General features: G+C 54.5%; 115 protein-coding genes, 1 other RNA gene and 3 pseudogenes. 96 read left to right on the forward strand and 23 right to left on the reverse strand.

Going from position 1 to position 109,016, the window contains the following annotated elements; translation table 11 throughout:
* Positions 1-136: 136 nt before the first annotated feature.
* Positions 137-1,105, reverse strand: a complete 969-nt coding sequence (locus ACVBDQ_RS05750; RefSeq protein WP_446663080.1) for an ABC transporter substrate-binding protein — start codon at positions 1,103-1,105, stop codon at positions 137-139.
* Positions 1,106-1,305: 200 nt separating this feature from the next.
* On the opposite strand from ACVBDQ_RS05750, the gene ACVBDQ_RS05755 reads away from it, so the two are divergent.
* The 9 genes from ACVBDQ_RS05755 (at position 1,306) to ACVBDQ_RS05795 (ending at position 8,728) form a co-directional block, all read left to right on the forward strand.
* Complete coding sequence (locus ACVBDQ_RS05755; protein ID WP_014195635.1) at positions 1,306-2,307, forward strand: FecCD family ABC transporter permease; 1,002 nt, start codon at positions 1,306-1,308, stop codon at positions 2,305-2,307.
* Positions 2,304-3,356 carry a FecCD family ABC transporter permease gene (locus ACVBDQ_RS05760; RefSeq protein ID WP_446663081.1) on the forward strand — a complete coding sequence of 351 codons (1,053 nt, stop codon included), beginning with the start codon at positions 2,304-2,306 and terminating at the stop codon, positions 3,354-3,356. The genes ACVBDQ_RS05755 and ACVBDQ_RS05760 overlap by 4 nt, the downstream gene beginning before the upstream one ends.
* Positions 3,357-3,368: 12 nt before the next feature.
* The gene (locus ACVBDQ_RS05765) at positions 3,369-4,181 is read left to right on the forward strand and encodes an ABC transporter ATP-binding protein (protein WP_446663082.1); all 813 of its coding nucleotides are present in this window, start codon (positions 3,369-3,371) and stop codon (positions 4,179-4,181) included.
* A complete protein-coding gene (locus ACVBDQ_RS05770; RefSeq protein ID WP_014195638.1) occupies positions 4,181-4,918 on the forward strand; it encodes an IucA/IucC family C-terminal-domain containing protein in 738 nt (245 codons plus the stop codon). The genes ACVBDQ_RS05765 and ACVBDQ_RS05770 overlap by 1 nt, the downstream gene beginning before the upstream one ends.
* 134 nt (positions 4,919-5,052) lie before the next feature.
* Entirely contained in the window at positions 5,053-7,032 is a 1,980-nt protein-coding gene (locus ACVBDQ_RS05775; RefSeq protein WP_446663083.1) for a putative bifunctional diguanylate cyclase/phosphodiesterase, read from the forward strand.
* Positions 7,033-7,109: 77 nt separating this feature from the next.
* Positions 7,110-7,412: a DUF5634 family protein gene (locus ACVBDQ_RS05780; RefSeq protein WP_013145569.1), complete on the forward strand. Its 303-nt coding sequence runs from the start codon at positions 7,110-7,112 to the stop codon at positions 7,410-7,412.
* 48 nt (positions 7,413-7,460) lie between these two features.
* Positions 7,461-7,916, forward strand: coding sequence for a GNAT family N-acetyltransferase (locus ACVBDQ_RS05785; RefSeq protein ID WP_011230961.1), 456 nt, complete (start codon positions 7,461-7,463; stop codon positions 7,914-7,916).
* Positions 7,913-8,065, forward strand: a complete 153-nt coding sequence (locus ACVBDQ_RS05790) for a peptidase U61 (protein ID WP_013145567.1) — start codon at positions 7,913-7,915, stop codon at positions 8,063-8,065. The genes ACVBDQ_RS05785 and ACVBDQ_RS05790 overlap by 4 nt, the downstream gene beginning before the upstream one ends.
* 36 nt (positions 8,066-8,101) lie before the next feature.
* Entirely contained in the window at positions 8,102-8,728 is a 627-nt protein-coding gene (locus ACVBDQ_RS05795; RefSeq protein WP_025039197.1) for a histidine phosphatase family protein, read from the forward strand.
* Between the two features lie 249 nt (positions 8,729-8,977).
* On the opposite strand, the gene ACVBDQ_RS05800 is transcribed toward ACVBDQ_RS05795, so the two are convergent.
* From ACVBDQ_RS05800 to ACVBDQ_RS05810, 3 genes are read right to left on the reverse strand one after another with little or no spacing between them, the layout of a single operon-like run.
* Positions 8,978-10,372, reverse strand: a complete 1,395-nt coding sequence (locus ACVBDQ_RS05800) for a nucleoside recognition domain-containing protein (RefSeq protein WP_446663084.1) — start codon at positions 10,370-10,372, stop codon at positions 8,978-8,980.
* Complete coding sequence (locus ACVBDQ_RS05805) at positions 10,341-11,075, reverse strand: FeoB small GTPase domain-containing protein (RefSeq protein ID WP_446663085.1); 735 nt, start codon at positions 11,073-11,075, stop codon at positions 10,341-10,343. The genes ACVBDQ_RS05800 and ACVBDQ_RS05805 overlap by 32 nt, the downstream gene beginning before the upstream one ends.
* Positions 11,068-11,322 (reverse strand): FeoA family protein, encoded by a 255-nt coding sequence (locus tag ACVBDQ_RS05810; protein WP_446663086.1) that lies wholly within the window; start codon positions 11,320-11,322, stop codon positions 11,068-11,070. The genes ACVBDQ_RS05805 and ACVBDQ_RS05810 overlap by 8 nt, the downstream gene beginning before the upstream one ends.
* Before the next feature lie 237 nt (positions 11,323-11,559).
* Between ACVBDQ_RS05810 and ACVBDQ_RS05815 the strand changes: the two genes are divergently transcribed.
* Positions 11,560-13,548, forward strand: a complete 1,989-nt coding sequence (locus tag ACVBDQ_RS05815; RefSeq protein ID WP_446663098.1) for an acetoacetate--CoA ligase — start codon at positions 11,560-11,562, stop codon at positions 13,546-13,548.
* Between the two features lie 376 nt (positions 13,549-13,924).
* On the opposite strand, the gene ACVBDQ_RS05820 is transcribed toward ACVBDQ_RS05815, so the two are convergent.
* Positions 13,925-14,353: a hypothetical protein gene (locus ACVBDQ_RS05820; RefSeq protein ID WP_011230982.1), complete on the reverse strand. Its 429-nt coding sequence runs from the start codon at positions 14,351-14,353 to the stop codon at positions 13,925-13,927.
* A 161-nt stretch (positions 14,354-14,514) separates the two neighbouring features.
* Here ACVBDQ_RS05820 and ACVBDQ_RS05825 point away from each other — a divergent pair, with 161 nt between their 5' ends.
* The 24 genes from ACVBDQ_RS05825 to thiE all read left to right on the forward strand — a co-directional run bounded on the left by ACVBDQ_RS05825 (position 14,515) and on the right by thiE (position 38,949).
* Positions 14,515-15,486, forward strand: coding sequence for an ABC transporter ATP-binding protein (locus tag ACVBDQ_RS05825; RefSeq protein WP_011230983.1), 972 nt, complete (start codon positions 14,515-14,517; stop codon positions 15,484-15,486).
* Positions 15,483-16,256, forward strand: coding sequence for an ABC transporter permease (locus ACVBDQ_RS05830; protein ID WP_023634112.1), 774 nt, complete (start codon positions 15,483-15,485; stop codon positions 16,254-16,256). Before ACVBDQ_RS05825 ends, ACVBDQ_RS05830 begins: the two co-directional genes overlap by 4 nt.
* 2 nt (positions 16,257-16,258) lie before the next feature.
* Positions 16,259-17,047 carry an ABC transporter permease gene (locus ACVBDQ_RS05835; protein ID WP_025039200.1) on the forward strand — a complete coding sequence of 263 codons (789 nt, stop codon included), beginning with the start codon at positions 16,259-16,261 and terminating at the stop codon, positions 17,045-17,047.
* A gap of 364 nt (positions 17,048-17,411) precedes the next feature.
* A complete protein-coding gene (locus ACVBDQ_RS05840) occupies positions 17,412-17,801 on the forward strand; it encodes a MerR family transcriptional regulator (protein WP_011230986.1) in 390 nt (129 codons plus the stop codon).
* Positions 17,798-19,333, forward strand: coding sequence for a class I adenylate-forming enzyme family protein (locus tag ACVBDQ_RS05845; RefSeq protein WP_446663087.1), 1,536 nt, complete (start codon positions 17,798-17,800; stop codon positions 19,331-19,333). Before ACVBDQ_RS05840 ends, ACVBDQ_RS05845 begins: the two co-directional genes overlap by 4 nt.
* A gap of 23 nt (positions 19,334-19,356) precedes the next feature.
* Positions 19,357-21,039: an acyl-CoA dehydrogenase family protein gene (locus ACVBDQ_RS05850; RefSeq protein WP_446663088.1), complete on the forward strand. Its 1,683-nt coding sequence runs from the start codon at positions 19,357-19,359 to the stop codon at positions 21,037-21,039.
* A gap of 126 nt (positions 21,040-21,165) precedes the next feature.
* Entirely contained in the window at positions 21,166-22,107 is a 942-nt protein-coding gene (locus ACVBDQ_RS05855) for an alpha/beta hydrolase (RefSeq protein ID WP_446663089.1), read from the forward strand.
* A 95-nt stretch (positions 22,108-22,202) separates the two neighbouring features.
* Entirely contained in the window at positions 22,203-22,886 is a 684-nt protein-coding gene (locus tag ACVBDQ_RS05860; RefSeq protein ID WP_011230990.1) for an SOS response-associated peptidase, read from the forward strand.
* Positions 22,886-23,290, forward strand: a complete 405-nt coding sequence (locus tag ACVBDQ_RS05865) for a thiol-disulfide oxidoreductase DCC family protein (protein ID WP_446663090.1) — start codon at positions 22,886-22,888, stop codon at positions 23,288-23,290. The genes ACVBDQ_RS05860 and ACVBDQ_RS05865 overlap by 1 nt, the downstream gene beginning before the upstream one ends.
* Before the next feature lie 63 nt (positions 23,291-23,353).
* The gene (locus ACVBDQ_RS05870; RefSeq protein WP_446663091.1) at positions 23,354-23,752 is read left to right on the forward strand and encodes a hypothetical protein; all 399 of its coding nucleotides are present in this window, start codon (positions 23,354-23,356) and stop codon (positions 23,750-23,752) included.
* 340 nt (positions 23,753-24,092) lie between these two features.
* The gene (locus ACVBDQ_RS05875) at positions 24,093-25,613 is read left to right on the forward strand and encodes a bifunctional ADP-dependent NAD(P)H-hydrate dehydratase/NAD(P)H-hydrate epimerase (RefSeq protein WP_011230993.1); all 1,521 of its coding nucleotides are present in this window, start codon (positions 24,093-24,095) and stop codon (positions 25,611-25,613) included.
* Between the two features lie 333 nt (positions 25,614-25,946).
* Positions 25,947-26,381, forward strand: coding sequence for a GNAT family N-acetyltransferase (locus tag ACVBDQ_RS05880; protein WP_021322570.1), 435 nt, complete (start codon positions 25,947-25,949; stop codon positions 26,379-26,381).
* 131 nt (positions 26,382-26,512) lie between these two features.
* Positions 26,513-27,262: an IclR family transcriptional regulator gene (locus ACVBDQ_RS05885; RefSeq protein WP_013145506.1), complete on the forward strand. Its 750-nt coding sequence runs from the start codon at positions 26,513-26,515 to the stop codon at positions 27,260-27,262.
* Positions 27,259-27,951 carry a 5-oxoprolinase subunit PxpB gene (pxpB, locus tag ACVBDQ_RS05890; RefSeq protein WP_013145505.1) on the forward strand — a complete coding sequence of 231 codons (693 nt, stop codon included), beginning with the start codon at positions 27,259-27,261 and terminating at the stop codon, positions 27,949-27,951. The genes ACVBDQ_RS05885 and pxpB overlap by 4 nt, the downstream gene beginning before the upstream one ends.
* A complete protein-coding gene (locus ACVBDQ_RS05895) occupies positions 27,944-28,915 on the forward strand; it encodes a 5-oxoprolinase subunit C family protein (protein ID WP_446663092.1) in 972 nt (323 codons plus the stop codon). The genes pxpB and ACVBDQ_RS05895 overlap by 8 nt, the downstream gene beginning before the upstream one ends.
* The gene (locus ACVBDQ_RS05900) at positions 28,912-29,682 is read left to right on the forward strand and encodes a 5-oxoprolinase subunit PxpA (protein ID WP_131873639.1); all 771 of its coding nucleotides are present in this window, start codon (positions 28,912-28,914) and stop codon (positions 29,680-29,682) included. Before ACVBDQ_RS05895 ends, ACVBDQ_RS05900 begins: the two co-directional genes overlap by 4 nt.
* The gene (locus ACVBDQ_RS05905; RefSeq protein WP_015374692.1) at positions 29,679-30,422 is read left to right on the forward strand and encodes a DUF523 domain-containing protein; all 744 of its coding nucleotides are present in this window, start codon (positions 29,679-29,681) and stop codon (positions 30,420-30,422) included. The genes ACVBDQ_RS05900 and ACVBDQ_RS05905 overlap by 4 nt, the downstream gene beginning before the upstream one ends.
* A 303-nt stretch (positions 30,423-30,725) precedes the next feature.
* Entirely contained in the window at positions 30,726-32,408 is a 1,683-nt protein-coding gene (locus ACVBDQ_RS05910) for a long-chain fatty acid--CoA ligase (RefSeq protein WP_011231001.1), read from the forward strand.
* Positions 32,408-33,388: a phosphotriesterase family protein gene (locus ACVBDQ_RS05915; protein ID WP_021322572.1), complete on the forward strand. Its 981-nt coding sequence runs from the start codon at positions 32,408-32,410 to the stop codon at positions 33,386-33,388. Before ACVBDQ_RS05910 ends, ACVBDQ_RS05915 begins: the two co-directional genes overlap by 1 nt.
* Before the next feature lie 385 nt (positions 33,389-33,773).
* Complete coding sequence (locus ACVBDQ_RS05920; protein WP_011231003.1) at positions 33,774-35,453, forward strand: DUF6044 family protein; 1,680 nt, start codon at positions 33,774-33,776, stop codon at positions 35,451-35,453.
* A gap of 1 nt (position 35,454) precedes the next feature.
* Positions 35,455-36,477 carry a glycosyltransferase family 2 protein gene (locus ACVBDQ_RS05925; protein WP_023634543.1) on the forward strand — a complete coding sequence of 341 codons (1,023 nt, stop codon included), beginning with the start codon at positions 35,455-35,457 and terminating at the stop codon, positions 36,475-36,477.
* Between the two features lie 172 nt (positions 36,478-36,649).
* Complete coding sequence (gene thiM, locus ACVBDQ_RS05930; RefSeq protein ID WP_068896432.1) at positions 36,650-37,459, forward strand: hydroxyethylthiazole kinase; 810 nt, start codon at positions 36,650-36,652, stop codon at positions 37,457-37,459.
* An 18-nt stretch (positions 37,460-37,477) separates the two neighbouring features.
* Positions 37,478-38,278 (forward strand): bifunctional hydroxymethylpyrimidine kinase/phosphomethylpyrimidine kinase, encoded by an 801-nt coding sequence (gene thiD / locus ACVBDQ_RS05935; RefSeq protein ID WP_068896431.1) that lies wholly within the window; start codon positions 37,478-37,480, stop codon positions 38,276-38,278.
* Between the two features lie 5 nt (positions 38,279-38,283).
* Entirely contained in the window at positions 38,284-38,949 is a 666-nt protein-coding gene (gene thiE, locus ACVBDQ_RS05940; protein WP_011231007.1) for a thiamine phosphate synthase, read from the forward strand.
* A gap of 90 nt (positions 38,950-39,039) precedes the next feature.
* Here the strand turns inward: thiE and ACVBDQ_RS05945 are convergent, their stop codons facing one another.
* Positions 39,040-40,035, reverse strand: a complete 996-nt coding sequence (locus ACVBDQ_RS05945; RefSeq protein WP_011231008.1) for an acyltransferase family protein — start codon at positions 40,033-40,035, stop codon at positions 39,040-39,042.
* A gap of 125 nt (positions 40,036-40,160) precedes the next feature.
* On the opposite strand from ACVBDQ_RS05945, the gene ACVBDQ_RS05950 reads away from it, so the two are divergent.
* From ACVBDQ_RS05950 to ACVBDQ_RS05965, 4 genes are all read left to right on the forward strand, one after another.
* Positions 40,161-40,322 (forward strand): hypothetical protein, encoded by a 162-nt coding sequence (locus tag ACVBDQ_RS05950; protein WP_011231009.1) that lies wholly within the window; start codon positions 40,161-40,163, stop codon positions 40,320-40,322.
* Positions 40,323-40,502, forward strand: a complete 180-nt coding sequence (locus ACVBDQ_RS05955) for an H-type small acid-soluble spore protein (RefSeq protein WP_011231010.1) — start codon at positions 40,323-40,325, stop codon at positions 40,500-40,502.
* A gap of 108 nt (positions 40,503-40,610) precedes the next feature.
* Positions 40,611-40,781, forward strand: coding sequence for a twin-arginine translocase TatA/TatE family subunit (locus ACVBDQ_RS05960; RefSeq protein WP_011231011.1), 171 nt, complete (start codon positions 40,611-40,613; stop codon positions 40,779-40,781).
* 167 nt (positions 40,782-40,948) lie between these two features.
* Positions 40,949-41,524: a YitT family protein gene (locus ACVBDQ_RS05965; RefSeq protein WP_033025253.1), complete on the forward strand. Its 576-nt coding sequence runs from the start codon at positions 40,949-40,951 to the stop codon at positions 41,522-41,524.
* 149 nt (positions 41,525-41,673) lie between these two features.
* Here the strand turns inward: ACVBDQ_RS05965 and ACVBDQ_RS05970 are convergent, their stop codons facing one another.
* Together ACVBDQ_RS05970 and ACVBDQ_RS05975 are read right to left on the reverse strand one after the other, a co-directional pair.
* Complete coding sequence (locus tag ACVBDQ_RS05970; protein ID WP_014196823.1) at positions 41,674-43,005, reverse strand: IS4 family transposase; 1,332 nt, start codon at positions 43,003-43,005, stop codon at positions 41,674-41,676.
* Between the two features lie 300 nt (positions 43,006-43,305).
* On the reverse strand, positions 43,306-44,667 hold the full coding sequence (locus tag ACVBDQ_RS05975; protein WP_446663093.1) for a S8 family peptidase: 1,362 nt from the start codon (positions 44,665-44,667) through the stop codon (positions 43,306-43,308).
* Between the two features lie 476 nt (positions 44,668-45,143).
* Between ACVBDQ_RS05975 and ACVBDQ_RS05980 the strand changes: the two are divergent.
* Positions 45,144-45,869, forward strand: a pseudogene (locus ACVBDQ_RS05980) (electron transport protein); the annotation flags it as partial.
* A gap of 102 nt (positions 45,870-45,971) precedes the next feature.
* Complete coding sequence (locus ACVBDQ_RS05985) at positions 45,972-46,112, forward strand: hypothetical protein (RefSeq protein WP_164977981.1); 141 nt, start codon at positions 45,972-45,974, stop codon at positions 46,110-46,112.
* A gap of 74 nt (positions 46,113-46,186) precedes the next feature.
* Here ACVBDQ_RS05985 and ACVBDQ_RS05990 read toward each other — a convergent pair whose 3' ends face one another.
* Both ACVBDQ_RS05990 and ACVBDQ_RS05995 read right to left on the reverse strand, forming a co-directional pair.
* A complete protein-coding gene (locus tag ACVBDQ_RS05990; protein WP_033025256.1) occupies positions 46,187-46,543 on the reverse strand; it encodes a hypothetical protein in 357 nt (118 codons plus the stop codon).
* Positions 46,544-46,587: 44 nt separating this feature from the next.
* A complete protein-coding gene (locus ACVBDQ_RS05995) occupies positions 46,588-47,691 on the reverse strand; it encodes a sensor histidine kinase (protein ID WP_014195670.1) in 1,104 nt (367 codons plus the stop codon).
* A 222-nt stretch (positions 47,692-47,913) separates the two neighbouring features.
* On the opposite strand from ACVBDQ_RS05995, the gene cysK reads away from it, so the two are divergent.
* From cysK to ACVBDQ_RS06070, 15 genes are all read left to right on the forward strand, one after another.
* A complete protein-coding gene (gene cysK, locus ACVBDQ_RS06000) occupies positions 47,914-48,837 on the forward strand; it encodes a cysteine synthase A (protein WP_446663094.1) in 924 nt (307 codons plus the stop codon).
* A gap of 556 nt (positions 48,838-49,393) precedes the next feature.
* Positions 49,394-50,515 (forward strand): AbrB family transcriptional regulator, encoded by a 1,122-nt coding sequence (locus ACVBDQ_RS06005; protein ID WP_446663099.1) that lies wholly within the window; start codon positions 49,394-49,396, stop codon positions 50,513-50,515.
* 48 nt (positions 50,516-50,563) lie between these two features.
* Positions 50,564-51,202: a Bax inhibitor-1/YccA family protein gene (locus tag ACVBDQ_RS06010; protein ID WP_011231023.1), complete on the forward strand. Its 639-nt coding sequence runs from the start codon at positions 50,564-50,566 to the stop codon at positions 51,200-51,202.
* 183 nt (positions 51,203-51,385) lie between these two features.
* Positions 51,386-52,183, forward strand: coding sequence for a hydroxypyruvate isomerase (hyi, locus tag ACVBDQ_RS06015; protein WP_011231024.1), 798 nt, complete (start codon positions 51,386-51,388; stop codon positions 52,181-52,183).
* Positions 52,180-53,076 (forward strand): NAD(P)-dependent oxidoreductase, encoded by an 897-nt coding sequence (locus ACVBDQ_RS06020; protein WP_011231025.1) that lies wholly within the window; start codon positions 52,180-52,182, stop codon positions 53,074-53,076. Before hyi ends, ACVBDQ_RS06020 begins: the two co-directional genes overlap by 4 nt.
* Positions 53,077-53,328: 252 nt before the next feature.
* A complete protein-coding gene (locus ACVBDQ_RS06025) occupies positions 53,329-54,651 on the forward strand; it encodes an FAD-binding oxidoreductase (RefSeq protein WP_033012479.1) in 1,323 nt (440 codons plus the stop codon).
* Positions 54,651-56,012, forward strand: coding sequence for a (Fe-S)-binding protein (locus ACVBDQ_RS06030; protein WP_014195676.1), 1,362 nt, complete (start codon positions 54,651-54,653; stop codon positions 56,010-56,012). The genes ACVBDQ_RS06025 and ACVBDQ_RS06030 overlap by 1 nt, the downstream gene beginning before the upstream one ends.
* Complete coding sequence (locus ACVBDQ_RS06035; RefSeq protein WP_014195677.1) at positions 56,009-57,454, forward strand: FAD-linked oxidase C-terminal domain-containing protein; 1,446 nt, start codon at positions 56,009-56,011, stop codon at positions 57,452-57,454. Before ACVBDQ_RS06030 ends, ACVBDQ_RS06035 begins: the two co-directional genes overlap by 4 nt.
* Positions 57,455-57,561: 107 nt before the next feature.
* On the forward strand, positions 57,562-59,745 hold the full coding sequence (locus ACVBDQ_RS06040) for a malate synthase G (protein WP_011231029.1): 2,184 nt from the start codon (positions 57,562-57,564) through the stop codon (positions 59,743-59,745).
* 188 nt (positions 59,746-59,933) lie between these two features.
* Positions 59,934-61,151 carry an NAD(P)-dependent malic enzyme gene (locus ACVBDQ_RS06045; protein WP_011231030.1) on the forward strand — a complete coding sequence of 406 codons (1,218 nt, stop codon included), beginning with the start codon at positions 59,934-59,936 and terminating at the stop codon, positions 61,149-61,151.
* A gap of 6 nt (positions 61,152-61,157) precedes the next feature.
* A complete protein-coding gene (locus ACVBDQ_RS06050) occupies positions 61,158-61,946 on the forward strand; it encodes a fumarylacetoacetate hydrolase family protein (protein ID WP_023634476.1) in 789 nt (262 codons plus the stop codon).
* A gap of 175 nt (positions 61,947-62,121) precedes the next feature.
* A complete protein-coding gene (locus ACVBDQ_RS06055; protein ID WP_031213154.1) occupies positions 62,122-62,907 on the forward strand; it encodes an IclR family transcriptional regulator in 786 nt (261 codons plus the stop codon).
* 245 nt (positions 62,908-63,152) lie between these two features.
* Positions 63,153-65,429 carry a DEAD/DEAH box helicase gene (locus ACVBDQ_RS06060; protein WP_011231033.1) on the forward strand — a complete coding sequence of 759 codons (2,277 nt, stop codon included), beginning with the start codon at positions 63,153-63,155 and terminating at the stop codon, positions 65,427-65,429.
* A gap of 83 nt (positions 65,430-65,512) precedes the next feature.
* Positions 65,513-66,778: a ribonuclease H-like domain-containing protein gene (locus ACVBDQ_RS06065; protein ID WP_011231034.1), complete on the forward strand. Its 1,266-nt coding sequence runs from the start codon at positions 65,513-65,515 to the stop codon at positions 66,776-66,778.
* Positions 66,779-67,216: 438 nt separating this feature from the next.
* Entirely contained in the window at positions 67,217-67,462 is a 246-nt protein-coding gene (locus ACVBDQ_RS06070; RefSeq protein WP_014195684.1) for a CotD family spore coat protein, read from the forward strand.
* A gap of 42 nt (positions 67,463-67,504) precedes the next feature.
* Here ACVBDQ_RS06070 and ACVBDQ_RS06075 read toward each other — a convergent pair whose 3' ends face one another.
* The gene (locus ACVBDQ_RS06075; RefSeq protein WP_014195685.1) at positions 67,505-67,699 is read right to left on the reverse strand and encodes a hypothetical protein; all 195 of its coding nucleotides are present in this window, start codon (positions 67,697-67,699) and stop codon (positions 67,505-67,507) included.
* On the opposite strand from ACVBDQ_RS06075, the gene gpsB reads away from it, so the two are divergent.
* The 5 genes from gpsB to ACVBDQ_RS06100 all read left to right on the forward strand — a co-directional run bounded on the left by gpsB (position 67,698) and on the right by ACVBDQ_RS06100 (position 73,461).
* Positions 67,698-67,994: a cell division regulator GpsB gene (gpsB, locus tag ACVBDQ_RS06080; protein ID WP_011231037.1), complete on the forward strand. Its 297-nt coding sequence runs from the start codon at positions 67,698-67,700 to the stop codon at positions 67,992-67,994. The genes ACVBDQ_RS06075 and gpsB overlap by 2 nt on opposite strands.
* Positions 67,995-68,093: 99 nt before the next feature.
* An RNA gene (rnpB, locus tag ACVBDQ_RS06085) (RNase P RNA component class B) lies at positions 68,094-68,490 on the forward strand.
* Between the two features lie 147 nt (positions 68,491-68,637).
* Complete coding sequence (locus tag ACVBDQ_RS06090; RefSeq protein ID WP_014195686.1) at positions 68,638-69,780, forward strand: THUMP domain-containing class I SAM-dependent RNA methyltransferase; 1,143 nt, start codon at positions 68,638-68,640, stop codon at positions 69,778-69,780.
* A 122-nt stretch (positions 69,781-69,902) separates the two neighbouring features.
* A complete protein-coding gene (locus ACVBDQ_RS06095; RefSeq protein ID WP_015374720.1) occupies positions 69,903-71,840 on the forward strand; it encodes an ATP-dependent DNA helicase in 1,938 nt (645 codons plus the stop codon).
* 118 nt (positions 71,841-71,958) lie between these two features.
* On the forward strand, positions 71,959-73,461 hold the full coding sequence (locus tag ACVBDQ_RS06100; RefSeq protein WP_014195688.1) for a carboxypeptidase M32: 1,503 nt from the start codon (positions 71,959-71,961) through the stop codon (positions 73,459-73,461).
* A gap of 133 nt (positions 73,462-73,594) precedes the next feature.
* Here the strand turns inward: ACVBDQ_RS06100 and ACVBDQ_RS06105 are convergent, their stop codons facing one another.
* The 3 genes from ACVBDQ_RS06105 to ACVBDQ_RS06115 are packed head-to-tail and all read right to left on the reverse strand — an operon-like array spanning position 73,595 to position 75,884.
* Complete coding sequence (locus ACVBDQ_RS06105) at positions 73,595-75,244, reverse strand: b(o/a)3-type cytochrome-c oxidase subunit 1 (protein ID WP_011231042.1); 1,650 nt, start codon at positions 75,242-75,244, stop codon at positions 73,595-73,597.
* A gap of 1 nt (position 75,245) precedes the next feature.
* Positions 75,246-75,716 carry a cytochrome c oxidase subunit II gene (locus ACVBDQ_RS06110; RefSeq protein ID WP_011231043.1) on the reverse strand — a complete coding sequence of 157 codons (471 nt, stop codon included), beginning with the start codon at positions 75,714-75,716 and terminating at the stop codon, positions 75,246-75,248.
* A gap of 21 nt (positions 75,717-75,737) precedes the next feature.
* Positions 75,738-75,884, reverse strand: a complete 147-nt coding sequence (locus ACVBDQ_RS06115) for a cytochrome c oxidase subunit 2A (RefSeq protein ID WP_011231044.1) — start codon at positions 75,882-75,884, stop codon at positions 75,738-75,740.
* Between the two features lie 294 nt (positions 75,885-76,178).
* Between ACVBDQ_RS06115 and ACVBDQ_RS06120 the strand changes: the two are divergent.
* The 17 genes and pseudogenes from ACVBDQ_RS06120 to ACVBDQ_RS06200 all read left to right on the forward strand — a co-directional run.
* A pseudogene (locus ACVBDQ_RS06120) lies at positions 76,179-76,403 on the forward strand (xanthine phosphoribosyltransferase); the annotation flags it as partial.
* Positions 76,404-76,483: 80 nt separating this feature from the next.
* A pseudogene (locus ACVBDQ_RS06125) lies at positions 76,484-76,786 on the forward strand (solute carrier family 23 protein); the annotation flags it as partial.
* A gap of 157 nt (positions 76,787-76,943) precedes the next feature.
* The gene (locus tag ACVBDQ_RS06130) at positions 76,944-77,717 is read left to right on the forward strand and encodes a hypothetical protein (protein WP_446663095.1); all 774 of its coding nucleotides are present in this window, start codon (positions 76,944-76,946) and stop codon (positions 77,715-77,717) included.
* 240 nt (positions 77,718-77,957) lie between these two features.
* Complete coding sequence (locus tag ACVBDQ_RS06135; protein ID WP_446663096.1) at positions 77,958-79,076, forward strand: type III polyketide synthase; 1,119 nt, start codon at positions 77,958-77,960, stop codon at positions 79,074-79,076.
* Complete coding sequence (locus ACVBDQ_RS06140) at positions 79,021-79,644, forward strand: isoprenylcysteine carboxyl methyltransferase family protein (protein WP_025039382.1); 624 nt, start codon at positions 79,021-79,023, stop codon at positions 79,642-79,644. Before ACVBDQ_RS06135 ends, ACVBDQ_RS06140 begins: the two co-directional genes overlap by 56 nt.
* 178 nt (positions 79,645-79,822) lie before the next feature.
* Positions 79,823-83,572, forward strand: coding sequence for a dynamin family protein (locus tag ACVBDQ_RS06145; protein ID WP_025039383.1), 3,750 nt, complete (start codon positions 79,823-79,825; stop codon positions 83,570-83,572).
* The gene (locus tag ACVBDQ_RS06150) at positions 83,572-83,760 is read left to right on the forward strand and encodes a hypothetical protein (protein WP_013145453.1); all 189 of its coding nucleotides are present in this window, start codon (positions 83,572-83,574) and stop codon (positions 83,758-83,760) included. Before ACVBDQ_RS06145 ends, ACVBDQ_RS06150 begins: the two co-directional genes overlap by 1 nt.
* The gene (locus ACVBDQ_RS06155) at positions 83,757-84,032 is read left to right on the forward strand and encodes a YpbS family protein (protein WP_020279120.1); all 276 of its coding nucleotides are present in this window, start codon (positions 83,757-83,759) and stop codon (positions 84,030-84,032) included. Before ACVBDQ_RS06150 ends, ACVBDQ_RS06155 begins: the two co-directional genes overlap by 4 nt.
* Positions 84,033-84,152: 120 nt before the next feature.
* Positions 84,153-85,001 carry a sulfurtransferase gene (locus tag ACVBDQ_RS06160; RefSeq protein ID WP_023634567.1) on the forward strand — a complete coding sequence of 283 codons (849 nt, stop codon included), beginning with the start codon at positions 84,153-84,155 and terminating at the stop codon, positions 84,999-85,001.
* A gap of 249 nt (positions 85,002-85,250) precedes the next feature.
* The gene (locus tag ACVBDQ_RS06165) at positions 85,251-85,403 is read left to right on the forward strand and encodes a hypothetical protein (protein ID WP_011231053.1); all 153 of its coding nucleotides are present in this window, start codon (positions 85,251-85,253) and stop codon (positions 85,401-85,403) included.
* Between the two features lie 112 nt (positions 85,404-85,515).
* Positions 85,516-86,037: a TlpA family protein disulfide reductase gene (locus ACVBDQ_RS06170; protein WP_033025271.1), complete on the forward strand. Its 522-nt coding sequence runs from the start codon at positions 85,516-85,518 to the stop codon at positions 86,035-86,037.
* A 121-nt stretch (positions 86,038-86,158) separates the two neighbouring features.
* On the forward strand, positions 86,159-86,290 hold the full coding sequence (locus ACVBDQ_RS06175) for an FbpB family small basic protein (RefSeq protein ID WP_011231055.1): 132 nt from the start codon (positions 86,159-86,161) through the stop codon (positions 86,288-86,290).
* 55 nt (positions 86,291-86,345) lie between these two features.
* On the forward strand, positions 86,346-86,489 hold the full coding sequence (locus ACVBDQ_RS06180; protein WP_011231056.1) for an acid-soluble spore protein N: 144 nt from the start codon (positions 86,346-86,348) through the stop codon (positions 86,487-86,489).
* A gap of 30 nt (positions 86,490-86,519) precedes the next feature.
* Positions 86,520-86,747 (forward strand): small acid-soluble spore protein Tlp, encoded by a 228-nt coding sequence (gene tlp, locus ACVBDQ_RS06185; protein ID WP_014195696.1) that lies wholly within the window; start codon positions 86,520-86,522, stop codon positions 86,745-86,747.
* Between the two features lie 116 nt (positions 86,748-86,863).
* Complete coding sequence (locus ACVBDQ_RS06190) at positions 86,864-87,280, forward strand: acyl-CoA thioesterase (protein ID WP_011231058.1); 417 nt, start codon at positions 86,864-86,866, stop codon at positions 87,278-87,280.
* 14 nt (positions 87,281-87,294) lie between these two features.
* Positions 87,295-87,609, forward strand: coding sequence for a hypothetical protein (locus tag ACVBDQ_RS06195; RefSeq protein WP_011231059.1), 315 nt, complete (start codon positions 87,295-87,297; stop codon positions 87,607-87,609).
* Positions 87,609-88,028 carry a PaaI family thioesterase gene (locus ACVBDQ_RS06200; RefSeq protein ID WP_020279119.1) on the forward strand — a complete coding sequence of 140 codons (420 nt, stop codon included), beginning with the start codon at positions 87,609-87,611 and terminating at the stop codon, positions 88,026-88,028. Before ACVBDQ_RS06195 ends, ACVBDQ_RS06200 begins: the two co-directional genes overlap by 1 nt.
* A gap of 23 nt (positions 88,029-88,051) precedes the next feature.
* Here the strand turns inward: ACVBDQ_RS06200 and ACVBDQ_RS06205 are convergent, their stop codons facing one another.
* Positions 88,052-88,342 (reverse strand): HesB/YadR/YfhF family protein, encoded by a 291-nt coding sequence (locus tag ACVBDQ_RS06205; protein WP_011231061.1) that lies wholly within the window; start codon positions 88,340-88,342, stop codon positions 88,052-88,054.
* 181 nt (positions 88,343-88,523) lie between these two features.
* Between ACVBDQ_RS06205 and ACVBDQ_RS06210 the strand changes: the two genes are divergently transcribed.
* The gene (locus tag ACVBDQ_RS06210; RefSeq protein ID WP_011231062.1) at positions 88,524-88,670 is read left to right on the forward strand and encodes a hypothetical protein; all 147 of its coding nucleotides are present in this window, start codon (positions 88,524-88,526) and stop codon (positions 88,668-88,670) included.
* A 315-nt stretch (positions 88,671-88,985) separates the two neighbouring features.
* Entirely contained in the window at positions 88,986-89,924 is a 939-nt protein-coding gene (locus ACVBDQ_RS06215) for a magnesium transporter CorA family protein (protein ID WP_014195699.1), read from the forward strand.
* A 42-nt stretch (positions 89,925-89,966) separates the two neighbouring features.
* On the opposite strand, the gene ACVBDQ_RS06220 is transcribed toward ACVBDQ_RS06215, so the two are convergent.
* A complete protein-coding gene (locus ACVBDQ_RS06220) occupies positions 89,967-90,560 on the reverse strand; it encodes a DUF502 domain-containing protein (protein WP_011231064.1) in 594 nt (197 codons plus the stop codon).
* 179 nt (positions 90,561-90,739) lie between these two features.
* Between ACVBDQ_RS06220 and ACVBDQ_RS06225 the strand changes: the two genes are divergently transcribed.
* The 4 genes from ACVBDQ_RS06225 to ACVBDQ_RS06240 all read left to right on the forward strand — a co-directional run bounded on the left by ACVBDQ_RS06225 (position 90,740) and on the right by ACVBDQ_RS06240 (position 94,679).
* The gene (locus ACVBDQ_RS06225) at positions 90,740-92,179 is read left to right on the forward strand and encodes an NAD(P)/FAD-dependent oxidoreductase (protein ID WP_041467849.1); all 1,440 of its coding nucleotides are present in this window, start codon (positions 90,740-90,742) and stop codon (positions 92,177-92,179) included.
* A 157-nt stretch (positions 92,180-92,336) separates the two neighbouring features.
* A complete protein-coding gene (gene bioB / locus ACVBDQ_RS06230) occupies positions 92,337-93,338 on the forward strand; it encodes a biotin synthase BioB (RefSeq protein ID WP_011231066.1) in 1,002 nt (333 codons plus the stop codon).
* A 346-nt stretch (positions 93,339-93,684) separates the two neighbouring features.
* Positions 93,685-93,903 (forward strand): YozE family protein, encoded by a 219-nt coding sequence (locus ACVBDQ_RS06235; RefSeq protein WP_011231067.1) that lies wholly within the window; start codon positions 93,685-93,687, stop codon positions 93,901-93,903.
* 131 nt (positions 93,904-94,034) lie between these two features.
* Complete coding sequence (locus ACVBDQ_RS06240; protein WP_011231068.1) at positions 94,035-94,679, forward strand: hypothetical protein; 645 nt, start codon at positions 94,035-94,037, stop codon at positions 94,677-94,679.
* Here ACVBDQ_RS06240 and ACVBDQ_RS06245 read toward each other — a convergent pair.
* Positions 94,661-94,783, reverse strand: coding sequence for a hypothetical protein (locus tag ACVBDQ_RS06245; protein WP_013145441.1), 123 nt, complete (start codon positions 94,781-94,783; stop codon positions 94,661-94,663). The genes ACVBDQ_RS06240 and ACVBDQ_RS06245 overlap by 19 nt on opposite strands.
* Before the next feature lie 130 nt (positions 94,784-94,913).
* Here ACVBDQ_RS06245 and ACVBDQ_RS06250 point away from each other — a divergent pair, with 130 nt between their 5' ends.
* Entirely contained in the window at positions 94,914-95,093 is a 180-nt protein-coding gene (locus tag ACVBDQ_RS06250) for a YozD family protein (protein ID WP_011231069.1), read from the forward strand.
* An 11-nt stretch (positions 95,094-95,104) separates the two neighbouring features.
* Here the strand turns inward: ACVBDQ_RS06250 and ACVBDQ_RS06255 are convergent, their stop codons facing one another.
* On the reverse strand, positions 95,105-96,226 hold the full coding sequence (locus ACVBDQ_RS06255) for a DUF2515 domain-containing protein (RefSeq protein WP_446663097.1): 1,122 nt from the start codon (positions 96,224-96,226) through the stop codon (positions 95,105-95,107).
* A 222-nt stretch (positions 96,227-96,448) separates the two neighbouring features.
* Between ACVBDQ_RS06255 and ACVBDQ_RS06260 the strand changes: the two genes are divergently transcribed.
* Together ACVBDQ_RS06260 and ACVBDQ_RS06265 are read left to right on the forward strand one after the other, a co-directional pair.
* Entirely contained in the window at positions 96,449-96,766 is a 318-nt protein-coding gene (locus tag ACVBDQ_RS06260; RefSeq protein ID WP_013145439.1) for a hypothetical protein, read from the forward strand.
* Between the two features lie 105 nt (positions 96,767-96,871).
* The gene (locus ACVBDQ_RS06265; protein WP_011231072.1) at positions 96,872-97,036 is read left to right on the forward strand and encodes a hypothetical protein; all 165 of its coding nucleotides are present in this window, start codon (positions 96,872-96,874) and stop codon (positions 97,034-97,036) included.
* A 35-nt stretch (positions 97,037-97,071) separates the two neighbouring features.
* Here ACVBDQ_RS06265 and ACVBDQ_RS06270 read toward each other — a convergent pair whose 3' ends face one another.
* Positions 97,072-97,230, reverse strand: a complete 159-nt coding sequence (locus tag ACVBDQ_RS06270) for a hypothetical protein (protein ID WP_008879283.1) — start codon at positions 97,228-97,230, stop codon at positions 97,072-97,074.
* Between the two features lie 126 nt (positions 97,231-97,356).
* On the opposite strand from ACVBDQ_RS06270, the gene ACVBDQ_RS06275 reads away from it, so the two are divergent.
* From ACVBDQ_RS06275 to ACVBDQ_RS06285, 3 genes are all read left to right on the forward strand, one after another.
* Positions 97,357-97,764: a hypothetical protein gene (locus tag ACVBDQ_RS06275; RefSeq protein WP_011231073.1), complete on the forward strand. Its 408-nt coding sequence runs from the start codon at positions 97,357-97,359 to the stop codon at positions 97,762-97,764.
* 515 nt (positions 97,765-98,279) lie between these two features.
* Positions 98,280-98,990, forward strand: coding sequence for a purine-nucleoside phosphorylase (deoD, locus tag ACVBDQ_RS06280; RefSeq protein WP_014195705.1), 711 nt, complete (start codon positions 98,280-98,282; stop codon positions 98,988-98,990).
* Positions 98,991-99,039: 49 nt separating this feature from the next.
* Complete coding sequence (locus ACVBDQ_RS06285) at positions 99,040-99,858, forward strand: M15 family metallopeptidase (protein WP_011231076.1); 819 nt, start codon at positions 99,040-99,042, stop codon at positions 99,856-99,858.
* Positions 99,859-99,896: 38 nt separating this feature from the next.
* Here ACVBDQ_RS06285 and ACVBDQ_RS06290 read toward each other — a convergent pair whose 3' ends face one another.
* Positions 99,897-100,595 (reverse strand): class I SAM-dependent methyltransferase, encoded by a 699-nt coding sequence (locus ACVBDQ_RS06290; RefSeq protein ID WP_011231077.1) that lies wholly within the window; start codon positions 100,593-100,595, stop codon positions 99,897-99,899.
* A 168-nt stretch (positions 100,596-100,763) separates the two neighbouring features.
* On the opposite strand from ACVBDQ_RS06290, the gene ACVBDQ_RS06295 reads away from it, so the two are divergent.
* From ACVBDQ_RS06295 to ACVBDQ_RS06325, 7 genes are all read left to right on the forward strand, one after another.
* Positions 100,764-101,651 (forward strand): cation diffusion facilitator family transporter, encoded by an 888-nt coding sequence (locus tag ACVBDQ_RS06295; RefSeq protein WP_031213137.1) that lies wholly within the window; start codon positions 100,764-100,766, stop codon positions 101,649-101,651.
* 237 nt (positions 101,652-101,888) lie between these two features.
* Positions 101,889-102,845: a magnesium/cobalt transporter CorA gene (gene corA / locus ACVBDQ_RS06300; protein ID WP_023634444.1), complete on the forward strand. Its 957-nt coding sequence runs from the start codon at positions 101,889-101,891 to the stop codon at positions 102,843-102,845.
* 197 nt (positions 102,846-103,042) lie between these two features.
* The gene (locus ACVBDQ_RS06305) at positions 103,043-103,147 is read left to right on the forward strand and encodes a YjcZ family sporulation protein (protein WP_013145431.1); all 105 of its coding nucleotides are present in this window, start codon (positions 103,043-103,045) and stop codon (positions 103,145-103,147) included.
* Positions 103,148-103,332: 185 nt separating this feature from the next.
* Entirely contained in the window at positions 103,333-104,262 is a 930-nt protein-coding gene (gene rarD, locus ACVBDQ_RS06310) for an EamA family transporter RarD (RefSeq protein ID WP_011231080.1), read from the forward strand.
* A 125-nt stretch (positions 104,263-104,387) separates the two neighbouring features.
* Positions 104,388-104,486: a YjcZ family sporulation protein gene (locus ACVBDQ_RS06315; RefSeq protein WP_011231081.1), complete on the forward strand. Its 99-nt coding sequence runs from the start codon at positions 104,388-104,390 to the stop codon at positions 104,484-104,486.
* Positions 104,487-104,519: 33 nt separating this feature from the next.
* A complete protein-coding gene (locus ACVBDQ_RS06320; protein WP_011231082.1) occupies positions 104,520-104,660 on the forward strand; it encodes a YjcZ family sporulation protein in 141 nt (46 codons plus the stop codon).
* A 139-nt stretch (positions 104,661-104,799) separates the two neighbouring features.
* Positions 104,800-105,693 carry a DUF1028 domain-containing protein gene (locus ACVBDQ_RS06325; RefSeq protein ID WP_011231083.1) on the forward strand — a complete coding sequence of 298 codons (894 nt, stop codon included), beginning with the start codon at positions 104,800-104,802 and terminating at the stop codon, positions 105,691-105,693.
* A 98-nt stretch (positions 105,694-105,791) separates the two neighbouring features.
* Here the strand turns inward: ACVBDQ_RS06325 and ACVBDQ_RS06330 are convergent, their stop codons facing one another.
* The 3 genes from ACVBDQ_RS06330 to ACVBDQ_RS06340 all read right to left on the reverse strand — a co-directional run bounded on the left by ACVBDQ_RS06330 (position 105,792) and on the right by ACVBDQ_RS06340 (position 108,688).
* Complete coding sequence (locus ACVBDQ_RS06330) at positions 105,792-107,159, reverse strand: MATE family efflux transporter (protein WP_011231084.1); 1,368 nt, start codon at positions 107,157-107,159, stop codon at positions 105,792-105,794.
* A gap of 96 nt (positions 107,160-107,255) precedes the next feature.
* A complete protein-coding gene (locus ACVBDQ_RS06335) occupies positions 107,256-108,518 on the reverse strand; it encodes a two-component system sensor histidine kinase NtrB (RefSeq protein ID WP_011231085.1) in 1,263 nt (420 codons plus the stop codon).
* A 38-nt stretch (positions 108,519-108,556) separates the two neighbouring features.
* Complete coding sequence (locus ACVBDQ_RS06340) at positions 108,557-108,688, reverse strand: hypothetical protein (protein WP_014195711.1); 132 nt, start codon at positions 108,686-108,688, stop codon at positions 108,557-108,559.
* Between the last annotated feature and the right edge of the window lie 328 nt (positions 108,689-109,016).

A 109,016-nucleotide genomic window follows, 5' to 3' on the forward strand; every position in this document is an offset into this window, starting at 1 on the left:
CCAAGGGCTGAAGAGTCTTTATCAACGATATGAATCTCTGCGTCAGACTTAATGGAACCGCCGTATACCGAACGGTACGTACGGTGGTGTGAGAGGACGAGGGTTAGTCACCCTCTCCTACTCGATTAGCGGGCGATTATTGCCTTTGCAAGAAATATTTCTCAATATCATCCAACATCAAATGAGCCGCGAGCACACCGCCAGCCGTGTTCCAAATCGTGTCGCTCACTTTGTATACTTTTCCTTGTTTAGCGACATTTAAGTTTTGAAAGAGCGGGTCGTTGATCCATTCTTTTTCAAGTTCGCTCGCTTTGCCGTCCCCCGTCTCATATGTAAAGTAGAACAGGATGTCGCCATCCATTGCTGGAATGCGTTCTCTCGTCACGCCGGTTTCCGCAAAGTCGTTTACGTTTTGCGATTCCGGGCGGGCGAAGCCAAGTTGATCCAAAATGACGCCGGAGAACGAGTCTTTATGGTAAATGCGCACGTCGCCGGCCATAAAGCGGACGATGGATACTTTCATCTTCAGCTTGTCACCGAGTTTTGCTTTTAAGTCTTCAATGCGTTTGTCATATTCTGCAATGACTTGTTTCCCTTTTGCCTCTTGGTTTACGGCTTTCGCATAGAGCATAAAGTTGTCTTTCCAGTTGCCGCGCAGCGTTTCAGAGAAAACGGTTGAAGCGATTTGTTTCAACTGTTCATAAATTTTTTCATGACGCAGTTTGTTGCCGATAATCAAATCTGGTTTCAAGGCGGCGATCGCTTCAACGTTCGGCTCTGATTCCAAACCGAGCTCTTTGACGCCGTCCATTTTGTCTTTAATATGGTCGTACCACGGATCGCCCGTCCACGATTTGACGGCGCCGACCGGCTTTATGCCTAGCGCCAGCAACGCTTCTGTTCCTTCGTTTGTCAATACAACAACCCGTTTGGGCGTGCCTTTGATTTCGGCCGTGCCCATGGCGTGTTCGACTGCGTAGCTTGCTTCTTTCGATTGATTGCTGTCCTTCGGTTTGGCCGTTTCTTCCTGTTTTCCGCCGCAGCCGGCAAGAAGCAGGAGGGAAAGGATGAAGGCGGAAAGAAGGGTGAGATGTCGTGATTTCACTAGCCAATCCCCCTTTGTATTTGATAATGAATTTCATTTCCGTGTTATATAGTAATAAAAGTGAGAATCATTGTCAACTATAAAATGAAAAAATGATAAAAAAATCATAAGAAAACGTGAAAAAACATTGACGATGAGAGTCATTATCAAATAGACTTGACGATAGAGATATAGAAAATGAAGCAAGGGAGATCTCAGAGATGCTGGTGACAAACCGTCAAAAAATGGTTGGCCTCATCGGTTTGCTGATTGTGCTGCTTGCCGCCATGTGGATGAGCATCGTTTGCGGATATACCGATACGAGTTGGCGGCAGGCGGTGGCGGCTCTCATCGACAATGATGGATCGAATGCCCATTTAGTCGTGGCGACGGTTCGGCTGCCGCGAGCGTTGATTGCGGCTGCCGTTGGCGCCAGCTTGGCGATGGCCGGAGCGCTCATGCAAGCGCTGACGCGAAACCCGCTCGCTTCGCCAGGCATTTTCGGCATTAACGCCGGGGCCGGTTTTTTGATTGTTGTGATGGTCACCTTTTTTTCCATTTCTTCATTGCAAATGTTGTCTTGGGTCGCATTTATGGGGGCGGCGATGGCGGCGTTGATCGTGTTTGTGATCAGCGCCGCGGGGAAGGACGGGCTGACCCCGCTCAAAATGACGCTCGCCGGCACGGCGGTCGCGGCTTTATTTGCCTCGCTGACGCAAGGGATGCTGGCGATGAATGAAAAAGCGCTTGAAGAAGTGCTCTTTTGGCTGGCCGGGTCGGTCGCCGGCCGGAAGCTCGAGCTGTTGGCAGCCGTCTTTCCGTATTTGGCCGCCGCCTGGCTTGGGTCCATGCTGCTGGCGCGCCATGTCAACATCTTAATGATGGGAGACGATGTAGCGAAAGGGCTCGGGCAGCGGACAACCTTCATTAAAGCGGCCGCCGCTCTCTTAGTTGTCCTGCTCGCCGGCGGTTCGGTCGCTGTTGCCGGTCCGATCGGCTTTATCGGCATCATGGTGCCGCATATGGCGCGGGCGCTGGCCGGCGTCGACCACCGCTGGCTGCTTCCATACTGCGCCTTGCTTGGCGGGATTTTGCTTCTTATGGCCGATATTGGGGCGCGCTACGTTCTGATGCCGCGCGAAGTGCCGGTCGGCATCGTCACCGCCTTGCTCGGCGTTCCATTTTTCATCTACATTGCCCGCAGGGGGATCGCCGCAAAATGAAAAAATACATCACGGTCCGAATGGGAAAACACATCTCGTTTTTCTATGACAAAAAAGCTGTTGCGGTGCTCGCCGCGCTCATAGCAGCGGCCGTCTTACTTTTCCTGATCAGCATTGGCAGCGGCGAAATGCGCATGTCCCCGCTTGAGGCCGCTGCCGCGCTGTTCGGATACGGAGAGGAAATGCATCAGACGGTGATTGTGACGTTCCGCCTGCCGCGTGTGCTTGTCGCTTGGTTGGCCGGAATGGCGCTGGCTGCCGCGGGTGCCATTTTGCAAGGAATGGTGCGCAATCCGCTCGCTTCGCCGGATGTGCTCGGCATCACCGGCGGAGCGGCGGCCGCGGTCGTTGGCTTTTTGGCGCTGTTTAGCGATGAAAACAACTCCCTCACCGTCAGCATCCACTGGCTGCCGCTTGCCGCCTTTCTCGGCGCAGCGGCCGCTGCTTGGCTCGTGTATATGCTGGCGTGGAAAAACGGCCTCGCCCCGCTTCGGCTCGTGCTTGTCGGCACCGGCGTTTCTGCGCTCATGCAGGCGTTGACGACACTGTTGATGATCACAGGACCCATCTATCGGGCGAGCCAGGCAAACGTGTGGATTACGGGCAGTGTGTATGGAGCTTCTTGGCAGCACGTTTCGCTCATGGCGCCATGGGTCATCGGACTGCTCCTTGTGGCGATATTGGCCGCGCGGCATGTCAATGTGCAGGAGCTGGGCGATGAGCTGGCGATTGGGCTTGGCGGCGCGGTCGAACGGCAACGGCTAGGCCTTGTTTTGCTTAGCACCGCGCTCACCGGCGGCGCGGTCGCTTTCGCCGGCGGCATCGGCTTTGTCGGGCTGATGGCGCCGCATATGGCGCGCCGCCTTGTCGGTTCGGCGTTTGGCGCTCTTCTTCCGACCGCTGCGCTGTTAGGCGGTGTGTTCGTCATGGGGGCGGATTTGGCTGGGCGGCTGCTTTTGGCGCCGACGGAAATTCCGGCTGGGGTGTTTACCGCGGCGATTGGAGCACCGTATTTCATTTATTTATTGTACCGAAGTCGGAAATTATAAGGAGGGATGCGCATGCATGGGTTGCAGGCGAAAGAGTTGACGCTATCCTATGGCGAGGCGATCGTTATTGACCGTTTAGACTTGACGATTCCAAAAGGAAAAATCACGGTGTTCATCGGCGCGAACGGCTGCGGCAAGTCGACGTTGCTGCGCGCCTTGGCCCGGCTGCTAAAACCAACAAGCGGCGCTGTGCTGCTGGATGGAAAAGAAATCGCCAAACAGCCGACAAAAGAAATCGCCCGCCGGCTCGCCATTTTGCCGCAGTCGCCTATGGCTCCGGAAGGACTGACCGTGTTGCAACTTGTGAAGCAAGGGCGCTACCCGTATCAAACGTGGTTCAAGCAATGGAGTGACGAAGATGAGCGGGCGGTTGTGCGGGCCCTAGAGGCAACTGGACTCGCCGAATTCGCCGAGCGGCCGGTCGATTCGCTTTCCGGCGGACAGCGCCAACGCGCATGGATCGCCATGACATTAGCGCAAGAAACGGACATCATTTTGCTTGACGAGCCGACGACGTATTTGGATCTCGCGCATCAAATTGACATTTTAGATTTATTGTTTGAGCTGAATGAAAAAGAACGGCGGACGATCGTCATGGTGCTTCACGATTTGGATTTAGCGTGCCGTTACGCCCATCATCTCGTCGCCATTCGCGATAAAACGGTGTATGCCGAAGGAAAGCCGGAAGACGTCATTTCCCGCCAGCTCGTGAAAGATGTGTTCCAAATGGATTGCCAAATCACGTACGATCCGATCTTTGGCACCCCGCTTTGCATTCCGTATGGGAAAGGACGGCGAATTTTACAGAAAGAAGGCGTATCGTGATGAGACTGCGTGAAGACGAAATGAAAACGTTGGAAACGTACCGTTTTTCAAGCGGGGCGGCTGATGTCTCGTCGTCGATGTTGTTTGCTTGGCTGCTTCATGACGACGGGCAGCTCGCGAAGTATGTCGCGCACGTCCGCACCGAGATGGGAGCGGCAAATGACGCCGTTGCGGCGTCGATGCTCGTCAAACGATTAAGCTTTTTGGCACCGATGGCGCTATACGCCATGTCGGTATGGAACAAGCGGCTTGTGCTCGATCCTGGACGAATTTGGCTTGACACGGACGGCGAAGGGGAGATGTGGATGCCGCGGTTTCGCTTTGAGCCGCCGGAAGCGGAGGCGTGCGGCATTGAGCGCAGCCGCTGGCGCGAGCAAGTCGTTCGCGACGTGTTCGCCGGCTTGTTCGCTCCGCTCATCGCTCGGTTGCGGCGCCTGACGCGCATATCGCCGCTCGTCTTATGGGAAAATGTCGCGATTTACGTGTATTGGGTATATGAACGTTGGCTTGAGGATGAGTCGCTTGCCCCGGTCGCCGACCGGCTGCGCGATGATTTCCGCTTCCTTATTCATGAAGCCGACGGCCGCCTGTTTGGACAAAAAGACAACCCACTTCGCCGCTTTTTTAAAGGAGCAAGCGGCATGCAGCGGACGACGTGCTGCCTGTACGTGCACACAAAAGGAGGGACGTGCTGCCAAACGTGTCCCACTCGCGCCCGCCAGCGGCAAACCGGGTGACCGGAAGGCCGCCGGTGGGCAGTTCCATATTTTTGACAAAATGTTTGCGAAATTTGTTGATTTTTGCCGTGATTTTCGTGAAAATGGAAGTGTGGACATCGCTTATTTTGGTGAAACGGCGAGGTAGCAATTGCATGGACAAATATACGGCCTTTTTCCATCACTTCACAGAAGCAGTGGTCATCTTGAATTTGCAAGGCGTGATCATTTACAACAATCCGGCTTTTGCCGGCTTGGCGCTGAGTGAAGAAGAACAGAGGACGCTGTCCGTCGAAGGACGGGCGTTGGTTGAACGGGTGAAACAGCGCCCGGCTGCCTTTCGCTGGGAGTTGCTTGACGGCTTATTGGTTGCAGGCGTGTCGCCGATCATCGGTGAAAACGGACAGACGGCCGCCGTCTTATGCGTTCTTCGCCGCCAAGCGGAGGAGAGCGGCCTGCAAGCGCGGCTTGCCGAAGCGGAACGGCGTCTGCAGCTGATTGTTGAGCATTCGAACGATTACGTGTTGATTTTTTCTCCCAATCGTGAGTTGTCATACATTCCGCCGTCATGGAAGCGAAAAACAAACAAGCGCCTTCCAGTGTCATACGAAGAGGTGCTGACATTTGTCCACCCTGATGACGCCCCGGTCGTGGCACAAAAATTGGCTGAGCTGTACGATACATACGAGACGCAATCCGCCGAATTTCGCAAGCAAGGCGAGAAAGGCGAATGGGTTTGGATGGAGGCGCAAGGGAAGGCGATCATCGATGAAGCGGGGACGCTCGATTGCGTCATTGTAACCGTGAAAAACATCAGCGAGCGGAAACGGTATGAAGAGAAGCTCTGTCAGCTTGCCTACTTCGATTCGCTTACCGGCATCGCCAACCGCAGCTATTTCGAGCGGCATATTCATGAGCTGATCGCGAGTCAGACGCCGTTTGCCCTTTGCTATTTGGATTTTGACAAATTCAAATGGATCAACGATCATTTTTCCCATCAAGCCGGCGATTACTTTTTGCGCGAGGCGGTCAAGCGCGTCGAGCGGGCGTTGCGTCCCGGCGACTTTTTTGCCCGCATCGGCGGCGATGAGTTTGTTCTCTTGTTGCCAAACATCACGAAAACGGAGATGACCGCCTTGGCCGAGCGGCTTGTCAGCTCGTTTCATGAGCCGTTTTATTACGAAAAACAGCTGATTCAATCAACATTGTCGATCGGCATCGCTTTTTTCCCGAAAGACAGCGATCGGATCGAGCAAGTGATGAAATATGCCGATCAAGCGTTGTACGAAGTGAAAGAGCGGGGGCGGAACGGCTATGCCTTTTACCGGCCGACCGAGCATCGGCAGGCGGTGATTGAGCAAGATTTGCCGTTTGCTATTATGCGCGGGCAGTTGTATTTATGCTATCAGCCGAAAGTGAGGCTTGCCAAAGGCCGGGCAATGGGCGTTGAGGCGCTGTTGCGCTGGCGCCACCCGGCGCTCGGTGAAATTCCGCCGCTCGATTTCATTCCGTTGGCGGAGGAAAGCGGGTTTATTTTTGAAATTACATTATGGGTGTTGGAACAGGCGTCCCGTCAAGTGAAAGAGTGGGAAAGAAAATTTCCGGGCCTCAAGCTCGCAGTCAACTTGTCGCCGTTTTTGCTCAATCGTCCGGAGCTCATCGAGCATGTGAAGCGCATTTTGCGGGAGACGGGGCTAGCGCCTGATCGGCTCATTTTGGAAGTGACCGAAAGCGGACTGATGGAAAACATCGAAACAGGGCAGCACATTTTAACCGAATTGCAACGTCTCGGTGTGCAGGCGGCGATCGATGACTTTGGAACCGGTTTTTCATCGTTGGCTTACATCCGCAATTTGCCGGTGTCGCTGTTGAAAATCGACCGCAGTTTTATTCAAGGCATTGCGGAAAATTCGAAAGATGCAACGATCGTTGATACGATCATTCATTTAGCAAAAAGCCTGGATATTGAAGTATTGGCCGAAGGAGTGGAGACCGAATCGCAGGTGGCGCTTCTTTCGCAAATGCATTGCGACTACGCGCAAGGATTTTATTTCAGCCGTTCGCTTGAAGCGGAAAAGTTGCAGCAATGGCTTGAGGAGTACAACCGCACGGCTTGCAATGGGCCTTCGTCATAAGTCGGTCATTTCCACTCATGAGTTTCCTCGGCTTGCCGCAAACTACACTTGATGACTAGGCAAGAGGAGGAAAAACCATGGAATTTGCGCCAAGAAGCGTTGTGATCGAGGAGTTCATCGACACGCTCGAGCCGATGATGGAAGCCTATGGACTCGACCAAGTCGGCATTTTTGAAGAGCATGGTGAAGGCAATCGCTATTATGTCGGCTATACGATCAACAAAGACGATGAGATGATCACCATTCACATGCCGTTTGTAAAAAACGAACGCGGTGAACTGGCGCTTGAGAAGCAGGAATGGACCGTTCGAAAAGACGGTCGGGAGAAAAAAGGCTTTCATTCGCTGCAAGAGGCGATGGAGGAAGTGATTCATTCATGATAAGCGGCCGGGCTCGGCCGCTTTTTCGCCATCGAAAGGGAGAGGAGCATGATTGCGGAACTTCACATAGCAGACGACGAAACGGCCGTTAAGGTGCTGCACCTACAGCGGCGCGCGTATACGATCGAGGCGCAGATCATCGGCAGCACGGCGCTCCCGCCGCTTCACGATACGATCGCTTCTCTGCAACGATGCGGCGAGCGCTTTTTCGGCTATTTTCAAGGGGAACGACTCGTTGGGGCGATCGCTTGCAAGCGGAATGGGAAGACGCTTCGCCTTTGCCGGCTGATGGTCGATCCGGATTGTTTCCGCCAAGGGATCGCCAGCGCGTTGCTCGACTTTGTCATCAAGCAAGAGCCGTCGATAAGCGAGATCGTCGTGACGACCGGAAGCGGCAACGCGCCGGCCATTCGCTTTTACGAACGCCATGGGTTTCGTGCCATCGAGCGCATCGAAACGCCGGAAAGAATCGAGTTAACGAAACTCGTGAAACGAAGCGGATGACACGCGGGTACGAGTTTCCGGTTGTGTATGATGCCGATTTTGGCCATACAGATCCAATGGCAGTGTTGCCAAAAGGCATTCAAGCAGAGATGAAAACGGACAAAAGCGGATCTGTTGCGTTTCGCTTGCCTGAGCGGGCGGTTGAATGAGAGGTAGATTAATAGAGAGGAGACATGAGGGAAGACATGGCGACAACCTTGTATTTGACCAGACATGGGGAAACGAAGTGGAACGTCGAAAGGCGGATGCAAGGCTGGCAAGATTCGCCGCTCACGGAAAAAGGGCGGCAAGACGCCATGCGGCTTGGAAAGCGGCTTGAAGCGGTGGAATTGGCCGCGATTTACACAAGCACAAGCGGCCGGGCGCTTGAGACGGCGGAGATTGTCCGCGGCGGGCGGCTCATTCCGATCTATCAAGACGAGCGGCTGCGCGAGATTCATCTTGGCGATTGGGAAGGAAAGACGCATGACGAGATTCGGCAAATGGATCCGATCGCGTTCGACCATTTTTGGAACGCGCCCCATCTGTACGCTCCACAGCGAGGCGAGCGGTTTTGTGACGTGCAGCAGCGGGCGCTTGAAGCGGTGCAGAGCATCGTTGATCGGCACGAGGGAGAAACGGTGTTAATCGTCACTCACGGCGTCGTGCTGAAAACGCTCATGGCGGCGTTCAAAGACACGCCGCTTGACCACCTGTGGTCGCCGCCGTATATGTACGGCACGAGCGTGACGATTGTGGAGGTGAATGCGGACGTGTTTCACCTGGTTGTGGAAGGCGATGTTTCCCATCTAGAAGAAGTCAAGGAAGTATAGATAGGGAAGAAGGATGGAGAATTGGAGGCGGCGCTGTTTCTTCGGTTCATCGCCATAATATGCGCTTGGCCAATCGGATCGGTTTCTTGCGCCATCATGCAACCTCATTCATGATTCAAGAAATGGATGAAAGCTATGAGTGGGCGCCTTCCAGTACAACGTTTGGTGAAGAACTGCTTTTTCTTATCAAGTCTAGTTGTCCAAAAAAACAGCCCCGTTTTCCTCGATCGGGAAGCGGGGCTGCGCCGTTTATACGAGCCCGAGCCATCTCGCCAGCTGTGCGGTCGTAAAGGTGACCGCAATGGCAATCGCTGTCGGCAAGGCAAAGGCGACGAACGTCCATTTTGCGCTTTTCGTTTCTTTGTAAATGTTGACGAGCGTCGTGCCGCATGGGTAGTGAAGCAAGGAAAACAGCATCATATTGAGGGCGGTGAGCCACGTCCAGCCGTGGTCGAGCAAAAGTTGTTTAAGAGAATGCAGACCATCGGCTTCGATGAGCGCCCCCGCGGATAAATAGCCCATCAGCAAAATCGGCACGACAATTTCATTGGCTGGCAAGCCTAAAATGAACGCCATCAAAATGTAGCCATCCAATCCCAATGCTTTGGCAAATGGGTCAAGCCAGTCGGCTAAATACGCCAGCACGGTCGTATCTCCCACGTGAACGTTGCCGAGCACCCATGTCAGAATGCCGGCCGGCGCCGCAACCGTTACCGCCCGTTTCAGCACATAGAGTGATTTGTCGAGGGTGGCCCGGATGATCGTCTCCATGATTTTCGGGCGTCGGTACGGCGGCAGCTCCAGCGTGTAATGGGTCGGAATGCCGCGCAAGGCCGTCTTGGATAAGACCCATGAAACGGTCAACGTGACGACGATGCCAAACAACACCATGGCGACGACCACACCCGCCGTAACGAACGTTTTCCATCCGCCTGTATAGCCGGCTGCCATAAATAAGGAGGAAAGCAGGATCAGCGTTGGCCAACGTCCATTGCAGGGGACGAAGTTGTTGGTCAAAATGGCCAGCATTCGTTCGCGCGGTGATTCGATAATGCGCGTCGACATGATGGCCGCCGCGTTGCAGCCGAAGCCCATGGCCATCGTCAGTGATTGTTTGCCATGCGCCCCCGCTTTTTTAAACAAGCGATCCATGTTAAAGGCGACACGCGGCAAGTAGCCATAATTTTCGAGCAAAGCGAATACGGGAAAGAAAATCGCCATCGGCGGCAGCATCACACTGACGACCCAAGCCGTGCCGCGGTATAGGCCAAGTACAATGAGGCCGTGCAACCAGTCGGGGGCGTGAATCGCTTGAAAGGCCATGGTGAGATACGTTTCGATCGTTCCGAACAAGCGGGCGAGCGAATCGGAAAATACGTTGGCGCCGGCGATCGTCATGTAAAGGACAGCGGCGAGAAGCGCCAGCATAATTGGAAATCCCCACCGCTTCGACGTGACGATCCGGTCAATCTGTTCCGTTCGATCACGTTTCACGCTCTTCGTATGATTGACACATTCTCGATAAAGCTCGGCCGATGTTTGAAAGATGGCGGCAACGATTTGCTCGCGCACATTGTCCGGCGCCAATGATTTCGCTTCTGTCATTAAGCGGTCAAATCGATTTGATGGATCCGCAACAGGCATACGCGTTCCCCTCCTTGATCAATGGTTGCGGCGGTTGTTTCAGCGCTTGAAGCAGCGATGTATCGCCGTCAAGGAGACGAAGAGCGATCCAGCGAGCAGGATGCGTGTCACCCATCAGTTCCTTGACAAGGGGCAAGAGCTTGGCAATGCCTCGTTCGATTTCCGGGCTGTACCGGATGGAAAGCGGGGTGGTGTGAATGCGGCCATGCGCCATGGCATCCACCGCATCAAGCAGTGCATCGATTCCTTCCCGGTTGCGGGCCGAGATCGGCACGACCGGCACGCCGAGTTTGACGGCTAATTTTTTTGTATTGATATGAATGCCTTTCTTTTTCGCTTCATCCATCAAATTGATAGCGATAATGACGCGGTCGGTCATTTCCAATACTTGAAGCGCTAGATTCAAGTTGCGTTCTAATGCCGTAGCGTCGACCACAACGACCGTGACGTCAGGACGTTGAAACAGGAGAAAATCGCGCGCCACCTCTTCATCGGCTGAATTGGAATAGAGCGAATACGTTCCCGGCAAGTCGACGATCCGGTACAACGTGCCGCGGTGGCGGCATTCTCCTTCCGCATGAGTGACCGTTTTCCCGGGCCAGTTGCCGGTATGTTGGCGCAGGCCCGTTAAGACGTTGAACAACGTGCTTTTGCCGGTGTTCGGATTTCCCATTAAGGCAATCGTATACGTCCTATCAGTCATGGCTGATCTTCTCCCCGTAAATATAGTCGCTTTCTTCTTTCCTTAATGCGATCGTCGTTCCACAAACGCGATAGGCGGTCGGGTCGCCAAGCGGGCTTCTTTGTCCAACCTTCACTTCCCCGCCGGGTACAAATCCCAAATCAAGCAATCGTCGTTTTAACACAGGATCAGGAACATCAACCTTTTCGATGCGAAAGCGATCACCCGGTTTCGTATCGGAGAGGCGGCAGTGTTTTGCTTTTGCCATAAAAGTTTCCCTCCGGTTAATATTTTTTGTTAAGGACATTTTTTTGGATTAGACCAACTTTTGAATTTATCATATTCCAGTTGCCTCGCTGTTGTCAACCCATTTGCTTCTTCTTTTTCTGACAGAGTTGTCGAACCGACAACTATTCAAAACAGTAGGAAATCATGTTATCATATGAATAGTCTGAACAAACTATCGGCAGAAAGGCGGTGACGGCGTCCATTGACGCACGATGAAATGAAAACGATTACGGAAGGGACGATTCTTTGGCAGCCGACGGAGGAGCAAATTCGGCAATCGAACATTCGACGGTATATGGACTGGCTGAAAGAGAAAAAGGAGTTGTCATTTAACTCGTACCGCGAACTATGGACATGGTCAGTTGAGCATCTTGAAGAATTTTGGGAAACGGTTTGGGAATATTGTGGTGTTCAGGCGGCAACGCCGTATGAGTGTGTGCTGCGGGAGCGGAAGATGCCAGGGGCGGAGTGGTTTCCAGGCGCTGCGCTCAACTATGCGAAACATATTTTCCGGCATGCGCGCGCCGACCGCCCGGCCATCATTTTCCGCTCGGAACGCGTGCCGTACCGGGAAGTGTCATGGCAGGAGCTCGGCGAAAAAACGGCGGCGATCGCCAAAGCATTGCGAGCGATGGGAGTGAAGCGCGGCGACCGCGTCGTCGCGTATATGCCGAATATCCCCGAGACGGTGATGGCGTTTTTGGCGTGCGCCTCGATCGGCGCCATTTGGTCAAGCTGCTCGCCGGATTTTGGCGCTGGCAGCGTCATTGACCGGTTCGCGCAAATCGAGCCGACTGTCTTGTTTGCCGTCGACGGCTGCCAATACAACGGCAAAGAATTTGACAAAATGCCGGTCGTATCCGAATTGCGCGCCAAATTGCCGTCATTGAAAAAGACGGTGCTGCTTCCGTATTGGCGCGGGCAGATGGAAGCACCGGATGAGGGCGTCGTGCTGTGGGATGATGTCGTGGCGGACAAGGCGGAGCTCGTCTATGAAGACGTTCCGTTTGACCATCCGCTTTGGATTTTGTATTCTTCGGGAACGACCGGTTTGCCGAAGCCGATCGTCCAAGGGCATGGCGGCATTTTGCTTGAACATTTGAAAGCATTGACTATTTCAGAAAACTTGACGAAAGACAGCACGTTTTTCTGGTTTACGACGACTGGATGGATGATGTGGAACTTTCTCGTCGGCGGACTGCTGGCCGGGTCGACCATCGTGCTCTATGACGGCAGCCCGACGTATCCGGATGGCAACGTTTTATGGGAGCTCGCCGAGAAGGCAGGCATCACCCATTTCGGCACAAGCGCGGCGTTTATCAACATCTGCATGAAGCTCGGCCTGAAGCCAAAAGAGCAATATGACTTGTCAAAGCTCGAGGCCGTGCTCTCGACCGGTTCGCCGCTGACGGTCGAAGGGTTCGCCTGGGTGTATGAAAACGTCAAGGATGACATTTGCCTGGCATCATGCAGCGGCGGAACGGATGTGTGCACCGCGTTTGTCGTCGGTTCGCCGATTTTGCCGGTGCGCGCCGGCATCCTCTCGTGCCGCGCGTTGGGCGCGGATGTGCAGGCGTTTGACGAAAACGGCCAGCCGCTTGTGAATGAAGTCGGTGAACTTGTGATTACAAAACCAATGCCGTCGATGCCGCTCTTTTTCTGGAACGATCCAGACGGCGAACGGTATCGGAACAGCTATTTTGACACGTACCCGGGCGTCTGGAAGCACGGCGACTGGATTAAAATTGACGAACAAGGGGGATGCGTCATTTACGGACGCTCCGACTCGACGATCAACCGCGCCGGCGTCCGCATGGGCACGAGCGAAATTTACCGTGCGGTCGAAGCGGTCGACGGGGTGTTCGAAAGCCTCATTGTCGATTTGGAAATGATGGGCAAGCAATCGTTTATGCCGCTGTTTGTCGTCCTCAAGCCGGGCGCAGTGCTCGATGACGAGCTGAAAGAACGCATCCGCCAATCGATTCGGCAACACGTCTCGCCGCGCTTTGTTCCAGATGAAATTTACGAGGTGAAGCAAATTCCGAAAACGCTAAATGGAAAGAAAATGGAGATTCCGATCCGGAAACTGCTCTTAGGCTTCCCGCTCGAAAAGGCAGTCAACCCGGGCTCAATGGCCAATCCAGAGGCGCTCGACTTTTTCCTCGAGCTGGCGAAGACGCTGGCGGCGAAGACGCAGACAAGCTGAAATGCGAAAGGTTGTTATTAAGTGACGATGCTTAATAACAACCTTTCTATGTATTAGTGAATTATAAATAGAGGAGTCGGGGGCATGGAAGAAAACAAGCGGACTAGGCCAGTTTGGAAATCCATCGGTGATTGAGGAGCGGACGACGGTGAAAGAGATGTTGGGGCGATGAGACGAGACGGTGTCCGTTTTCATGATGAGAAAGTCCGGAAGATCTGTTTAGGAGAACCTTCCGGGCTTCATTTGCGGCGACGATGATTCGGAGTTTTAGTATGACGTAAGCAGGGGGATGTTGTTTGATGATGGCTATGTTCACACAGGATATGGAACAAGCTTTAAACGTCGAAGAGATCAACGAAATGGAGCGGACTGACGTCTAGTACATATTGAGCGCCGTCTTGACCCGCTTGATCTCCTTTTTGTTTTCGAACAGCTCTTCAACTAAAATGTTTTGGCCGTTGGCGACATCGGTGATCCGTTTGTCCATGTCGGCCACTTGCTGGCTTAATTGGTTGAGTTGTTCATTCGTTTGCTGCACTTGTTTGGCGAGCTGGTCGACTTGCTCATGAGTTTGCTGTACTTGGTGGTTCAGCTGCTGCACTTGGCTGTTAAGGTGTTGGACTTGTTGGCCCAGTTGCTGTACTTGCTCATTTGTTTGTTGCACCTGTTGGCCCAGTTGCTGCACTTGCTCGTTTGTTTGTTGCACCTGTTGGCCCAGTTGCTGCACTTGTCCGTTCGTTTGTTGCAGCTGCTCGGCAAGTTCTTTAATGGCTTGCCAAATCATTTCATTTGAGATCGCTCCCATTCGACAATCCCCTTTCTGGTTCGATTCTCCTTCTATTATACATGACGAAAGAAAGAGATGATAGAAGAAAGATGACGAAACGTTTTTCTTTGCGGCGCGTCCTTCGAATGTGATATAACAAAAGAATGTCAGTAGTATGCACATACTGGAGGATGAACATGGTGATCCGTGTCAGCCATTTGCATAAATCGTTCCGCGTCCATCGCCGCGAAGCGGGATGGCTTGAGGCGGCGCGCAGTTTATGGCGGCGCGACTACCGCGTCATTGAGGCGGTGAAGGACGTTTCGTTTACGATTGAAAAAGGGGAGATTGTCGGCTTTTTAGGTCCAAACGGGGCGGGGAAAACGACGACGATGAAAATGCTTGCTGGCCTCTTGCATCCGACATCAGGAGAGATCACGGTCGGCGGGTTTGTGCCGTTTGAGCAAAAGCCGGAGTTTAAAAAAATGATGAGCTTGGTGATGGGGCAAAAAAGCCAGCTCATTTGGGACATCCCGCCGATGGAGACGTTTTTGGTCAATAAAGCCATTTATGACATCGACGATCGGGCTTTCCGCCAGACGCTCGAGGAATTGACGGAACTGCTCGACTTGGCGCCGCTGTTGGACAAGCCGACGCGCAGTCTGTCGCTCGGGCAGCGGATGCGCTGCGAGCTGGCGGCGGCGCTTTTGCATCGGCCGCAAGTGTTGTTTTTGGATGAGCCGACGATCGGGCTTGACGTTCATACGCAAGAAAACGTGCGTCGCTTTATCGTTGACTACAATCGGGAGCACGAGACGACGATTTTGTTGACATCGCATTACATGGGTGATGTTGCAGCGCTTTGCGACCGGGTGATGATCATCAACTACGGGCGATTGATTTACGACGGGGAACTGTCAGTGCTGACGGAGAAGCTGGCGCCGTACAAGCGATTGGAAGTCCGGTTTTCACGGGTTCCGGACATGGATTGGGGAGAGTATGGCGAAGTGGCGGAAATCGAAGAAGGAACAGTCGTATTGCGGGTGGCGCGCGAGAAGGCGGCGGGGACAGCAGCGCGGTTATTAGAGCGGTTTGATGTCCGCGACATCAATATTGAAGACCCGCCGCTTGAGGAAGTGATTACGCGCGCGTTTCAGGAGGAGCGTGTATGATTCGCAAATATATCGCTTTGTTGCGGATGAAATACATCGAAATGCTCGCGTATCGTTTGGCGACGTTCGTCTGGATGACGGGTGCGATCACGCAGCCGCTGATCACGATGTTTGTCTGGATGAACATTCATCCGGAAGAGAGCGATTCGTTTGTCTTTTATTTTATGGCCGTCATTTTTGTCGAACGAATGACGAGCGCGTGGGATGTATGGGAGCTGGACCGTGAAATTCGCGAAGGGACGTTTTCGAATTTGCTGCTTAGGCCGCTTCACCCGATCCATTGGGCGATCGCGGAAAACATCATTTATAAATGGCTGTTTGCCGTCATTTTAGTGCCTGTCTGGGTAGTGGCAGCGACATTTTGGCCGGCGCTTCGTCCTCACATGACGGCAAGTCAAATCATGTTGTTTTTGATGGCGGTTGTATTGGGTGCGGCGCTTCGTTTTTTGCTTAGTTACTCGTGCGGGTTGCTTGCGTTTTGGATGACGAAAGTGGCGGCTGTGTACGGCGTGATCGACGTCATTTCGTTGTTTTTGTCAGGACGGATCGCGCCGCTTGGGCTGCTTCCGCCGCAGCTTCGCGAATGGAGCGAGTGGCTGCCGTTTCGCTATATGATCAGTTTTCCGATCGAAATCGCCACCGGGGCGGCGGATGGAGGAGAGTTGGCGCGCGGCTTTGCGATCGCCGCCGGGTGGATGATGGCGCTGATTGGTGCTTTGCAATGGCTGTGGAAAGCGGGGATGAGAAAAAATCAGGCGGTAGGTGGATGAACATGCGGCGATACGGGCGGGTGTTCCGCGAGTTTTTCCGCGCTTGTTTGGTCGAGGAAATGGAATACCGGAGCGAATTTTTCGGCAATTTTATCGCCAGCTTTTTTGGCATCGCAATCGCTCTGTTGACCGTCCATATCTTTTTTTACCAGACGGATCGCTTAGGCGGCTGGACGTATGGGGAAGTGCTTGTGCTGCTCGGCGTCTTTAATACGCTGCGCGGATTCATCGATTTTGCGCTCCGCCCGAACATGCCAAGGCTGCTTGAGCATGTCAGGCGCGGCACGCTCGATTATATTTTGACGAAACCGGTCGACAGCATGTTTTACGTCAGCTTCCGCCACCTTGTCTTTTGGCGGCTTATCGATGTGGCGCTTGGCATCGGCGTCATCGGCTTCGGCTTGTATGTTGAACGCTACGTGCCATCGGCGGCCGACGTATGCATGTTTCTGATCGTGATGGTCGCTTCTCTTTTGCTCATTTATTCGCTATGGATGATGTTGATGACGACCTCGTTTTGGGTCGTGCGCATCGATGACTTGTCGTTTATTTTCGATTCGTTTTTTGATACGGCCCGCTTTCCCGGCAGCATGTACCGCGGGGCGGTGCGGTTGGTGATTACCTACATCTTGCCGGCGGTGTTGATCACCAATACGCCGGCTTTGGCGCTGCTTGGAAAATGGCGCATCCCGACAGCGCTGGCGGCTTTGGCTGCGGCCATTCTCTTTTTATGGCTGGCCCGTCGCTTTTGGCGGTTTGCCTTGCGCTTTTACACCGGGGCGGGCGGGTGAGGAAACGGCTCCTTAGACAGGGGCTTTTTTCTTTTGTCATGGTGATTTCGCCAGGGAATCAGCGGCGCGTATATCGACCCATGCCGTCCGATTCGCTTCTGGCCGCCATGAATAATGGAAAAGCGTTTCAGTGCTGATGACCTGTGCGTTCGGTCGACTGTCTCTTTCTTTGCATTGGCTTAGGATGTCTCCTTTCGCCGACGGCTCCCAGATCCATTTTTTCCATATTGATGGTTGGATGGCGGAGAGAATGGACACGGAGAAGGGGGAGGATGACTGTTTCTTTGCTTTCATATTCGTTGACTTTTACGTAAACGTCAATTAAAATAAAATTCAGAATATTGATTCTAGAAAAGGGATGGCCATGCACTATTTCACCATTTCCGATTTGGCGCAAGAGTTTGATGTGAGCACACGGACGATCCGCTATTATGAAGAACGCGGATTGCTCTCCCCAATCCGGACCGAGTCAGGGCAGCGGCTGTATACGAAAAAGGAGCGGGCGAAACTCAAGCTCATTTTGCGCGGCAAACGGTTCGGCTTTTCGCTTGACGAAATTCATGAGATGATTGCGCTGTTTGATGAGGATCGCACGGGGAAGAAACAGCTTGAAAAAACGGTCGAATACGGGCGGCGGAAATTGAAGGAGGTGAGCGAGCGGATCGAGGATTTGCTTCAGCTGAAGGCGGAGATGGAAGCGCTGCTTTCCGATTTTGAACAGCGATTGCGAGAATGGGAGGAATCGGATGGATGAACATTTCAGAGCTGCTCGCCCGGAATGCGAGGAAATTTCCAGAGAAAACGGCGGTCATCGAAGGAGAATCATCGCTGTCGTATGCCGAGGTCAACTGCATGGTCAATCGCTTGGCCTCATCATTGGCTCGGCTTGGTGTCGGACGCGGCGATAAAGTCGCGCTGTATATGCCCAATACCAAAGAGTTTGCCGTTTCGTACTTTGCTGTTTTGCGCCTTGGCGCGGTTGTTGTGCCGATTAACGCGCGCTTGACGGCGGCTGAGGTGCAGTATATTCTCGGCCATAGCGAGGCAAAGGCGCTCATCGCCCACGATTGGGTGCATCAAGTGCTCGCCCCGCTTGTCGGTGGAAGCGATGGAATCTGGGTGAAGACCGGGAAGGCGGAAGGCGGTTGGCTGTCGCTCGAGGAGTTGATCGATTCGGGTGATCCAGAAGAGATCGTCTGCCCAGCCAAAGAGGATGATGAGGCGACGATTTTGTATACATCGGGGACAACGGGGCGGCCAAAAGGGGTGTTGTTCACGCATCGCAATGTGATCACGGTTGCGGACATGATCGTGATCGAAACGAAAATCGACCGTCAAAGCCGCCTGCTGCATCTCATGCCGCTCAGCCACTCAGCGCCGCTTCATTTGTTTTTCATAGGCGGCACGTACGTCGGTGCGACCCATGTCCTAGCGCCTGCGTTTTCCCCGGATGCGTTGCTCGAACTGGTCGAGCGTCACAAGATCACCCACTTTTTCGGCGCGCCAGTGGCGTATTTGTTGACGGCGAAGCATCCGCTGTTTGACGAATACGACCTTTCTTCGGTCCGTTGCTGGATGTACGGCGGGGCTCCGCTGTCGCGTGAGGAAGTGAAGTTTGTCGCCAGCCGCTTTGGCGCCGGGCGGATGATGTGTTTATACGGTTTGACCGAAGCCGGCCCGAACGGGACGTACTTGTCTCCTGAGGAGCATGGCGAAAAAGCGGGGAGCGTCGGCCGAGATGCCGCTCTTCATTGCGAGGTGGCCCTCGTCGATGAGAACGGACAGGAAGTTGCGCCCGGCGAGGTCGGGGAGATCGTGCTGCGCGGGGAGAGCATCATGAAAGGATACTACAAGGACGAAGAAAAAACGAACGAGGTGATCAAAGACGGCTGGCTGTACACCGGCGATTTGGCGCGCCGCGATGAAGACGGCTACATTTGGATCGTCGACCGGAAAAAAGATGTCATCATTTCCGGCGGTGTCAACATTTATCCAAAGGAAGTCGAAGATGTGCTGCGAACGCATCCGGCGATCGCCGATGTTGCCGTGATCGGCGTGCCGCATCCGGAGTGGGGCGAAACAGCAAAAGCGTTTGTTGTATTGAGCCAACCTCTCGAACCGCTTGCGGAAGAGTGCAAGCGTTTCCTATCTGACAAGCTGGCTGACTATAAAATTCCGCGTCTGTATGAGGCGATCGCTGAACTGCCGCGCAATGCGACGGGAAAAGTGTTGAAACAAGTGCTGCGGATGTGGGAGACGACGGCGCAGGGAGCACAGGGACGATAAGAAGAGGGGAAAGGGGAGAGACGATGAAACCGCTTTATGAAGTCGATCCGAATTTGCTGGCGAATTTGAAACGGCATTTGGATGACGAATTGTATCGGTATGCGGAAGAAAAGCTCGCGTCGTTTTACGAATTTTGCTTGACGGACGTCGACCGCCGCGCCGTGCACACCGACCGCGAAGGGCAGCCGCGCCTCATCAAGTACGACCGGTTTGGGAACGACATTTCCGAAGTATGGGTAAACGAAGGATACGTGCAGACGGCAAAACAGACGTACGAGACGGGGATTGTCGGCTATGTGCACAAGCCGATTCCTGAGCTTGGGAGAAAAGGGAACTATGTTTATTCATATGCCCAAGGGTACATTTTATCCCAAGCCGAGCCCGGGTTTTATTGTCCGGTGACGTTGACGATGGCGACCGCCTATGTGCTCGAGCATTTTGCCGATGAAAAGCTGAAGGCGACGTATTTGCCCCATGTCATCTCCACCGGGGAAGTCGAGTTGTACGAAGGAGCGACGTTTTTAACCGAGCGCCAAGGCGGGTCGGACGTTGGTGCCAATGCGGTGCGCGCCGTGCCGTGCGGCGATCATTATCAGTTATACGGGGAAAAATATTTTGCCAGCAACGCCGGCCGCTGCGGCGTAGCGCTCGTGTTGGCGCGCATCGACGGGAGCGGGCCGGGGACGAAAGGGCTGAGCTTGTTTCTCGTCCCATGGCGCAACGAGGATGGGACATTAAACGGCATCACCATCCGCCGCTTAAAGGATAAATTAGGGGTGCGCGCCGTGCCGTCCGCCGAAGTCGTGTTTGACGGCGCCAAGGCGTATGTCGTCGGCGATCCGGCGAAAGGCTTCTATTATATGATGGAAGCGCTTAATCTCTCGCGCGTCTGCAATGCGGTTGCTTCCGTCGGCATCATGAAGCGGGCGCTTGAAGAGACGAAACAATACGCCGAGCGGCGCACGGCCTTTGGTCATGTGTTGACGAATTACCCGATGGTGCGCGGGACGCTCGCCAATTTGACAGCGAGACAGGAAGTGGAAACGAGCGCCTGCTTTGACATGATCGCCTTGTTTGACCGCGTCATGGCCGCGCCGCATGAAGCGAGCGAGGCGGAGAAAGCATGGCTCAGGCTGCTGATTGCGCTCCTTAAGATGCGCACCGCCGAAGAGGCAATCGCGTTCAGCCATGAGGCGATTGAAATGCATGGAGGCAACGGGTATATTGAAGATTTTGTCACGCCACGCCTGTTGCGCGATGCGCAAGTGCTGACGGTTTGGGAGGGAACGGCGAATATTTTGGCGCTCGAGGTGCTGCGTTTGATGCGCAAATACCGCATTCACGAGCGGTTCATCACAGAGATGAAGGAGAAGGTTGAGCGGTTGACGGCCGAAGTCAAGCCGCTTGCCCGCCCGGTTGAAGAAGGGTTGAAGGAATTGGTGGCCGCGCTCGCCCGTCTTGGCGGCCAAGCGGATGAGGTGCAGACGTTCCACGCGAAAGCGATTGCCAATCGGATGTGTGATCTGTATTTGAGCATCATCGCCCTTGAACGCGGACAGGAAAACGATCGGAATCAGCGGATCGCCGAGCTGTTTGTGCGTCATGTGTGGGAGCGCGGGCTCGTCGATGAACGCATGACGTCGGTGCGTGAGTTTGACTTGATCGTCAGATGTAAAGGAGCGTCTGCCCCGCTTGCCCATTCGTAAATTGGCGGCATGAAGCGGGCCGTGAGCGAAAGGGATGTTCGTGTTGGGCGGACATCTCTTTTTTTGATTGCCAAATGAGCAATGGAACAAGTAGGATGAAAGAAAAGGGAAAAGCGAGAGGGGGAAATGCGCATGGAATTGGTGCGCACGCCGCGCCGGACGAAACGGCGCGTGTGGATTTCGGCGGCCATTGGCGTCGTGATGTTGGGGGTGCTCGCCTGCGTCGGTTTGTCCGTTTATGTCGGCTGGCAGCTGACGCATAAACCGCGCGAGCCGATTACCATGACGCCGAAAGACTATGGCATGGCGTATGAAAGTGCGACATTTACAAGCAAAGATGGGAAAACGGCGCTCGAAGGCTGGATCATTCCGCCTAAAGGAGCGGCGAAGATGACGGTCATTTTTGCCCATGGGTATGCCGGCAACCGGATTCAGAAAAACGTGCCGTTTTTGCCGCTCGCCAAGCGGCTTGTTGACGACGGGTACCGCGTCATCTTGTTTGACTTTCGTGCGAGCGGTGAGTCGGAAGGCGATATGATTACGATCGGCGTCAAAGAGAAAGACGATCTGCTTGGCGTCATCGATTACGCGAAGCGGCACTATCGCGAGCCAGTCGCCTTATACGGCGTTTCGATGGGAGCGGCGACATCGATCTTGGCGGCGGCAGAAGACAATGACGTGCGCGGGGTGATTGCGGACAGCCCGTTCAGCGACCTCGAATCGTATTTGCGAGCCAATATGCCGGTATGGACGCATCTGCCGAACGTGCCGTTTACGTATTTGATTTTGGCGATCGTCCCGGCGCTTGCGGATTTGGATTTGGGTGTGTCTTCGCCCATCCATGCGGTCGATCGTGTCGCGCCGAGGCCGATTTTGTTCATCCACAGCAAAGACGACCGTTCGATTCCATACAAAGAAAGTGTGAAGTTGTACAACACCCATCCGCATGCGTTTCAACTATGGCTGACGGACAAAGCGGATCATGTGAAAAGTTTTTCTCTCTACAGCGATGAGTATGTAGAAAGAGTGTCGGCGTTTTTGCGCTCATTGGTAAAAACTTCTTCGTAAGGCGGCTGCGATTCGTGTTCGGCCGCTTTTTGTATTATAATGGAAGAAATAGAGAATGAAGATGGCATTGATCAACGAATCGAGGAGTGAATGCCATGTGCGGTCGGTTTACGTTGACAGTTGATTTGGAAACATTGCGGGCGTTGTTTCGTTTCCGTTATCAAGGTTCGCTTGCGCCTCGGTTCAACATCGCCCCGAGCCAGGAGGTGTTGACGGTCATTGTGGAAGAAGGGGAGCGAATCGGCAAAATGATGCGCTGGGGGCTTGTGCCGTTTTGGGCGAAAGATGATCGCATCGGTGTCAAAATGATCAACGCCCGGGCGGAAACAGTCGATGAGAAGGCGAGTTTTCACCATGCGTTCAAGCGGCGGCGCTGTTTGATTTTAGCCGATGGATTTTATGAGTGGAAAAAAGAGGGATCGAAAAAAGTGCCGTATCGGTTTACGCTTGCAACGGATGCGCCGTTTGGGTTTGCCGGTCTGTGGGAGCGCTGGGAGGGAGCGAGCGGGCCGCTTGAGACGTGCACGATCATGACGACGAGGGCGAACGAGCTCATCGCCCCCATTCACGATCGGATGCCGGTCATATTGCCTCCCGAGCAGCATGAAGACTGGCTGGATCCGCGTTTAGACGACAGCGAGTATTTGAAATCGTTGCTGCGTCCGTATCCGAGCAGCGAGATGCGCATGTACGAAGTGGCGCCGCTGGTCAACTCGCCGAAAAACGACGTGATCGCCTGCATCGAGCCGGTCGACAGCCGGTCAATGGAGGGAACGTGATGCATCCTGTCATCTTATTTGATGGCGATTGCCTGTTTTGCCATGCGAGCGCACACTGGATCGCCGCCCGCGACCGCCAGGCGGTGTTCCGCTTTGCGGCGCAACAGAGCGCCGTTGGTCAAGCATTGTTAGCCAAGCAGGAGATGTCAGCGGGAGACAGCGTCGTCCTCATCGAGAACGGGTGCTGTTATGTAAAATCCGAGGCTGTCCTGCGCATCGGCCGGCGTCTAGCTTGGCCGTGGAATTGGATGGCAGCGGCTGGGTTTCTCATCCCTCGGCTGTTGCGCGATCATATGTATGACGCGATTGCCAATCGTCGGCATCGTCTCGTTCCAAAGCGTGATCATTGTCAGCTGCCGCCGCTTGAGCTGCGATCCCGTTTTCTTGATGAATGGCCGCGGTGAAGAAGGAAAATACGCCCGTTTGTCGTATTGAAAAGGGAAAGAAACGAGGGAGGGGAAATGTGCATGACAAGCGGAACAACAAGATGGCTTGATGAATGCACGCCTCGGGCGCTCGAGCGTTTTGCCGATGAATTGATCGCTATGGCCGAGCAAAGGGAGAACGAGGATCGGCGCCGGTTTTACGAAGGGATGGCGGTGGCGGCGAAACTCATCGCGCTCCGTTGGGAAGGAAAATGTGCCTATATTGATGATCATTTGCTTGATAACGTATACGAGGCGTTGGCTGTCTTCTCATTGGAAAAACTTGAGGAAACGCTGGCCTTGGAGGCAGAAGAGGCGCATGGCGGCGGCCGCTGCTCGTTTTGTCTCAAAGAAAAACCAAGGCTGGCCAAAGGTCCGCTGGCGGCAATTTGCGACGATTGCCTGCAGTTTGGGCTGCAAGTGATCGCCAAGCAGCCGTAATCGAGGCGGCGGTCATCGTGAAGGCGATGGCCGTCGTTTTTCTGCATAGCGGATAAGCGGGTAGGACAAGGCGAGCAACACGGCGATAAAGGGATGACGCCGCTCCAATGAAAATGCGCCTAGACGCAGCCGCCGGCTGTTCCGGCAAGGCTTCCCTAAATCATACATTGATGATGGGAAGGCGCGGCAGGGAATGCCAAACGTTTCATGAACGCTCCATGAAGACCGTTCCATCGGACATCGTGGTTCGTTCTCAAAGCCTGATTCTCCCATGGCCAACATGTGCAAAAGATGGAGCGCCAAAGGGGACGAAGGCCAAAAGAAGAGAGGAGGAAGGAGAATGATTCCGGTCGTAACATCTGATGAAATGTACGCCATCGACCGAGAAGTGACGGAGCGGATCGGCATCAGCGCTGATTCGTTGATGGAAAACGCAGGGCAGGCGCTGTTTCGGGTGCTGAAAGGGCGGATTCCGCGCGCTGATAGGGTGGCGGTGCTTGCCGGGGCGGGCAACAACGGCGGGGATGGGTTTGTCGTTGCCCGTATGTTGAAAAGCTGCGGCTACGAAACCGATGTATGGCTCATTCCACCAAAGGAAAAGGTGAAAGGAGCGGCGCGCACCGCGCTTGAGGTGTACGAGCGGTCCGGGTATTCGTGGATTCCGTATGAAGGGAATGAACAAGAGTTTGCGATGCGTGCGCCGCACTACGACGTGATCATTGATGCGCTCCTTGGCATCGGCGTGAAAGGCGAGGTTCGCTCTCCGTATCAAGAAATCATTGAACAACTGAACCGCTCGCGGGCTGTTGTGTATGCAATCGATGTGCCAAGCGGGGTGCCGGCGGATGGCGGTGATGTCGCCGCGGCCGTTCGCGCGGATATGACGCTCACCATTCAATGCCCGAAGCTTGGGGCGTACACATTCCCAGCGGCCGATTATTACGGGGAACTCGCTGTTGTAGATATCGGCATTCCGCCGCTCGTGGTCAAAACGAATGCAGCCCGTCGGTTCGTGTGGGAGCGAAGCGATGTCATGCGGACGATGCCAAAGCGGAGGCGGTCCTCGCATAAAGGAACGTATGGCAAACTGCTTGTAGTCGGCGGATCGAAAGCTATGGCAGGAGCAGTGACGCTCGCCGCCAAGGCAGCGCTGCGAAGCGGGGCCGGACTTGTGACCATGGCTGTTCCAGAAACAGTGTACGAAGCGGTTGCCAATCGGATGCCCGAGGCGATGTGCAGGCCATGGCCGGCCGAAGGGGGAGCGTTTGCCGGCGCGGCCGATTGGAACGGGCTGGATGTCGATGCGCTCGCCGTTGGTCCAGGCATGGGGAGAACGGAAGGGGTGCGCCGTCTTGTTGGGGAGTTGGTGCGAAAGCCGGTGCCCCTTATCCTCGATGCCGATGCCCTATTTTTCTGGGATGATTACGCTGAACAGGTGCGCCGCCGAAGCGCGCCGACGGTGATCACCCCGCATCCGGGGGAAATGGCGCGCATCGTCCGTCGCTCCATTCGCGAGGTCGAGCACGACCGCTTTGGGTTATCCAAGCGGTTGGCGATGGAATATGGCGTGTATGTCGTGTTGAAAGGGCCGTATACGATTGTTACGGCGCCGGATGGATCGCAATATGTCAACACGACCGGCAACCCGGCTTTGGCGAAAGGCGGCAGCGGTGACGTGTTGACGGGCATCGTGGCGGCGTTTTTGTTGCAGCACGAGGCGGTGCAGCCTGCGGTGAGCAATGCGGCGTTCGTGCATGGAAAGGCTGCTGATTGGCTTGTTCAACACGGTCATTCGCCTTGGGATGTATTGGCGTCGGACGTTGTGGAGGCCTTGCCGGCTGTGCTCGCTTCGCTGGCGTGATCAACCGGTCCATTGAAAGGGGCGCTGGGGGATGAAAACGATCCAGCTGGCTTGCGAATAACCGGCTGGCGTTTTCTTTCTCCCAGCCTTCTGCGCATAAGGCATGTGGTTCGGGCGCAAACTTTACCGCTGAGGCCGTATTTGCGGCTGCAGCTGTAATCGTTGGTTTATCAGCCGACAATCTTCCACTGATCGCTGGGCTGCGCCCTTCACGCGCTTGAAGCGGGAGTCTTCTTTCGAAACGATGATCAACGTTGCGGAAAGGCGGAAGTTCCATTTTTGGACAAACATGGATATCATGAATGTAGAAATAGAAGAAGGGAGATGGGAGTCATGCCGCAATTTGTTTGGCTCGAGACGGAGGAGGAAGTAAGAAGCGCTTTTCCGGTCATGCGGGAGCTGCGCACTCATTTGGATGAAGAAACGTATGTCGCGCTTGTGCGTGAAGCGCAAGAAAAAGAAGGGTATAAGCTTGCGGCGTTATATGATCAGGACAAAATGGTTGCCGTTGTCGGATTCATGCCGATGATCACGCTCTATAACGGCCGTTTTATTTGGGTTTGCGATTTGGTCACGACATCAGCCGAACGTTCGAAAGGGTATGGAAAAGCGTTGCTGTCGCATGTGCACGAATGGGCGAAGGAGCAAGGCTACGGGATTGTCTCGCTGTCATCCGGCCTGCAGCGGGTTGACGCCCATCGCTTCTATGAGGAAAAAATGGAATATCAAAAAGTGAGTTATGTGTTTTTGAAACGCTTATCGATTTGAATCCAACGGCGTCCGTTCAGCGGGCGCTTTTCATTTTGTGGTAGAAAGTTGTTCCACTTTTCATTATAATAAAAAATATATAACTCGTATTTTGGAATTAATATTCTGATATTCGGAACAGAGGGGCAATGATGAATAAAACGGTCTTAAAAACAAAAGAACTGCTTGATTTGTTTCTCGATTGCGAACGGTTGACGCTGCCGGAAATGGTCGAGCGGCTTCGGATGCCCAAAACGTCGGTGTACCGGATGGCGCAGTCGCTTGTTGTCCTTGGTTTTTTGCAAAAACGAGGCGATTACTATGAGCTCGGTTTAGCCTTCTTGACGTTTGGCGCGCTCGTCGCCGAGCGGCTCGATATTCGCCGGGCGGCGCTGCCGGTGATGAAGCGGCTGAAAGAGGAGACGAACGAAGCGGTGAATCTTGTCATTCGCGACGGTGATGAGGCGCTGTATATTGAAAAAGTCGAGACGTCCGAGCCGGTGCGCGTCTATACGAAAGTCGGGCGGCGCGCCCCTCTGTATGCCGGGGCGTGCCCTCGTGTCTTGCTCGCGTTTATGGACAAGGCGGATCGGGAACGTTATTTAGAACAAGTCGAGCTTGTCAAAATCGCCAAACATACGGTGACCGACAAAGAAGCGCTGCGCCGGTTGTTGGAAGAAGACCGGGACCGCGGCTATACGGTCAGCTATTCTGAGCTGGAAAACTATTCGGCCGCCGTTGCGGTGCCGATTTTCAACCATGAAGGCGCGGCGGTTGCCGGGCTGAGCGTTGCCGGGCCGGAACAGCGCTTTTCGCCAGATGATGTGGCGCGCATCGTTCCGCGATTGAAGCAGGCGGCGATGGACATTTCGCGCGAACTCGGCTTTCGGGGGAAGGGATGACGGTGGAGTATACGTTGTTTCCATTATGCGAATATGCGGTGACGGTTCGGTTTTCAGACCGCATTGACGAGGACGTGAATGATATCGTCCACCAAACGGCCGCCCGGCTTCAGGCCGAGCGAAAAGAAGGCATCGAGGAGATCGTGCCGGCGTTTTCGTCACTCACCATCTACTATGATCCATTGGTGATCGATTACATCGGCATAGGCGCATGGCTAAGGAAAAACATCAGGCGGTCTGAACAAGCGGTGCGGCGTTCGGCGCGGACGGTCGTCATTCCCGTCTGTTACGGCGGCGAATTCGGTCCGGATTTGCCGGATGTCGCTCGTTTCCATGGGATGACAGAAGACGAAGTGATAGCGCTCCATTCGGCCGGACGCTACCGAGTTTATATGATCGGCTTTTCTCCTGGATTTGCCTATTTAGGAGGGCTGTCGCCGCGCTTGGCGACGCCAAGGCGGTCGGTGCCGCGCACAAAAGTGCCTGCCGGTTCGGTCGGCATCGCCGGCGGACAGACGGGCGTCTACCCGCTTGCGACGCCGGGCGGCTGGCAACTGATCGGTCGAACGCCGCTGAAGCTGTTTGACCCGCACCGAGAGAAGCCAAGTTTGCTTGCGGCTGGCGATATCGTCGCGTTTCAGCCGATTGGGGCTGATGAATTTGCACGTTGGAGCGAGGAACATGATTGACGTCATCGAGGCTGGGTTGTTTACAACCGTGCAAGATGGCGGGCGTTTTGGCTACCGGCATGCCGGCGTGCCGGCGGGCGGGGCGATGGATGCGTGGGCGTATCGCCTGGCTAATGCGCTTGTCGGCAACAACGGTGATGAGGCGGTGCTTGAGGCGACGATGGCCGGACCGACGCTTCGGTTTCGCGTCGAGGCCGTCGTTGCGGTATGCGGCGGCGATTTCCCGTGCACGCTCAATGGGCAGCCGATTTCCCTTTGGAAACCGGAGATCGTCAAATCGGGCGATGTGCTCGAAGTAGGGGTGTGTCGGACGGGGTTTCGGGCGTATATCGCTGTATCAGGCGGCATCGACGTCCCGCCCGTGATGGGCAGTCGTTCCACGTACGTTCCAGCCCAGCTTGGCGGGCTTTCAGGCCGCCCGTTGCAGCGGGGCGATGCACTGCCGGTCGGCGTTACTCATGGGCGTCGTGTTATCGGCCGGATGCGTTGGGGTCTTGCTTCGGCCGCCCGCCGCTATATTGGTGGGAAAACGAAAACGGTGCGCGCGGTTCCCGGTCCGGAGTATGACGAATTTACGCCGGCGAGCCGCCGCCAGTTTTTCGCCGCCCGCTATGAGGTGACGACGCAGTCCGATCGGATCGGCTATCGGCTTTCTGGACGGGCGTTGGCGCTTGTGCGCGAGTGGGAGATGGTCTCGGAAGCGGTCGTTTTCGGCACGGTGCAAGTCCCGGCATCCGGCCAGCCGATCGTATTGATGGCGGACAGCCAGACAACCGGCGGCTACCCGCGCATCGCCCAGGTTGCGTCTGTGGATTTGCCGATTCTCGCGCAGGCTCGTCCGGGTGACTTTATCCAATTTCAGCCGATCGAGCCGGAAGAAGCGATGTGGCTTTATCGGGAACAACAGCAACGGCTGGCTCGATGGATTGCGGCCATTCGCCGTCAATGGGAGGGAGAACGGTGAGGACGATTGATTTGAATTGCGATTTCGGCGAAAGCTTTGGGGTGTATAGGCTTGGGCAGGAAGAAATCTTATCGTACGTGACCTCTGTCAACATCGCCTGTGGGTTTCACGCCGGCGACCCGCTCGTCATGCGGCGGACGGTGCAACTCGCCATCCAGCATGGCGTTGCCATCGGCGCCCACCCGGGGTTTCCGGATTTGCTTGGCTTCGGACGGCGCGCCATGGCCGTTTCGCCAGAGGAGGTATACGCCTATGTAGTCTACCAAATCGGCGCGCTGGCTGCGTTTGTGAAGGCGGAAGGCGGCGTGATGACGCATGTTAAGCCGCACGGCGCCTTGTACAATATGGCGGCGAAAGACGCGGCGCTGGCCGAAGCGATCGCCAAAGCGGTGCATGATGTCGATCCGATGCTTGTCTTATACGGCTTGTCGGGAAGCGAACTCATCCGCGCCGGCCGCGCCTGCGGCTTGCGGACGGCGAGCGAAGTGTTCGCCGATCGGACGTATCAGGCGGACGGTTCGCTCACCCCAAGAAGCGATCCGCGCGCCATCATCGCGGATGAAGACGAAGCGGTCACGCAAGTGCTTATGATGATCCGCGACCGGCGCGTTCGCTCGGTGCAAGGGACGGACGTGGCGATTGAAGCCGACACCGTCTGTCTCCATGGCGACAATGAACAGGCGGTGCGATTTGCCAAGCGGCTCTATCAAGCCTTGCAAAACGAAGGAATCGCCATTCAGGCGCCGCGCCGAGAGGAAAGACGATGAAGAAAGCCGGAACACCATATTTGGCGCCCTTGCCGTCTTCTTTAATGGTGTATATGGGCGTGTGCACTGCCATGCAGCAGCTGCCGAATAAGCGCCTTAAGCAGGAAACTCGCTTAGGGCGCTGTTTTCATTTGGAGCTGTTTATTGCTTCTTCTAACTTATACCGATTTTTTGGCTGGCTCAATGAAATGGCCTTCATGACAGTCGATCTTCAATTGGTTACAATAACAAAGAGAGGTGACGGAACGAGAAAGGAGTACAAAAGGATGCACTACGCCATTCCGACAGTGGTGGTCAGCGAATGCCTCGGCTTTTCTGCCTGCCGGTATAACGGCGATATCATTCACAATTCGTTTGTCTCTCGTTTAGGGGAGTTTGCTCGGCTTGTGCCTGTATGCCCAGAAGTGGCCATTGGGCTTGGGGTTCCGCGGGAGACGGTCCGACTTGTGAAACGAGGCGAGGAAAGGCGGCTTGTGCAGTCGTCGACGAACCGAGATTGGACGAGGGAAATGAATTTGCCACCTCCTTTGTTTTTGACAGAGGCGGAGCGGGCCGCGCCCCCTGGATACTCTTTGTTCAGCGCGGTGCAGTTTGGATACGTTTTGATTTTGGCTGCCGCTTCGGCCGAACGGAACGAGTCGAAGAAAAAGCTGGCTGCGAGCGCAAAGGAAAGGACAAGCGGGATCACGAATCTCATCATGTGTTCCTCCTCTTTGCAACATAATGGTAAGCTTTTCTAGAATCATATTTTGCCATATTGGCTTTTGTCTATCAACCAAAAACGAACAAGCAAATGATGACGGGCCAAGAAAGGGGAAACGGTATGCACGGAGCAGACATCAAAGCGATCGTCTGCCGCCTGTTGTAGGCGGTGTATTTTTTTGTTTTGTATATTCAGAAAATTATTGAAAATATTCATGAAAGCGTGTACAATAAAAAATAGTCGGCTATATACCAACTGGTCAGTAAAAAAAGCTATCCAATGCTGCTTGCGTGGAGGCTGCCGCAGTGAACGATCGCGTGAAAAGGAGGAGGAAAACGGAATGAATACGAGACATTACCCGTATTGGCCGAAACGGCTCTCAAAAACGCTGGCTGTGCCGGAGACGACGCTGGTCGACCATTTGGAAACAACGGCGAAGCGCTATCCGAACAAAACGGCGATTTACTATTACGGAGCCGTGTATTCGTACAAACAGTTGCTCGATGAAGTGAACGCGTTGGCCGGCTATTTGCAGCAAAAGCTGTCCGTCAAACCGGGCGACCGCGTTCTATTGTACATGCAAAATTCTCCGCAGTTTGTCATCTCCTACTATGCCATTTTGCGCGCTGAAGCGATCGTCGTGCCGATCAATCCGATGAACACCTCAGAGGAGCTTTCCTTTTACGTCAATGATTGCGAAACGAGAGTCGCCATCGTTGGGCAGGAGCTGCTTGACAAAGCGGCCCCGCTCCTTGGACGAACGGCGTTGGAACAAATCATCGTCGCCGCTTATTCTGATTATGCTTCCGATGAATCGCCGGTTTCGCTTCCGGCTGAAGTGGCGGCGCCGCGGCGGGCCATTGGGGATGAGCGCATTCTTTTATGGGCGGACTGCCTCGGCGCCCAATTGCCGCCGCTTCCATACAACGGCCATGTTGATGACATCGCCGTCTTGCCATACACATCCGGGACGACCGGGGTGCCAAAAGGCTGCATCCACCCGCACCGGACGGTGAACGCCAACATCGTCGGCGCCTACCACTGGGGCGATGTGACGAGCGATTCGGTCGCGTTGGCGACGCTGCCGTTTTTCCATGTCACGGGGATGGTCCATAGCATGCATACGCCGATTTTCGCCGGCGCCGCCATGGTGTTGATGACGCGCTGGGATCGGGACGCGGCCGCCCGGCTGATTGAATTGCACCGCTGCACGCATTGGGTGAACATCAGCACGATGCTGATCGACTTTTTGGCCAACCCGGCGCTTGGCCGGTATGACATTTCCTCGCTTTCGAGCATTTCCGGCGGCGGAGCGGCGCTTCCGGAAGCGGTCGGGGAAAAATTGTTCCAGCTCACCGGCGTCCGTTATTTTGAAGGCTACGGGCTGACGGAGACGATTTCGCAGACGCATTTCAATCCGCCGGACCGGCCGAAATTGCAATGTCTCGGCGTTCCGTCGTTTGACGTCGACGCGCGCATCATTGACCCGGCGACGGGGCGGGAGCTTGGCGTCGGCGAAGTCGGGGAGATCATCGTTTGTGGTCCGCAAGTGTTCCGCGGCTATTACCGGCGTGAAAAAGAAACGGAAGAAGCGTTCATCGAGCTCGACGGCAAGCGGTTTTTCCGCACCGGCGACATCGGGCGGATGGATGAGGAAGGCTACTTTTTCATCGTCGACCGCGTCAAACGGATGATCAACGCTTCTGGATACAAAGTGTGGCCGACCGAAGTCGAGTCGCTTTTGTACAAACATCCGGCTGTTCAGCAGGCGTGCGTTGTCGGCGTGCCGGATCCGCGCCGCGGCGAAACGGTGAAGGCGTTTATCGTCCTTCATGACGAGTATGTCGGCAAAGTAACGGAAGAAGAGATCATTGAATGGTCCAAGACGCAAATGGCGGCGTACAAATATCCGCGCCTCGTTGAATTCCGCTCATCGCTGCCGATGACGTCAAGCGGCAAGCTGCTTTGGCGGAAACTGCAGGAAGAGGAGTATGAAAAAGCGGGGAAAGGGGTGAACAACTGATGGCGGAGATGGTAGAAACGGTATGCGGGCCGGTGCCGGTGGAACAGCTTGGCAAAACGCTCATCCACGAGCATTTCCTCTTCGGTTATCCAGGGTTTCAAGGCGATGTGACGCGCGGCACGTTCCGTGAAGACGAGGCGCTTCGCGTCGCAGTCGAGGCGGCGGAAAAGATGAAGCGGCACGGCATTCAAACGGTTGTCGATCCGACGCCGAACGATTGCGGGCGCAACCCGGCGTTTTTGCGGCGCGTCGCTGAAGAGACGGGGCTGAACATTATTTGCGCCACCGGCTATTATTATGAAGGGGAAGGGGCGCCGCCGTACTTCCAATTCCGCCGGCTTCTCGGAACAGCAGAAGATGACATTTACGACATGTTTATGGCCGAGCTGACCGAGGGCATTGCCGATACCGGAATCAAGGCGGGTGTCATCAAGCTCGCCTCGAGCAAAGGGCGCATCACCGAGTACGAAAAGATGTTCTTCCGCGCCGCCGCCCGCGCGCAAAAAGAGACGGGCGCGGTCATCATCACCCATACGCAAGAAGGAACGATGGGGCCGGAACAAGCCGCCTATTTGCTTGAGCACGGCGCCGATCCGAAAAAAATTGTCATCGGCCATATGTGCGGCAACACGGACCCGGACTATCATCGAAAGACGCTTGCTTACGGCGTTTACATTGCGTTTGACCGCTTCGGCATCCAAGGGATGGTCGGCGCGCCGACCGATGAGGAGCGGGTGCGGACGCTCCTTGCTCTGCTCCGCGATGGGTACGAGAAACAAATTATGCTGTCGCATGACACTGTCAACGTTTGGCTCGGTCGTCCGTTTACGCTGCCGGAACCGTTTGCGGAAATGATGAAAAATTGGCATGTCGAGCATTTGTTTGTGAACATCATCCCCGCGCTGAAAAATGAAGGAATCCGCGACGAAGTGCTTGAGCAAATGTTCATCGGCAATCCGGCGGCGCTGTTCTCGGCTTGACGCCGTTTGTAAGGTCGGTAAAAACCGCGCTTTCTGCAAAATCGTTGTTGCGAACGCGCGGAAAAGCGGTTGTTTATCATCCTAAACCGAGAAGACCCCACACTTCCACGCGTGAGCGTAGGTGGGAGAGCGTTCAAGAGCGAAATCTCCATGGTTCGCGCGTTTTTTCGTTCCATCACCAGCTTTTTGGGCAACGTTGTGTTGCATGCAAAAGGCTGATCGAAAGGTAAATAGACGAATAGAAAACCGCCGTCATCCGGCTTCATCCGGCCGACGGCGGTTTTTTGTTTGGACAGGGGTCCGTTTTTTTCCATTCTCATGAATAATTTTCCTGTTGGGTTGAACAATAAAGAAAGACAAGAGCCGGGCGAAAGGGGGAGAAAAGGTGCCGGCCATCGAAAAGCGAATCCTGATCTTCTCTTTCGTTGTCATCGCCTTGTACGTGTCGCCGTATTTTGTGCTTGGCGAGGATGCGCATATGCGCGTCCACGACAATTTGGATTCGAACATCGCCTGGTATAAGGTGCTCACTCGAAGCGGTGAGCTGTTCGGACCGGTCGATGGCGTCATTCCGCAAATCATCAACGGCCTGCCGCGCAACGCGTTCGGCACAGAATTCAGCGGCATCGTTTGGCTTCACGCCCTGTTTCCATCCATTTACGCCTATGGGCTCAGTCAAGCCGCAACCCGCGTATTGGCGTTCATCGGCATGTATTTGCTGCTGCGAAAACATGTGCTGCCGGGCGAGCGCTGGGGATGGATTCGCATCGGCTCTTCGTTGACGTTTGCCTTGACGCCGTTTTGGCCATCGGGAATGTTAAGTACGCTCGGGATGCCGCTTGCGCTTTGGGCGTTTTTAAACATTCGGGGCGGCGAGCGTTCATGGGTGAACTGGGCGGTGTTGACGCTTTTGCCGCTCTATTCGAGCTTCGTGCTTGGATTTTTCTTTTTCTTGAGCGCGCTTGGGATTTGGTGGCTCATTGATGTCATCCGCGGCAAGGGTTGGAATTGGCGGTTTTTGGCGGCCATCGTCTATATGACGATGCTCTATTTGGCGGTCGATTACCGGCTTGTCCATTCGCTCTTGTTTTCCAATGAGCCGACAAGCCGCGACGAATATTTCCACGCCCGTCTGCCGCTTTGGCGCGTCATCCGGCTGACGTTCAAAAACTATGTGCTCGGCCATACCCACGTCATGACCGTGCATGGGCTCGTCATTTTACCGGTGACGCTCGTTGCCTTGTACATTGTATGGAAGCGGAAAAGCTGGCGGCGGGAGAAACTGTTTTTGATTTTGCACGGGTTGAACTTCGCGCTGTCGACATGGTATGCGTTTTGGTTTTACAAAGGATGGCTGCCGCTCACCGAACGGTTTGATTTGCTCGATAAGTTCAATTTCGCCCGCTACCATTTTTTGCGGCCAATGGTGATTTACGTCTTGTTTGCACTGGCGCTGAAAATTTTTTGGCAGGAAGGCCGAAGGTGGCGGGCGGTCGGTGCGGCGGCCATTGTCTTGCAGCTTGTCGTGCTTGCTTTATGCAATGAGGAAATCGTCTACCGCGACAAGCCGTCGTTTCGCGAGTTTTACGCGGAAAAGCAGTTTGCCGCCATTCGCCGCTATATCGGCCGCCCGGTGCATACATACCGTGTCGCCAGCATCGGCATCCACCCGGCGATCGCTCAATACAACGGCTTTTACACACTCGATACGTACAACAACTTTTATCCGCTCGAATACAAGCATCGGTTTCGCCGCATCATCGCCAAGGAGCTTGCGAAAAACAAAAAACTGCGCGAGTATTTCGATGAATGGGGCGGGCGCTGCTATTTGTTCGTCGATGAGCTCGGCAAGCGGTATATGTTTCAGAAAAACTCGAAGCGGACGATTCGCAGCTTGGAATTGAACACAAACGTGTTTTATAACATGGGCGGGCGCTACATTTTTTCAGCGCTGCCGATTGAAAATGCCGACGAAAACGCCTTGCGCCTTGAGCGGGTGTTCCGTTCCAAAGAGTCCGCGTGGACCATCTATTTATACAAAGTCGTGCCGGAGGGAGGAAGGTGACATGTTCGAACCGACGTTGGCTATTGTTGTGCCGTGTTACAACGAAGAAGAGGTGCTGCCGGAGACGATCCGCCGCTTACGGGAGTTGCGCGAACAATTGATTGAAGAGCAGCTCATTTCATCCAACAGCGCGCTTTTGTTCGTCGATGACGGCAGCTGTGATGACACATGGAAGATCATATACAAAGCGAGTTTGCGTCACCCGGAAGTGAAAGGGCTGAAACTGGCGCATAACGCCGGCCACCAAAACGCGCTGCTTGCTGGGCTGTTCGCCGCGAAAAGGCATGCCGATTGCCTCATTTCGATCGACGCCGATTTGCAAGATGATGTAGCGGCGATTCGGGAATTTGTGCAAAAGTTTCGTGAAGGCTATGACATCGTCTACGGCGTGCGCCGGCGGCGCGATGCCGATACATGGTTCAAGCGCCATACGGCGCAAGGGTTTTATCGGTTGATGAAGGCGTTTGGCGTCGATCTCGTTTACAATCACGCCGACTATCGCCTTATGAGCCGGCGCGCTGTGGACGCGCTTGAACAGTTCGGGGAAGCGAACTTGTTTTTGCGCGGCATCGTTCCACTTTTGGGCTTTCGGTCGGCGACGGTTTATTATGACCGAAAAGAGCGGCTGGCCGGGAAAACGAAATATCCGCTGAAAAAAATGATCGCCTTTGCGCTTGACGGCGTGACGTCGTTCAGCGTCACCCCGATCCGTTTCATTTCGCTCGTTGGGTTTCTCTCGTTTGTCGTCAGCTTGATGTTTGGCGCCTATTTTCTTTTCCTCAAATGGGTCGGGCATACGGAAACGGGTTGGACGTCGCTCATTACGTCCATTTGGCTGTTAGGAGGGTTGCAACTGATGGCGCTCGGGCTGATTGGTGAATATATTGGAAAAATTTACAAAGAAACAAAACGGCGGCCGCGCTATATCATCGATTTGGATTTGTGGAATTGGCCGCTGCCGCAGCGGCTGTCGCCGGCGGCGCCGTCCGAAGAGGGAGGGGCGGCCGAATGGACGCGTTCGTAATGGAACAAAAAGGGAGGTGCGCTTTGGCGGCCGCCTTTTTTCTTTGTCTTGCAATTCAAAAAAAGAAAGAGTAGACTGATGGATGGGGAGAATGGATCATTCTATTGGCCGAAAGTACGGCGAAAGCCAGTGTATGGCCGGCGAAAGGGCTTGGAAAGGGGAGAAACCGGAAATGGCCAATTGGCATGAATGGGCGGAACTGCTCGAGCGGGTAAGAGAGGAGAATCCGCTCGTCCATAATATCACGAATGTCGTTGTGACGAATTGGACGGCGAATGGATTGCTTGCGCTTGGCGCTTCGCCGGTGATGGCGTATGCGAAAGAGGAAGTGGGCGAGATGGCGAAGCTCGCTGGAGCGCTTGTCCTCAATATTGGGACGTTGAATGACAAAGAGGTGGAAGCGATGCTTGTCGCCGGCCAGGCAGCCAATGAAGCCGGCGTGCCGGTCATTTTCGACCCGGTCGGGGCCGGGGCCACGCGCTACCGGACGGAGACGGCGCGCCGCATCGCGGAACAAGTCAAGCTTGCCGTGATCCGTGGCAATGCGGCGGAGATCGCCAATATGATTGGTGAGGCGTGGACGATTAAAGGAGTCGATGCCGGCGGCGGCAGCGGCGATCGAGTGGCGTTGGCCAAACGGGCGGCGGAGCAGCTCGGCGCCGTTGTCGCGATTACTGGAAAAGAGGACGTCGTTGCGGACGGACAGACGACGTATCTTATTCAGAACGGCCATCCGTTGTTGACGAAAGTGACCGGAGCGGGCTGCTTGCTGACATCGGTCATCGGAGCGTTTGCGGCCGTTGAGCGCGATGCGGGGGCAGCGGCGGTGGCTGCGCTTGTGTATTACGGCGTCGCAGCGGAGCAGGCGGCGGCCAAAGCCGGGGAGCGCGGACCGGGCAGCTTCCAGACGGCGTTTTTGGACGCGTTGGCGTATACAAGCGTCGATGATGTCAAACGGCATGGCCGGGTGGAACAACGGTAAAAGGGGAGGAGAAACACGATGGTGTACAAAGCGTTGACGATTGCCGGGTCGGACAGCGGCGGCGGCGCCGGCATTCAGGCTGACTTGAAAACGTTCCAGGAGCTCGGCGTCTTTGGCATGTCAGCGATCACGGCGGTGACGGCGCAAAACACCCTTGGCGTGCAAGGAGTCTATCCGCTCTCGGCGGAAGCAGTCGCCGCCCAGATCGAATCGGTGGCCGCCGATTTAGGCGCGGATGCGGTGAAAACCGGCATGCTCTTTAGTGCCGAGATCATTCGTACGGTTGCTGAACAAGTGAAAAAACATAAATGGGAGCAGCTGGTCGTCGACCCGGTGATGATCGCCAAAGGCGGCGCTCCGCTGTTGCAAGAGGAAGCGGTGGCCGCGCTGAAAGAAGAGCTGCTGCCGATGGCGCTTGTCATTACACCGAACATTCCAGAAGCGGAAGCGTTGACAGGCGTTGTCATCCGCACGATGGATGACCGCCGCGAAGCCGCGCGCCTCCTCCACCGGATGGGCGCCCGCTATGTCGTCGTGAAAGGCGGCCATGACGATGATGGCGAAGAAACCGTCGACTTGCTGTATAACGGCAGCGAATTTTCCTATTTTAAAAGCAAGCGAATTGACACGCGCCATACGCACGGAACCGGGTGTACATTTGCCGCGGCGATCGCCGCTGAGCTGGCGAAAGGGCGGCATCCTGTCGACGCTGTCGCGACGGCGAAGGCGTTTGTGCAATCGGCGATTGCCCACCCGCTCGGCATCGGCCAAGGCCATGGGCCGACGAACCATTGGGCGTACCGCCAATATGGAGAGTGAGAACGATGGTGCGCATCGCGAGCGGCGAAATGAAGGAGCGGCTGGCTGTTTACTTCATTATGGGAAGCCAAAACAGCGAACGTCCGGCCGCCGATGTGCTGAAAGAAGCGCTTGACGGCGGTGTGACGTTGTTTCAATTCCGCGAAAAAGGGCCGGGCGCTTTAAAAGGGGCGGACAAAGAGGCGCTCGCCCGGCAGCTGCAGCGCCTTTGCCGCGCTTATGGGGTGCCGTTTATCGTCAACGATGACGTCGAGCTGGCCCTCGCCATTGATGCCGACGGCGTCCATGTCGGTCAAGACGATGAGGACGCGCGGCGCGTGCGGGAAAAAATCGGCGATAAAATTTTGGGCGTCTCAGCGCACAACGTCGAAGAAGCGATGGCGGCCGTTGAGGCGGGCGCCGATTACCTCGGCGTCGGCCCGATTTACCCGACCAGTTCGAAAGAGGATGCAAAGGAAGCGCAAGGACCGGATGTTCTCCGCCGCTTGCGCGAAGCCGGCATCACCATTCCAATCGTCGCCATTGGCGGCATTACGGCTGCGAACGCCAAAACCGTTGTGGAAGCCGGGGCGGATGGAGTATCCGTCATCAGCGCCATCGCTTCGGCTCCGTCGCCAAAGGCGGCGGCCGCCGCCTTAGCGGAAGCGGTGCGGGCAGCCCGCACGCGCTGAATGAAAAAGTCGGTTTCCACTTGTAGGCAAAGCGCCATAAATGGAAAAAGGTGTCCCGTTGATATTTCGGGACACCTTCTTTTTTGACTGCTAGGTCGTTGTCTGCCGCCAGTTCGGCCATCGCCATTCCAACAGCGGCCGCACGAGCCGGACGACCGGCTTGCTTCCAAGGATGAGCATCATGGCAACCGACAGTGCAAGCAGAAGCGGATAGCCGTGCACATCCATAATAAAGTCTGGGAATGGCGTCTCGTGCAAATATTTTAAAATAAACCCGTGCAAGATATAAATGTAAAACGTGCGCGCCCCGAGCACGGAAAAGGAGAAGCGACGGCTCGGGATGAGCGACAGAAAGCCAAACATCATGAGCAGGCTCGCCCCATAAATGGCGAGGCGGCTCGCAATGCCGGCTGATTCCGAGACGCCGAGCGTATCGTACGATTTCGAGCCGTACAGCCAATCTTGCGGCAAATCCGGAAACCCGAAATGGATGACGAAAAACATGCCAACAAGCACGAATAGCGAAACGAGGCGCACTGGGGCGGCAAACAAGCGCTCGATCGCCGACTTTTGAAAGAAAAATCCAAGCAAAAAGAACGGGAAAAACGTGAGCGTTCGCGACAAGCTCAGCCATTTTTCCACTTCCATCATCCCGCCGGCAAGGCCGAAAAGAAGCGCCATCGGCAATGCGATCCGCTTTGGCAGCCGGCCGAACCATAACAGCAGCACGTTCCAGCTAAACAGGCTGAGCAAAAACCATAAACTCCAATGCGGGGTCAATAAGTCAAGTTCCAGCGACTGTTTGTCATACAGGAAGAAATAGTAGATCGAATACACCAGCTGGAACAGAACGTACGGGATGAGCAATTTTTTCGTGATCTTTTGCAAGTAGCCGTGCTCGTGGAATTTTTTTGCGAAATAGCCGGAAATGAAAACGAACGCCGGCATGTGGAAAAAGAAAATCCACGTATACAAGCTGTGCACCCATAAGACGTCATCAATGTACGGGCGCAGAAAGTGGCCAAACACGACGAGGAGCATGAGCGCGCATTTTGCGTTGTCAAAATAATAGTCCCGCTCCTTCATAGTGTTTCCTCCTTTCTGTACACACCAATTCGAATCATACTCCTTCTTTTTGAGGGAGTCAACGCAGGAAACGAAGCGATGGGATGTCCGCTGTCATCAGTTTGCCAAAGAAAGGGGATGATTCGGTGAAAAACGATCGGCGCGAAATAGGCGATATGACGCAGTTGCTTGAAATCATCAACGCCAAAGGAGACGAAGGCGAGCTTCATGAGATTGTCTGCAACGACGAGTTGTTTTGGAAAAGCTTGCGGGCACAGGCGGAAGACAGTGCGAAAGGAGGGGAGTAAATGGAACTGTTGCGGGCGAAGCGAATGGCTGAAGCCGGGGAGATCGTTCCGGTGATGTATAAAGGGAAACAAGTGGTGATTCAGCACGTCGATGATGAGCGCGAAATGGCTCGCGTTTATTTCACCGATGAGCCGGAACACGAACAAGACGTACCGGTGCGACTGCTTGAGGAACAATGAGAGATGTGCAAATTGTCGCCGTTTTGTCAAGGGAAAGACGATGACACTGTCTGTTCTTCTATGGTATAATGATTCAAGAAACGACGCTTGAACATTGGAGTGACAAACATGAACATCGGCTTTGGAGAAATTGCGCTCATCGTCTTTTTCGCTTTGCTCATTTTCGGGCCGAAAAAGCTGCCGGAGTTAGGACAAGCGGCCGGGAAAACGCTGCGCGAATTTAAGAATGCGACAAAAGGCATCATCGACGATGACGAGACGACAAAAGCGCAAAAATAAGAGGTTGGGCATAGAGGCCTGGCCTCTTATTTTTGCATTTCGTCCGTGACCAGCCATTTCCTCCGCGATGCGGCAAAAAAGAGACAAGCTCTGTCAAGGGGCGCCATATACATATATATGGAGGCATGTTGGCTCGTTGGGATAAGCCGTGGCGGAGGGGTTTCGTGATGATCAAAAAAATGGCGGCGGTGATTGTCGGCAGTCTGCTTCTTGGCGTTGGCATCAACGTCTTTTTAGTCCCTCACCATTTGCTTGATGGGGGGATGATCGGGCTCGGGCTGATCGCCAAATACGTGTGGCACGTTCAGGCTGGGTTGACGATGATCGTCTTAAGCGTTCCGCTTTATGCAGCCGCATGGTTTTACTACCGCCCGTTTTTTTACAACAGCTTGCACGGACTTTTATTTTCCTCATGGATGATTGACGTATTGTCCGTTTTGCGCGGCGTGGTGGTGTTGGATTCGCTTTTGAGCGCGGTCATCGGCGGGGTGCTGGTCGGCGCGGGCATCGGCTTGATGCTGCGCGAGGAGACGAGCACAGGCGGGACCGACCTGCTCGCCCAGTTTATCGCTAGATGGACGAACTGGAACGTCGGGATCATCATTTTTGTCATTGACGCCTGCATTATTTCAGCTGGGAGCATGATCATCGACTCAGTGCCGTTTGTCCACTCGCTTGTCGTTGTCACGGTCGTCGGGGCGGTGACGACGATGTTGACGCGCGAAAAAACGATGGGGGTATAGCCCATACCCGTCAAGTTTAGCGGTATAAAATTTTTAAGACGATACTCGTGTTCATCCCCGCAGTGAATGATGGGGATCACATCCATTATTGGGCATACCAAATACCCCTCCAGAAGAGGGGTATTTGGTATTTATATCCATATCTAATTCTACCATATCTCTAATTTCGTTAAGATATCTGATGCCGTTTCTTCCCCTTTCCTTCGACCTTTCTTGGCATGTTTTCGTAACAGGGAAAGGAGAGAGAAAAGGTTGATTTCCGCCATATGCGAACGCAAAAGCAACTGGTGCCAATACGATTGGAGAAGATCGAGCGCTTTCCGTTCACTGATTTCAATGTCTTCCTTTTGATGCCAATACATCCGAGCTTGAAACAGAAACGTCTGGGTGACCAAAATGGCAATCAACGTCCCGTATAAATGGCATTCGAAACGTTCTTTTTTCATCTCCTTGACTTTCTCCAAATCAAATACGGATTTCCAGGCTTTAAACAACAATTCAATTTGCCAGCGCAGGGAATAGAGCTCATAAACCTGTTGACCATCAAACGACTCTTGTGGTAAATTCGTCAGTAAGATGTGGTATTTCTTTTGTTCGAGGGTTTGGCGTGCCAGCGCCTTCCCTTTTCTTTTTTCCTTTTTCCGCACATACGCCATCCGTTTTTGCCATTCTTCCGCCGTCAGACGGCGGAAAACCAACCGTGGAACATACAAGCGTTCATGTCCGATGTACACATGTTCCATTTCCACTGATTCCCCTTCCTCTAATTGATTCCCAAGGGATTCCCAATCCCATTCCTTCCACTGGCCATTCTCCTTGATATACACTTTCATATCGGAACGGAGCCGAGTAATATAATACGCTCCGCGGGCGTCGATCTCGGCCAGTGCGGCAACGGAGAAAAAGCCCAAATCCCGAATACATAGGTCATTCGGTAAAATCGTATGCTGGGCATGATAGGCAAAACGAGCGTCCGAGTCATTGGCCGATTGAACGCATAGCTGAAGGCAGGCGCCGGATAACAAGTCATATTCAAACTGAATTTTCACCCCCGACGAAACGGAACCTCGATAGTCTTCCCCATAGTCAGCGGGAACCAAAAAGCTGGTTGAGTCCAAAATCCGCAGGCGGGTAAAACAAGTTCGATAGGTCTCCATGGCTGACAAAAGCAATGGACGTTGATGCAGGAGGAGAAGGAAAAACACTTCTCGCAAAAATGCCACGGCCCGATCGGTAAAACGCTGATTCAAGCCTTCGCTTGAAAGGGAACAGCCATGCCAGAGCGTCAAGGCCGCACACAACCGCTGAAGCGACTGTTTGGCCAGTGAGCCATCTCCCCATGCACAGAGAGTCAGAAAGGCTTCCGCCGTTAACGAACGCTGCCGCCGGATAAAGCCTGTTTTCCGTGCGAGACGGGTTAATTCTTCGGGAGAAAAGAGTTGACGAATGGTTTGAATCCATGCTTTCATTTGTTTTTCCATGAAAAAAATCCTTTCTAACGTGGAGTGTTCGTTAGAAAGGATACCATGTTTTTGACGATGCACAAAGACCAAAATTCTTAACTTGATGGGTATGGGGGTATAGCCCGAATCCCCATCGTTTTTCGTTTCAGCAGATAGGCGCTCCTCTATGGGAATGCGGCACCGAAGGCGCCGTTTCCGGCTGTTTGCTGATTGATGCTGTGGGGGAGTTTTAACATCGTTCGCACAGGAGATGAGAATTTTGTCCGTTTGACCTTTCCCAGCGACGAGTTCCCCAATCATTGGCGGAAGGAGCATCGGTTATCGCTTAGCCAGCTCGAGCGCGCGGTAGACGTTAATCAGCCCATAGCCGTAATACGGATCTTTTCCTCTCTCTCCCAAATCGTCAGCGCTTTCGAGAATAATGTCGCGCACTTCATCGTTCGAAAGCCGCGGGTTGACGGAGCGGATCAAAGCGGCGAGCGCGGTGACGTGCGGCGCGGCCATCGACGTGCCGGAAAGGGCGGCGTACCGGTGGCCGGCAAACGTGCTGGCAATGTTCGTTCCAGGCGCGACGACATCCATATAGTCGCCGTAGTTGGAATAAAGCGCATAGGAAAGATCCGGGTTGACAGCGCCAACACTGATCACTTCTGGATAAGCGGCTGGGAAGCTCGCCTGCGACGTGCTGTCGTTGCCGGAAGCGGCGACAAGCACGACATCATGAGCGTCGGCGTAGCGGATCGCTTCCTCAAGCACCGAGGACGGTTGGTAGTTGCCAAGGCTTAAATTGATGACCTTTGCCCCGTGGTCGACCGCCCAGCGGATTCCTTTCGCTACATCAATGCTCGTTCCATAGCCGTCCGCATTTAATGCTTTGACGGCCATGATCGGGTTGAACCATGTCATGCCGGCGACTCCTTCGCCGTTGTTCGGCTGTGAGGCGATAATGCCGGCGACATGGGTGCCATGGCCATTTTCGTCATTCGGAGAGCGGTCGTCGGCCAATACGTTATATCCGGGCAGAAGGCGGCGGGTTAAATCGGGATGGGTCAAATCGACTCCGCTGTCGATGATGGCGACAGGCACATTCCGCTTGCCGCGCGACAGCGTCCAGCCGTCTTCGGTATGAATGGCCGGCAAGTTCCACTGGTAGCGGGCGTAAAACGAATCGTTCGGCACCGGCGCCGGCTTGTTCCACTCATTTTGCATGTAAATGTAGTGCGGTTCGCAATAATCAACCGTTGGAAGAGAGCGGAAATAGCGGCGCATTTCCTCATACGTTTGCTCGCGCGAGCGGAATACAAACACGTGGTCGACCTGCTTGATGAACTGGCCGGCGATGGCTGCCTCCATTTGTTGAAGACGGCTTTCCGATGGCAATGCCCGAAAGCGGACCACGATCTCATTGGCGAAATAATGGCTTCGGTCACCGCGGCGATTATGGAGGATTTCCCGAATGCGCGGGTGCTTGTTCAACTGCTGTTTCAGCTGCTCGCCTGCGCTTAAGCTGTCTAAGGCGACAACGGTTGGATGGGTGGGTGCGACCTCGGCGTCAAACGGCTTCAGCCGCGGTGGAGCCGGGGCGTTTTCTTCTGGAGCCGGTCGCCCCAAGACGGCTGCGGCAACGAGTAGAGCAACAACCGCGCTGGCCGCGGCCCATATTCGGTATCGGCGTTTCACGCTGTTCACCTCCTTTGTTGTTAGGATGGGCGATTGACGGACAAATCATGAAAAATGGGATTCACCTTTTGCCATGGTGAAATCCCATTTTCTTCTTCAGCGGCCGACCGATTGCATACAGATGCAATTTGAAGTTTTCACATTTGCGGCTTTTGCCGAGCATTTGATCGACTGTCGGGAGACCGAACAACGCCGCTTTCAGCCTCATGTATGGGTCTAGGAAGCGGGTGGTTGTTCAGTCTTCCGCCACGCCAAGGCGTGACGGGGGCAAGCCTGTGGCTTGCCCTCGACAGTCGAAAAATAGATAAGCGGCTTTTCTGTCCAAGATATGTTAAACGTTTTGATTGCATCTAGTGTGCTAAGCGTTACTGTTCTCCTTCTCTTAGCCGCCGGCGCCGTTCTTCTTTTGCGCCGGGGCGAGTATGCGTTTGTGCCGGATGGGAGCGATATTGCGCCGTATGAAGCGAGCAAACAGAGATGGGTTGATCGTCAGCGAGCCGGGTTATCGGTTCAATGAGCAAAACAATGCCGTGGCCGCTTGGCAAAATACGCTCAATCCTCCGCCGCCAAATGAACGGATCAGCGAGGAGCGGGCGGCGAGAGGAAGAGAGGTGTTTGTCCGCGCCGGCTGCATCCGCTGCCATGCCGGGGCGTATTTGACGAACAACCGCGTCGTGGCGGCGAATGTCATCGGCACGGAACCGTCGCGGGCGAAAGCACTGAAAAAGACAGAAAAAGTGTTCGGAGAGGCCGTGTTGTACGCTCCGGATACGCCGGTCCCGATCCCAAAGGGGGCGAAAGTATTGAACGTGCCGACGAACCGTTTAGATCCAAAACAACTCAGGCTTGCCTTCGCCCACGGTGATTCGCCGGGCGGGTATAAAGTGCCGAGCCTCATCGGCCTGGCGTGGAGTGCGCCGTATTTGCACGACGGCGGCGTGGCGGTTGGGCCGAACGGTGAGCTCGGGCTTTCGGGCACCGTTCAAAAAGGCATCGCCCCTGATGCGCGCAACAGTCTGCGGGCGCTGATCGACCGGACGTGGCGCGGCCGCGTCATTGCCGCGAATGCCGCCGTTCCAGCTCTAAAGTCGGTGCATGTGACCGGCGCCGGGCACCGGTATTGGATCGACCATCAAGCCGGGTTTACGAAGGAAGAGCAAGAGGCGGTATTGGACTATTTGTTGTCGCTCACGTCGCACTGATCGCATCGAGCGTCGTTTATTCTGTGCTCATGCCGCTGGGAATAGTTCCCTTGCAACGCTGTTATAAGACGGCTCACACTAATAGGCAAGGGAGGGAAAGCGATGAGCGAAACATGTTTTTACTGTCAGTGCGAGTGCGATGACAAGGTGCATTACGTATCGTTCCATACGAATGGCGAAGAACACGAAGAAACGCTTTGTCCGGAATGTTACCAAGAATGGCTGCAGGGCATGAAAGGTTGACCTTTCTTCCTGCTTTCATTTCGCTCGGAAGCGGGGCTTTTTCGCGAAATGATGATGAAAAAACCGCACCGTGGTCAAACTGGTGCGGTTTTTTGGGACAGCGGCGGAGTGGCGATGATGTCCGCCAAATCGCCGTCTTCGTCATAGGCGCGGTAGACAGCGGCTTTCGTACGCGGAGCATGGACCGATAAAAAGAGAATGCGCTCCTTGCCTTCACGGGCGACTTTCGTTTCCATTTTCAATGACACTCCGTTTATCGTGAGCGAGTAGAACCGGTACGTCAAGCCAAGCCATGTGCGTTCTTGTCGAACGGTATCCGGATGATGGCGGATGAACGCAGCGAGCTCGGCGAACGAATGCATCTCCCGCTCGAGCCATTCGCGGATGGCACTTGCCGCCTGCTCCAACCAGCCTTTCCAAAACGTTTTCATCGGCATCACCTTTTTTCATCCATCTTGCCCATTTTCGCTGTTCGTCATGCAGGGAGGCGGATGGAAAACGTCGTCATGTTGTCGTCGGAAGAACAGCAGATATCCCCGCCGTGGTCTTCGATCACTTTTTTGCAAATGTACAGGCCGATGCCGGTTCCGAGTTTTTTCGTTGTAAAAAACGGCTCGAAAATCGTTTCCACAATGTCGGCTGGAATTGACGGACCGTTGTTGGCGATTTCGATGATGATGCTTCCGTCTTGGCAACGGGCGGCGATGTTGATCCGCCGCGGTTTTTCCCTCTCTTTCACCGCTTCGATCGAGTTGAGCAAAATGTTTACCAGCACCTGGCGCAGCTGATCTTTATAGGCAAATATATGTATGGATTCATCGATCGCCACCGAAAGGTCGACATCGCTGTCGACGATCGTGGCGTATAAAAACTCGATAATTTCCTCCAACAACTGGTACAGCGAAAACGTTTCTTTTTCGCTTTCAACAATTTCTTTGCGTGAGGCATGCAAAAATTGCGAAATGCGAAATTTCAGCTGCTGCAACTCATGGTCGATAATGTCTAAATAAGGAAGATGCGGATGCTCAAACTTCAATAATTGAATAAAACCAATAATAGCCGTAAGCGGATTGCGAAACTCATGGACAAAACTCGATGACATTTGCCCAAGCAGCGTCAGCCGGTCTTGATGCGATCTGGCAATGAGCGCGTTTTTTTCATGCAGTTCTTTTTCCTTTAACTCATTGTATTTTGTGATGGCATGAAACAGAAATTGGTCAAACAGCTCGTTCAAATGGTCGATGAGCGGGGACAGCTCGTCGACCGGCAGCGGCGCGGCGAGCGCGTGGTTGATGACGAGCCGCCTCCCAAGGTTGACGTTGTAGACGAGAGCGCCGATGCCGACATTCATTTCCGCACGTTCTTTCGCGATTTTGTTGGCTAACCGTTCGACCGTCTCGCTAGATAGCGACCGCAACAGCGCTTCTTTGACCAGCTCAAACACTGCTAAGCCGTTTTGTTCGACATGATCGATGTATTTGTCATCGTCGGCAATTTTCATATGTTGCCGCCAATAGGCGAGAAAGTTCGGCAAATGGGCTTCTAAATGGGTGACGAGCTGCTGTGCCGCAGATGCCAAAAAAGCCACCTCGCTTTCCATCATTTATTTTTTATTATAAGGGGGAATATCGGACTAGAACAGGGGAAAAATCGCAATCGGTCCGGCCAAACGAACGTCCTTTTGCGAAAAACGATCAAAAAACCTGGTGCTGCGGGCGGGACAGACTGTTTGAACGAAAAAAGAAAAATCATTTATAATGAATGAGGCAAACAAATATTTTGCTAAAGGTTGGGGACGATCGTGAAATTGTATGACTCGATTTTAGATTTGATTGGCGGCACGCCGATTGTAAAGTTGCAGCGTCTTCCTGACCCGGACGGCGCGGATGTGTATATGAAGCTTGAATCGTTCAATCCGGGCGGCAGCGTCAAAGACCGGCCCGCTTGGGAAATGATCCGCCGCGCCGAGGCGGAAGGGAAAATTGCACCGGGAAAAAGCACGATCATTGAACCGACGTCCGGCAACACCGGCATCGGCCTGGCCATGGTGTGCGCCGCCAGAGGTTACCGTTGCATCATTACGATGCCCGACAATGCGACGGTCGAACGGGTGAAAATTTTAAAGGCGTACGGAGCCGAAGTCTATTTGACGCCGGCGGAGAAGCGGATGCAAGGGGCGATCGATGAGGCAAACCGGCTTGCTGGCGAAATCCCTGACAGCTTTATTCCGATGCAGTTTGAAAATCCGGCCAATCCGGATGCACACCGGCATACAACAGCGGTGGAAATTTATGAAGCGTTTGATGGACGGCTCGATGCGTTCGTGTTAACCGCCGGCACCGGCGGGACGGTGACCGGAACAGGGGAGGAGCTGAAAAAACGCATCCCGAATTTGCGCATTTACGTCGTTGAACCGTACGGTTCGCCTGTGTTGTCGGGCGGCAAGCCGGGGCCGCACAAAATTCCCGGCACGGGTCCGGGGTTTATCCCGAAAATTTTAAATCGCTCGATTTATGATGACATTTTTTTGATCAATGATGAGGATGCCCAACAGATGGCGCGCGAACTGGCGGCGAAGGAAGGCATTTTGGTCGGCGCTTCGGCCGCTGCCAGTGCCTATTACGCCATCAAAGTGGCGAAACAGCTCCCCAAAGGCGCCCGCGTCCTTTGCATGGCGCCCGATTCCGGCGAGCGGTATTTGTCATCCGATTTATTCGCTGATTAAGCGGACGGCGCATCGGCGAAAAAGCGAGGGCCGTTGGCTTCACTGCTCCTTGCCTTTCATGGGAAGAGAAGCATTCCTCTCTGCTAAACAGGAGAGGAATGTTTTTGTTTGGTATTTCTGATGCAATTTAAAGCTTTAACATTTTTCGTTTTTACCGGTCATTTCATCCGACTGTCGAGTGACCGAACAACACCGCTTAAAGACCCATGAATGGGTCTTTAAGCGAGTCGTTGTTCGGTCTTCCGTCACGCCTTAGCGTGACGGAGGCAAGCCTATGGCTTGCCTTCGACAGTCAAAAATGGATGAGCCACTTTTCCGTCAAGGATATGTTAAACGATTTCGTTGCATCTATATAGTTTGCAGAAAGCGGATAGTAGAGCAACAGTTGCCGTCCCTTTTTGCCTTCGCGCCGCCGTCCGCTGTCGATAAAACCGGCAGTCAAGTACAATCGCTGCGCTGTCAAGTTTTGTTCATTGACAGCAAGCACAATTTCGTTGATGTAAGGTGGAGAGGAAGTGTTCGCTTGGCTTTGGAAAGACAACAAGGGCGGAACAGCATGGCGCGCATCGCGTTGACGCTGGTGATCGCGGCGCTCGGCGGCTTCATTTTCGCCTTGTTTGGCGTTCCGCTCCATTGGATGCTCGGTCCAGCAGCTGCGTTGCTTTTGGTTGGTCGTTTTTTGAAGGGAAAGTTGTATTGGCCGGTCGGCATTCGCAACGCTACGCTCATTCCGATCGGCTATACGCTAGGGACATCGATGACGGCAGGAACGCTTGTGGAGATGGGCCGACAATTGCCGGCGATGTTGCTGGCGACGGTGTTGATTTTGTTGTTTAGCTTCCTTGTTTCTTGCCTTGTCGCGAGATGGACAAGGATTCCGCTCCGTTCGGTTGTCACCGGCAGCATCCCCGGCGGATTGTCGCAAATGCTTGTGTTGGGCGAAGAGCTCGACGGTGTCGATGCAACGATTGTCACGTTTTTTCAAGTGATGCGCCTGATGGGCGTCGTGTTTCTCGTCCCGCTTATCGCCTTAAGCCCGTTCTTTTCCGGCGGCGCTGAGGCGGGGACGGGCGCAGCAAGCGGACAAGGGGCGCATTGGAGCGTCGGTCTTGTTTGGCTGTATTTGATCGTCACGGTTGCCAGCGCGATCATCGGAAGGCGCATCAAACTGCCGACTGCCTATTTGCTTGGCCCGATCATCGGAACATCGGCTCTGGTCATTGCCGGGACGCCGGCGCCCCATTTGCCAGCGCCTTTGTTAGATATCGCGCAAATCGCGATGGGCGCTTATCTAGGCTTAATGCTGAAACCGGCTCGCATCGCGGAAAAGGGAAGAGTCGTGCTGGCGGCTGTGGTTACCGGTCTTGCGCTCATTTTGTTTTCCATGGCTTCGGCATTTGTCTTAACGGCTCTGCATGGCGTGCCGTATTTGACAGCGTTCATCGCCTTGGCGCCGGGGGGCATGGATCAAATGGGACTTTTGGCGCGGGAAGCGCATGCCGACCTTGCCGTTGTGGCAAGTTATCAAATGTTCCGCATTTTTTTCATTTTGCTTGTCGTTCCACCGGTGCTGAAAAAATGGTTTGCCGCCCGCTGGTTTCGATGGATCGAACGATGGGCCATACATCATGGTGGACGGTCCATGCAGTCTGCGTCAATCAAAAAGAAAGGACTGTGACAAGAAACAAATATATGCTAAACTAGAAAGAAAAAGGAGGGGGTTGCCATGAATCATTCGACCGTTTATCGTCCGCATAGCCCAGTGGCGAAGTTGGCGGTTTCCTTTTTAGCGGCGCTGGCCGTCGCGACGGCGGGGCTGTATGCCGGGCAATGGGTGCCGGCTGGCCTGTATTTGCCCCTTTACGGGCTTGAACTTGTGCTGCTGTTGGTCATGATGTTCGCCCGCGTGAAAAAAGCTGTCGGCTATCCGCTTATGTTTGCGTTTATGTTTGTCTCGGGGGCGACGCTCTATCCGCTCATCGGCTATTACATTTCCATCATCGGCGCGGCGGCGGTGTTCAAAGCGTTTGCGCTGGCCGTTGTATCGTTTTCCGGCGTTGCCATTTACGCAGCGAGAACGAAAGAAGATTTTTCGTTCCTCGGCGGGTTTTTGATGCTGGGCGCGTTTGCGCTCCTTGGCTTGCTGATCATCCAATGGTTCATCCCATTCTCAAGCGTAGGGCAAATGGGCATCGCCGCTTTGGGGATTCTGATTTTCCTTGGCTTTACGATTTACGACATCAACCGTTTGGCCCGCTATGGCTTTACGGAAGCGGACATCCCGATGATTGTGGTCAATATTTACCTTGATTTCATCAACTTGTTTGTCTACATTTTGCGTTTTTTCGCCAGCGATGAGGATTGAGCGCCAAAAAGGGCTGCTCCTTTGGGGCAGCCTTTTTTCCATGACTGTGGCATTGATCAAAGCGGCAAGTCGAAATGGTGCGGCTGTTTTTTTACGGCATTAAAGGGGAAACGCGGTGAGGCAGGAATCGGCAAACGGTGGGGCGAATATAGAGAAAGAAATGGAGAAGAAAGGAGCCTCATGATGAAGTTTGCCGTCAATGTATCGACGATTTTCACGGAAGCGCCGTTTCTCGCCCGGTTTGCCAAGGCGAAGCAGCATGGGTTTTCGCACGTTGAATGCCAGTTTCCGTACTCGGTGGCTCCTGAGGCGATTGCTGATGAACTCGAGCAGCTTGAGCTGTCGCTTGTTTTGCTGAATTTGCCCGCTGGCGATTGGGAAAAGGGGGAGCGCGGGCTCGCCATTTTTTCTGACCGTCATGATGAATTCCGGCGTGCACTGGAGGAAGGAGTGCGTTATGCGCTCGCGCTCGGTGTACCGAATCTTCATTGCATGGCCGGAGTGTTGCCAAGGGACTTGCCGCGCGAGCGGGCGAAGGAGACGTATATGCGCCGCATTGACGAAGCGGCTGCAACGCTTGCTGTTCATGGTTTGACGCTGACGATTGAACCGATCAATCCGTTCGATATGCCCGGCTACTTTTTAACCGATATTGAGGAAGCGGCGGCGATCATCCGCGATCTCGGCCGGACGAATGTGAAATTGCAATATGACGTCTATCATATGGCTCGGCTCGGACGCAATGTGACAGCGATGTTTGCCGACTACGCACCGCTCATCGCGCATGTGCAATTCGCTGATGCCCCCGGGCGGCATGAGCCGGGGACGGGAGAGCTTCCGTATCGCGAGATTTTCGCATTTTTGCAAGAGCACGGCTACAATGGAGCGATTGGACTTGAGTACATTCCATCAGGGAAAAGCAGCGAAAGTTTTGTCTGGTATGATGAATACCGCGGAATGAAAGGGGGAGGCGGACGATGACACGCGTCGGCTTTATCGGATTGGGCGTGATGGGCTCGCGCATGGCTAGACGGCTGCTTGAAGCGGGATTCAATGTCACGGTGTACAACCGTACGACAGAAAAAGCGGTTCCGCTTGTCAACCTTGGCGCCCGACAGGCGGCGACAGTGGCAGAGCTGGCTGGCGAGGCGGATATCATTTGCACGTGCTTATCGATGCCGGATGATGTCATCGAGGTGTATACAGGTGAAGGCGGCGTCCTTAGCGCGGCCCATCCGGGGACGATTTGCCTTGATTTTACAACCGTCGGTCCGAAAACAAGCCGGTTTGTCGCTCGGCGCGCCGATGAGCACGGCGTCGCCTATTTGGACGCGCCGGTAAGCGGCGGGCCGGAAGGGGCGGAGCAAGGGGCGCTGACGATCATGGTCGGCGGGGCGAAAGAAGCATGGGAGCGGGTGCGTCCGTTGCTTCGGGTGTTAGGAAAAACGGTTGAATATTTAGGAGAAAGCGGCGCCGGCAGCGCGGCAAAAGCGATCAACCAGTACTTGGTCGCCGTCCATTCGGTCGCCGCGGCGGAAGCGATGGTCGCTGGCGTCGCTTATGGGCTTCATGCCGGGAAGCTGTATCGGCTGTTAAAAGAAAGCTATGGAGACAGCCGGATGTTGCGCCGCCATATGGAGCAGTTCGTGTTGCCGCGTCGATTCACTCCTGGCGGGGCGGTCAAGTATGTACATAAAGATGTGCGCTTGGCGAACGAGTTGATGGATGAAATCGGCCTTGGCCGCCGACTCGGCATTCAAGCAGAAGAAGCGTTTGCCGCAGCGATCGCCGCAGGCCTTGCCGACTTGGATATGGCCGCGGTCATTCAGCCGCTCGAGCAGCGGGTCGGAGTGGTGGTGGAAGAGACGGAATGAACAAAATGATCCCTAAATTCAAAAAATTCATTGAAAAAATGGATGAGCGATGGTTTAATAGAAGTAGCAGGAGGGCTGGCCCCAAAGGTTGTTTTGGGCTAAATCACTTGTATATATGACGGTGATCGGAAAAGGTGTCCCGATTCTTTTGGGACACCCTCCGCCTGATAAAGAAAACGGTTCGAGCGGCTCGCTTTTTTTTACTGATAAAAAGAAACGATGTTTCTTATTACGAAACGGAGGAGGGCGCTCATGCTTTCATTGACATGGATTGAGGAGCTGCAGGCGTTTTTGCATCCAGAACAGATCAAACGGAATGAATCGTTCCACCCCCTCGGCAATGATGGGGCGGTGACCGTCTATCCGCGAACAGAGGAAGAAATCGCTGCGGTGCTCCGCTATGCCGACCGCCATGGCAAAAAAGTCGTCATCGCTGGACGCGGCACAAAACGGGGGTTTGGCGGGCAGCGGGAACAGGCGGACATCTTGCTGTCGTTGGAACACTATGCCGGCATTGTCGAACATGCGGCCGCCGATATGACGGTCACTGTCAAAGCCGGAACGGTGTTTGGTGATTTGCAGCGCGCGCTCGCTCCGCATCGGCAAAAGGTCGCCTTGGACCCGTTTTGGCCGGAGGAAGCGACGATCGGAGGGGTCATTGCCGCGAACGATAGCGGTCCGAAGCGGCTCGGCTATGGGGCAGCGCGCGATTCGGTCATCGGGTTGCGCGTCGTCTATCCGAACGGGACCGTCATTCGTTCCGGAGGCAAAGTGGTAAAAAATGTCGCCGGCTACGATATGAATAAGTTGTTCATTGGGGCGATGGGGACGCTCGGGGTGCTGAGCGAGATTACGCTCAAGCTTCGACCGCTCGCGAAATATGAAAGCGTTGTGTTGCTGTCGTTCCCAAGCGGCGATCTTCATGACATTCGCTCGTTTGCCGTTTCGTTCCTTGATACAATGATGGAGCCGATTTGTTTTGAACTGCTCAACCCGGCGCTTTCCGAGCGGCTGACGGGACGGCCGGTTTATACGCTTGTGATCGGGTTTGAAGATGTGGAAAACGCCGTCCATTACCAAGAGCATTGGGTTGAACGACTGCGGCCGAAAGCGGTGGAAATGTCCATTTTAGCCGGCGAAGAGACGGCGGCGTTTTGGCGGACGTTTTACACGATGGCACCGAACGGGCGTCTGGAGCAGGCGGAAAACGGTGTTGAAGCGGCAGTGAAAATCGGGGTTGTCAACTTGGATGTACTCTCCATCTTGCGTGAAAGCGTTTTAATCGCTGACCGTTGCCATGTCCGCATCGAGGCGCACGGCGGATTGGGCCACGGGCTTTGTCAGGCGTATATGCACGGCGGCGAAGAGGGAGTGTTGACCGCGATCGAGGAGCTGCGCCAAACGGCGGTTCGCCTTGGCGGCTACGCGATTGTGAAACATTTGCCGCTTTCGCTGCGCCAGCGCGTCGACGTCTGGGGCGGAAAGCCGTCGTACTTTTTCTTGCTCGAAGGCATTAAGCGGAAAATCGATCCGAACAAAACGGTCAACGATCAACGCTTTATTGGGGGGATTTAATGATGAGCACGATGACCAATGAACGGGCGGACAGCCCGGCGTGTGCGACCGCGAGTCTTGGCAACTATCGTTTTCACGATTTGCCGGACCCGAGCAAGTGGGCTGATTGCGTTCATTGCGGCATGTGTTTAGAATCATGCCCGACGTACGAACAGACGGGTGAAGAACAGCACTCTCCGCGCGGCCGCGTTCATTTGATGAAGTCGGTCGGCGAAGGGAAGCTTGAGTTGACGCCTGATTTGCTCGATCCGATTTTTACGTGCTTGGATTGCCGTGCATGCACGACGGCTTGCCCGGCCGATGTCGATGTCGGTGGGCTCATTGAACAAGTGCGCGGCCAGCTCCGCCAGGCGGTTCCGCTCACCGGTTGGAAGGCGCTTGTCAGCGACGTTTTCTTAAAAGGCATTTTTCCGCATCCGTCGCGCCTCGATTGGCTCGGCCGCCTGCTGAAATGGTACCAAAAAAGCGGCTTGCAGACGGTGGCGCGCAAAACCGGACTGCTGCGTGTCATGCCCGATCACTTGGCTGAGATGGAGGCGATTTTGCCAGCGGTCGGTACGCCGGTTCGGAGAAAGTATAAACATCAGCCGCTCATTAAGGCGAAGGGGGAAACAAAGCGAACCGTCGCGATTTTGACCGGATGCGTCATGGATGTTATGTTTAGTGATATTAACGAAGCGACGATCCGTGTATTGACCCATAACGGCAACGATGTCGTCATCGTCCCGAACCAGACGTGCTGCGGGGCGCTTCACGTTCACGCCGGCGACCGCGAAACCGGCCGGAAGCTCGCCAAGCAAAATATTGAGGCGTTTCAACATGTCGACCATGTCATCGTTAACGCCGCCGGCTGCGGCTGCATGTTGAAAGAATATCCGGAACTGTTCCGCCATGACCCGGAATGGCATGAAAAGGCGGAGCAATTTGCCGCCAAAGTTGAGGATGTGTCCAAATTTTTGCATGACACGGGCTTCAAACCACCGAAAGCGGAATTGAACGTGCGCCTCACCTACCATGATGCGTGCCATTTGGCCCATGGCCAGGGCATCCGCCAAGAGCCGCGCGCTTTGATTGAAAGCATTCCGGGGGTGGAAATGGTCGCCATGCCAAACGCCGATCGTTGCTGCGGCAGCGCCGGCATTTACAACCTCACCCATCCGGAGATGGCACAAGCGGTGCTTGAGAGCAAAATGCAACACGTGCCGCAAGAGGTGGAGCTGATCTCGATGGGCAATCCAGGTTGCATGCTGCAAATGGCGCTTGGCGTCATGAAACATGGACGAAACCAAAAAATCGTCCATACGGTGCAGCTGCTCGATTGGGCGTACCAAAAAGAAGAAGGGAAGGACGTGCGCATATGAGAAAACGGCCGATTGCAACGAACGACCCGCACATCCAAGCGCTCGCCCGCATCGTTGGGGAACAGGCGATTTTATACCGGAAAGAAGATTTAATGGCGTATGACTGCGACGGCTTCACCGTCCACCGCCATTTGCCAAGGGCGGTTGTATTTCCAAACAGCACGGAGCAAGTGGCGGCGGTCGTCAAATACTGCCATGAGCATGATCTTCCGTTTCTCGCCCGCGGCGCCGGCACGGGGTTAAGCGGCGGGGCGATTCCGCTAAACGGCGAAGTCGTCATCAGCCTAACGCGGATGAAGCGGCTGTTGCACGTCGATCTCGAAAACCGGCGCGCCGTCGTCGAGCCGGGGTTTGTCAACTTGAAGTTGACGAACTCGGTCGCCCACCGCGGCTATTACTATGCGCCCGACCCGTCAAGCCAATATTGCTGCACGATCGGCGGCAACGTCGCTGAAAACGCTGGCGGCGCCCACTGCTTAAAATACGGAGTGACGACGAACCATATTTTAGGGCTTGAAGTCGTCTTGCCGAACGGCGAAGTGATTGAAATCGGCGGAAACGGCGTTCCCGATCCGCCAGGCTACGATTTGCTCGGGCTGCTGACCGGGTCGGAAGGGACGCTTGGCATCGTGACAAAAATCACCGTCCGTTTGTTGAAAAATCCCGAGGCCAAACAGACGGTGCTCGCCTATTTTGACGAAGTGGAAGATGCGAGCCAGACCGTTTCCGACATCATTTCCGCTGGAATCGTGCCGGCGGCGCTCGAGATGATGGACCAAACGGCCATCGAGGCGGTCGAAGCGGCCGCGTTTCCGGTCGGGCATCCGAAAGACATCGCCGCGCTGTTGCTCATTGAAGTGGATGGCATTTCCGCCGGGATCGACGAACAAATCAACGATATTTTAACGATTTGCCGCCGCCATCATGTGCGCGAAGTGAAAGTCGCCCAGTCAGAGGAAGAACGGGCCCGCTGGTGGGCGAACCGGAAAACCGGCTTTGGCGCCATGGGGGCGATTTCGCCTGACTATTTAGTGCAAGATGGCGTCATTCCGCGCAGCCGTCTGCCGGAAGTGCTGCGGGAAATCGCCGATATCAGCCGCAAGTATGGACTGAGAATCGCAAACATTTTCCACGCCGGCGACGGCAATTTGCACCCGCTTGTGCTGTTTGATGCGAGCAAGCCTGGGGAGACGGAGCGGGCGCTTGCCGCCGGAAGCGAATGCCTCAAGGCGTGCGCGGCGGTCGGCGGATCAATTACAGGGGAACATGGCGTTGGCATTGAGAAAAAAGAAGAGATGCGCTTCATTTTCACTGATGAGGAAATTTTGGCGCAAACGGCAATCCGCGACGTGTTTAACCCGAAAAACTTGCTCAACGCCGGCAAGCTGTTCCCGACGCCGGGGCGTTGTGTAGAGACAAAGATGCCGTCGACAGTGAAATGAAAATTTTTTGAAAACGATTGCCAGTCATTTCGTTTCATGGTATCATCTTTTTAGAGAAATTGAGAAACGATGTTTCGTAATAAGAAACAAGAGAGGGGAAGAGAATAATGGGCGAATACGTACAAAAAGGGAACATCCAAGTCGCCAAAGTGTTGTACGACTTTGTCAACGAGGAGCTTCTGCCGAACAGCGGGTTGGATCAAGACAAGTTTTGGAGCGATTTCGGCGCGCTCATTTCCGACTTGACGCCGCGCAACAAAGAATTGCTCGCCCGCCGCGACGAAATTCAAGAAAAATTGAATGAGTGGCATAAAGCGCATCGCGGCCGCTTTGATTTTAACGAATATAAAGCATTTTTGACAGACATCGGCTATTTGGAGCCGGAAGTCGAGGACTTTGAGATTACGACCGACAATGTCGATGATGAAATTGCCGTGCAAGCCGGGCCGCAGCTCGTCGTTCCGTTGACGAACGCCCGCTATGCATTAAACGCTGCCAACGCCCGTTGGGGCAGCCTGTACGACGCGCTGTACGGCACCGATGCCATCAGCGAAGAAGACGGCGCCGAGCGCGGTTCGTCGTACAACCCGGTGCGCGGGGCGAAAGTCATCGCCTACGGGCGGCAGTTTTTAGATGAAGCGGTGCCGCTGGCGCAATATTCCCATAAAGACGCTGTCCAGTACGCCATTGTTGATGGCCAGCTTGTCGTGACGACAGAAGGCGGGGCGACGACGGGGCTGAAAGAGCCGGAAAAATTCGTCGGCTTCCAAGGCGACCCGCAACATCCGACAGCGGTGTTGCTGAAGAACAATGGCCTTCACATTGAAATTCAAATCGACCGCGAGCATGCGGTCGGAAAAACGGATCAAGCCGGGGTCAAAGACATTGTCCTAGAAGCGGCCGTGACAACGATCATGGACGGTGAAGATTCGGTGGCGGCCGTTGACGCCGAAGACAAAGTGCTCGTTTACCGCAACTTGTTTGGTCTCGTTAAAGGCGATTTGACAGCGACATTTGAGAAAAACGGCAAAATCATGACGCGCTCCCTGAACCCGGATCGCGTATACAAAACGCCGGATGGCGGGGAGCTCGTGCTGCCGGGCCGTTCGCTCATGTTCGTGCGCAACGTCGGGCACTTAATGACGAACAACGCGATCTTGCATGCGAATGGCGAGGAAGTGCATGAAGGGATCATGGACGCCGTCATTACAAGCTTGATTATGAAACATTCGCTCATCGGCAATACACGCTACTTGAATTCGCGCAAAGGTTCCATCTACATCGTCAAGCCGAAAATGCACGGATCGGCGGAAGTGGCGTTTGCCAACGAGCTGTTTGACCGTGTCGAAGATATGCTCGGCCTTGAGCGGAATACGATTAAAATCGGCGTGATGGACGAGGAGCGCCGCACGTCGCTCAACTTGAAAAACTGCATCTACCAAGTGCGCGACCGCATCATTTTTATCAACACCGGCTTCCTCGACCGGACCGGAGACGAAATTCATACGTCGATGGAAGCGGGGCCGATGCTGCGCAAAAACGAGATGAAATCATCGACTTGGCTGCAGGCGTATGAAAAATCGAACGTCGCCGTTGGGCTTGCCGCCGGCTTCCGCGGCCGGGCGCAAATCGGCAAAGGAATGTGGGCGATGCCGGATTTGATGGCAGAAATGCTGAAGCAAAAAGGAGCGCAGCTCAAAGCAGGCGCCAATACGGCATGGGTGCCGTCGCCGACAGCGGCCACGCTCCATGCGCTTCATTACCATCAAGTGAACGTCTCCGCTGTGCAAAGCGAACTGGCGAACGATCGGAACGATTATCGCGACGACATGTTGCAAATCCCGGTCGTTGACCATCCGCAATGGACAGCGGAAGAGATTCAAGAAGAGCTCGACAACAACTGCCAAAGCATTTTAGGCTATGTCGTCCGCTGGATCGACCAAGGGATCGGCTGCTCGAAAGTGCCGGACATTCACAACGTCGGACTGATGGAAGACCGGGCGACGCTTCGCATCTCGAGCCAAATTCTCGCCAACTGGCTCCATCATGGCATTTGCACGAAAGAGCAAGTGCTTGAGACGCTCAAGCGGATGGCGAAAGTCGTCGACGAACAAAACGCCGGCGATCCGAACTATCGTCCGATGGCGCCGAATTACGATGATTCGGTGGCGTTCCAAGCGGCGTGCGATCTCATTTTCCGCGGCTATGAACAGCCAAACGGCTATACCGAGCCGATTTTGCACCGCCGCCGTCAAGAAGCAAAAGCGAAATTTGCCGCCATTCAGCAATAAACGCCAAAAGTTGTATAAGGAACAAGGGATGGATGACCTTGTTCCTTCCTATCTATTATGATCAGAAAATTAAGAAAATAAATGGAGAAAGGAGGCAGCTCCTAGTTACTATTGGCCGGTTGTCAAACGCAAAGCAGCACAAAAGGCGGTACAAGGGGATGGGGAAGGCTAGTAGCTAGGGATCAGTGATGGAACATTTGCGAGAACGAGCGTTGCTTGTCCATCGGCAGGCAAGAGGAAAGCTGTCAGTTGAAGTGAAAGTGCCGGTCGTGAATGCCAATGATTTAAGTCTCATTTATTCGCCGGGAGTGGCTGAACCGTGCAAAGAAATTTACGTCGACCAAGACGAAATGTACAACTATACAGTGAAGGGCAATTTTGTCGCCGTCGTCTCGAATGGCACGGCGGTGCTTGGGCTTGGCAACATTGGCGCGCGGGCGGCGCTTCCGGTCATGGAAGGGAAAGCCGCCTTGTTCAAAGCGTTCGCCGGGATCGATGCCGTGCCGCTTTGCCTCGATACTGAAGATCCGGAACAAATCATTCAAACGGTCAAGTTGCTGGAACCGGCGTTTGGGGGCATCAATTTGGAAGATATCGCCGCCCCCGCCTGCTTTGTCATTGAAGAGCGTCTTCGCCAAGAGATGGCGATCCCGGTGTTTCATGATGATCAGCATGGCACGGCGATTGTCGTGGCCGCTGGGCTGACGAACGCCTTGAAAGTGGTTGGCAAACAGCTTGCCGATTGCCGGGTTGTCATCAACGGCGCCGGCGCTGCCGGGGTGGCGATCGCCAAATTGCTGCTGTCGATCGGAGTCGGCGAACTGATCGTTTGCGACACAAAAGGAGCGATTTATGAAGGGCGCTCGCATGGGATGAACGCTATCAAGGAAGAAATCGCCCGGCAAACGAATCACCGCCGTATCTCCGGGACGCTTGCGGACGTCATTCAAGGCGCGGATGTGTTTATCGGTGTCTCGGTTGCTGGGGCGTTGACGCCGGCGATGGTTCGGACGATGAACCGCGGGGCGGTCGTATTCGCCTTGGCCAATCCGGTGCCTGAGATCATGCCGGATGAGGCAAAAGCCGCCGGCGCCGCCGTGGTCGCGACCGGCCGGTCGGATTTGCCGAACCAAGTGAACAACGTGTTGGCGTTCCCTGGCATTTTCCGCGGCGCGCTCGATGTGCGGGCGACGCAAATTAATGAGGCGATGAAAATTGCCGCTGCCGAAGCCATCGCCGGGCTCATCCAGCCGGAAGAGCTGACGGAAGAGTATGTCATCCCGAACCCGTTTGACCGGCGCGTCGTCGAGGCCGTCGCTTCCGCCGTCGCCCGTGCCGCCATGGAGACCGGGGTGGCTCGAGTCAAGGAAAAAGTTGAGGAACAAAATCGTGTCAGAGAGGGGTAGCCATCGATGAAATTTGCCCGTTTTCTCGCTGATGGCGCGATTCGCGCCGGTGTGGTGAACGGTGAAGTGATCCGCGAAATCGAAGGAAATATGTTCACCGCTTGGGATTATACGGGAAACGTATTTCGCTATGATCGCGTTTCGCTCGTGGCGCCGCTTGCGCCGCGCCATGTGATCGGCATTGGCGCCAACTATGTGGCCTCCAGTGAACAGCTGCCGGTGGAACTGCCAGATATTCCTGTCTTTTTCTTTAAACCATCCTCGTCGGTCGTCGGGCCGGAAGCGGAGGTGGTCATTCCGAGCGGGGTTGGTGAAGTGAAATTTGAATCCGAGCTGGCGGTTGTGATCGGCAAAGAGGCAAAACAGGTGAGCGAAGAAGACGTGTGGTCGTATATTTTCGGCTATACGGTCGCCAACGATGTCACCGCGCCGCAGTTTTTCCACCCGGACGGCCATTGGACGATCGGAAAATCGTTCGATACGTTTACACCGCTCGGCCCGGTCATTGAAACAGAGCTCGATCCTCGGGCTGTATCGGTGAAAGCGCGGGTCAATGGTGAAGAAAAGCAGAACAGCTCGACCAAGCTGATGATCATTTCCATCAGCAAAATGATTTCGTATTTGTCTCATGTCATGACGCTGCAACCGGGCGACGTCATTTTGACGGGAAGCCCGGTCGGCGCCGAGCTTGTCGGCCCGGGGACGGTCATTGAATGCGATGTGGACGGCATCGGCACGCTCCGCAATACGTTCGTCGCCGCCAAAGCGCCAGCCGTTTCCATCCGACGTTCATAACGAACCTGCGGCATCTCTGGGCCAAACAAGGCATCAGGCGCGTCCTGACGGTGAATACGTTCCGTCCGTTAAGGCGGCGCTCGCTGCCATGCGCGCCTGCGCTGCTCTCCCGCCTGCAAAAGCCCGGCTGTTCGTGTATAATGGCGAGCGGAGAGAACAAATCGAGGTGAATGCGATGGAACGAGAAAACACGGTCAAATCGGTCCGCCGGGCGCTGCAAATTATCGAAATCGTCAGCACGAAAAAGGACGGGCTGGGCGTGACGGAAATCGCGAAACAAATGGACATCAACAAAAGTTCGGTGTACCGCATTTTAACGACGCTTGCCCAATACGGCTATATCGAACAACATCCGGAAACGGAGCGGTATAAGCTCGGCTACAAGTTTTTAGAGCTCAGCTCAAAGCTGCTTGATTCGATCGATTTGCGCCAAGAGGCGAAGCCATATTTGCGCGAGCTCGAAAAAGAAACGAACGAGGTCATCCACCTCGTCGTCTATGATCAAGGGGAAGTCATTTATATTGAAAAATTGGAAGGAACGGAGACGCTGCGCATGCACTCCAAAGTCGGCAAGCGGGCTCCGATGCATTGCACGGCGGTCGGCAAGGCCATTTTAGCCCATTTGCCGCCCGCGGTGGCTGCAGAGATCATCGATCGGAAAGGACTGCCGAAGCATACCGATTGGACGATCACCGACCGCGAGGCATTTTTCCGCGAACTTGAGACCGTCCGGCAAAACGGGTATGCGCTTGACTTGGAAGAAAACGAGTACGGTATCCGATGTGTTGCCGTTCCGATTTTTGACTATACTGGCGGCGTCGTCGCGGCGATCAGCGTTTCCGGCCCGACGATCCGCATGACGGACGACCGCATCACATCGCTCACTGTGCGCATGCGACAGATCGGCAAAGAACTGTCGGCAAGGCTCGGCTATCGTGGAGCCCATTCCGTCCAGCTGTAGCGGCTGGACGTTTTTTTGTGCCAAGAAGAATGACCCATGTGGATGCCGCCTTGGCGGGGAAGATGAGAGGAAGGCGTCCTTTTTCCAAAACCGTTCAGATACAATCGAACGTTCTGTCGTTCGGCCGGCTCCGATATATCGGTTGTCTGCCAGTTTGAAACGAGAGAGGACTGCCTCTTGGTGGGCGTTTTTTGTAGTGCAAACAAACGGAATGCATGTAAAATAGAAACGAGGTGATATGCGACGTGAAAAAACAGACGCTGTCGGAATGGATCGAACAGCTTCGCCAAGATCCGAATGTCGTGCATTGGCATGAAATCGAACCGAAAGAAGCGAATTTCGTTCCGTTTCCAGACGAACTCGATCCGCGGCTTGGCGCGGCGCTCAAAGCGCGCGGCATCGCTTCGTTGTATACGCACCAGGCGGCCGCTTATGACGCGGTCCAAAGCGGGCGGAACATTGTCGCCGTGACGCCGACCGCTTCAGGGAAAACGCTTTGCTACAATTTGCCGGTGCTCGATGCCATTGCCAAAGAGCCATCGAGCCGCGCCCTGTATATCTTTCCAACGAAGGCGCTCGCTCAAGATCAAAAAAATGAACTAAACGAGATCATCGCCGAGATGGGGGTGTCGATTTACAGCCATACATACGACGGCGACACGGCGCCGGCGCTGCGGCAAAAAATCCGTCAAGCAGGCCATATTGTCATCACCAACCCAGATATGCTCCATACGGCCATTTTGCCGCACCATACGAAATGGATTTCTCTTTTTGAACAGCTGCGCTACGTCGTCATCGATGAACTGCATACATACCGCGGCGTATTCGGCAGCCATGTGGCGAACGTCATCCGCCGCTTAAAGCGCATTTGCGCCTTTTACGGGAGTCGACCAACGTTTATTTGCACGTCGGCGACGATCGCCAATCCGAAAGAGTTGGCGGAGCGGCTGATCGGTGAACCGGTGGCGCTTATTGACAACAATGGGGCGCCGCGCGGGCGGAAATATTTCGTGTTTTACAATCCGCCGGTTGTCGAGCGGACGATGAACATCCGCCAAAGCGCGACAAAAACGGCCGTTGAGCTCGCAAGACAGCTGCTTGTCAACCGCATTCCGACGATCGTTTTCGCCCGCAGCCGCGTCCGTGTCGAGTTGATTTTAAGCCATTTGCAGGCGGTGGTGAACGAACGAATCGGCGATACGACGATCCGCGGCTACCGCGGCGGCTACTTGCCGAACGAGCGGCGCGCCATTGAAAAAGGGTTGCGCAGCGGGGAGATTATCGGTGTGGTGAGCACGAATGCGCTCGAGCTCGGTGTTGATATCGGCCAATTGCAAGCGTGCATCTTAACAGGGTATCCGGGAACGATCGCCAGCACGTGGCAGCAAGCCGGGCGCGCCGGCCGGCGCCAGGGCGATTCGCTCGTTGTGATGATCGCAAGCGCAAGCCCCCTCGATCAGTACATCATCTCCCATCCAGAATACTTTTTCGCCCGCTCGCCGGAGGCGGCGCGCATCAACCCGGACAATCTGCTCATTTTGGTCGATCATATCAAATGCGCCGCCTATGAGCTTCCGTTCCGGCGCGGCGAGACGTTCGGCGGCGTCGAGGTCGAAGAGGTGCTCGACTTTTTGGCCGAGCAAGGGGTGCTAAACGAACGCGCTGGGCGCTGGCACTGGATGAGCGACGCGTTTCCCGCGCATGATATCAGTTTGCGCTCCGCGGCTCAGGAAAACGTCGTCATCATCGATATTTCCGACACCGCCCACCATCGCGTCATCGGCGAAATGGACCGCTTCAGCGCGATGACGCTGCTTCATGATGAAGCGATTTATTTGCACGAAGGAGCACAATACCAAGTTGAAAAGCTCGACTGGGAGGAGAAAAAGGCGTACGTCCGCCAAGTCGATGTTGAATATTTTACGGACGCCAATTTAGCTGTCCGGCTTGATGTGCTGTCGGAAGACCGGAGCGAAACGCGCGGACAAATGGCGGTGCGTTACGGTGATGTATCGGTCCGAGCGATGGCGACGATTTTTAAAAAGCTGAAGCTGTCGACGTTTGAAAACATCGGATCAGGGCCGATCCGCCTTCCGGAGGAAACGCTTCATACGTCGGCGGCGTGGATCGAGTGGGAGGCGGTGCCGTCACGGTTTTCCCCGGCGCTGTTTGAACAACTCCTTGTCGGCATCGCCAATGTGCTTGGTCATCTCGTGCCGGTGTTTGTCATGTGCGACCGCTCCGATCTTCACGTCGTGCCGCAGCTTAAGGCGCCGCATTCCGGACGGCCGACGATTTTCCTTTATGATCGCTATCCAGGCGGAGTCGGCCTGTCGGAGGCGGTGTTTGAACGGTATGAAGAGATCATGAAACATGTGAAAGAATGGGTCGAACGCTGCCCGTGTGCGGACGGCTGCCCATCGTGCATCGGCATTTCAAGCGCTGACGGACCGTCGTTGAAGCGCGAACTTGTCCAGTTTTTGGACGAACAACTTGCCGTTTGGGCCGGTCCGTCCGTTTAAGCGTCGTCATGCGTGTTTTTGCCGAGTGTGGGAGAATCAACTTATAGAAGCAAGCCGACGTCAAGCAAGGAGGGGGTGAACGGATGAAGCCGAAGTTGGCGCAATGGAAAGAATTGCTTGCCGCCCGGCATAAAAAGGAGAACGATGAAGAAAAAGAAGAGGAGAAACCGGACGGACGACCTGTGACGGACGTGCCGTATGCCGACGTTTGGCGGGAGTACGGCGCCAAGCCGTATTGGTTTGCCGGCGATTACTGCCTCATTCGGGAAACGGTGTATCCGCTTGACTATCAGCACGGCCGCTATCGGCTCGGAGCGCTGTATGAAGTGCACGAAAGATGGCAGGAAGCGCCGTTTTCCCATCCGCTCTCCTGCCGCGGCTTTGCCGTTAGCGACTTATTCTTTTTTGACACGGAGACGATGGGACTTTCAAGCGGGGCGGGAAACATCATGTTCTTGCTTGGCCACGCCCGCATTCTTGGCGATTTCGTCACCATCCGCCAGCACCTTCTGCCATACCCAGGGGCGGAAGTGGCGCTCTATCAAAGTTTTTTGTCTGACGTCGATTATACGACGCTTGTTACCTATAATGGAAAAGCGTTCGACTGGCCGCGCCTGAAAACGCGCCATGCGCTTGTCCGCAACATGGTGCCAAAACTGCCAGCGTTCGGTCATTTTGATTTGTATCACGCCGCCCGCCGCTTATGGAAAGACAAATTGGATTCGCTGCGCCTTTCGGAAGTGGAGCGGCACATTCTCTATGTCGAGCGGGGCGATGATGTGCCGGGCTTTTTGGCGCCGATGATGTACAAGGAGTTTTTGCAAACGCCCCATCCAGACCGGCTCATGCCAGTATTGCGCCATAACGAGCGCGACGTGTTGTCGCTCATTGCTCTCTACATTCACCTATCCGTTCAGCTGCTTGAAGCGGACCGGCTCGCTGACCCCAAGGAGCAGTTGGCCGCCGCCCGTTGGTTCGAAGCGGTCGGGGAAACAGCGGCGGCAAGGGGGGTGTACGAGGAGGCGAGCGGCAAAGGGGCGAAGGAAGCACAGACGGCGAAATGGCAGCTTTCTCTTTTATACCGAAAAGAAAAACGATATGAAGAGGCTGCTCTCCTTTGGCGCGACTTGTTTATCCACGGAAATGGCTATTGGAAGGCGAAGGCCGGGCTTGAACTGGCGAAGGTGTATGAACATTATTTCCGGGATGCGGCCGAAGCGCACCGTTATGCCGTTATGGCATATGAAGCGTGGCGGTCGCTCGCTAGGATGAGCCGACAACATAGCGAGAAAGAAGAAGCGGAATGGCGCAGGAGGCTCGCGCGGCTTGAACGCAAGAAAAACGGGTGAGAACTCGTCCATTTCCCTGGCAAGCGCAAAATATGACAGAAAACGAAAATGTTTCGTCTTTTTGTTGTGAATCTTGTAGAAAAAAGAAAAAACGTGTACAATGGCATCGGAATGAACGAAAACGATGGCAGGGAGAAGAAGACGATGCGGAGCATGTACAAAAAAATTTTGTATCTCTTTTTTATTGTCGTCGGTTTGACGTTTGTCGTGTTCAATTATATCTATTAATGAACGTCAGAGAGGCCGGCGCCGCATAACGGATTCAAAAAGACGAATGACTATGCCAAAACGTCCGAAGCACCGGAGCGAGAGAGCCGGTAGATTGTTGGCGCGAATGGCTCTTCAAAATGGGTGTTTATACTAGTACGAGTCCACTCCGTTCATCATAGGCTAGTATTGTCAAGCAACAGCCTAAATTGATGAAAGGAGAGGAATATGATGCATTGCCTGCCGAATGTAACGGCGCCGATCGTTCATCCGCCTCGTTGCAACGTTTTGCATCATTTCGAAGCAACGATTGTGCCGCATATCCATCCATCGCATACGATGCATGTTTATCATCACCTGTATGAACATCAACATTATTTCCCGCATACGGAATCGGCGGTGGCTCAGGCTGCCAATCGCCATCTGTACTGCCCGGGTCCGGGACCGATGCCATTTCCGCCGTTTCCGCTGCGATAGTAAGGGCCAAAAACAGAAGCCGCTTTGTCGGCTTCTGTTTTTTTACGGATGGAAAACGCCGGCAGCCGGCGGCGTTTGGGCGGGAGGACGGCGTTTCGGCGCCGCCGGGAAGTCTGCGTGGGCGCCATGCGGCTTCCCGATCGATGCGGCAAGCCAACCGTCAATTGACAACCGGCTGAATTTCTGAAAAAATAAAGAGAAGATGATCGTTGAATGCGGATTGAGGTGAAAAGCCATGTCAGCCCATCAAGTGAAACTGACGCCGAAAGACATTTTAGAAAAGGAATTTAAGGTAAGCATACGGGGGTACAACCAAGACGAAGTGGATCAATTTTTGGATCTCATTATTAAAGATTATGAAGCATTTCAGCAAGAAATTGACGAGTTGCGCCAGGAAAACGCCCGGCTGAAGCGGCAAGTCGAGGAGCTTCAAAAACGGCCGGCGATGTCGGCGGGAACGACGAACTACGACATTTTGCAGCGCCTTTCCAACTTAGAAAAGCATGTGTTTGGCCGGAAACTGTATGAATAACCAGCCGGCAGGGCGAAGTTGATGCAGGGATTTCTAATTTTTTCTTCTTGATTCTCACACCAAGATCAGCTATACTGTAAGATGCTCGCAGCGTTAATCATGTTCGGGTAATCGCTGCGGCCGGTTTCGGCCGTAGAGGAAAGTCCATGCTCGCACGGTGCTGAGATGCCCGTAGTGTTCGTGCCTAGCGAATCCATAAGCTAGGGCAGTCTGGCTTCGGCTGGGCTGACGGCGGGGAAAGAACCTACGTCCGCATGCGGATATGGTTCGATTACCCTGAAAGTGCCACAGTGACGCAGCTCTAAGGGAAACCTTAGAGGTGGAACGCGGTAAACCCCACGAGCGAGAAACCCAAATGATGGTAGGGGCACCTTCCCGAAGGAAATGAACGGAGGGAAGGACAGGCGGCGTACGCTGCCTGTAGATAGATGATTACCGCCGGAGTACGAGGCGAAAGCCGCTTGCAGTACGAAGGTACAGAACATGGCTTACAGAACATGATTAACGCGGTGATTGGAATCGTGGGAAAGCCCTCCTGCAGGAAGGAGGGCTTTCTCTTTTGTGTGTTTTCCTTCCATATGACTATAATGGAAGTATAGGCCATGAATGAGGATACATACATCTATCAGATAGGGGGAACAGGATGACTTCGTTTTCGCTGATTGCCACGGCCGCGATGGGGCTCGAATCAGTCGTCGCGGAAGAAGTGCGCCGGCTTGGCTATGAGTGCCAAGTGGAGAACGGCAAAGTGACGTTTGAAGGCGATGCGCTCGCCATTTGCCGGGCCAACCTTTGGCTGCGCACCGCTGACCGCGTGAAGCTGAAAGTCGGTGAGTTTCGAGCGACGACGTTTGAGGAGTTGTTTGAACAAACGAAGGCGTTGCCATGGGCCGATTACTTGCCGAAAGATGCCGAGTTTCCGGTGATCGGGAAGTCGGTCAAATCAACGCTGTTCAGCGTTTCCGACTGCCAAGCCATTGTGAAAAAGGCAGTCGTCGAAAGCTTAAAAGCGCGCTATCATTTGTCGTGGTTCCCGGAAACCGGGCCGTTGTATCGGATCGAGGTGGCGCTTCACAAAGATATCGCTACGTTGACGATCGATACAAGCGGCGCCGGGCTGCATAAACGCGGCTACCGTGCTCGCCAAGGGGAGGCGCCGCTAAGAGAGACGCTCGCGGCCGCCTTAGTGTTGCTCACCAATTGGACGCCCGAGCGCCCGTTCGTCGATCCGTTTTGCGGGTCGGGCACGATTGCCATTGAGGCGGCGCTGATCGGCCAAAACATCGCCCCAGGGTTTAACCGGGATTTCGTCTCGGAGCAATGGCCGTGGATCGGGGAATCGGTATGGGAAGAGGCGCGCCAAGAGGCGGAACAGATGGCGCGTTACGACCAACCGCTTGATATTTGCGGGATTGACCTTGACCCGCACATGGTCGAGATCGCCAAGATGAATGCAGCCGAAGCGGGGCTTTCCGATCTCATTTCTTTTCGGGAGGGCCGCGCCGAGCAGTTTCGGACCGATGCACAATACGGGGTGATCGTCGGCAACCCGCCATACGGCGAACGGCTTGGCGAACAACGGGAGGTCGAAGCGCTCTATCGCGCCATCGGCCGCGCCTTCGCCGCCTTGGATACGTGGTCGGTGTACATTTTAACCGCCCACCGCGGTTTTGAAACGCATTACGGCCGCCCGGCGACGAAGCGGCGCAAACTGTTTAACGGCTTTATTGAAACCCATTACTACCAGTACTGGGGGCCGCGGCCGCCGCGCGAAGCTCGAAGTTGACTTCTCGGCGGCCATCGATCATAATATTGTTTTGTTACTAGGGATCGAGCGCGCAACAAACTTGTTGCGCGCTTATGCATGATATGCCGGGGGAGTTTATGCCAATTGGAGGGGTGGCGACGATGGGCCATGAACGTTATCCGTTTGTTGTAGAAAAAAATGAAAACTTTTTTGATAAGTTGAGCCAGTGGATCGGCGATGTTTTTTATGACATTTTGCCGGAAGCCGGCTTTGAGCTGCGCGACGAGCAAATTTATATGGCGTTTCAGCTCGAGCGGGCGTTTCGAGAAAAAAAGGTGATCTTCGCCGAAGCGGGAGTTGGCACAGGGAAAACGATCGTGTATTTGCTGTATGCAGTCTGCTACGCCCGCTATACCGGCAAGCCGGCCATTATCGCCTGCGCCGATGAGACGCTCATTGAGCAGCTCGTCAAAAAGGAAGGCGATATTGCGAAGCTATCCAACGTGCTCGGGCTGGAAATCGACGTCCGGCTGGCGAAATCGCCAGATCAATATTTATGTTTGAATAAACTGGAAGAAGTAACGACGTATGACGATGACGACATCGAGCTGTATGAGCAAATTTACGATGAACTTCCGGCTTTCGTCCATGACAACAAACCGCTGCAGTCGTTCTACCGCTACGGCGACCGAAAAGAATACGCCCACCTGACTGATGAACAGTGGAAAAAAATCGCCTGGGATCCGTTTCAAGACTGTTTCACGTGCGAAAAGCGGCATCGCTGCGGACAGACGCTTTGGCGCGACTATTACCGGAAGGCGGCGGATTTGATCGTCTGCTCGCACGATTTTTATATGGAACATGTTTGGACGTATGAAGCGCGCAAGCGGGAAGGACAGCTGCCGCTGTTGCCGGAAGCGAGCTGTGTCGTGTTTGACGAAGGGCATTTATTGGAGTTCGCTGCGCAAAAGGCGTTGACATATCGAATGAAAGAGACGACGCTTGAGACGTTGCTGACACGTCTTCTTGAAAACGACATCCGTGAAGAGCTCGCCTATTTAATTGAGGAGACGCTGGAGACGAGCACGCGCTTTTTTGATGAGCTGAAAGCGTGCGCGAAAGACGTTCCGGGTTCGAACCGGAAAGAAATTTTGCCGTCGCCGCGTCTTGAACAATGGGCGAAGCGGCTCCGCGGCCAAATGGTCGAAATCGGCAACGAGCTTGTGTTTGAAAGCGAGACGTATACGATCGATCATTACCAGCTGAACATTGTGGATGAATATTTGGATCAAATCCAGTATTCACTCGATTTGTTTTTGAAAAACGCCGACGCCATTACGTGGCTTGAGTCGTCGCGTCAAGAGGCGACGTTTGTCGTCATGCCGCGCACCGTTCAGGAAGTGTTGCGCGAAAAAGTGTTCGCGAAACGCATGCCGTTTGTCTTTTCATCGGCAACACTATCAAACGGAAAATCATTCCAATATATAGCGCAAAGCTTAGGCATTGATGACTATTTATCGTTCAGCGTGCCGTCGCCGTTTGATTACGACGAACAGATGACGATTTTTATGCCGACGTTCCGCGCGGATGAGACGCTGTTTGCCAAAAAATACGCATATGCGCTTGAAAAATTGCGCGAAACCGGAGGCCGGGCGCTCATCTTGTTCCCGACGCGCGAGGAGCTTCTTCAGTTTAAAGAGGCGGCAGCCGGCGAACCATTTTCGTTTTTGTTTGAAGGCGACCGCGAAATCAGCGATTTGGTCGCTGAATTTCAGCGCGAGGAAGAGACGGTGCTTTGTTCTGAACATTTATGGGAGGGGCTGGACATCCCGGGGCCGTCGCTGTCGAACGTCATGATTTGGTCGCTGCCGTATCCGCCGAATGATCCGGTGTTTCAGGCGAAGCGAAAAGCGTATAGCAACCCGTTTTGGGACGTCGATGTGCCGTATATGCTTCTTCGCCTTCGCCAAGGAGTCGGACGGCTCATCCGCACGCGCGACGACTGCGGCATCGTTTCCATTTTCGTCACCGACAGGGAAGATGAACGGGTCATTGCGGCGATCAAAGACGTGTTGCCGACAGCGGTGAGGGAAGAATGATATTCTTCCCTTTTTCATTTTCCACAAAAATAGCATTTTCTCGCTGGCAAGCAGGAAAATGGCACCTTGTTATGGAAATGATGATACGGCCATGAAATACATAGGGGGACTGAGTATAGTGAAACCAATCGAAGCGCAGTTTTTGCAATACGTGAAAAAAATGACGGGCTACCGCGAAGCGATTGGCCTCATGTATTGGGATTTGCGGACTGGCGCCCCGAAAAAAGGGGTCGAGCAGCGATCAGAAGTGATCGGCATGCTGTCAGAAGAAGTGTTTCGCATGTCGACATCCGAGGAGATGGCAGCCTTTATCGCCAAGCTGTCGCCCAAAGCCGTCTACGAGCAGCTGAATGACGTGACAAAGAAAACGCTTGATGAATGCAAAAAAGAATACGAGCGCAATAAAAAAATTCCAGCGGATGAATACAAAGAGTTTGTCGTGCTTTGTTCCAAAGCGGAAAGCGTTTGGGAAGAAGCGAAAGCGGCTGCTGATTTCGCCCGGTTTCGCCCGTATTTGGAGCAAATCATCGAGTTTCAGCGCCGCTTTATCCGTTATTGGGGGTATGAAGGACACCCGTACAATACGCTGCTCGATCAATACGAGCCGGGCATGACCGTCGATTTGCTTGACGAACTGTTCAGCCGCCTGCGCGAACGCATCGTCCCGCTTGTGCACGCCATTTCCGCCGCGTCCGACAAGCCGGACACGTCCTTTTTGTTCGCGCCGTTTCCAAAAGAAAAGCAGCGCGCTTTTCTGCTTGAGTTGCTTAAAGAGCTCGGCTATGATTTTGGCAAGGGGAGACTTGATGAGACGGTCCATCCATTTGCGATCGGGCTCAACCCGAACGATGTGCGCATTACGACGCGCTACGACGAGCGCGACTTCCGCACCGCGGTGTTTGGCACGATCCATGAATGCGGCCATGCGCTGTATGAACAACACATTTCCGAGGCGCTTGTCGGCACTCCGCTTGCAAGCGGGGCGTCGATGGGCATTCATGAATCGCAGTCGCTCTTTTTTGAAAATATGATCGGACGCCACTATGCGTTTTGGAAGCGGCATTATCCGCGCCTTTTGCAATACGCGCCCACGCAGTTCGCCGACGTTTCGCTTGATGCGTTTTACCGGGCGATCAATGAAGCGAAGCCGTCGCTCATTCGTATTGAAGCGGACGAACTGACGTATCCGCTCCATATTATCATCCGCTATGAAATCGAAAAGCAGCTGTTTGCTGGGGAGCTGGAAGCGATCGACTTGCCGGATGTATGGAATGAGAAATATGAACAATACCTTGGCATCCGCCCGCACAACGATGCGGTCGGCGTGTTGCAGGACGTCCATTGGTCCGGCGGCAGCTTCGGCTATTTCCCATCGTATGCGCTCGGCTATATGTATGCGGCGCAATTCAAGCAAGCGATGGAAAAAGAGTTGGATGTAGCTGGGCTGCTTGAAGAGGGGAACATCGCACCGATCCGTGAATGGCTGACCGTTCATATCCACCAGTTTGGAAAAATGAAAAAGCCGCTCGAACTTGTGCGCGATGCGACGGGCGAAACGCTGAAAGCCGATTATCTTATTCAATATTTAGAAGAAAAATATAAGGCGCTTTATCGATTATAGAAACAGGCGCGTCAGTGCAAACATCGTTCTTACGCTGTTCGTTTAGTTTTTCTGTCGACAAAGTCCTATTGTGTCTCGGTTTTATGCACATAAAGAGGAAGGTGTCCCGATCGCTTGGGGACACCTTCTTGTTTCACCATAATTTGTATCCTTTCGACCCCGGCGGAGCGTTTTGAATGATGTCGATGATCGGCACCGTATAGGCGATCAAAATGAGCGCAACGACGAGGCCGATCCAAAGCTTCCAGTTTTCAAGCGCCAGCGCAGCCCGTTCATACGGGGCAGCTGCCTCGGCGACCGGAAACTCCGTTTCGCCTTTCGGGGCGAAAAAGGCCAAGTTGATCACGATGACGAGAATCAAAATAATGCCGATGAACAAGATGGTGCCGCCGACCGCTTGCGCGATTTGGTACGGAATCCATTCAAGCGCTTGCGGCGAATTGCTGTACGTTGAGAACGCCGAGCGTCGCGGTGCGCCGAGCAGACCGGCAAAATGCATCGAGCCGGACATGAACGTCATCCCAACCGCCCAAACGATCGTTTGAATGATGGCGAGCCGGTTCATCGCTTTCGTCATCACCCGGCCGGTCAAATGCGGAATGAGCCAGTATGACGCACCAAAAAATGTTAGGACGACAGTCGTTGCCACCGTTAAATGGAAGTGGCCGGTCACCCAAATCGTATTATGGACGACTTGGTTGAGTTGGTGCGAGGCGTTAATAATCCCGCCGGTGCCGGCCGGAATAAAAAACAGCATTCCGACAAACGGGGCGAAAAAGCGGGCGTCGCTCCACGGGAGTTTCCGCAGCCAGCCGAACAAGCCGGTCGCTCCCTGCGAGCGGCCGTACGATTCAAACGTCGCAAACATGGCGAACGCGGTCATGAGCGACGGAATGATGACCATGAACGTCAAGACGACTTGCACGTATTTCCAAAACGGCGAAATTCCCGGCTCAAGCAATTGGTGATGGAAGCCGACCGGAATCGAAAACAGCAAAAACAAGATAAACGCCAGCCGTGCGAGTGAATCGGAGAACATTTTGCCGCCGATCACTTTCGGAATGACGGCGTACCAAACCATATACGCCGGCAATAGCCAGAAGTAGACGAGCGGATGCCCAAAATACCAAAACAGCGTCCGGCTCAAGAGCACGTTCACCCGATCCGTGAGCCCAAGCGACCACGGAATGAGCTGGAAGACGACGGTGGCGGCGACGCCAAGCGAACAGACGAGCCATAGCACCATATTCGTCACTGACATGAACGCCAGCAGCGGGCTCACTTGACCGCGGTGCGTTTTCCGCCAGCGGGCATAATGAGCGAACATCGCAAAGCCGCTCACCCAGCTGCCGACGACGACAAGCGCCAAGCCGATGTAAAAGCCGGCGTGCGCTTGCAGCGGCGCGTAAAACGTATATAAGACAGATGCCTTGCCGGTTAAGATGAAAAACGCACTCATGGCTGTTCCGATTGTCATCAGCCAAAAACCGATCCAACCGGTCCGGCGCGAACCGTCTGAGAGCGCCCCGGTTGTACGGCTGACCGCGGCGAACTGAAAGCCGATAATGAAAAACGTCGTCAGCACGAGTCCAAGCAAGACGCCATGCGTCGTCAAAATCGTGTAATAGCTGATCCCAGCCGGGAGCTCAAACTTGCCGGAACGGACTAATGTTTGCAATAGGCCGGCGAACCCCCCGAGCGCGAGGGCGGTAAAGGCGACGAACAAATGGGCAAGCGCCAGTTTCGCATCGCGGCGATCGACTTTTTCCAACGGTTGTGCCATGTTACTCCACCACCTTTATGCGCGCCGTCATCATATGGTGGCCGGCGCCGCAATACTCGTTGCAAAGAATCGTATATTCGCCCGGTTTGTCAAACGTGGTTGTTAAGCTGTTCACATAACCGGGTTCGACCATCATGTTCACGTTCGTTCCCGGGATTTCAAATCCGTGGATGACGTCTTTCGAAGTGACGTTGATCGTCACTTTCGCTCCTTTTGGAATTTCGATCGCATTCGGTGTAAAAGAAAACGCGGCGACGACGATGTTCAACTCGTATTCCTTGTCTCCTTTTTTGACGAGCCCCGGATGATCAAACGGCGGGGTCGAATCGACTTTTTCTGGATCGATCGTCGTCAGGCAGCTCGGCGGCTGCTGTCCGGCGGCGAATGCACTTACGCCGACGACCGTCAAAAAAACGATCAAACAGCCGATGCCAAACGCAAGCCAAATTTTTTCATACTTATGGATGTGCATACCGATTCCCTCCTTTGCCGCTTACAGGCGGTGCAAAAATAAAAAGTAGACGCTGACCCAAGAAAAAATGATGAAAAAGCCGAGCAGAAACACAGAGGCCAGCGTGCCTTTGAGCGCCGGCTCTTTTTCCTTTTTCGTTTGCCGGGCCGCTGTGATCAGTTTTGCCATGCCGTATCCCTCCTCTTTGTTGGATTCATCCCCCATAACAGCAATTCGGCAGGTGCGCCAAACGGCCAATTTCCCTGCTTTGACACTATCATAACTGTACAAAACTGGGGCAACAGTGACTTTTCTCACAAAAACGATGCTGGAAGTGTGAACAAATGGTGACGTTTGTGAAAAAATGATGAAGACGTCATTTTCTCTCGCGGCAGCAGAGCCCGCCAATGTTCTTTTTGCTGGCATGTAAAGCGCCGGCGATTGAACAGGCAATGGGATGCAGCAAAGAGATTAAGCCTATCGATCATTGATGATTTTTTAGCCAACGGCCAAGCGGCGCTCGGAATGGTGGAGATCATCGAGCAAGCGGGAGCTGATATGGTCGGCATCGGCATTGTCATTGAAAAAGCGTTTCAAGACGGCGGCCGGCTGCTTCGTTCGCGCGGCTTCCGCGTTGCGTCGCTCGCCCGCATCGCATCGCTTGATGGCGGCGCCATTCAATTTGCTGACGAGGTGATGAGTCGATGAAGATGAAATGGTGGCAAGTCGGATCGCTCGGCATCCAACATGTATTGGCCATGTACGCCGGGGCGATCGTCGTTCCGCTCATCGTCGGCGGGGCGCTGATCGCGATGTTCGGCATGGTCATTGCCTACGGTGTGAAAATGTTAGGCCAAGTTGACCTAACTGTGCAAGAGAACTTGCTGATCATCGCCTGCTCGGTCGGCGTGGGGCTTGGGGTGACGGCGGTGCCGAACTTGTTTGCCGAGCTGCCGACCGGCTTGCGCATTTTAACCGACAGCGGCATCGTCGCCGGCAGCATGACCGCCATCATCTTAAACGCCGTCTTCCATTTCGGTAAGGCAAGAAAATCGGCTGCACTGCCGCTGCAGGAACAAAAAATTTCATAATGGTGTTGATCGCTTTTATAGCCATCTTCGTTTTCCGGCCACTGCTCGGGAAATGGGGGTGGCTTTTTTATTGGCGTGTCGATTGGCAGAGAAAATGATAGAAACTGGTGGAGGGATGATGGTATAATGGAAAGCGAATAGGAAAGGGGGTGAAACAATGGATGAATGGGTGGAGCGCCTTTTCGATGAGCTGCGGCAAATACGGAATCAGATGGCGACCAAACAGGATGTTGTGCGGGTGAATGATCGCATCGATCGGCTTGAACAAACGGTGAGCGCGACGAAAGAGGATGTTGCGCGGTTAAATGGACGCGTCGGGCAACTCGAAGAGACCGTGGCAGCGACGAGAGAAGACGTTGTCCGGATGAATGATCGCATCGGGCGGCTTGAGCAGACCGTGGCAGCGACGAGAGAAGACGTCGCAGCGCTGGATGGGCGCATCGGGACCATCGAGCGGACGATGGCAACGAAAGAGGATGTCGCAGCGCTGGATGGGCGCATCGGGACCATCGAGCGGACGATGGCAACGAAAGAGGATGTCGCAGCGCTGGATGAGCGCATCGGGACCATCGAGCGGACGATGGCAACGAAAGAGGATGTCGCAGCGCTGGATGGGCGCATCGGGCAACTCGAAGAGACCGTGGCGGCTAACAGAGACGACATTGCGGCGCTCGACAGCCGGATTGGGCGCATGGAACAAACGATGGCGACGAAAGAGGACGTTGCCGAATTGCCGTTTATTCGGCAAGCTGTCGTGGAAACGTTAGAAACGCTCCATGAAATTTCGGCGATGAAACAAACCCTCACAGAAATGCAACAAAAAGTCAATGAAGTCATTGCCGGACAAGCGCGGCAAGAGCTCGTACTTCAATCCCTCGCTTTGCACTTGCTCGAGCATGAAAGTGAAATCCGCGCGCTAAAAGCGAGATAAATAACGAACCTCTCCTATTGTACATCCTCGCTGATGATCATGTTCCTTCCAAAACAGGCCGGTTTTGTCCGCGCCTGTTTTTTGATTGCAGCAACTTTTCATAACTTTTTTTGGCTGCGAAAACTAGAAATCCATTCGCTGTTCCTGAAAAAACGGGTGTACAAACATATTTTCCATTGCATATAGTTTGGCTTGTTGCGCATCCTAATAGAATAAAGAGGAACAGACCGAGGTGTTTGTATGCCGGTTCTTTTATCTGTCGGCACAGCAAGGATGCCGTATACGGCCGCCCAAGACGAGGTGAAGCAGCATGTCGCCGGGCTGTTCGCCGGTCGAATGGCGCGTGCGGAGCGGCTGCTGCAGGCGTTTGACAACAGCGGCATTCATACGCGCACGTTTGTCCAACCGCTTGCCTGGTACAGCGCGCCGCGCGGTTTCGGTGAAAAAAATGGGGTGTACATCGACCGTGCCGTCCGCTACAGCCGAGAGGCGGTCAATGACTGTTTGCGCAAGGCTTCGTCCGGCCCTGTTTTGCATGAGGAGATCGATGCGCTGTTTTACATCTCAACGACAGGGCTGTCGACGCCGAGCATCGAGGCGCGGCTGATGAACGTATTGCCGTTCTCCCCTCATGCCGTAAGAGTGCCGATTTGGGGGCTCGGTTGTGCGGGAGGGGCGGCTGGGCTCGCCCGGGCAGCCGACTATTGCCGGGCGTTTCCGAATGCCAAGGCGCTTGTGATCGCCGTTGAGTTTTGCAGTTTGACGTTTCAACTCAATGATTGGTCCAAAAGCAATGTGATCGGTACGTCGCTTTTTTCCGACGGCGTGGCGTGCTTGCTTGTGGCTGGCGACGGAGCGGCGCCGACAGCTGGCGCGCCGCGTGTCATCGCCGCCCGCTCGGTGCTCATGCCCGGCTCGGAAGACGTGATGGGCTGGGATGTTCGCGACGAAGGTTTGTTTGTCATCTTTTCAAAAGACATTCCGGCGATCGTTCGCTATTGGCTGCGCCCGCAAGTCGAGTCGTTTTTGCAGGAACATGGGTTAGGGCTTGGGGATATTCATCATTTCATCGCCCACCCGGGCGGGAGGAAAGTCATTGAAGCGTACGAGGAGGCGTTCGGATTCGGTCCGGAACAGACAAAAGCCGCTAGAGACGTGCTCGCCCGCTACGGCAACATGTCGTCGGCCACCGTGTATTTTGTGCTCGAACAGATGATGCGGCAGCCGCTTTCGTCCGGGCACGGCCTGCTTATCGCTCTCGGCCCGGGCTTTAGTGCGGAAATGGTGCTGCTTCAATGGGGGGATGATCGTGCGGTTTTGGTTCGTGTTTTTGGCGGTTGCCGGCATGCGCGTCATTGAGCTTCGGCTTGCAAAACGGAACGAACAGTATGTGAAAGCGCTCGGGGCGCGGGAGTTCGGCGCTCGCCATTACCCGTTGATCGTATTGATGCATGTCGGTTTCTTTTTGTCGTTGGCTGTTGAGGCGCTTCGAAAGGGCGCGCGCCCGTCGCGCCGCTGGCCGCTTTTGTTTCCGCTTTTTCTTGTCGTGCAAGGGCTGCGCGTATGGACAATTGGGTCGCTCGGCCGTTTTTGGAATACGAAAATTTTGATCGTACCAAACGGCCAAGTAGTGAAAAAAGGGCCGTACCGATGGCTTCGCCACCCGAACTATGTGGTTGTCGCCTTAGAGATTGCGCTGTTGCCGCTTTTGTTTCAAGCGCCGATCACCGCGCTTGTCTTTTCGCTTTTGAACGCATTTTTGCTGTCGATTCGCATCGCGGTTGAGGAAAGAGCGCTGGCGGCGCTCACCGACTACCGGGAGGCGTTTCGGGAGCGGCCGCGTTTTTTGCCCCGGTTAAGGGGGGAGGCTGCCATCCGCAAGATGCGGCAAGCTGAAAGCAGCGGACAAATAAAAAACAGCCCTTGAGCCGTCTATAATGGCATCTGTTCGCCGTTCGCCTGCGGGCGGCGGCAGGGCGTTGCCTCTTTCTCTATGTCATCCTGTCGGGTTACGGCAGGATTTTTCTTTTTTTCTATTGGGAAACGGGGCGAAATGCAGTAAAATGAATGTAAATGACATTGAGGGAGACAAAGGGGTTTTGGTCATGGGGCATATTGCGATTGAGCGGCCGTCATTGCGGCTGTGGCTTTCGAAAATGATCGACATGCACGATCAGCTTCAGTCCGCGGATGACCAGGAGCATGCGGACAAAGTGAAGCAGCTCATCGAAAAAGCGGCATCCGGTGAGCTCATTGTCGCGTTTTGCGGTCATTTTTCCGCCGGCAAATCGAGTTTGATCAACGCGTTGCTCGGCGAGCCGATGCTGCCGTCCAGCCCGATTCCGACGAGCGCCAATCTCGTCAAAGTGAAAGCCGGTCCGGACTATGTGCGCGTCTTTTTCCACCGCGATGAGCCGGTCGAGTATGAACCGCCGTACGACCCGGACTTGATTCGCGCCCAATGCCGGGACGGGGAGACGATCGAATGGATTGAAATCAGCCGAACGACGGACGCCATCCCGCCGGGGGTCGCGATCCTCGATACGCCGGGCATCGATTCGACCGATGACGCCCACCGGCTGGCGACGGAGTCAGCGCTTCATTTGGCGGATGTCGTCTTTTACGTCATGGATTATAACCATGTGCAGGCGGAATTAAACTTCCAATTTACGAAGCAATTAACAGATGAAGGAAAGACCGTTTATTTGATCATCAACCAAATCGATAAACATCGCGACGACGAGCTGCCGTTCGCTGAATTTCGCGCCTCGGCCGCCGAGGCGTTCCGGCGTTGGGGAGTTGAGGCGGCCCGTTTGTTTTTCTTGTCGCTGAAAGACCCGTCACATCCGCACAACGAATGGCATGAGCTTGTCGCTTGTTTGCGCCGGTTGTTTGCCGACAAGGAGGAATGGCTCGTCCGCGGCGCCGAGTCGGCGTTAAAACGGATCGCGGACGGCCATCTTGAGCATCTCCGCGCGCGGCACGAGCTGCTTGAGCAAACGATTGAGACGCGCCTCGAGGCGCTTGGCGGCGCCGATGACGAGGCGGCGGCCATCGCGGAGCTCGATCGCCTTGAGGCGGAGCTTGCCGATTGGCAAACAGCGCCGTCGCGGGCGGAGGAGGCGTTCCGTTCGGAGCTTGAGCGCGTGCTGCAAAACGCGTACGTGATGCCGTTTGAGACGAGGGAGCGGGCTGAGGCGTACTTGCAGGCGATGCAGCCGAATTTCAAAGTGGGCTTGTTGTTCGCGAAGACAAAAACGGAGCAAGAGCGCAAGCGGCGGCTTGAGGCGTTTTATGAAAGCGTCAAAGCGCAAGCGGCGGCGCAGATCGAATGGCACGTCCGCCAGCTCCTTGTTCAGTTTGGGAAAGAATGGCATGCTGATGACGATTGGTTCAGCGAGTGCCAGCAATGGACGGCGGAGTGGGATGAGACGATGCTTGCCGGCCTCGTCAAACAAGGGGCGGAATCAAGCGGCGCCGCGCTATTAAATTATACGGATGAGGTGGCGGCGGCGCTGAAAAAACGCTACCGTGACTCGGCGCTCGCCTTGTTTGCCGAACTGAAGGAACAAATCGCCAAACGGGCGGCCGCCCAAACAGAAACATTGAACGGACAGCTTTCGGCGGCGCGCGAAAAAGTGGAGCTCGCCGCCCGCCTTGCCCGCCTCAGAGCCGAGCGGGACGAGCGCCGGCGTGCGTTCGAGCAGCTGATCGCTGCTCCATGCGAGTCTGCATCGCTTGATGAAAACCGTCTCGCCGCGTTGACGGCGCCGCCAGTCTTCCGGAAAGCGCGTCATGCCGAGACGGCAAAACCGCAAGCAGCATCCAAGCCAGCGGAAACAAGCCATCTTTCCGTCAAAGAGCAAGCGCTCGGTCAGGAAGCGGCCGGCCTCGGAGTGAGCGAAAGAGCGGACGAAGCTCGGACGCTTTCAAGCGGCAGAAAACAGCGGAGCGAAGAGGCGGCCGAGCGGCTTGAGGAGGCGGCGGCTTGGCTTGAACGGTCCGAACTGCTTGGCCGCTTCGCTGGACCATTGCGCGACAAGGCGCGTCGGCTTCGCGAGCGATCGTTTACCGTCGCCTTGTTTGGCGCCTTCAGCGCCGGCAAATCGTCGCTGGCGAACGCCTTGCTCGGCGCCCCGCTTCTGCCATCGTCGCCCAACCCGACAACCGCCGCCATCAGCAAAATCGCCCCGCCCGATCACAAGCACCCGCACGGCACGGCGGTGGTCAAGGTAAAAAGCGAACTGCAAATTTGGGCGGATGTGCAATCGTCGCTTCGGCAGTGCGGCCATGAGGCGGATACATGGGATGAAGCGCTCCGCCTTTGCGCCCGCCTGGCCGAATCGGGAGCCGAACATCCGGCGCAAAAGCCGCATGTGGCTTTTTTGGCAGCTGCCGCGGCCGGCTATGAGCGGATGAACGGTCGATTCGGGGAGATCGTCTCCATCGGTTGGGAAGAACTCGAGACGTATGTCGCTGACGAAGCGGTGTCATGTTTCTTAGATGAGGTCGTGTTGTACGCCGACTGTCCGCTCACCTGCCAAGGGGTGACGCTTGTCGATACCCCGGGGGTGGATTCACTTAACGCCCGCCATACGGGAGTGGCGTTTCATTACATGAAGCATGCTGATGCGTTGTTGTTTGTGACGTATTACAACCATGCGTTCTCGAAAGCAGACCGCGAGTTTTTGCTTCAGCTTGGGCGCGTGAAAGACACGTTTGCGCTTGATAAAATGTTTTTCGTCATCAATGCGGCTGATTTGGCCCAGTCGAAAGAGGAGCTTGAGGCCGTCATTTCCTATATGAACGGAGAGCTCGCCCGCTTCGGCATCCGCTTCCCGCGCCTTTATGCGCTCTCAAGCCGCTTGGCGCTGGCGGAAAAAACGGGGGCCGAGCCCGGTCCGCGCGGCGTCTTGGCGGACTCCGGCTTGTCTGCCTTTGAAACCGACTTCTTCCGCTTCTTAACGGAAGAACTGGCGGAAGTCGCCGTCGAGAGCGCATATGCCGAGCTTGAGCGGGCGCGGCGGGCGGCAGAGGAATTCGCGCGCGCCGCTGGGCAAAGCGAAGCGGAAAAAGCGGAGAAACGGCAGGCGCTTGAGGCGGTGAAAACGAAGATGCACGCCGTGCTTGCTGGCATTGATGATGCCTACGGCCGGCAGGCGCTTCGCCAGGAAGTCGACGAATTGCTCTATTACGTCAAGCAGCGCGTCTTTTTCCGCCTCAACGATGTGTTTAAGGAGGCGTTCAACCCGGCGGTGCTCCGCGACGACCAAGGCCCGGCGCGTCGGGCGCTTGAGCGTTGCCTCGACGAGTTGCTCGCATCGGTTGGCTTTGATTTGGCCCAAGAGTTGCGGGCGACGAGCTTGCGTGTTGAGTCGTTTTTGCACAAGCAGCTGGCCGAGCAGTTCTCGCGCCTATTCCATGAGCTTCGTCGTTTCGATGATGCGCTCGCGCTCACGCCGCCTGAGCCGTTTGCCTTTTCGGCGCCGGAGTTTGCCAACGCCCTTGGGGATGTAGACCGGGTGCGGTTTACCAAGGCGCTTTCGCTGTATAAAAACGCCAAATCGTTTTTTGAGCGCGACGAAAAGCGGCGGATGAAAGAGGAAATTGAGGCGGCGCTTGTCGAGCCGATCGACGCCTATTTGGCTGAGCAAAAAGAGCGGCTTGTGGCGACGTACGCAGAACAATACAAGGCTGCCGTCGCCGCACTTTCGGCCGCTCTCGCGGAACAAGTCGACAGCTATATGGAGGGCTTGCTTGCCGCGCTCGCCGAAGCGGCGGATCATGAGGCGCTCGCCCGCATCGAAGCGGCGCTTCGCGGCCTTCTTTCGGGCCGCGTCGGGGAGGCGCGTTGATGAACCGGTTTCACGCTTGCGCTACATGCATCCACTACCGTATAGAAAAGCGAGCCGACGGGCTGTACACGTATTGCCGCCGGCTCGGCTATGCGACGAAACCGAACTATCGGTTCAACTGTTGGACGCCGAAACCGAACGTCCGGCGTTTGATGGAAAAAGAAGCAGGAAAGGACGAGGACCATTGAGCGAAGTGCATCACGCGATCACTGCCCATGTGCAAAAACAGCATACCATCTTGAAGCAATTTGCTATGCTCGACGCCGAGCGCGAGCGGCTCATCGACGAAGCGGTCGAGCGGTGCCGCCGCGGCGAGTCGTTTACGGTTGATGGGATCAATGAAGTGACGAAGCGGATGAACGAACTGGCCAAAAGCGGCCTCGTGCCGGCGCGCCGGTGCGTGACGCCGGAGATGGTGCGCGAGTACGTGAGCCGGCTTGAAGGGAAAGAGCGATCGTGACGATGGCGAGCGCTGGCTGAGCGTGTCGGCGCCGCCGGCGTCCTGTTGATGATTGGCTGCTTTCCGTTCCGATCAAGAAACAACGTTTGGCGTCAGCAAAAACAAAGAGGGGGAGGACATATGGCGTCGCTTGTTTCCCATGAATGGCTCCTTCGCCATTTGCACGACGAAAACACGCGCATTCTTGATTGTCGGTTTTGGCTTGGCGATCCTGCGAAAGGAGCGGCCGTTTACCAGGAAGATCATATTCCTGGTGCCGTGTATATGGACTTGGAACGCGACTTGTCGGGCCCAGTCGGAGAGCACGGCGGCCGCCACCCGCTCCCGTCGGCCGAGCAAGCGGCGGACGTGTTTGGCCGAGCCGGCATCGATGAAACGGTGACCGTTGTCGCTTACGACGACCAAGACGGGGCGATGGCGGCGCGTTGCTGGTGGCTGCTTCGCTATTTCGGCCATGCCCACGTATACGTATTGGACGGCAATTATCGTGAATGGAAGAAGAAAGGGCATCCGGTGACGAACGTCGTCCCTGCTGTGGCGTCCCGCCCGTTTCGGCCGCGTCCGGATCGGTCATGGCTGGCGACGGTTGAGGATGTGCGCGCCGCCGTCCGCGATCGCTCGGTTGTGCTCATTGATTCGCGTGAATGGAAGCGATATGCCGGCCTGGAAGAACCGATCGACCGCCGAGCCGGCCGCATCCCAGGAGCGGTGCACCGGTTTTGGAAAGACGGAATGACGGAAGGCGGCTACTGGAAAAGCGCTGTCGAGCAGGCGGCTCGGTTTGCCGATTTTGACCGTGGGCAGCCGTTGATCGTTTACTGTGGTTCCGGCGTCACCGCCTGCCCGAACGTGTTGGCGCTCCACGAAGCTGGTTATCACAACGTTCGGCTGTACGTCGGCAGTTTCAGCGACTGGATTTCCTATCCGGACCACCCGATTGAAACGGGTGACCCGTCATCCGATGCTTAGTTTTCTCCGATTCGGGCTGAAACATCATTCGACGCCTCGGTGTTGTCGGATGGAACCGTTGTTTTCTTTTCGTTTTCTTTTTTCGGTCCGCATGAGGTCGAAGCGTTGTTGATTTTCAACGATTTTCACCTAGTGTTTGTTTCGCTTTTCTTCCATTGTTTCGGCCGCCGGTTGAAGCCGCTGTATGCATAGTTTTTTGGCCGCCGGCGGATACTATAGGTGAACCGACGGAAGCAGAGGAGGAGACGCATGGGCCGGACAAAACTTGGCAATGCCAATGCCCAACGAAACAACAACGCGAAGAAGAAAAACGGCTTTAACGAATGGAGGAGCGAATTCGCTTCGTACGCAGAAGTCGAAGCGGAGAAAATGAAAAACGATCATAAAAACATCCGATCATGATGAGGGCGCGCCCCTCGTTTTTTCGTTTTAAGCACGATGGTTGGCAAATGGCAAACGTATGTGCTATAATCGTGGACAGAGCGGCGGGAGGCGCCGGTAGGGAGGGGACAACGTGCGGAAATGGCTAGTCGTTCTTTTGTTCTTGGCTGTCGCCGGCTATGGCCTTTGGAATGTGATGGCGGCTGACAAACCGAATGAAGCAAACGGAGCCGGTCCGGAAGTGGGTCAGACGGCTCCCGACTTGACCTTGCCGGCGCTTGGGGGCCAGTCGGTTAAGTTGTCGGCGCTGCGCGGCAAAGCGGTCGTCCTCAACTTTTGGACGTCGTGGTGCCCGCCATGCAAAAAGGAAATGCCGGAGCTTGCCAAGTTTTACGAGCGGCATGGCCGCGAAGTTGCGCTCCTTGCCGTTCATTTGACGACGCAAGATACGTTGGACAACGCTGAGCGGTTTGCGAAAGCGAACAGGCTCGTGTTTCCAGTCGGCCTCGATGTGCGCGGCGAAGCGCTTCGTCAATATCGAATCCAAACGATTCCAACGACGTATATTATCGATCCAAACGGCGTCATTCGGCGAAAAATTGTCGGCCCGGTGACGGCGAAGCGGCTCGAGCAGGAAACAGCGCTTTTTCGTTGAGCAGATGGCTGCAGCGAAAGGCGCTTTCTTCGTGGTTCGTTATTTTTCAAAAAGTTGTCATAATTTTTATCTTTTTTGGGCATGAATAAGATTACAATAAAAGTGAGGGGAGGTTGAAGCGATGAGACGATCCCGCAAAATGACTCTCCAAGAACTGATCAGCGAGAACAAACGGCAATTGTTGAACGATCGGGAAGCGCTCGAAAAAATCGAGAAAAAGCTGGAAGAGCGGATGCTCAAAAAAGCAGAATGACCCATGCATAGCGGTTCTCCGGGCGGACAGACTAGATGGCGAGGAGGCGAAGACAATGAGCAATCCGAAAGGAAGCCGCAAACATTTCGTGCCGAACCATATCGGCACACAGCCTCGCGCCGCAGGAGGAAACAAGGGCAAACAAATGCAAGACCAGTCCGGCCAGCACGCCCAAGTCATCCAAACGAAGGGCGAATAGCCGGAAACTCGCGCAAAGGAGGAAGCATTCATGCCGCGTCCGAAACCGGATGACCGCAGCGACAATGTGGAAAAGCTGCAAGAAATGGTGCAAAACACCATTGAGAACATAGAAAAAGCCGAAGAAACGATGCAGTTTGCGTCGCCGGAGGAGCAGGAGAAGATCCGTGCGAAAAACCGCCGCCGCGAAGAAGCGATCGCTGCGATGCGCGCGGAAATCCGAGACGAAGCAGCTGCACGGGAACACGGCTGCCAGTAAACGAAGCAGCCCTCATGCGGGGGCGGCTTCGTTTTTTTGTCTACCGCTTGAGCGAGCCGACGGGCGAATGGTAACATAGAAGAGGAGGCCCGGTAAAAAATGGAGGGAGAACGAACGTGAAAGTGGCAGAAAAACAAATTGAAGTGCGTTATGCGGAAACAGACCAAATGGGCGTCGTCTACCACGCGAACTATTTAGTTTGGATGGAAGTCGGGCGCACGGAATTGATCAAACAGCTTGGCTTTCATTATGCTGACATGGAGAAAGAAGGCATCATTTCGCCTGTTGTCGATTTGCAAGTGTCGTACAAAAAGCCGCTTCACTACGGGGAAACGGCGACTGTCCGCACATGGATTGACGCCTATGACGGCATCCGCGTGACATACGGCTACGAGATTCTCGCCCCGGACGGCGAGGTGGCGGTGACCGGAAAGTCGCAGCATGTTTGCGTCAAGCGCGATACGTTTCGGCCGATCGTGATCCGCAAATATTTTCCTGACTGGCATGAAGCATATGAGCGGGCGAAGCGGTAAAGGGGAGCGGTGCGATGGCGTTTGGCATCCGCCGACATGAGCTCGCGGCATGGAAAGAGAAAGTGAAGCGCGGTGAAATCGCCTTTTTGACCCACTATTGGTACGACGAACGGTTTCCGCATTGCACGACAGTGACGAAAGTCGGCTGCGCCGATGTCGAAAAACTCGCCGCTTGGGGGCGGCAGTACGGGCTGAAGGAAGAGTGGATCGATCGGCGCGGTGAGTTTCCGCATTTCGATTTGCTCGGTGAGACGCAAACGCGCATTTTGCAGCAGGAAGGACGGCTGTTTGAACTGGAACGATTCACGAAACGGGGGAAGAAGGAATGATGATCGATTTGGCCGTTGTGAAGGAAATGTCGAAACATACGTTGATCGATACGCTCGGCATCGAAATTGTTGAGGTTGGCGAAGGCCGCGTCGTCGCGACGATGCCGGTCGACTGGCGCACGCACCAGCCGGCTGGGCTGCTGCATGGCGGCGCCTCAGTCGCCTTAGCGGAGACGGTCGCCAGCATCGGCGCGTACGCGCTTGTGGACCCCAACACGGAAAACGTCGTTGGATTGGAAATCAACGCCAATCACGTCCGCGCCGTTCGCCGCGGGACGGTGACGGCGACAGGGACGGTGTTGCACCGCGGTCGGACGACGATGGTGTGGGATGTGCGCATTACGGACGAACAAGGGGAGCTCGTCTGCATCTCCCGCTGCACGATCGCCATTATTCGAAAAAGCGAGCGCCAAGGCTAGCTTTTTCAATCGCCGCGGGACATTCAATGGACGAGAAAAACCGGCTCATTGCTTTTTTCGTCCAAATCCACAGTCAAATCACGTCCATCGAAATACCATTGGTCGCTCTCTTCAATAAAAAAGGTGATGCCATCAACCGTCGTCTGCGCCGCCGGCTTGTCGACCAGTTCGTCTTTGGCCATGCCAAGCGAAAACCCTTTTTGCACGGTGCTGCACCCGCCGTAGCGGGCAAAAAAGCGGATCGCATCGCCCGGCTTCAGCCCGAGCTCCCGCTTGTACCAATCAAACGCTTTTTTTGTAATCATGATGTTCATGGCTTCCCCTCCTCACTTGTTTATTATAAGTGAATGGACGGCGCCGGTAAAACGATTGTGTGAACATTGGCTGACAATTTGAGGGCGAAACAATTTCCAGAAAATGGATTAACCTAGCCCTGACTGGCTCGAGTAAAATGCCGGCCGACGGCGAACAGTAAAAGCGAGGGGGGTGAAGACGGTGAGCAAGAAGCGGCCGTTTGCGCCAAGCTATGAATCGGATGGGGTGATGGGCGAAAAGAAAGAGCAACGCCCGCGCCGTTCCAACCGTCGGCAAATTGACAAACAAGCGCCTGATTTTTTCAACACGACGCCATCGAGCGAATAAAAAAGCCGAATCGAGCGGGCGATGGTTGAACATCGCGCTGTTTTGTGAATAAAGTAGCCAGTAGGCTGCTTTTTTTTTATGGCACCTACTATACAAACGGGCCGGTCCGCGCTATCATTACTTGAGGGACATCTTTTTCGAAAGGAGTGGCGTTTTCGTATATGAGTAGTTCAAGCCCGAACGAACCGGAACCGGAATATAGCGGGGAACGCGGCCTGTTCCTTTTCTTGTCGGCTGCTCATCATACGAAAACGGGCTCCGGACGGAAAGGAAGAGGCGCCGCCTTCCTCGCGTGAAAAGGAGGAAGGATGCCAGATGATGAAAATGTATTTGTCCGATGCCAACGGCAAAATGCGCGAAATCGATCATATTGAAAATGGCTGCTGGATCAATCTCGTTGCCCCGACGGAAGACGAAATTCGCTACATCGCCCACCATTTGGACATTCCGATCGATTCGATCAAAGACGCGTTGGATGACGAGGAGCGGTCGCGCGTCGAAAAGGAAGACAACCATGTGCTCATTATCGTCGACATTCCGATTGTCGCCCATGATGAAGTGGACGGCCCGATTTACGAGACGATTCCGATCGGCATGATCATTACGAACACGTGTTTTATTACGGTTTGTTTGCAGGAGAATCCGATTTTCGAAGAATTCTCCAAAAACAAAATCAAAAACTTTTACACGTTTATGAAGACGCGGTTTGCGTTGCAAATGCTGTACATGATTTCAACGTATTATTTGCGCTATTTGAAGCAAATCAATCGGCGGACGAGCGAAATCGAAAAAGAATTGCACCAATCGATGAAAAACAAGGAGCTGTTTTCGCTTCTCAGCATGGAAAAAAGCTTAGTGTATTTTATGACGTCGCTGAAGGCGAACAACATCGTCATGGAGCGGCTCATGCGCCTCAATTATTTGCGCATGTACGAAGATGACCAGGATTTGCTGCAGGACGTCATTATTGAAAACAAGCAGGCGATTGAAATGGCCGAAGTATACAGCAGCATTTTAAGCGGCATGATGGACGCGTTCGCTTCGGTCATCTCAAACAACTTAAACATTGTGATGAAGTTTTTGACGGCCATTACGATCGTCATTTCGCTGCCGACGATGGTGGCGAGTTTCTACGGCATGAACGTACCGATTCCGTACCAACACTCTCCGTACGCCTTTTTGATCGCGATGGCGCTCGCCGGTTCACTGTCAGCGGCGACGGCGTACATCTTTTGGAAAAAGCGATACTTTTGACGGCCAGGCGCGTTTTGGATGGCCATGCGAACGGCTGCCCTGTCATTGGGGCAGCCGCTTTTGCTTTCGGACGGCCACACCGCCGGAGAGGATGAATTTCATCGCCTCTTCCGGCGAGATGTCGACGACTTCCACTTGCTCTTTCGGGACGAGCAGGGTGAGCCCGGCGACTTGAAACGCCTGCGGGATATAGACGGCGACGTAGTCGGCGAGAGGATCGTGCCAAGCGCCGACATCATCCATTGTCATGAAGCCGAGGCATTTCCAGCCGCTTTCTGGCATTGTAACGAGCACAACTTGCGAAAACGATCGTTTTTCCCCGACGAAGGAAGCGATTGTATCTTTGGCGACGGAATAAACCGTTTTCATCAAGGGAATGCTTTCAAGCAACCGGTCGATCAGTCGAATGAGGCGGCCGCTTACGTATTGCGTCGATAGCCAACCGCAGACGGTAATCAGCGCGACAGTCGCCAATAGGCCTAGGCCGGGAATGTAGCGGCCATCCAAATACGGACGGACGTATTGGCCAAGCAGCCCATCCAAAACGGTGAACACTTTGTAGCACACATAGACGGCGAGTAAAATTGGCACGATCGTCAGCATGCCGTTTAGAAAATGTTTCACGAAAAAACGCATCCCTTTCCCTCCCCGCTATTCATTCTCTACCACCATACCAATTTTTTTGGCTTTATACAACTCTCTATTATATCGAACATTTTCTGTTGTATTCGGTAAGAAAGTTCGTGTTTTTCCTTGACGAACTGCCAAATGTTCCGTATACTTTCGAATGGAACATGGGAAATGGGGGATGGATCATGAACAATCATTACGATGTGATCGTGGTCGGCGCCGGGCCGGCCGGCATTTTCACTTGCTACGAACTGACGCTCAAACTCCCTGGAGCGAACGTGCTCTTAATCGATAAAGGGCACGATATCTATAAACGCAATTGTCCGATTTTGCAAAGAAAAATTGAAAAGTGTCCGCCGCCGGCCGGCAAAAAAGACTATGCCGGCTGCGTGCCGGCCTGTTCGATCACGAATGGATTCGGCGGAGCGGGGGCGTATTCGGACGGCAAATTCAATATCACGAGCGAATTCGGCGGCTGGATGACCGACTATTTGCCGGCTTCGACCGTACTTGAGCTCATCCGCTATGTCGATGAGATCAACTTGAAGCACGGAGCGACGACATCGATCACCGACCCGATGACGGATAAAGTGAAAGAGATCGAGCGGCGCGCCTATGCGGCCGGGCTGAAGCTATTGCGCGCGTACGTCCGCCATTTGGGTACAGAGCAAAATTTGGAAATTTTGAAAAGCATTTTTGAATATTTGCGCGAGCGGATTGCGATGCGCTTTACAACGGAAGTGGATGATATCGTGACCGAGCGGACGGAGAGCGGCCATCGAGTGAAAGGCGTTGTGCTGAAAAACGGAGAAACGTTGACAGCGGAAAAAGTCGTCATCGCTCCGGGGCGCGATGGCTCGGTTTGGCTGAGCAAAATCTTGCGCAAGCGCCGTTTGCGGATGATCAACAATCAGGTTGACATCGGAGTGCGCGTGGAAACATCGAACATCGTCATGCAAGAAATTAACGAACATCTGTATGAAGGGAAATTCATTTTCAACACGTCGGTTGGGACGCAAGTGCGCACGTTTTGCAGCAACCCGTCCGGACATGTCGTCGTCGAAAACCATTCCGGCATCATACTCGCCAACGGCCATGCGTACAAAGATCCAAAGCTCGGCAGCAACAACACGAACTTTGCCCTTCTTGTTTCACATAAGTTTTCCGATCCGTTTGACAAGCCGAACGAATACGCCCATGAAATTTCTCGGCTGGCGAACGCCTTGTCCAACGGCGGCATCATCGTGCAAAAATACGGCGACATTTTAAAAGGACGGCGATCGACGGAAAAGCGGATCAAAGAAGGGTTCATCGAACCGACGCTAAAAGAAGCGGTGCCGGGCGATTTAGGCCTCGTTTTGCCGTACAACACGATGAAAAGCTTGATCGAAATGACGGAGGCGCTCAACCACGTCACTCCGGGGCTTGCCTCTGAGCATACGCTCTTTTATGGGGTGGAAGCGAAGTTTTATTCGGCGCGTCCGAAACTGAACGACCGCTTTGAAACCGAAATCGCCGGGCTGTATGTCGGCGGCGACGGCGCCGGCATTACGCGCGGCCTTGCGCAGGCGAGCGCCTGCGGCGTCTGGATCGCCCGCGACATCGTCGAGAAATTGACGCATTAGGTGAGGAACCGAGGGCAGGCCTCTTCAAACGGGGGCCTGTTTTTTTGCTGTCTGCCTGGGGACGGATTAAAAAGTAAACTGAAATGAAAATATAGTTGACAAATATGCGGCTGGTCCGTTACGATAAATGTAATGATATGGAAAGGGGAGAGGAGAGATGGCAAACTGGCTGGTGTTGGCCGAGCAAGTGTTGGGAGGCCACGAGCTGACCGATGAGGAAGCATTGGCGATATTGGATTGTCCGGATGAGGAGTTGCTCCTTTTGCTGCAAGGGGCGTACCGGATTCGCTCCGCCTATTATGGAAACAAAGTGAAGCTGAACATGATCATCAACGCCAAATCCGGCCTCTGTCCGGAAAACTGCGGCTACTGTTCGCAGTCCGCCGTATCGACGGCGCCGGTGAAAACGTATAAAATGGTCGACAAAGAGACGTTGTTGCGCGGCGCGGAAGAAGCACACCGTTTGCGCATTGGGACGTACTGCATCGTCGCCAGCGGCCGGGGGCCGAGCGATAAAGAGATCGACACCGTTGTGTCCGCGGTCAAGGAAATTAAAGAGCGGTTCGGGCTGAAAGTGTGCGCCTGCCTTGGGATCTTAAAGCCGGAGCAGGCGGCCCGGCTGAAAGAGGCGGGGGTGGATCGCTACAATCATAACATCAACACATCGAAGCAGCACCATCCGAACATTACGACTTCCCATACATACGACGATCGGGTGCGGACGGTGGAAACGGTGAAAGAAGCTGGTCTTTCGCCTTGTTCCGGCGTCATCATCGGCATGAAAGAAACGAAGCGGGATGTCGTCGATATGGCGCGCAGTTTGCGGGCGCTTGACGCCGATTCCATTCCAGTCAACTTTTTGCATGCGATCGACGGCACGCCGCTGGCTGGCACGAACGAATTAAACCCGCGTTACTGTTTGAAGGTGCTGGCCCTTTTTCGCTATATGAATCCAACCAAAGAAATCCGCATCGCCGGCGGGCGAGAAGTGAATTTGCGCTCACTTCAGCCGCTTGGCCTGTATGCCGCCAACTCGATTTTTGTCGGCGACTATTTGACGACCGCCGGGCAAGAAAAGTCAGCCGATTATCAAATGCTTGAGGATCTTGGGTTTGAAATCGAATTTGCCCCGGCTCCGCAAGCCGGAGTCGTATCATGAACGATGCCGCCGGAAGATGGCGGCTTTTTGTATGTGCGCTCACCGAGGACAAGACCTAGCGAAGCGGGAGGCATGGGAGGCGCCATGCGGTTTCAGATGGGACGCCACGATGGCGCATCGCAAGCCTTGGCGAGAAGCGGAGCGCATGATAAGACGGTGGACTTGGCCTGCCTATGCTCTGACGAGAAAAGCGGATTGAACCCCTATTGCGCCGTTTGACGCGCTTTTTTGGCATGAAAAGCCAACCCGACGCGTACGATGGGAATACAAGCTGCGAAAAAAGGCTTCACAAACAGCCAAAAGCTCATTATAATAGCAACAAAAGGAAAGGAAGAGGATGGGGGACATGGCAAAGTCATTCTACCGTTACTTGCTGCGCTTCCGCCATGGACACCAGGAAGATCCGGTCGTCCGGTTTGCGAACGGAGCGTATGAAGACCACAGCTTTCCAAAAGGGTCGACGGACTATGAAGAACTGAGCGGCTATTTGGAGCTTAACGGTGACTATTTGGAAAGTATGGTTGTGTTTGATGAGCTATGGGAGCAATTTTTGCATGAAGCGTAACTAAGGGAGCGTTCCCATTTCATAAATTGGGAGCGCTTTCAAATAGCTTTTTTCCGCGCGGTTGCAGGTGTCCACCCTTCTCTGCATGCATATACTATACTAACTATTTGTTCCAAAGGGTGGAGATGCCAATGAGCGCGCCGAAACGCCCGAAATTTTCCGTCGGCGACATCGTCGTCAATACATTGTACGGAACGGTCGGAACGATCACCGATATTCAGCAGATTGACGGTGTGTTTTTATACGAAATCAACCATGGCCATAGCTTGTTTGCCGAGCAAGCGCTCATTTTATTGTCTGAGTTTGTGGGTGATTTATGGATCGCGGAAGAGATTGAAATTGAGTTGCCGTTTTTCCTCGGCGAAATTGTCCGCGTCCGCGATTATGGCGGCCATTTGTTCAAAATTGTCGGGGTGCGTACAGAAATTTACCGCTACTACGGGGAAGGATGGGAAGAGACGATTTACGAATTGAAACGGCTGACGGATGGTTGGGAGATTGAAGTCCATTTGGAAGACATCATTCCGCTTGCCGACGGAGAGGAGACGTCCGTCACGCTCGTGCAAGATATTGTCATCGCCGCGCCGGTGAAAGCGTCGCTTCTATTGCCGCCGGCCGACAGCGGAGAGAAAGGGCCGTCGGTCGACGAGCTCCTTGACATGTACAACGATTATAAAGCGTTATATGAATGGTTCGGCGATGAACAGTACCAACGGATGATGGAAACAGTTGTAAAACGTTTGCGGACAATCGCCAATCACCAGGATAGAAATTGATAAAGAATAAAAAGAAAATAAGGAATGCCGGCGAAAATGACGATCGCGCCCAATCCATTGACAACTGTTTCCATCATTTTATCGATCGCAGTGAATTTGTCCATTTTGTCCGCCTCCGTGTTTTTTGTTTTGTTGGTACATATGTATGGGGGAGACTGAAAAAATAGTACAACATGATTTTTGACATAAAACGGAAGGCGGCGACATACAACATTACAAAGGGGGCGAGATGCGGTGAAGGAAATTGAAGTGATTATCGATACGGAAGAAATCGCTGAGTTTTTTTACCAAGAACTCATCCGCCGCGGCTTTGTGCCAACGCAAGAGGAGCTTGAGGAGCTCGCGGATATTACGTTTGACTATTTGCTTGAAAAATGCATCATCGATGAAGAGATTGACATCGATGGGGAGTAGTCCTCGTCGTTTTATGATGAAGTTGATTTGGCCGCCGCGATGGCGGCTGTTTTCATCATGACCAAATGCCGCTCGTAGCGGCTGGTCATGTCGCCCGAGGCCGGAAGCGGGAGCGTTTCAAGCGCCTGCATGATCGCCTCATCGGTGAACCAATCGCGATGATCGTGGAACGGGTGCGCAAGATCCGGCCAAGCTTCCTCAAGGCGGGGGCTGTAAAAGCGGTGCCCATCAGGCGTTTCAGCGAACGATTGCGGCCAGAAGTCGGCGCGTGAGCCGCTGTGGGGGACGCAGCGGGCAAAGCGGCAGGCGCCGCGAAACAGCCGGGCGTCAAACAGCAGCAGACTGTACAGCGTTTTGCCGATATGGATGCGGTGGTGGACGTCGGCGAAATCGCGCACGGTCGTTCCGGCAAGCGCTACGCGGCGGCCTTTGGTATATGGGATGAGCACATCGTTGAACCCGAGCCATTGCTCGACAATAAACGGCCAGCTTGACAGCACGCGGGTGCGGAAAAACGGATGTTCGATGACGCGAAGCTGGATGTACTGCTGCTCGTTGATGATCAGAGCAACCGTAAGAAGCGCGGCATTCCCCGTTTCCCAAAAATGTTCCCACATCGGCTTCATAAACGAAGACACCGCTAGCGCCGGCAACAAATGAAACAGCGGCGTCTCCCTCCGTTTGCTTTCTTCGTACAGCAGAAGCTGCGGATAGGCATCATGAAAAATGAGGGCATTGGCGCGCTCCAAAAACAAAAAAAGGGGTGCAATGATTTGTTCCGGCAGCAAAAACGGAAGAAGGCCGCCGCGCAAATCAGTCATGTTCCAACCGCCGTTGCGCGAGACGAGATGGGCTAAAAACGCCCAATGAATTTCCCGATGGCGCTCAAAAAACGCTAAGTAGGCGGCGGTGCGCGTCACGTTGTTGCGGTTATGTTCCGCTGTTTTCCGGCGAATGGCGGCAACAATGCCCTTTTCTTCCGCGCTGAGCGGTCCGTCAGTCGGGACAGTTGTGCGGGCGGCCATCCGGCGAAGCAGGCCGTCATCGGCGAGGCGGACCGGATGGCGGTACAAAAAGGAGCGGTAGGCATACTGAAGCGGATGGCGCAGCCAAGCGAACGGGCGAGTCGGCATCAGGCTGTCTCTCCTTTGCATCATTTGTGGACTTTTGCCAGAAGACCGCGATCGTTTCGACAAAAGGAGTGCTCGTTTGCTGAAGGAATCGACACGCCAAATCACCAAATAAGTACAATACACGTTTGTCTCGGCTCCGAAGACGATTCGCGATCGAATTCGACATCAACCATAGTATGGGGCTCGGAGGGCCGATTTATTGGGAGAAGGGAGAGGAAAACAATGGTTCGTTTATGGGGGAAACGGATGTGGATGACAAAACGTGCATATGAGGCGGTCGTTTTTCAAACACCGCGCTTTGGGGAAACGAAAGGCTACCGGCAAGTGTGCCGCATGACGGTGACGGCGGCCGGACATGATGAAGTGCTGGCGGTGTTGTATCGGATGTTTAATGTCGCCGATCTGATGCCGAAAAACTGTCAAGCTCGATTTATGCGGACTGGGGACGTTGTGCTGATCGATGAAGGGCGGAAAGGACAGACGTACTATCGCCTTTGTCCAGACGGATGGAAACAAGTGGAACGACAGCTCATCTGTTGACCGAATATTCAAAAATATAGTCGCCAGCAAGAGCTAGAGATGATATAATATGAATAAAGCCCCCTTGTTTCGGGAACGGATAAGAAAGGAAAGGGGGCGGACTTGATGGAACATGACGAACGGCGGCGCGACATGCCGACGGTGGCCCCGGGCATCGACGACGATGAGGAGCTGAATGAAAGAGCGACAAAAGAGGAAATTGAACGCGGGGAATATACAAAAGTCGTCACGCTTGCTTGGGACGAATCCGAGCCGTCGGAACCGCGATAGAAACCCTTGTATCGCACAAGGGTTTCTGCGGTTTGTCACGATTCTGGATTGTCGTGATGGCCCGGACCGTTTTTCCGGCCGCCGGCGGCGGAATATTCTTTGGCATGCGCCTCATCTTCAGCGATCAATGCTTCTTTTGGAATATGGTTGTTCTTTTTCTGCCCGTTAATGCGGTTGCGGTGTTTTTTGCCCATCGTTTTCCCTCCTTGAACCGTCGTTGTCGTTAGTGTATGCGGTCTGGCGGCGGTTCATCGACGGAAAATGTTTGCAGGCGGCATCATGCGGCGGGCGCAGGAGAAAAGAGGGAAGGGGGCGAAACGATGGCCGCACTGGCGCTGTCGCTGCTCTTGTGCGTCGTCTCGATTGCGGCATTGCTTTGGGTCAAAGGGCAAGTTGAGCGACTCTTGTTCCGCTGGAGAAGCGTGCCCCTTCTCCATGCGGTCAACGTCGTCATCATCGCTGCCATCGTTGCTGACATGTACTATCGGCTCAGCGGCATCGACGTGTACTTGCGCGATTTGGCCGATATCAACGGTTTTTGGTATGTCTTTGCCGGCGCGATGCAGCTCGTCTTTCCACTGTATTTGTTTTCCTGTTGGCTTGTCGCCAGGCGGCGCGAGCGCGAGAAAAAATATACGCGCAGCAAAGACAAAAAGGTGCTGTATATCAATGAGCGGTATTTGGCGCGCCGTCATCGCAGCGATTACCGCCGATCCAAAACATCATAAAAGAGAGCGGCTCCCCCGCAAACGACTCACCCACCTACGCGAGTGCATAGGGGGAGCTTTCAGCGATTTGCATATGTGCCAAACGACAAGCCGCACAAGGACCCTTTCCGCTTCCCTTCGTTTCGAAGGTGCCCGTTTGAACAACATGTGATTCGATCCGACAGCGATTGCCGGCCAACATTCATCTCCCACATGGACGGGTGCTCGTGCACCTTCACGTTTCGAAGTGGGAGACTTCTTTCGGAATGATGTTAGAATTTGGTCTTTTCCTTTTTCGATGTGGACGGCTGATTGTTTGATTTGGACGATGGATTGGTTTTGTTGGCGTATTCCACCGCTTGTTCGAGTTTCTTTTTCATCGGTCTTTTCCTCCTTTCTCCTCGGGCAGGCACACATAGTATGCCCGTTCGCCGCCTCGGCTACTCGAAGGAAGACTGCCATTTTCCGCAAACATATGATATGATAGACGAGGGCATGGCCCGACAACGATCGTTCAAACCAAAGGAGGAATCCCATTGAGCGTACATATCGGAGCGAAGACAGGGGAGATCGCGGAGCGCATTTTGCTGCCGGGTGATCCGATGCGCGCCAAATACATTGCCGAAACGTTTCTGGAAGGAGCGGTATGCTACAACGAAGTGCGCGGCATGCTCGGATTTACCGGGACGTATAAAGGGGAGCGCATTTCCGTGCAAGGGACCGGCATGGGCGTGCCGTCCATTTCGATTTATGTGAACGAACTGATCCAAAGCTACGGCGTAAAGACGCTCATCCGCGTCGGAACGTGCGGAGCGATTCAGCCGGATGTGCGCGTCCGCGACGTCATTTTGGCGATGAGCGCGTCGACCGATTCCAACATGAACCGGCTCATTTTCCGCGGCCGCGATTATGCGCCAACCGCCGATTTCCATCTGCTGCGGACGGCGTATGAAGTAGGTGTGGAAAAAGGGCTGGCGCTAAAAGTCGGCAATGTGTTCACCGCCGACATGTTTTACAATGATGAACCGAATTGGGAAACGTGGGCGCGCTACGGTGTATTGGCCGTCGAGATGGAAACGGCGGCGCTCTATACGCTGGCGGCGAAATTCGGCTGCCGGGCGCTGTCGGTGCTGACGGTCAGCGACCATATTCTCACCGGAGAAGAAACGACGGCTGAGGAGCGGCAAATGACGTTTAACGAGATGATTGAAGTGGCGCTTGAAGCGGCGATCCGCAATGGCGCGTGATTGGGATGCCGGGCGCTTGGGCCTGGGAAAACAGAAAAGGAGAAGGAACATGAACCAGCGATGGCAAGCGGCGATGTTGGTGTGCCTGCTGCTCGCCGGCTGCCAAACAGGGGAGAGCGGCAGCAACGGTGCGGCCGGCCCGTCCGGCCAGCCGCCGGAAAGCGCGGTGCACCCAAGCGATTATCAACAGGGGAAAACGAGCGAGGGCCCCGTCGATCCCGATTTGCAGCTCGAGGCGAAATATTGGAACATCGTCGAGGTGCAAAACGGACAAAAAGTGATTCAAAACCCTGACAACATTTTGGTGCTCGTCAATAAAGAACAGTCGCTCCCGCCTGGCTATAAGCCGGCGGACTTGGTCGTGCCGCGCGTGCCGTTTGTGTGTGCTGACCCGAACGCGGAAAAACGGCATATGCGGGCCGAAGCGGCCGCGGCGCTTGAGGAGATGTTTGCCGCCGCACGCCGTGATGGCATTGAGCTGGTGGCCGTGTCCGCTTATCGTTCATACGAGCGGCAGCAGGTGATTTTTGCTGAAGAAGTGCGGCAAAAAGGGAAGGAAAAAGCGGTTCAAGCGGTCGCTCACCCAGGGCAGAGCGAGCATCAGACAGGGCTGGCGGTCGATATCAGCAGCCGCTCGGCCGGCTGTCAGCTGACCCAATCGTTCGGGGCGACAAAAGAAGGGCAATGGGTAGCCGCCCATGCGCACGAGTACGGATTCATCATCCGCTACCCGAAAGGAAAGGAAGCGGTGACCGGCTACAAGTATGAGCCGTGGCATCTCCGCTATGTTGGGCGGAAGGCGGCCGCGGTGATCAAAAAGCGCGGCTTGACGCTTGAAGAATATTTCAAAGTAGTGAAAAAAGTGTGAAAACGGCGTCTCGTCGAGGACGCCGTTTTTCTTGCCAGCTATGGTTCGCAGCAAAAGACGCAATAGCCAAGACGGTCGCCGAATTGAGCTGTCAACTGTTGGTGCATCTGCCACATGCTCGCCATCTCCGGTGTCGGCGGAAGGGCGATGACGATGGGTGCCCCAAGGCTTGGCGCTTCGGCCGCAGCCGCGTAGGAAAACTGGCGGCAGCCAAAGCCGCTTTGTTCGAGCACTTCTTTCCACTCCGCTGATGTCATGAGCTGACGGAAGCCGTAAAAGGCGGCGATTTGCTTTTGCTCGGCGGCGGTCAGCCGCTCATGACACGCTTCAATGCCGACGAATAGGCCATCGTTTTTGAGCACGCGGCGGATTTCGGCGAGCGCGTTTGGCAATGAAACGAAAGCAAGCACCGATTCAGAAAGCGCAAGGTCAAACGTCCCGGCGGGAAACGGGAGCGCTTCGACCGAGGCGCGATGCAAACGGACTGAGACCGCCTTGGAGGCAAAACGCTGTTTCGCCTTGGCAATCATCGTCGGGTGGATGTCGATGGCGGTGACGTTGGCCCCGTACTGTTCGGCGATATAAGCCGCCGTCTGTCCGGTGCCGCAGCCGACGTCAAGCACGGATGTCGAACGGTCGATCTTAAGTTTACGTAAGATTTGTTTTGTTAACTCAAAACCGCCTGGGTGAGCGCCATCGATCCCCATGTCCGCCAACCAGTCTAAATATGCAGACATCTGTTCCTCTCCTTTTTTTGTTTCGACTTGGTTTATCATACGCAAATGCGCTCGATTTTGCCTTTAGACAAAAAAATTTGCTTGTCCCTATTCTTATGAAAAAAGGAAATTTTCTTGCTGTAGACCCAACCGGCTTCAAGCTGGTACACTGATACGTGCAAGAATGAGATGGCTAGGTTGGTGAAGAAAGTGGATCGAAAACAAGGAGCCGAGGCGGGCGCACTGCTGAGCATTTTCGTCTATCTTCTCCTTTCGACCGGCAAGCTGTTGGCTGGGGCGGTGTTCGGCTCGGATGCGGTGGAAGCGGACGGTTGGAATAATTTGAGTGATATTATCGCTTCCTCGGCAGTCTATATCGGCATGAAAATCGCTAAAAAACCGCGTGATTGCAACCACCCGTACGGACATTCGCGGGCGGAGAACATCTCCTCGCTGTTGGCCGCTTTTTTGATGATGTCCATTGGCATTGACGTGATCACAAGCGGCATCCGCTCGCTGTTCGGCAAGGAAAAGGCAGCGGCTCCTGACGTTTTAGCGGCTGTGGTTGCGCTCGCCTCGGCGGCCGTTATGATTGGCGTTTATGCAATCAATCGCCGGCTGGCGCGGCGGACGAACAGCATGGCGCTGGCGGCCGTGGCGAAAGACAATTTATCGGATGCGCTGGTGAGCATTGGCGCCGCCATTGGCATCGCCGGCGCGCGGCTTGGGTGGCCATGGCTTGATCCGCTGGCGGCGCTTGTTATCGGGGCGATGATTGGCAAGACGGCGTGGGAGGTGTTTATGGAGACGGCGCATACGCTCACCGACGGTTTTGATGAACAGCAGCTCGCCGTTTATAAAGACGAAATCGCGGCGGTGAGCGGCGTGCGCGATGTCGCTGACATTAAAGCGCGCATGTTAGGCAACGACATTGTGCTGGAAGTGACGATCCGCGTTGACTCGCATTTGACGGTGGCAAAAAGTCATGAAATCGCTGATGAAGTCGAGCGTTTGATGCGAAACCGGCATAACATTCGGGCGACGCACGTCCATGTGGAACCGGAAGCGGTGCGCTGACTGGCTTCGGGCGCATTGGCGGGCGGACGCGGCGAGGCGCCTAGACAGCGAATGACTTGTCGGGATGTGACGCTTTGCAGCCGGGATGCAGCCGGGAGAAGCTGCTTGTCGCCAACAGCGAGCGGATGCGGCCAAACCGTTGCCGCTGACTTGTTTTTGGCGGCGGGAGGGGAGTAGTTTTGCGGCAAACAGCAAACAATACAATTAAAATCGTTTGCATGGAAAGGACGTCAGTCTATGGCGATCGAGCATAACTTTCGTTTGACGGTTGACGGAACGTACAAACGCCATGCGCCGGCAGGCAGCCAGTCGTGTTGGCTTCATTTCACCGCCGCCGCCAAGCCGGATTTGGAGCAGCTTCTTTCTTCGCTGTCCATTCACCCTCTCGCCCAACAGCGGCTGATGAACGGGACAGACATTCCCGCGTTTGACGAATACGAAGGATGTTTCTTCTTATCGCTGTTTATCGTTCGTCCGTCCGGCCGGACAGTGAACGTTCGTTTGCTGGCCGGCAGCCAATATATGATCAGCTATATGGATGAAAACGATCCGCTTGTTGATCACGTGAAAGAACGTTTGTTGAACCATCGCGGTCAGGCGCTGTATCCTGGGTACGTGCTGTATCACTTTTTAGACTTGGCCGCCATCCGTTTTTTGCAAGTCATCGATCAGATCGCTGACCGCATTCAGACGCTTGAACGGCAAGTGTTTGCGACCCCGTTTGCCAACGAAATCGGGCGCGAGATTTATCGGATGAAAACACATCTTCATGAGCTGCGCCAAATCGCCGAGGCGCAGGAAGAAGCGATCAAAATGATCCGCCACGCTGATTTGCCGTATATCAATCAAGAGACGAATCCGTATATCGAGGAAGTGGCGTCGCGATTCTCACGCGTGCCCGCCGCGCTCGACGCGTTTAAGGAATCATTGTCCGCCATTTTCGATTTGCAACTGTCGCTCAAATCAGATCATATGAACGTCATTATGAAGACATTGACATTGGTGAGCGTCATATTTTTGCCGATGACGTTTATCGCCGGTGTATACGGCATGAATTTTGCGTTTATGCCAGAGCTGAAATGGAGATACGGCTACCCGTTTGCCTTGTTGCTCATGGCAACCGTTGCTATGCTCATCGCCCTCTATTTTAAGCGAAAAGGTTGGTGGGGAGAGACGGGGACGAAAGAAAAATAGGCGTTTTTCTAGAAGGTCGGTGATTTAACGGAGAAAACGCTCCAGCAAGGAGCTTTCGCCAATGGATCAACGGCTCTTCCGTGCGTTCGTGGACCAATCTTTTTGAAGAAAACGCGGTTTTTCACCAATCTTCTAGAAATTTGGGCATTCGCCCGGCCGTTTGGGCGGGCGGGCGCATATGATGGCCCTGTGAACCGATGAAGGAGGTGCCCGCCGTGAGCGGTTTTGTCAACAGCGGTTATACGGTCGTCATCGTCCTGTTCATTTTACTGATTATTGTTGGCTGTGCCTGTGTCGCTTGATGAGCGAAAAAATAAGAAAGGACGGCGGTCAAACGGGCCGCGAAGGGGGCGGGTGCTCATATTCAGCTGCGCCCCTTCTCCATTGGGCAACCGCGTCGAGCGATGCGGGTGAGTGTTTTGATGGATAAAGTGAAGCGGCGGCGGTATAATGAAACAGAAATGATCATGGAAAAGGAGAAGACGACGTGGGGCATTGGAGCGAAGAAAAGCAAGGCATCTTGTATACGGCTGCTTCGTACTTGCTGTGGGGAGTATTGCCGCTGTACTGGAAGCTGCTAGAGGCGCGCCCGGCGCTTGAGATTTTGGCGCACCGCATCGTGTGGTCGTTCGTGTTTATGGCCATCCTTCTGGCAGCGAATGGGCAGCTTGGCGCCTTCCGCCGGGAGCTTCGGGCGATGCGCCGTAAGCCGGCTAAGGCATGGGGGATCGCCGCTGCTGCCGTGCTCATCAGCGCCAACTGGTTTGTCTACATATGGGCGGTGAATCATCATCATGTCGTTGAAACGAGCCTCGGCTATTATATCAACCCGCTTGTCAGCGTGGCGCTTGGGACGATCGTATTGCGCGAGCGGTTGAGCGTTGGGCAGTGGGCCGCTGTTTTTCTTGCCGCCGCCGGCGTGGCGGCGATGACGGCGGAATATGGCGCGTTTCCGTGGGTCGCCATATCGCTCGCGTTGACGTTCGGGTTTTACGGCTTAGTGAAAAAACTGGCCAGCGTTGACTCGTCCATTGGCTTGACGCTTGAAACAATGGCCGTCATGCCGCTTTCAGCCGTTTACTTATTATGTGTGTACAACGAAACGCCAGCCCTCGTCAAGACGGCCGAATGGTGGCAATGGGCGCTGTTGGCTGGAGCCGGGCCAGCGACGGCCGTGCCGCTTTTGTATTTCGCCAAAGGGGCGAAGCGTGTGTCAATGACAACACTTGGTTTTTTGCAATACATTTCGCCGACGATCAGCCTTCTCCTTGGCGTCTTTTTGTTCGGCGAGCCGTTTACGAAAGCGCATTTTTATGCGTTTAGCTGCATCTGGACGGCGCTTATTTTGTTTTCCGCTGTTCAAATCAAGCAAGCGCCGGGGCGGAAAAAATGGAAGCGAAACTCGCTCGGAGCATAACATCGGTCCGCGGATGGACCGTTTTTTTTTACGTTGCGGCAAATACCCATTTTTGCCGAAACATCTAACCATTTCCTCGGCTTCTGAATAGTCTACTAGTACAAAAACGAAGGAGGTGCTGGCAAATGGGTGCAGCTTACGGCGGCGGATTCGCGTTGATCGTCGTTCTGTTCATCTTGTTGATTATTGTCGGATGTGCATGTATCGGTGGTTGGGTGTACTGATGCCTCTTACTTGCTAGCAAGGAGGTGACGAATATGCCATATGGCTTTTATGGCGGCTGGGGCTGGGGCGGCTATGGCTTCGGTTATCCGGGTTACGGCGGCTACGGCTACGGCTTTGTGCTGATCGTCGTTTTGTTTATTTTGCTCATTATCGTCGGGGCAACATGGTGCTAGGCGGATGATGGGCATGCGGGGGGAGACGGCCGGGCAACGGCTGTTTCCCCCGCTTTTTTTGTGAACAGGCAGGAACAACGAAAGGAAGTGGAGAAATCATAAACGATGAGAAAATGGAAAGCATATGGAGGACGGGGAAATGACACATATTGCAAAAGACATCGTCGCGACGTTTTCGATCGTCGCGTTCGATCCGGCGACCGGGGAGCTTGGCATCGCTGTTCAATCGAAATTTTTAGGCGTTGGTGCGGTTGTTCCGTGGGCGAAAGCGGGCGTCGGAGCGGTGGCGACGCAATCGTACGCCAACACGTCGTACGGACCGCGCGGCCTCGAATGGATGGCAAAAGGGAAATCGGCGCAAGAAACGCTTGAGTTGCTCGTTGCCGATGACAGTGAGCGCGATTTGCGCCAAGTCGGCATCGTGGATGCGAAAGGACGGGCGGCGACGTTCACCGGGAAAAAATGTTACCCGTGGGCCGGGGGCATCACCGGGCCGAACTATGCGGCTCAAGGCAATATTTTAGCCGGCGAGGAAACGGTGCTGGCAATGGGAAGGGCGTTTGAGCAGACAAAAGGTCCGCTCGCCGAGCGATTGTTAAAGGCGCTTCAAGCTGGTCAGGCAGCGGGGGGCGACCGCCGCGGGCAACAGTCGGCCGCCTTGCTTGTCGTGAAAGAAGGAGGGGGATATGGCGGCTACAATGACCGTTATATCGACTTGCGCGTCGATGATCACCCGCGGCCGATCGAGGAGCTTATTCGCTTGTATCAGTTGCGCCAGCTTTACTTTGAGAAACCGCGTCCCGAAAAAGTGGCAGCGATTGAAGGAACGGTAAAGGAAGAGGTGGCCGCCCACTTGGTCCGTCTCGGTTATTTGTCGAAAGAGCGCTCGGCGGATCGCGAGGCGCTTCATGAGGCGCTGACCGTGTATATACATACAGAAAATTTTGAGGAGCGCCAAGTGGAGAAAGGAAAAATCGACCTCGATGTATTACAGTATATGAAGCAGCAGCCGTCGCCTAACGAGGTCGGCTAAGGGAAACCGGCCTTGTCGACTGCATGATCCATCATGCTGCAACAAAAAGGATGTCCCTAGAACTGGGCGGGACATCCTTGTTTATCGACCGCTCCCTCTTAAAAGGCGCATGGCGCACGCCCGCTGTCATGTCTGCGCCAAACGGCCCGCAGGCGAAAGCTGAGAAACAGCGCGCCCGTTGCCAATCCGGCGATCAGGCCGATCCAATAGCCGAACGCCCCGGCGGCAGTCAGTAGAGCGAGCGCGCAGCCAAGCGGAAGCCCAACGCCCCAATAGGCGAGAAGAGCGGACCAAAAAACGGCGTTTACCTCTTTATAGCCCCGCAGCGCTCCTTGGATGGGAGCGGCGATGGCATCGGAAACTTGAAAGAAGATCGCATAGAGCAAAAACTTCCCTGTCAACGCCGCCACTGTCGGATCGTTTGTATACAGCCGGGCGACATGGCTGCGGAAGGCGGAAAGGAACAGCGCTGCTGCGGCGGCGACGGCCAAGGCGAGGGTGATGCCGATCAAGCAATATTGTTTGGCGGCTTCATAACGGTTGGCCCCGGCTTCAACGCCCACGGCGATCGTCAGCGCCATCGATAAGCTGAGTGGAATCATATACAACAGTGAAGCGAAGTTGAGGGCGCTTTGATGCGCGGCGACCGTTTCCGCGCCAAACCGGCCGACAAGCAGCGTCACAGCAGCGAAAATGCTCGTTTCAAAAAAGATGGCCGACCCGATCGGCACCCCGGTTTTCAGCAACTCTTTCCATGCGGCCCATGACGGACGGTAGAAACGGACGAGTACACGATAGGGAGCCAAGCGCCGAAATTTCAAAGCGGCAAAGGCAGCGGCCGCGAAGCAGTACGCATACGTGATCGCCGTCGCGTAACCAGTGCCGATGCCGCCAAGGCGCGGAAATCCGCCATGCCCGTAAATCAACAACCAGTTGAACAGCATATTGACCGGCAAGGCGGTGAGCGTAATCCACATCGTCACTTTCGTTTGCCCAAGCGCATCGATGAAATAGCGGAGCACAGAATAAAGAAACAGAGGGATGATCCCAAACGACAAGGCGCGCAAATAATGAAAGGCGATATGCCGAACGTTTTCATCCAAAGACATCTGTTTCAAGATAAACGGCACGGCAGCGGCGCCGATCAGGACAATGGCGACAGCAAGCGCGACAGCCAAGTAGAGCGCCTGGGCGACGGCGCGAGTGATCGAGTCATGCCGTCCGGCGCCGAAATGGTGTGAGACGATCGGGGACAGGGCGAGCAAAATGCCGCCGGCGCCGGTAAACACCGGCACCCATAGGCTTGAGCCGATCGCGACGCCGGCAAGATCTTCGGCGCTCGCATGACCGGACATGGCGACATCGACAAAGTTCATGGCATATTGACCGGTTTGCGAAACAAAAATGGGAAGAAACAAGGCGAACAGGCGCCGCCATTTGCCGTTGGGCGGAGCGGTCGTTGCCATAATGGCTCCTCCTTTTCTGTGATAAAGTGATACATTGTTCTAAATCATCAATCTCCCCACTTCCGAAGCTGGGATGGCCCCCTCTTCGGAAGCGATTTATGACGAAAGAAACGGCGGTTGGCTGCAAAGCGGGAATTCGATCAAAAAACATGTGCCGTGCGCGTCGCTTTGCACTTTCATCGTCCCGCGATGCAGTTCGACGATTTTTTTCGATAATGACAGGCCGAGCCCAGTTCCCGTTTCCTTCGTTGAAAAAAACGGATCGAAAACATGGTCGATGACCGACGGCGGAATGCCGGGTCCATCGTCGCAGAAGCGAAGCTGAACGAGATGGTTGATTTTTCGGCTGCAGATCGACACCCTCATCGTTTTCGCCACTTTTGCTTCCACGGCGTTGCGAAATAAGTTTAAAAACACTTGCAAAAGCTGGCTGCGGTCGCCGTTCATTTCGTAATCGTCAAGCTGGTCATCAAGGTCAAAATGGACGTCGACGTTATGCAATAGCGCTTCGCTTTGCAATAGGACGCCGACATCGTCGCGCAAAAAGCGGTGCAAGTTGAACGTCTCCATTTTGACGTCCGCCGGCTTGGCGATATTCAAAAAATCCGTGATAATGTCGTTCGCCCGGTCGAGCTCAGGAATTAAAAGCCGCTCAACGAGCGAGGCGATGCGATCCGGCAAGTCGCTTTTCAATAGTTGCAAATATCCGCGCACCGTCGTCAGCGGATTGCGGATTTCATGGGCGATGCCGGCGGCGATGCGGCCAGCGACCGCCAGCTTTTCTGTTTCTTTCATCATATTGAGCGACTGAAACATACTGATGACTCGTTTGATCGATCCGTCATCGTTGTAAATAAAACGGGTGTTGACGATCCCGTAAAATCGGTCGAGCACTTCGTAATTGTAAAGCGGCTCGCCTTTTTCAAGCGATTCGAGCGTCGCGATCAGCTCATCAGGGAGCTTCAGCAGCTCGCGAATATGTTTGCCGATGATGGCATCGCGATCCACGCCGGTGTCAACAGCCGCCTGCAAATTGCAAAGCGTGATGATCCCTTGAGCGTCGACAAAGACAATGTGGTGCGGAACGAGATCGAGCAACGGCGTCAAAAAGGCTTCCACTTTTTCAAACGGTACGTCGCGATGCAAGTCAATATCCCACTGCCATTTGGCTTCCTTTTCAAGGGACGGCGGAATGGTGCGAAGGTGCGGCCGGACGTCGCCGCGCTTTTTTTCGATGGCGATTCCACTTTCATAATCGGCAAAGGTGAACGGAAACGGAAGCTTTTCGATGAGCCGCTCATAAGCGCGCAGCTTTCGTTCGAGTTCTTCGATTTGCGATTGTACGAGTCGATCGTTCATCTTTCCAAACTCCTTAGCTGCACATTTCGTTTTTTATTTTACAAAAACCGCCCTCCGTTGGCTATGGCGGACATCCTGACGACATATGTTTCGCCGCCTTGGCGGACGCTTGTCATCGCCGTTGTCCACGCGGCAACATCCGGCGCTGTATAGTACAACTTTTTAGTCACAATCGCTTCATCCTTTCGTATTCCGAATGCTTTTCTTTCATATTAGCAAATTCGCTCGCATTTGCCTATCGTGGATCTTCCCAACCGCTTTCTCCCATCAAACGGGCGAAGGATTCCATTGGCGCTATTAGGTTTTGATGGATCACAGCCAAATGAAGACGAATTTCCTAATTGATAAAACAATGTGCTAAATCATCAATGGGTACCGTCAAGAATTTTGTGTAATGAAAGATAGATAGGGTATCTCTGAATGGATTTAGAATGGATAAGGAGTCGGTTTCCTCCGCACAGGAGACAGAATATTCTGTCTCCTGTGCGGAAAGGGAGA

It is taken from the genome of Geobacillus sp. CCR, from assembly GCF_052906625.1.

Excerpts from the sequence above, each read along its gene's own strand:
- ACVBDQ_RS06160 (WP_023634567.1), top strand. The coding sequence starts at position 84,153 with ATGGCGTCGCTTGTTTCCCATGAATGGCTCCTTCGCCATTTGCACGAC.
- ACVBDQ_RS05925 (WP_023634543.1), top strand. The coding sequence starts at position 35,455 with ATGTTCGAACCGACGTTGGCTATTGTTGTGCCGTGTTACAACGAAGAA.
- ACVBDQ_RS05860 (WP_011230990.1), top strand. The coding sequence starts at position 22,203 with ATGTGCGGTCGGTTTACGTTGACAGTTGATTTGGAAACATTGCGGGCG.
- ACVBDQ_RS06200 (WP_020279119.1), top strand. The coding sequence starts at position 87,609 with ATGATCGATTTGGCCGTTGTGAAGGAAATGTCGAAACATACGTTGATC.
- ACVBDQ_RS05810 (WP_446663086.1), bottom strand. The coding sequence starts at position 11,322 with ATGGCAAAAGCAAAACACTGCCGCCTCTCCGATACGAAACCGGGTGAT.
- ACVBDQ_RS05960 (WP_011231011.1), top strand. The coding sequence starts at position 40,611 with ATGAACATCGGCTTTGGAGAAATTGCGCTCATCGTCTTTTTCGCTTTG.
- ACVBDQ_RS06065 (WP_011231034.1), top strand. The coding sequence starts at position 65,513 with ATGAAGCCGAAGTTGGCGCAATGGAAAGAATTGCTTGCCGCCCGGCAT.
- ACVBDQ_RS06135 (WP_446663096.1), top strand. The coding sequence starts at position 77,958 with ATGCCGGTTCTTTTATCTGTCGGCACAGCAAGGATGCCGTATACGGCC.
- ACVBDQ_RS05965 (WP_033025253.1), top strand. The coding sequence starts at position 40,949 with ATGATCAAAAAAATGGCGGCGGTGATTGTCGGCAGTCTGCTTCTTGGC.
- ACVBDQ_RS05770 (WP_014195638.1), top strand. The coding sequence starts at position 4,181 with ATGAGACTGCGTGAAGACGAAATGAAAACGTTGGAAACGTACCGTTTT.
- bioB (WP_011231066.1), top strand. The coding sequence starts at position 92,337 with ATGGCAAACTGGCTGGTGTTGGCCGAGCAAGTGTTGGGAGGCCACGAG.
- ACVBDQ_RS05785 (WP_011230961.1), top strand. The coding sequence starts at position 7,461 with ATGATTGCGGAACTTCACATAGCAGACGACGAAACGGCCGTTAAGGTG.
- ACVBDQ_RS05805 (WP_446663085.1), bottom strand. The coding sequence starts at position 11,075 with ATGACTGATAGGACGTATACGATTGCCTTAATGGGAAATCCGAACACC.
- ACVBDQ_RS06205 (WP_011231061.1), bottom strand. The coding sequence starts at position 88,342 with ATGAACATCATGATTACAAAAAAAGCGTTTGATTGGTACAAGCGGGAG.
- ACVBDQ_RS06285 (WP_011231076.1), top strand. The coding sequence starts at position 99,040 with ATGAACCAGCGATGGCAAGCGGCGATGTTGGTGTGCCTGCTGCTCGCC.
- ACVBDQ_RS06140 (WP_025039382.1), top strand. The coding sequence starts at position 79,021 with ATGATCGTGCGGTTTTGGTTCGTGTTTTTGGCGGTTGCCGGCATGCGC.
- ACVBDQ_RS06175 (WP_011231055.1), top strand. The coding sequence starts at position 86,159 with ATGAGACGATCCCGCAAAATGACTCTCCAAGAACTGATCAGCGAGAAC.
- ACVBDQ_RS05985 (WP_164977981.1), top strand. The coding sequence starts at position 45,972 with ATGAGCGAAACATGTTTTTACTGTCAGTGCGAGTGCGATGACAAGGTG.
- ACVBDQ_RS06025 (WP_033012479.1), top strand. The coding sequence starts at position 53,329 with ATGCTTTCATTGACATGGATTGAGGAGCTGCAGGCGTTTTTGCATCCA.
- ACVBDQ_RS05830 (WP_023634112.1), top strand. The coding sequence starts at position 15,483 with ATGATTCGCAAATATATCGCTTTGTTGCGGATGAAATACATCGAAATG.
- ACVBDQ_RS06220 (WP_011231064.1), bottom strand. The coding sequence starts at position 90,560 with ATGCGTTTTTTCGTGAAACATTTTCTAAACGGCATGCTGACGATCGTG.
- ACVBDQ_RS05855 (WP_446663089.1), top strand. The coding sequence starts at position 21,166 with ATGCGCATGGAATTGGTGCGCACGCCGCGCCGGACGAAACGGCGCGTG.
- ACVBDQ_RS05885 (WP_013145506.1), top strand. The coding sequence starts at position 26,513 with ATGAATAAAACGGTCTTAAAAACAAAAGAACTGCTTGATTTGTTTCTC.
- ACVBDQ_RS05835 (WP_025039200.1), top strand. The coding sequence starts at position 16,259 with ATGCGGCGATACGGGCGGGTGTTCCGCGAGTTTTTCCGCGCTTGTTTG.
- ACVBDQ_RS06095 (WP_015374720.1), top strand. The coding sequence starts at position 69,903 with ATGGGCCATGAACGTTATCCGTTTGTTGTAGAAAAAAATGAAAACTTT.
- corA (WP_023634444.1), top strand. The coding sequence starts at position 101,889 with ATGGCGATCGAGCATAACTTTCGTTTGACGGTTGACGGAACGTACAAA.
- ACVBDQ_RS06245 (WP_013145441.1), bottom strand. The coding sequence starts at position 94,783 with ATGGACAAATTCACTGCGATCGATAAAATGATGGAAACAGTTGTCAAT.
- ACVBDQ_RS05760 (WP_446663081.1), top strand. The coding sequence starts at position 2,304 with ATGAAAAAATACATCACGGTCCGAATGGGAAAACACATCTCGTTTTTC.
- thiE (WP_011231007.1), top strand. The coding sequence starts at position 38,284 with ATGGTGCGCATCGCGAGCGGCGAAATGAAGGAGCGGCTGGCTGTTTAC.
- tlp (WP_014195696.1), top strand. The coding sequence starts at position 86,520 with ATGCCGCGTCCGAAACCGGATGACCGCAGCGACAATGTGGAAAAGCTG.
- ACVBDQ_RS06035 (WP_014195677.1), top strand. The coding sequence starts at position 56,009 with ATGAGAAAACGGCCGATTGCAACGAACGACCCGCACATCCAAGCGCTC.
- gpsB (WP_011231037.1), top strand. The coding sequence starts at position 67,698 with ATGTCAGCCCATCAAGTGAAACTGACGCCGAAAGACATTTTAGAAAAG.
- ACVBDQ_RS06180 (WP_011231056.1), top strand. The coding sequence starts at position 86,346 with ATGAGCAATCCGAAAGGAAGCCGCAAACATTTCGTGCCGAACCATATC.
- ACVBDQ_RS06150 (WP_013145453.1), top strand. The coding sequence starts at position 83,572 with ATGAACCGGTTTCACGCTTGCGCTACATGCATCCACTACCGTATAGAA.
- ACVBDQ_RS05840 (WP_011230986.1), top strand. The coding sequence starts at position 17,412 with ATGCACTATTTCACCATTTCCGATTTGGCGCAAGAGTTTGATGTGAGC.
- ACVBDQ_RS05945 (WP_011231008.1), bottom strand. The coding sequence starts at position 40,035 with ATGAAGGAGCGGGACTATTATTTTGACAACGCAAAATGCGCGCTCATG.
- ACVBDQ_RS06050 (WP_023634476.1), top strand. The coding sequence starts at position 61,158 with ATGAAATTTGCCCGTTTTCTCGCTGATGGCGCGATTCGCGCCGGTGTG.
- ACVBDQ_RS06020 (WP_011231025.1), top strand. The coding sequence starts at position 52,180 with ATGACACGCGTCGGCTTTATCGGATTGGGCGTGATGGGCTCGCGCATG.
- ACVBDQ_RS06040 (WP_011231029.1), top strand. The coding sequence starts at position 57,562 with ATGGGCGAATACGTACAAAAAGGGAACATCCAAGTCGCCAAAGTGTTG.
- ACVBDQ_RS06270 (WP_008879283.1), bottom strand. The coding sequence starts at position 97,230 with ATGGGCAAAAAACACCGCAACCGCATTAACGGGCAGAAAAAGAACAAC.
- hyi (WP_011231024.1), top strand. The coding sequence starts at position 51,386 with ATGAAGTTTGCCGTCAATGTATCGACGATTTTCACGGAAGCGCCGTTT.
- ACVBDQ_RS06235 (WP_011231067.1), top strand. The coding sequence starts at position 93,685 with ATGGCAAAGTCATTCTACCGTTACTTGCTGCGCTTCCGCCATGGACAC.
- ACVBDQ_RS06115 (WP_011231044.1), bottom strand. The coding sequence starts at position 75,884 with ATGGCAAAACTGATCACAGCGGCCCGGCAAACGAAAAAGGAAAAAGAG.
- ACVBDQ_RS06335 (WP_011231085.1), bottom strand. The coding sequence starts at position 108,518 with ATGAACGATCGACTCGTACAATCGCAAATCGAAGAACTCGAACGAAAG.
- ACVBDQ_RS06275 (WP_011231073.1), top strand. The coding sequence starts at position 97,357 with ATGGCCGCACTGGCGCTGTCGCTGCTCTTGTGCGTCGTCTCGATTGCG.
- ACVBDQ_RS05880 (WP_021322570.1), top strand. The coding sequence starts at position 25,947 with ATGCCGCAATTTGTTTGGCTCGAGACGGAGGAGGAAGTAAGAAGCGCT.
- ACVBDQ_RS05815 (WP_446663098.1), top strand. The coding sequence starts at position 11,560 with ATGAAAACGATTACGGAAGGGACGATTCTTTGGCAGCCGACGGAGGAG.
- ACVBDQ_RS05755 (WP_014195635.1), top strand. The coding sequence starts at position 1,306 with ATGCTGGTGACAAACCGTCAAAAAATGGTTGGCCTCATCGGTTTGCTG.
- ACVBDQ_RS06005 (WP_446663099.1), top strand. The coding sequence starts at position 49,394 with ATGGCGCGCATCGCGTTGACGCTGGTGATCGCGGCGCTCGGCGGCTTC.
- ACVBDQ_RS06240 (WP_011231068.1), top strand. The coding sequence starts at position 94,035 with ATGAGCGCGCCGAAACGCCCGAAATTTTCCGTCGGCGACATCGTCGTC.
- ACVBDQ_RS06030 (WP_014195676.1), top strand. The coding sequence starts at position 54,651 with ATGATGAGCACGATGACCAATGAACGGGCGGACAGCCCGGCGTGTGCG.
- ACVBDQ_RS05910 (WP_011231001.1), top strand. The coding sequence starts at position 30,726 with ATGAATACGAGACATTACCCGTATTGGCCGAAACGGCTCTCAAAAACG.
- ACVBDQ_RS05850 (WP_446663088.1), top strand. The coding sequence starts at position 19,357 with ATGAAACCGCTTTATGAAGTCGATCCGAATTTGCTGGCGAATTTGAAA.
- ACVBDQ_RS05820 (WP_011230982.1), bottom strand. The coding sequence starts at position 14,353 with ATGGGAGCGATCTCAAATGAAATGATTTGGCAAGCCATTAAAGAACTT.
- ACVBDQ_RS06010 (WP_011231023.1), top strand. The coding sequence starts at position 50,564 with ATGAATCATTCGACCGTTTATCGTCCGCATAGCCCAGTGGCGAAGTTG.
- ACVBDQ_RS06255 (WP_446663097.1), bottom strand. The coding sequence starts at position 96,226 with ATGCCGACTCGCCCGTTCGCTTGGCTGCGCCATCCGCTTCAGTATGCC.
- ACVBDQ_RS06265 (WP_011231072.1), top strand. The coding sequence starts at position 96,872 with ATGGAACATGACGAACGGCGGCGCGACATGCCGACGGTGGCCCCGGGC.
- ACVBDQ_RS05905 (WP_015374692.1), top strand. The coding sequence starts at position 29,679 with ATGAAGAAAGCCGGAACACCATATTTGGCGCCCTTGCCGTCTTCTTTA.
- ACVBDQ_RS06215 (WP_014195699.1), top strand. The coding sequence starts at position 88,986 with ATGATGAAAATGTATTTGTCCGATGCCAACGGCAAAATGCGCGAAATC.
- ACVBDQ_RS06145 (WP_025039383.1), top strand. The coding sequence starts at position 79,823 with ATGGGGCATATTGCGATTGAGCGGCCGTCATTGCGGCTGTGGCTTTCG.
- ACVBDQ_RS06260 (WP_013145439.1), top strand. The coding sequence starts at position 96,449 with ATGGTTCGTTTATGGGGGAAACGGATGTGGATGACAAAACGTGCATAT.
- ACVBDQ_RS06165 (WP_011231053.1), top strand. The coding sequence starts at position 85,251 with ATGGGCCGGACAAAACTTGGCAATGCCAATGCCCAACGAAACAACAAC.
- ACVBDQ_RS06105 (WP_011231042.1), bottom strand. The coding sequence starts at position 75,244 with ATGGCACAACCGTTGGAAAAAGTCGATCGCCGCGATGCGAAACTGGCG.
- ACVBDQ_RS06055 (WP_031213154.1), top strand. The coding sequence starts at position 62,122 with ATGGAACGAGAAAACACGGTCAAATCGGTCCGCCGGGCGCTGCAAATT.
- ACVBDQ_RS06195 (WP_011231059.1), top strand. The coding sequence starts at position 87,295 with ATGGCGTTTGGCATCCGCCGACATGAGCTCGCGGCATGGAAAGAGAAA.
- ACVBDQ_RS05875 (WP_011230993.1), top strand. The coding sequence starts at position 24,093 with ATGATTCCGGTCGTAACATCTGATGAAATGTACGCCATCGACCGAGAA.
- ACVBDQ_RS06130 (WP_446663095.1), top strand. The coding sequence starts at position 76,944 with ATGGATGAATGGGTGGAGCGCCTTTTCGATGAGCTGCGGCAAATACGG.
- ACVBDQ_RS06315 (WP_011231081.1), top strand. The coding sequence starts at position 104,388 with ATGGGTGCAGCTTACGGCGGCGGATTCGCGTTGATCGTCGTTCTGTTC.
- ACVBDQ_RS05845 (WP_446663087.1), top strand. The coding sequence starts at position 17,798 with ATGAACATTTCAGAGCTGCTCGCCCGGAATGCGAGGAAATTTCCAGAG.
- ACVBDQ_RS06320 (WP_011231082.1), top strand. The coding sequence starts at position 104,520 with ATGCCATATGGCTTTTATGGCGGCTGGGGCTGGGGCGGCTATGGCTTC.
- ACVBDQ_RS05895 (WP_446663092.1), top strand. The coding sequence starts at position 27,944 with ATGATTGACGTCATCGAGGCTGGGTTGTTTACAACCGTGCAAGATGGC.
- ACVBDQ_RS05795 (WP_025039197.1), top strand. The coding sequence starts at position 8,102 with ATGGCGACAACCTTGTATTTGACCAGACATGGGGAAACGAAGTGGAAC.
- ACVBDQ_RS06295 (WP_031213137.1), top strand. The coding sequence starts at position 100,764 with ATGGCTAGGTTGGTGAAGAAAGTGGATCGAAAACAAGGAGCCGAGGCG.
- ACVBDQ_RS05915 (WP_021322572.1), top strand. The coding sequence starts at position 32,408 with ATGGCGGAGATGGTAGAAACGGTATGCGGGCCGGTGCCGGTGGAACAG.
- ACVBDQ_RS06305 (WP_013145431.1), top strand. The coding sequence starts at position 103,043 with ATGAAGGAGGTGCCCGCCGTGAGCGGTTTTGTCAACAGCGGTTATACG.
- thiM (WP_068896432.1), top strand. The coding sequence starts at position 36,650 with ATGGCCAATTGGCATGAATGGGCGGAACTGCTCGAGCGGGTAAGAGAG.
- ACVBDQ_RS06290 (WP_011231077.1), bottom strand. The coding sequence starts at position 100,595 with ATGTCTGCATATTTAGACTGGTTGGCGGACATGGGGATCGATGGCGCT.
- ACVBDQ_RS06045 (WP_011231030.1), top strand. The coding sequence starts at position 59,934 with ATGGAACATTTGCGAGAACGAGCGTTGCTTGTCCATCGGCAGGCAAGA.
- ACVBDQ_RS06075 (WP_014195685.1), bottom strand. The coding sequence starts at position 67,699 with ATGGCTTTTCACCTCAATCCGCATTCAACGATCATCTTCTCTTTATTT.
- ACVBDQ_RS05780 (WP_013145569.1), top strand. The coding sequence starts at position 7,110 with ATGGAATTTGCGCCAAGAAGCGTTGTGATCGAGGAGTTCATCGACACG.
- ACVBDQ_RS06070 (WP_014195684.1), top strand. The coding sequence starts at position 67,217 with ATGCATTGCCTGCCGAATGTAACGGCGCCGATCGTTCATCCGCCTCGT.
- ACVBDQ_RS05765 (WP_446663082.1), top strand. The coding sequence starts at position 3,369 with ATGCATGGGTTGCAGGCGAAAGAGTTGACGCTATCCTATGGCGAGGCG.
- ACVBDQ_RS06110 (WP_011231043.1), bottom strand. The coding sequence starts at position 75,716 with ATGCACATCCATAAGTATGAAAAAATTTGGCTTGCGTTTGGCATCGGC.
- ACVBDQ_RS05790 (WP_013145567.1), top strand. The coding sequence starts at position 7,913 with ATGACACGCGGGTACGAGTTTCCGGTTGTGTATGATGCCGATTTTGGC.
- thiD (WP_068896431.1), top strand. The coding sequence starts at position 37,478 with ATGGTGTACAAAGCGTTGACGATTGCCGGGTCGGACAGCGGCGGCGGC.
- ACVBDQ_RS05800 (WP_446663084.1), bottom strand. The coding sequence starts at position 10,372 with ATGCCTGTTGCGGATCCATCAAATCGATTTGACCGCTTAATGACAGAA.
- ACVBDQ_RS05870 (WP_446663091.1), top strand. The coding sequence starts at position 23,354 with ATGACAAGCGGAACAACAAGATGGCTTGATGAATGCACGCCTCGGGCG.
- ACVBDQ_RS05775 (WP_446663083.1), top strand. The coding sequence starts at position 5,053 with ATGGACAAATATACGGCCTTTTTCCATCACTTCACAGAAGCAGTGGTC.
- ACVBDQ_RS05990 (WP_033025256.1), bottom strand. The coding sequence starts at position 46,543 with ATGAAAACGTTTTGGAAAGGCTGGTTGGAGCAGGCGGCAAGTGCCATC.
- ACVBDQ_RS06325 (WP_011231083.1), top strand. The coding sequence starts at position 104,800 with ATGACACATATTGCAAAAGACATCGTCGCGACGTTTTCGATCGTCGCG.
- ACVBDQ_RS05955 (WP_011231010.1), top strand. The coding sequence starts at position 40,323 with ATGGAACTGTTGCGGGCGAAGCGAATGGCTGAAGCCGGGGAGATCGTT.
- ACVBDQ_RS06225 (WP_041467849.1), top strand. The coding sequence starts at position 90,740 with ATGAACAATCATTACGATGTGATCGTGGTCGGCGCCGGGCCGGCCGGC.
- ACVBDQ_RS06330 (WP_011231084.1), bottom strand. The coding sequence starts at position 107,159 with ATGGCAACGACCGCTCCGCCCAACGGCAAATGGCGGCGCCTGTTCGCC.
- ACVBDQ_RS06090 (WP_014195686.1), top strand. The coding sequence starts at position 68,638 with ATGACTTCGTTTTCGCTGATTGCCACGGCCGCGATGGGGCTCGAATCA.
- ACVBDQ_RS05970 (WP_014196823.1), bottom strand. The coding sequence starts at position 43,005 with ATGGAAAAACAAATGAAAGCATGGATTCAAACCATTCGTCAACTCTTT.
- ACVBDQ_RS05865 (WP_446663090.1), top strand. The coding sequence starts at position 22,886 with ATGCATCCTGTCATCTTATTTGATGGCGATTGCCTGTTTTGCCATGCG.
- pxpB (WP_013145505.1), top strand. The coding sequence starts at position 27,259 with ATGACGGTGGAGTATACGTTGTTTCCATTATGCGAATATGCGGTGACG.